The organism is Streptomyces sp. TSRI0107, assembly GCF_001905845.1.
Classification (GTDB): Bacteria; Actinomycetota; Actinomycetes; order Streptomycetales; family Streptomycetaceae; genus Streptomyces.
The window spans coordinates 57,672-168,507 of record NZ_LIVZ01000014.1; the positions used below are offsets into that span (position 1 = coordinate 57,672).

Sequence of the window (110,836 nt, forward strand, 5' to 3'; positions counted from 1 at the left end):
GCCCCCGTGAGGTCCTCCGGCTGGATGTGCCGCGGGACCTGGTGCCCGACGAGCGATCGGGCAAGGAGTTCCTCGTCGCCGACGCCGACGCCGACGCCGACGCCGACGGACTGCGGGCCGTGCACTTCCCCGTCCCCGACAAGGAGTTCGCCTACCCGGCACCGCGCTACGACGTCGACGTCCAGGCCGTCGGCGACGGCGGTAGTGTCGACGTCGTGGTGACAGCACAGACCCTCGTACGAGACCTCCTGCTGCAGGCCGACCGGCTCGGCGCGGACGCCGTCTGCGACACCGGCCTGCGTACCCTGCTCCCCGGCGAGCGGGCCCGGTTCCGGGTGCGCGGCGCCGGTCACCTCACCGCCGACGTGGTCAGGGGCGCGCTGTTCTGCGTGGCACCGAGGTGAGCGCTCCCACCGAGCGCGTCACCATCAAGGACGTGGCGGCCGCCGCGGGAGTCTCCAAGGGCGCGGTGTCGCTGGCGTTCAACCACAAACCGGGCGTCTCCGAGGCCACGCGCGAGCGGATCTTCGCCGTGGCCCGGGAACTGGGCTGGGCGCCGAACTCCTCGGCGCGCAGCCTGTCCCGGCAGTCGGTGGACACCGTCGGGCTGGCCATCTGCCGGCCCGCGAGGCTGCTCGGTCTGGAGCCGTTCTACATGGAGTTCGTCTCCGGTATCGAGAGCGTGCTCGCCGAGCGGTCCTGCTCGCTGCTGCTGCGGCTGGTGGGCAGTCTGGAGGAGGAGATTCACCTCCAGGAGCGGTGGTGGCGGGAACGCCAGGTCGGCGGGTCCGTCCTGGTCGACTTCCACCAGGACGATCCGCGCGTCGCCGCGCTCGCCGGGACCGGCCTGCCCGCCGTGGCGGTCGGCCACCCCTCCCTCACCGGGGGCTTCCCGTCGGTGTGGACCGACGACGCCACGGCCGTCGCCGAGGCGGTGCGCTACCTGGCCGCCCTCGGCCACCGGCGCATCGCCCGGGTGGGCGGCCCGGCGGGCCTCGGTCACAGCGCGATCCGCACCGCCGCGTTCGAGGAGACGATGGCGGAACTCGGGCTCGCCGGCGGCCGGCACCTGGAGACCGGATTCTCGGGGGAGGACGGCGCCCGGGCGACGCGGTCCCTGCTGCTGTCGCCCGACCGGCCGACCGCGATCGTCTACGACAACGACATCATGGCCGTCGCCGGGCTGGGCGTCGCCGCCGAGATGGGCGTCGCCGTACCGGACGAGCTGTCCCTGCTCGCTTGGGACGACTCACAGCTGTGCCGGCTGACCCATCCCACGCTGTCGGCGATGAGCCACGACGTGCACGGGTTCGGCGCCCAGGTGGCGCGGATGCTGTTCGACGTGATCGCCGGCGAGGACGTCCCCTCCCGGCCGGTGGCGACGCCCGAACTGGTGCCGCGCGCGTCGACGGCACCGCCCCCTGCGTGAAGGCCTCGACGGAGAAGGGGCGCGGCATGTGGCCGCGCCCCTTCTCCGTCGCTGCCGCCCGGTCAGGAGGCGGCGCAGGCCGAGCCGTTGAGGGTGAACGCGGCGGGGACACCGTTGCCGCCGGTCGAGGAGCCGCTGAGGCCGAAGCTCACCGAGCCGCCCGCCGGGATCGTCCGGGTCCACGACTCGTGGGTCGCCCGCACGGTACGCCCGTCCTGGGTCGCCCTGGCGTTCCAGACCGAGTTGATCCTCTGGTCGCCGGGGAAGGCGAAGCTCAGCTCCCAGCCGTCCACGGCCCGGTCGGAGCGGTTGCGGATGGTGACCTCGGCGTTGAACGAGCTGCCCCAGTCGCTCAGCCGGTACTCCACCGCGCAGGCCGCCGTGCCGGAGCCGGGGGTGGTGCCGGCGGTCACCGTGGCCGACCGCGGCGAGCGGTTGCCCGCGGCGTCACGGGCGTAGACGGCGAACGTGTAGCGGGTGTTCGCGGTCAGGCCGGTCACCGTGACCGCGGTGGTGACGGAGGCGGCGACCGTGGTCTCCTGGCCGCCGTCCACCCGGACCACGTCGTAGCCGGTGACCCCGGTGTCGTCGGTGGCGGCCGGCCAGCTCAGCCGCAGGCTGGTGCTCGTGGCGTCCGAGGCGGTCGGCGTGCCCGGGGCGGTCGGGGCGGTGGCGTCACCGCCGGTGCCGCCGGAGAAGACACTGGCCTCCTCGGCGGTGGCCTCGATGCCGTCGGCGCCGTCGAACAGGCGCTGTCCCCAGGCGGTGGGGCGTGAGGCGTCGAAGCCCTGGACGAGGTCGAGGTACTCGACGCCGCCGCCGTTGCCGCTCCAGGACCAGCCCAGGTAGCCGATGCCCAGCGACTGCGCGGTTGCCATGATGGCGTCCTCGTCCGGGTCGCCGTCGGAGTGCATGTCGCCGAACTCGCCGACCACGACGGGGAGTTTGGCGCTCACGAACCGGTTGAGGTAGTCGCGGACCTCGGCAGCCGTGTCGTAGACGCCGTACATGTGGATGTCGAAGACCGTGTTGCGGTCCGGGTCGGCGGCGAACACGTCGGCGGCGTTGTCGCGCATCGTGAACGACCAGTCCTGGCCCCAGTTGGGGGCGTCGACCATGAGGGTGTGGTCGAGTCCTCCCGCCCGCAGCCGGCCGATGGCGGTCCTGGTGTCGGCGGTCCAGGCGCTGTAACCGCTGTTGCCGTGCGGCTCGTTGCCGATGTTGACGATGACGTACTTCTCCTCGCCCACGAGGGCGCTCTTGACGTCCAGCCAGTAGTCCACGGCCTCGGAGAGCGGCGCGGCGGCGCCGGCCTCGCCGTAACCGGTGGTGTCGTGCGCCTCCAGGACGCAGATCAGACGGTTCTCCTTGCACTCGGCGACCACGTGGGCGACGTCCGCGGTGTCGTTGCGGGTCCACTGGTCGCCTGTACTGAGCACCACCCGGACCGAGTTGGCGCCCTTTGCCTTGATGTCCTTGAGCGCCTGATCGGTGCGGTCGGGGTACCAGGTGTGCGCGTGGTTGACGCCGCGCATCACGAAGTCCTCCCCGTTGGCGTCCAGCAGACGGCCCTCACTGACGTGGAATCCGGAGGGGGCAGCCGCCTGCGCAGCAGGCGCGGCGGCGAGGAGTGAGGCGCCCACGGCGAGGATCGTGCCCGTGGCCGCGGCCAGTTTCGTTCTCATGATTGCTCCCGGCTCGAGAATGTGCGGGGCGATACGGAAAGGCGGAAAAGCCTTTCAATCGTGAATGCCAAAGGGAAACGCCTGAAAACGGCTGCGTCCCGCGCCGATTCGGTATATCCGCCCTTTGGCATTCACGAGAGTATGGATGCTCCAGAAGGAACACAATGCCTTTGACAGAACCGGTTAAGTAGATTCTTCGGCAGGGGCCGTCAAACGGTCTGGCCGCTGCTTTCACGGGCCTGCCGAACGGCGGCCGCCGCCGCGCCCACCAGCCCCGCGTCACGCGCCAGGGCGGCGGGCCGCACGGTCACCGCGCGGGCGAAGTCGAGCACCGCGTACGCCCGCAGATGACGGCGCAGCGGCCCGAACAGAGTCTCCCCGGCCTGGGCGACGCCCCCGCCGACGACGGCCACCTCGATCTCCAGCAGCGTGGCCACCCCCGCGATCGCGGCGGCCAGCGCCCGCGCGGACCGGTCGTAGGCGGCGAGGGCCCGGGCGTCACCCGCACGGGCCGCGTCGGCGACCGCGGCGGCGGTCGGCTCCGCGCCCGGCGGCGGTGTCCAGCCCGCTCGCAGCGCGTACCGGGTGATGGCGGTGCCGCTGGCGTACCCCTCGACGCAGCCGCGGGCGCCACAGGCACAGGGCGGGCCGTCCACGGCCACCGAGACATGGCCGATGTGGCCGGCGTTGCCGGACGGTCCCGGACGCAGCCGCCCGTCCAGGACGAGACCCCCGCCCACGCCCGTCGAGACGACCATGCACAGCGCGTTGTCGACGCCCCGCGCGGCACCCCGCCAGTGCTCGGCGGCCGCCATCGCCACGGCGTCGCCCAGGAGCACCGGTTCGGTGCCCGGCGGCAGGGCCGGATGCGCGCGGACACTGTCGACCAGCGGAAACGCCCGCCACGCGGGGATGTTCACCGGGCTGACCGTCCCCGCCGCCGTGTCCACGGGGCCGGCGCTGGCGATACCCATCCCCCGCACGCCGTGCCACGCCGGATCCCGGGCCAGCGCGTCGACCACGGCGTCGACGGTCCCTGCGAGCCGGGTCGTGGACTCCCGTGCCGGCGTGGGTCGTTCCACGCGCCCCAGGACGCGGCCCTCCTCGTCGACCAGGGCACCCGCGATCTTCGTGCCCCCGATGTCGAGGGCGGCGTACACCGGACGGGGCGAGGACGTCTCATCCCATGTGGACAACGTTGTCATCCTTTGCGTCCTTCGTCGGAGGGGTCGGGCTCGCAGGGGCCGGGCGCGAAAGGGCTGCCCGCGCGGCTGCGGAATCCGCGTCGGCGGTCACGCCCGGAGCGGCCACGAACAAGGTCCCGGAGCCTTCCACGCGGACGTGCTCGTCGGCGGCGGACAGGAAGCACGACGCGCCCCGTCCGAGCCGCACCGCCGTGCCGTCGGCCGCCCGCAGCCGGACGGAACCGGCCACGCACAGGGCCACGCGGGGGCCGCCGCCGGGGACGAGCGGACCGGACGTGCCGGCGAGCTCCACGCGGTACAGGGCGAACTCCTCCGCCGGGCAGTCGTACGCCTCGGTGAGCCCGGGGCCGGCCACCGTCCTGGGGTGTACCACCGGCACCCGCACCGCCGGGTCGGTGACCCGCAGCAGCTCCGGGACGTCCACCTCCTTGGCCGTCAGCCCCGCGCGGAGCACGTTGTCGGAGTTGGCCAGCACCTCGACGCCGAGTCCTCTCACATAGGCGTGCAGCCCGCCGGCCGGCATGAACAACGCCGTGCCTGGCTCCAGTACCTGATGGCGCATCAGCAGGGCGGCCACCAGTCCGGGATCGCCGGGGTGGTGGCGCGCCATGCGCACCACCGCGTCGTACGCACCGGCGAACGGGCCGTCGGTGGACGAGCGTCGCCGGCAGGCGTCCACGACCGAGCCCACCAGCGCCTCGCGACGGCCGGGCGGCCACTCCAGGACCGTGCGCAGCGCCTCGCCGGACGCTTCTCCGTCACCACGGCCGTCACCGTCACCGTCACCGGCCCCGTCACCGTCCCCGTCGCTGTCGCGCAGCAGGTCGACGAGCGGGCGCAGCGCGGTGAGGCCGAGTCCGGCCAGGACGTCGGCGGCCTCGCGCGGCGGGCGGAGACCTGCCAGGACCTCGAAGGGGGTGAGCGCGCAGAGGAGTTCGGGTTTCGCCCAGTCGTCGGCGTACGGCCCCCGCGCGCCCGCCCGCAGCTGCGCGGCGAACGCCGTCCGCGCCCGCTCGCGGTCGGGATGCACCTGGATCGACAGGGGCTGGTCGGCGGCGAGCACCTTCAGCAGGAACGGCAATCTGCCGCCGAACCGCCGGGCGCAGTCCGCGCCCAGCTCCCGCTCGGGGTCGGCGGCCACCACGTCCCGCAGGGTGGTGGCGTGCCCGCTCCGCACGAGCCCCGACGGGCCGGAGGGGTGCGCTCCCATCCACAGCTCCGCCTCCGGCCCGGCGGAAGGCGCCGCGCGCCCCTGGAGGCGGGCCAGCGCGTGCCGGGAGCCCCAGGCGTACGGCTTGATGATCGGTTGCAGTAGGTCCACGGGCGTACGTTAACGGGCGGCGAACGGATTTCCACCGCCCGATCTCGAGCTTGTTATTAAACCGGTATAGCTAGTTAGGTGCAGCCGTGAGTGCGGCCGCGTCCGTGGCTTTCCGGGCCGGATGTGCCGTCGCGTGGCTGCCGCACGGCCGTCCATGTGACGGCCGTGCGGCGGTCGTACGGCCGTCGTGCGAGGCGAGTCGGTGCGATGACAGGGCCTTGGCCAGCGGTTGGTGACGCTCGGTGATGCTCCCCCCTTGCCCTGATGGGGGGCGGGCGGTGGTGAAAGGCCCGGCGAACGGGAGCGCGCCCGTCGGGGCGCGGCGCCAGGCGGGGAAGGGGTCGCGGTCGCCTCCTTCGATTCGGACCGCTTCTGACCAGCACTGATCGTTCCGTTTCGTTCGGCGTGCGGTCGAACGAGGGGCTCATCGGTCTGTCGTACGAGGCCTCATACCAGAGTGGGACGCTCTGCGGGGGTCTTTGGCAACTGCCCACCGCACATGATGCGCGGGCGACTACTGTCAGTGTCCGTCGGGCGACGCAGAACCAGTTCACCGGTGCTGCCGACCGGCCGCGATGGCGCATGCCCGTATCGCGCGGCACCGCGCGCCAGGGCATCCGACCGACGGACCAGTACACGGACCAGTACGAGGACACCGATGTCACACCTCCGCGCACCGGCCGCACGCGCAGACCGCCGTGAAGGCGGACGGCACGGGCGACCGGTCGCCCGCACTGCCCCCGCACTGCCCGAGGCACACATACGGTCCCAACTGCTGCGCCTCGCCGTCCTGCCGCCCGTCGCGGTCGCCCTCGGCGGCTGCGCGGCCGTGCTGTTCACCGTCCGCTCCACCGGCGTACGGACCGGTCTCACCCTGTGGGCCGTCCTCGCCGGGGCGGCATGCGTGGCCCTCGCCGGCATCGTGATCGCCGCCGTGGCCGCCCGGCGCGCCGCCCGGTCGGTGCACGAACGCGTCGCCGCGCTGCGCCGCGGCAGCACACGGCGCGAGGCCGACCTGCGCGCCCTCGTCGAAGGACTCCGGCGCGGCGAGGCGCCGCCCCCGCTCGCCCCGCACGGCGCACCGCCCGAGGACGCCGACGACTTCGACCTGCTCGCCGCCGACCTCACCCGCCTGCACGACGGCGCCGTCACCGCCGTCGTGCAGGCCGCGCAGCTCTCCAGCCAGACCGGCAGCGAACAGAAACTCGAAGTCTTCGTCAACCTGGCCCGCCGGCTGCAGTCCCTGGTGCACCGCGAGATCGCCCTCCTTGACGACCTCGAGAACGAGATCGAGGACCCCGACCTGCTCAAGAGCCTGTTCCACGTCGACCACCTCGCCACCCGGACCCGGCGCCACGCCGAGAACCTGGCCGTGCTCGGCGGTGCCGTCTCGCGGCGGCAGTGGAGCAACCCGGTCTCCATGACCGAGGTGCTGCGCTCGGCGATCGCCGAGGTGGAGCAGTACTCGCGGGTCAAACTCGTCCCGCCGATCGACGGCACCCTGCGCGGCCACGCCGTCGCCGACGTGATCCACCTGCTCGCCGAACTCGTCGAGAACGCCACGGTGTTCTCCGCCCCGCACACCCAGGTGCTGCTGCGCGCCAGCCTCGTCACGTCCGGGCTCGCCGTCGAGGTCGAGGACCGCGGCCTCGGCATGCCGGTCGACGAGCAGGCGCGGATGAACCAGCTGCTCCACGACCCCGACCAGGTCAATGTGGCCCGCCTGCTGGCGGACGGCCGCATCGGGCTGTACGTCGTCTCCCAACTCGCCCGCCGGCACGGGATCGAGGTGCGCCTGCAGTCCAACATCTACGGGGGCGTGCAGGCCGTGCTCGTCGTACCCCAGGAGCTGCTGGGCGCGGCCGCGGGTTCGGGTGGCGAAGCGGAGGAGAACACGGGGCGAGCTGCCGGCGCGGCCGGGGGCACGGGGACGGGCACGGCACCCTCGCCCGCACCGCAGCCCCGGCACCAGCCGGTCCACCAGCGCGCCCACAACGGGCAGGACGTCCACGTCCGCCCGGGCACGCACTCCGCCGCCTTCCCCGACCAGGGTGCGCACCCCGACCCCGGCGCTCACCCCGCCCCCCTCCCCACCCGTGGCCCGCGTACCGAGCGGGTGAACCCCGCGGACGCGGCTCCCGGCATCCGTGCCGAGGACCGGCCGGTCGTCGCCGAGCGGGAGGGGGTGCCGCCCGTGCCCCGGCACGGCGGTGTCGTGCGCGGCACCATGGGCAAGCCCCGGCTGCCCCGGCGCCGCGCGCAGGAACACATCGTCCCCCAGCTGCGCGGCGGCCCCGTACCGCGCCAGGACGACGACCAGCCCGTCGGCCACGACCCCGGCCTGATGGCGGCCTTCCAGCGGGGCATCGGTCTCGCCGAGGCCCAGCAGAGCCTGGAGCCGGCGGGCGACCCCCAGCCCGGCCCGGTCCCCGCGGAGCCGCCCACCACGGTCGTACCCCCGCTGGACGTACGACCAGTACGACCCGTACGCGCGTCCGTGACCCCCGAGGCGATGGCCTCCGACCTCCGTTCCACCACCCGGCACGACGGGAGCGCGTCCGCCGGATGACCACCCCCGCCCCACCCCCCTGCGCTCCCGCAGACCTTCGTACCCCAAGGAGTCGATCCACCATGGCGAGCGATGCCTCCACCGGCCTCGTATCCGATCTCGACTGGCTGATGAGCGGCCTCGTGCAGCGCGTCCCCCACACCACCAGCGCGGTCCTGCTGTCCTGCGACGGCCTGGTGAAGTCGGTGCACGGCCTCGATCCCGACAGCGCCGACCACATGGCGGCGCTGGCCTCCGGCCTCTACTCCCTCGGCCGCAGCGCCGGAGTGCGCTTCGGCGACGGCGGCGACGTCCGGCAGGTGGTCGTCGAGCTGGACTCGACCCTGCTGTTCGTCACCACCGCCGGCTCCGGCACCTGTCTCGCCGTGCTCGCCGGCCGGGAGGCCGACGCGGCCGTGCTGGGCTACGAGATGGCGATGCTGGTCAAGAGCGTCCGCCCGTACCTGGTGACCGCGCCCCGGCAGCACGCCGTCGAACCCACGGCGATGAGGCCTTGAGCGCGGCGACGGCCGGCGACGGGCCCTGGCTCGATGACGCGGCCGGGCGGCTGGTGCGCCCGTTCACGGTCAGCAACGGCCGCACCCGCCCCACCGTCGCGCTCGACCTGATGTCGCAGGTGATGGCCACCGGCGCCACCGCCCTCGGCTACCTCGGCCCCGAACACGCGCAGGCCCTCGACCTGTGCCGCGCACCCGTCTCGGTCGCCGAGATCGCCGCCCATCTGAAGCTGCCGGCGGTGGTCGCCAAGGTGCTGCTGGCGGACCTCGTCGACTGCGGGGCGCTGACCACCAAGCCCCCCGCCTTCCACCACAACCCCACGGACCGGGCCCTTCTGGAGGCAGTGCTCGATGGACTACGACGACAGCTCTGAGTACGACTACACCGCCGGTCACGACGACGGCGCCGACCCCTTTCCCACCGCCCTGAAGATCCTGGTCGCGGGCGGGTTCGGGGTCGGCAAGACCACTTTCGTCGGCGCGGTCAGCGAGATCGCCCCGCTGAGCACCGAGGAGCTCCTCACCACCGTCAGCGTCGGAACCGACAACCTCGACGGCATCGAGAACAAGATGGAGACGACCGTCGCCATGGACTTCGGTCGGATCACCCTCGACTCCGACCATGTGCTGTACCTGTTCGGCACACCCGGACAGGAACGGTTCTGGTTCATGTGGGACGAGTTGTCCGAGGGCGCGCTCGGCGCGGTCATCCTCGCCGACACCCGCCGGCTGGAGGAGTGCTTCGCGGCCGTCGACTTCTTCGAGGAGCGCGGCCTCGGCTTCATCATCGCCGTCAACGAGTTCGACGGGGCGCACCGCTACGACCCCGAGGAGGTGCGGGCCGCCATCGACCTCGACCCGCGGATCCCCGTGGTCCGCTGCGACGCCCGGATCTCCGCCTCCGGTGTCCAGACCCTGCTCACCCTGGTCCGGCACCTCATCGCCCACGCCCCCTCCGTCCCCGCGCCGAGCCACGGCGCGCACCGGTGACCACCGGCCCCTACGACGCCACCACCCCCGACGACGACACCGGCCCCGACTGTCCGACCGCCCCCGACGCCCGACCGGCCCCGACCGTCCCAATGCCCCCGATCGTCCCCATGCCACTGACCGTCCCCATGTCACCCGACCTCCCCGACCTCCCCGACCGCCCATCGTCCCTTCGCCCCATCGCACGGAGCCGCACATGACATCCGCCCACAGCGACGGAGCCCGCCCATGAGCTACGACCCGCCGCGCCCGGCCGGTCGTCTGCTGCTCACCCCCGAGGACAAGGAGGCCCCCGCCCGCACCCTGCGGCTGCGCGGACTCGGTCTCGGGGAGCGCCCGGAGCCCGCCCTCGACGCCTTCGCGGCACAGCTCGCCGCGCACACCGGGGCGCCGTACGCCATGGTCAACTTCCTGCACGAGCACGGGCAGTTCTTCGCCGGTCTGCGCGCCCCGGCGGCCGGGCCCGCCGGGCCCGACGGCGGTCCCCGGCCCGTGGTCGGCCGCCATCTGCCGCGCGACCACGGCTTCTGCCCCCATGTGGTGGCCCGGCGCAAGGCGCTCGTCCTGGAGGACGTCCGCGACTATCCGCGGTTCGCGGGCAACCCGGTCGTCGACGAGTTCGGCATCCGCTCCTATCTCGGCGCCCCGCTCATCGACACCACCGGCATGGTGCTGGGCACGGTGTCCGTCGCCGACGTCGCGCCCCGCCCCTGGGGCCGCCTCGGCCTGGAGACCATCAAGTCGACGGCCGCGGATCTCGCCGCACGCCTGGAGGGCGGCCCCGCGCGTTGACCCCTCCGGGGGGTGTGAAGGAAAGCTGTGGCGCCGCTTAAGAAAACCTCGATGGACCGGGGGCATCCTCGTACGGAAGATTGCTAGGCGATTCCACACCTCTCCCCGTCCACGGGCTTATTCGGCATGCCCGCGGCCGGGATCTCACCCTCAGGAGCCGTTGCGTTGAAGGCGCTGGTCAAGGAGAAGGCGGAGCCCGGGCTCTGGCTCGCGGACGTCCCGGAGCCCGCCGTCGGACCCGGCGACGTACTGATCAAGGTGCTGCGCACCGGTATCTGCGGCACCGATCTGCACATCCGGTCCTGGGACGGCTGGGCGCAGCAGGCGATCCGCACCCCGCTCGTCGTCGGGCACGAGTTCGTCGGCGAGGTCGTCGGGACCGGCCGGGACGTCACCGACATCGCGGTCGGCGACCGGGTCAGCGGCGAGGGCCATCTGGTGTGCGGCAAGTGCCGCAACTGCCTGGCCGGACGCCGCCACCTGTGCCGGGCCACGGTCGGCCTCGGCGTCGGCCGGGACGGCGCGTTCGCCGAGTACGTGTCGCTGCCCGCGTCCAACGTGTGGGTACACCGGGTGCCGGTGGACCTCGACGTCGCGGCGATCTTCGACCCGTTCGGCAACGCGGTGCACACCGCGCTGTCGTTCCCGCTGGTGGGCGAGGACGTGCTGATCACCGGCGCCGGCCCGATCGGTCTGATGGCCGCCGCGGTGGCCCGGCACGCCGGTGCCCGCAACGTGGTGATCACCGATGTCAGCGAGGAGCGCCTGGAGCTGGCCCGCAAGATAGGGGTGAGCCTCGCGCTGAACGTCTCCGGCACGACGATCGCCGACGGGCAGCGGGAGCTGGGCCTGCGCGAGGGCTTCGACATCGGACTGGAGATGTCCGGCCGCCCCGAGGCGATGCGCGACATGATCGCCAACATGACGCACGGCGGCCGGATCGCCATGCTCGGCCTGCCGTCCGAGGAGTTCCCGGTCGACTGGGCCCGGATCGTCACCTCGATGATCACCGTCAAGGGCATCTACGGCCGGGAGATGTTCGAGACCTGGTACGCCATGTCGGTGCTGCTCGAAGGCGGCCTCGACCTCGCCCCCGTGATCACCGGCCGGTACGACTACCGCGACTTCGAGGCGGCGTTCGCCGACGCGGCGAGCGGCCGCGGCGGCAAGGTCATCCTCGACTGGACCGCGTAGCAGTCCCCGTACAGCTTTAGGAGCTTCCTCGATGTTCGACTCCGTGCGCGACGACCTGCGCGCCACCCTCGACGAGATCCGCGCCGCCGGCCTGCACAAGCCGGAGCGGGTGATCGGCACCCCGCAGTCCGCGACCGTGAACGTCACCGCGGGCGGCCGTCCCGGCGAGGTCCTCAACTTCTGCGCCAACAACTACCTCGGTCTCGCCGACCACCCCGAGGTCGTCGCCGCGGCCCACGAGGCGCTGGACCGCTGGGGCTACGGCATGGCCTCCGTGCGCTTCATCTGCGGCACCCAGGAGGTGCACAAGGAGCTGGAGGCGCGGCTGTCCGCCTTCCTCGGCCAGGAGGACACGATCCTGTACTCCTCCTGCTTCGACGCCAACGGCGGTGTCTTCGAGACGCTGCTCGGCCCCGAGGACGCGGTGATCTCCGACGCCCTCAACCACGCGTCGATCATCGACGGCATCCGCCTGTCCAAGGCCCGCCGCTTCCGCTACGCCAACCGGGACCTGGAGGACCTGGAGCGCCAGCTGAAGGAGGCCTCCGACGCGCGCCGCCGCCTGATCGTCACCGACGGCGTCTTCTCCATGGACGGCTATGTGGCGCCGCTGCGGGAGATCTGCGACCTCGCCGACCGGTACGACGCCATGGTCATGGTCGACGACTCGCACGCCGTCGGCTTCGTCGGCCCCGGCGGGCGCGGCACCCCCGAGCTGCACGGCGTGATGGACCGCGTCGACATCATCACCGGCACCCTCGGCAAGGCGCTCGGCGGCGCCTCCGGCGGCTACGTCGCCGCCCGCGCCGAGATCGTCGCCCTGCTGCGCCAGCGCTCCCGGCCGTACCTGTTCTCCAACACCCTCGCCCCGGTGATCGCCGCCGCCTCGCTGAAGGTCCTCGACCTGCTGGAGGCCGCGGACGACCTGCGTGTCCGGCTCCGCGAGAACACCGCGCTGTTCCGCCGCCGGATGACCGAGGAGGGCTTCGACATCCTCCCCGGCGACCACGCCATCGCGCCCGTGATGATCGGCGACGCCGCCGAGGCGGGCCGGATGGCCGAGCTGCTGCTGGAGCGCGGCGTGTACGTCATCGGCTTCTCCTACCCGGTGGTGCCGCAGGGCCAGGCCCGGATCCGGGTCCAGCTGTCCGCCGCGCACTCCACGGACGACGTCAACCGGGCCGTGGACGCGTTCGTGGCCGCCCGCGCGGAGCTGGCCGGCTGATCCGGGCCGGTCTCCCGACCTGAGAGAATCGACCCCGTGATCGAAGCGCGGCGGCTGCACATCCTCCGTGCGGTGGCGGACCACCGCACGGTGACGGCGGCTGCCGCCGCGCTGTATCTCACGCCGTCCGCGGTCTCCCAGCAGCTGACGGCCCTGGAGCAGGAGACCGGCCACCGGCTGGTGGAGCGCGGCGCCAAGGGCGTACGGCTCACCCCCGCCGGCGAGATCCTGCTCGAACACACCAACCTCGTCCTCGCCCAGCTGGAGCGGGCCGAGGCCGAGCTCGCCGCGTACAGCTCGGGCGCGGCGGGCACGGTGACCGTCGCCGCCTTCGCGACCGGCATCGCCCAGGTCGTCGCGCCCGCCGTGGCCCGTCTCGCCCGCACCTCGCCCGGCATCGGCATCCGGGTCCAGGACGCCGAGGGCGACGCCAGCCTGCCGATGGTGCTGGACCGGCAGGTCGACGTGGCGGTGGCCGTCGAGTACCGGGGGGCGCCGCCCGCCGACGATCCCCGGCTGACGCACGTGCCGCTGTACGCGGAGCCGTTCGACGCGGTCGTCCCCGTCACCCACCGGCTCGCCGACGCCCCGGAGGTACCGCTGGCGGAGCTGGCCAAGGACCCGTGGATCGGCCCGTACCCCGGCAACCCCTGCCATGACGTGGTCGTGCTGGCCTGCGAGAGCGCCGGGTTCCAGCCGCGTCTGGAGCACTCCTCCGACGACTTCCGCGCCGTCGTGGCGCTGGCCTCGGCCGACGCGGGCGTGGCCCTCGTACCGCGCTCGGCGCTGCGCGGCATGGACCTGGCGGGGGTGGTGGTCCGGCCGGTCGACGGGGTGGCGCCCACCCGCCGGGTCTTCGCGGCCGTCCGCCGGGGCGCCGAGGAGCACCCGCTGATCCGGCCCGTGCTGGACGCGCTGCGGGCGGCCGCCGAAGGGTAGGGAACCGGTCGGCGGCCGAACGCAGTCTGGGCTGTCATGCGTGTGACGATGATCCTCCCGGCCCTGACCGAGGCGACGAGCCCGCTGTTCCGGCCCATCAAGTACTCGCTGTTCCCGCCCCTGGGCCTGGCCACCCTCGCCGGCTACCTCGACCCCGACGACGAGGTCACCCTCCACGACGAACACGTGGAGCGCCTCGACCTGGAGGCCCTGCCGACCCCCGACCTGCTGGTCGTCCAGCCGTACATCACCTCCGCCAGACGCTCCTACGAGATAGCCGACCACTTCCGTGCCCGCGGCGTGCACGTGGCCATGGGCGGACTGCACGTGACCTCGCTGCCCGAGGAGGCCGCGGCGCACGCCGACACGATCTTCACCGGCCCCGGCGAGGACACCTGGCCGCTGTTCCTGAAGGATTTCCGCGACGGCGTGCCCGCCCGCCGTTACGACTCGACGTTGCGCACCCTCGCCGGACTGCCGCCGGTCCGCCGTGACCTGATCAAGCGCCACCTGTACCTCGTCCCCAACTCGATCGTGGTGTCCCGCGGCTGCCCGCACCACTGCGACTTCTGCTACAAGGACGCCTTCTTCGAGGGCGGGAAGTCCTTCTACACCCAGGCCGTCGACGACGCCCTCGCCGAGATCGACCGGCTGCCCGGCCGCCACCTGTACTTCCTCGACGACCACCTGCTCGGCAACCGGCGGTTCGCCGAGGCGCTGTTCGACGGCATGAAGGGGATGGGCCGCCTGTGGCAGGCGGCGGGCACGGTCAGCTCCGTGCTGAAGCCGGACCTGCTGGAGCGCGCCGTGGAGGCCGGGCTGCGCAGCCTGTTCGTCGGCTTCGAGACCGTCAACGACGCCAACCTCGCCGAGCGCCGCAAGAACCAGAACATCGGCACCGACTACGCGGCGGCGGTACGGCGGCTGCACGACGCCGGGGTCATGGTCAACGCCAGCTTCGTCTTCGGCCTCGACCAGGACGGGCCGGACGTGTTCGACCGGACCGTGGCGTGGGCGGTCGACCAGGGCATCGAGACGGCGACTTTCCACATCATGACGCCGTATCCGTCGACCGGCTTGTGGAAGCAGCTGGAGTCCGAGGGGCGGATCGTGCACCGCGACTGGGACCTCTACGACACCCGCCACGTCGTCCACCGCCCCAAGGGGATGACCCCGCGTCAACTGGAGGACGGCTACTGGCGGGCGTACCGCGACTTCTACCGCTGGTCCAGCATCTGGCGCGGCTCGGCGGCGCAGCCCGGCCCGCACGAGCGGCTGCGGCACCTGGCGTACGCGGGCGGCTGGAAGAAGTTCGAGCCCGCGTGGGACCTGCTGATCCGCTCGAAGCGGGTGGTGCGGGCGCTGCCGGCGCTGGAGCGGACGCTGGCGGCGTTCGGCGGGAGGCAATGATCGGCGGCCGCCCCCTGTCTGCCTCCCACTCTGTTTCATATCCGGGATAACATCCCGGATATGAAACAGAACCTCTCCGACGCCGGGCCGGACCCCGTCGACGCCCGGCTCGGCGCCCGCCTCGCGGAGCTGCGGGCCGAACACGGCTGGTCGCTCGGCGAGCTGGCGGAGCGCAGCGGGGTCAGCCGGTCCACCCTGTCCCGCGCCGAACGGGCGGAGATCAGCCCCACCGCCGCCGTCCTGAACCGTCTGTGCAACGTCTACGGACGCACCATGTCCCGGCTGCTCAGCGAGGTCGAGGCGGAGCCCGCGCCGCTGCTGCGCGCCGCCGAACAGCCGGTGTGGGAGGACCGTGCCTCCGGGTTCGTACGGCGCTCCGTGTCGCCGCCGCACCCCGGGCTGCGCGGCGAACTCGTCGAGGGACGGCTCGCCCCGGGCGCCGACCTGGCCTACGACCGGCCGCCCGTGCCCGGCCTCGAACAGCACATCTGGGTGCTGGAGGGCGCCCTGGAGGTGACCGCGCAGGACGTCGGGCACCGTCTCGACGCCGGGGACTGCCTGCGCCTGCGGGTGTGGGGTCCGACGCGGTTCCGGTGCGCGGGTCCCCGCGAGGCGCGCTATGTGCTGGCGGTGGTGCTGCCGTGACCATCGTCCGGCTGGACGCCGGCCGACTGCGCGAGCGGGCCGACGAGTTCGCGGAGCTGCTGGTCGACACCGTGGCGGGCGGCGCCTCCGTCGGCTTCCTCGGCCCGCTCGACCCCGCCGAGGCCGCGGCCTGGTGGCGGGAGCGGGCCGCGGAGGTCGCCACCGGGCAGCTCGCCGTCTGGGCGGCGGACGACGGGGACCGGCTGGTCGGCACCGTCGGCCTCGCCTTCGCCGGCAAGGCCAACAGCCGCCACCGCGCCGAGGTGGTCAAGCTGATGGTGCGCCGCGACGGCCGCGGCCGGGGCATCGGGCGCCGCCTCCTGGCCACCGCCGAGCGGGCCGCCGCCGGGTCCGGGATCACCCTGCTCCACCTCGACACCGAGACCGACAGCCTCGCCGAGCGTCTGTACGGCTCGGCGGGCTGGACGCGGCTCGGCGCGATCCCCGACTACGCGGCGGCACCCGGCGGGGAACTGCGGCCGACGACGATCTACTACAAGCGGCTCCCCGGCGCCGCCGGTACGGCTCCCACCAGGTGAATGTCAGTGGCAGGGGCTACCGTGCGGGGCATGTCGGATGCCGAAGACGTACGCCGTATCGCCCTGTCGCTGCCGGACACCACGGAGAAGATCGCCTGGAGCATGCCCACGTTCCGGGTGGCGGGGAAGATGTTCGCCACGCTGCCCGAGGACGAGACCTCCATGGCGGTGCGCTGTCCCAAGGACGAGCGTGACGAACTGGCCCTGGCCGAACCGGAGAAGTTCTGGATCGCCGACCACGAGGCCCAGTTCGCCTGGGTGCGGGTACGGCTCGCCGCGCTGGAGGACGAGACGGAACTGCGGGACATCCTCGCCGACTCCTGGCGGCAGGCGGCCCCGCCCCGACTCCTGGACTCCCACCCGCAGTTGGGGCTGCCGGCCGCGGAGTGAAAATCCCTTGGGCGCGCCCGGCCGCCGTGGCATGATCCCCGGGCCCGAGTGGGGGCCGGGGAGGGAGTGGGCCAGTGACGTCCGGGACACCGTCGCAGGGGGAGGGCCGGGGAAGCGGGGCGAGCGGGGGAGGCACGGCGACCGGCACCGGTAGCGAAGCCGTCCCCGGCCCCGGCTCGCACGGCTTGTGGTCACGTGACTTCGGCCTGTTCTTCGTCGCCCGCGCCGTCGCCCGGCTCGGCGACACCATGCCGCCGGTCGCCCTGGCCGCGGGCCTGCTCCAGCACGGGTACGGAGCCGGCGCGGTCGGCCTGGCGATGGCCGCGACCGCCGCCACCTTCGCCGGGCTCGTCGTCTTCGCCGGGGTGATCGCCGACCGGTTCGCCACCCGCACGCTGATGATCTGGGCCGACCTGGTCCGCCTCGGCACCCAGGCCGTCGCGGCGGGGCTGTTCCTCGCCGACCACGTGGTCCTCTGGGAGATCTGCGCGATCGGCCTGGTCAACGGCGCCGCGGGGGCCCTCTTCCAGCCCGGCGTGGCCAGCATGGTGCCCCGCCTCGCCGCGGACGTCCAGGGTGCCAACGGGGCGATCCGGGTCGCCGAGTCGGTCGCCCAGCTCGCCGGACCCGCCGTCGCCGGCCTGCTCGTCGGCTTCGCCTCACCCGGCGGGGTGTTCGCCGCCCACGCCGCCACCTACGCGATCAGCGCCCTGTGCCTCCTGCTGCTGCGCCTGCCCCCGCTCGCCCCCGACAGCCGCCCCACCGGTCACGCGGCGGGCACCTTCCGGGCGGACCTGGTCGAGGGCTGGCACGAGTTCCGCTCCAGGACCTGGCTGTGGGGCGTGATCGCCGTCTGGTGCCTCTACATGATCGCCGTCTGGGGGCCGACCGGTCCCCTGGTGGCCACCGAGGTGGTGCGCGACCACGGGCCGCGCGCCTACGGCCTGGTCAACTCCGCCCTCGGCGCCGGCACCGTCGTCGGCGGACTCCTCGCCCTGCGGCTGCGGCCCCGCCGGATGCTGCGCGCCGGCGCGATCGCCCTGACCGGCTTCGCCGGGTACCCGCTCGCCGTCGGCCTCGGACTCGGCGTCCCCGCCATGGCGGCCGGGGCCGCGGTCGCCGGGGCCGGGCTGTCGTTCTGGGGCGTGATGTGGGCGACGACCGTGCAGACACAGGTCCAGCCGGACGTCCTCAACCGCATCCACGCCTACGACGTGGCCGGCTCGCTGGCGATGATGCCCGTCGGCCAAGCCCTAGCGGGACCGGCGGCCTCCGTGCTCGGCGCGCGGCAGGTGCTGCTGGTCGCCGGGGCGATGAGCTTCGTCGTCGTGATCTCCCTGCTGTCGGTACGGGCGATCCGCGGCCTCGTCCGCGTCGACACCCCCTCCGCGTCCCGCACGCCCACGCCCCCGGGAAAGCCCGCCCTCCGCCGCTGAGGCACGCGCCCACCGATAAAGGGGTGCGCGAGCACCGACCCGAGTGCGGTATTGTTTCTCTGCGCGTTCGGCCAGGGGAAACCCCAGGTCAGACGGCATCGGGACGTGGCGCAGCTTGGTAGCGCACTTGACTGGGGGTCAAGGGGTCGCAGGTTCAAATCCTGTCGTCCCGACTTGTGAGAGTCGAAGGCCGAAGGCCGATTCGGAGATCCGAATCGGCCTTCGGTCATTCCGGGAGGCCGCTTTCGGCGGTCGCGTCGAGGAGGGCCCTCCGGCACGCGCGGCCGCGTGTCCCTGCTCGACGAGACGCACGTGGAGCAGCAGGTCGGTGGACGCGGGCCTGCAGGGCGGGAAGGGCCGCCCTCACCGTCGTCTGGCTGGGCGGCTACGTGCTCCTGCCGGCCAAGGCCCGGCAGGTCCTCGAAAGGCCGGGGACCCGCCGCGCGCTCGGACGGACCACGGGCGTCGTGCTGATCGGCTTCGGCCTCGTGGTCGCGACCGGCTCGTGACAGCTCCGCACGCGTGACGGCCCTACCCGGTTTCCCGCAGATAGGCGCGGACCGTCTCCGGCAGCCGGTAGCGGGGTCCGTCGGCGCCGTCCTCCAGCAGCACCAGCGAGCGGTCCACCAGCCGGGACAACACGTCCAGGGCCGAGTCCGGCAGCCCCTCCCCGGCGGCGGTCTTCTCGACGTCCGCGAGCGCGTGGCCGTCGTCGCCCCCGCCCAGCAGGCGCAGGAGGGCCCGCTCGGGAGGGGAGAGCAGCGCCCAGCTCCACTCCAGCGTGGCGCGCAGGGTCCGCTGCCGCGCGGGGCCGGCGCGCCGGCCCGTCGTGGTGAGTACGGCGAACAGGTCGGCGTCGAGCCGGGCGGCCAGCTCGGCGGCGCCGAGGGCGCGCAACCGGGCGGCGGCCAGTTCCAGGGCGAGGGGCAGCCCGTCCAGCCGCCGGCAGATCGCGGCGACGGCCGACGCGTTGCCGGGGCCCAGCCGGAAGCCCGTGGGCGCGAGGTCGGTGAACAGTTTCACCGCGTCGTACGAAGGCAGTTCGGCCGGGGGCGTCCGCGGCGGCGGCGTGCTGAGCGGCGGTACGGTCCACACGCGTTCGCCGGGCACGCCGAGCGGTTCCCGGCCGGTGGCGAGGACGCGCAGGCCGGGCTCCGCGCGCAGCAGGCCCTCGGTCACCTCGGCGACCGCCTCGACGACGTGCTCGCAGGTGTCCAGGAGGAGCAGAGAGGGCCGGGCGGCCCGGGCGCGGGCGATCAGGGCGGACACCGACTCCGGAGTGGCGGACGACGGGTCCGGTCCGGCCAGGTCGACGTACCCGACGTCCTCCGCGCCGAAGGCGCGCACCACCTCCAGGGCGAGGCTCGTCTTGCCGACCCCGCCCGGCCCGGTCAGCGTCACCAGCCGGGCCGACGCGAGCAGCGACCGTATCTCGGCCACCGCGTCCACCCGGCCGACGAGCGGGGCCACGACGGCCGGCAGCGGCGCGACGGGCGGGGCGACGGTGCCCGGCGCGGAGTCGTGCTGCCGGAGGATCGCCTCGTACTGGGCACGCACCTCGGGGCCCGGATCCACGCCCAGTTCGTCGGCCAGGCGGGCGCGCAGCCGCTCGTAGGCGGCCAGGGCCTCGCTCTGCCGGCCCGCCAGGTACAGGGCGCGCAGGTGGGCGGCGTGCAGGCGTTCGCAGAGCGGGTGATGGGCGAGCAGGGCGCTGAGTTCACCGGCCAGCGTGTCGTGCTCGCCGAGGTCGAGGCGGGCCTGCGCGTGCGCCTCCAGCACGGTCACCCGCTCGTCCTCGAGCCGGACGATCGCCGTGCGCGCGAAGTCCTCGTCCGACACGTCGGCGTACGCGGGCCCCCGCCACAGGCCCAGCGCGTCCGCCAGCAGGGCCGTCCGGTCGCGGGGGCCGCCGGCCTCGCGGGCGCGGGCGGCCAGCGCGCGGAACGTGCCCGCGTCGACCGCGTCGGGGGAGACGGCGAGCAGGTAGCCGGGCGGCTGCCGGACGACCAGGTTCCGGCCGCCGGGCTCGCCCGCCTCCAGCGCCCGGCGCAGCTGGGAGACGCGGGTCTGCAGCGCGGCGGCCGGGTTGCGGGGGAGCCGGTCGCCCCACAGGCCCTCGATCAGCCGGTCCGCCGGCACCGGCCGGCCCTCGGCGAGCAGCAGGTGTGCGAGCAGCGCCCGCACCTTCGCCTCCGGCACATGCACCGGCAGGCCGTCCTCCGTCCACACGGCCAGTGGGCCGAGCACCCCGAAACGCACGCCTGAACGATAGCCGGACCGCCGATCAAGGACCTGCAGAGAACCCGAAGAAGACCTGAAGTGGCCTCCGGCACCGTTCGGAACATCAGCGACGACGTCACAACGTCAACACGCCGCGAACACCGAAGGGTTGAGCCATGACCGCGTACACCGCTTCCACCCCCGCCGTCAGCCGGGAGATCCACCTCGCCGCCCGGCCGCACGGCACGCCGGCGCCCGGCGACTTCCGGCTGGTGCGCACCGAGGTGCCCGAGCCGGGCGACGGGCAGGTCCTGGTCCGCAACACCTGGATGTCCGTGGACCCGTACATGCGCGGACGGATGGACGACACCCCCTCCTACGTCGCCCCGTTCGAGGTGGGCCGGGTGCTGGAGGGCCACGCCGTCGGCGAGGTGGTGGCCTCGCGCAGCCCGGCCGTCCCGGTGGGCGCGACGGTGGCGCACTTCGCGGGCTGGCGCGAGTACGCCCTGCTCGCCGCCGCCGACGTCGCCGTCCTCGACGTGACGGACTCCCGCCCCCAGGACCACCTGCACGTCCTCGGCCAGACCGGCTTCACCGGCTATCTGGCCGTCACCGAGACCGCTCCGGTCCGGCAGGGCGACGTGGTGTTCGTCTCCGGGGCCGCCGGCGCGGTCGGCAGCGTCGCCGGACAACTGGCCCGGAAATTCGGCGCGTCACGCGTCGTCGGCTCGGCGGGCGGGCCGGACAAGACCCGGGCCCTGACGGAGGAGTTCGGCTTCGACGCGGCCCTCGACCACCGTGCCGGGCCCCTCGCCGAGCAGCTGGCCGAGGCGGCGCCCGACGGCATCGACGTGTACGTCGACAACGTCGGCGGGGACCACCTCCAGGCCGCGATCGGCGCCCTGAACAGCGGGGGCCGGGTGGCCCTGGTCGGCATGATCAGCGGCTACAACGCCACCGGCCCGGTGCCGGGCCCCGCCAACCTCTACGACGCGGTGCTCAGGCAACTCACCCTGCGCGGACTGCTGGTGACCGCCCACCTGGACCGGCTCCCCGACTACGCCGCCCGCGCGGCCCGCTGGCTGGGCGACGGCAGCCTGCGCACCAAGGAGACGGTCGTGGAGGGCGTCGAGCACGCGCCGGAGGCGTTCCTCGGCGTGCTGAGCGGCGCCAACACCGGGAAGATGCTGGTCCGTCTCTGAGTCGTCGGCCCCCGATTTCCGTACGCATCCCGTACGCACGAGTACGGATCGAGCGCCGGATGGGAGGATATGGCCGTCATGACTGCAGGGTGGGGTGCGCGCACGGTGCGGGCCGCGGTGTTCGCGGCCGTCTGTGTGCTGCTCGCCGCCCTGGGCCACGTCCTCATGTCCGGCCGGCACGTGCCCGGCTGGACACTGGCCGGCGGTCTCGCCGCGACCGGTGCCGTGGGCTGGGGCCTGGCCGGGCGCGAGCGCGGGCTGCCGCTGATCACGACCGTCGTGGTCGCCGCCCAGACCGCGCTGCACTCGGTGTTCTCCCTCGCCCAGTCCGGGACACCGGACCTCGGGCACACCGCGCACATGGCCCAGATGGGGCACATGTCGCACGCGGGGCACACGGGCGGACCGGCGACCGTTCCCGACCCGTCCGGTGCCTCGTCCTCCGGGATGCTCGCCGCCCACCTCCTGGCAGCCCTGCTGTGCGGGCTGTGGCTCGCGCACGGCGAACGCGCCGCGTTCCGCATCCTGCGCGCCGTCGCCGGATGGCTGGCGGCACCGCTGCGGCTGCCGCTCGCCCTGACCGTCGTACCCGACCGGCCCCGTCCGCGCGTGCGGCGGCGCCGAGCGGACCGCTCACCGCGCCGCCTCCTCCTCGTCCACGCGATCACCTCCCGGGGTCCGCCGCAGGGGACCGCTGTCGTCTGACGACAGCCGGTTCCCCCGGGCCGCCCGAGTGCGCCCCGGGCCCCGGCCGTACGCCCGCGCAGGGCGGTACGGCCGCTTTCCCCTGTGACGAGAAGGACACCCGGTGATCACTTCTGCCCTGCCCGCCTCGCCCGAGCGGGCCGAGAAACGCGTCCGCGCCGACAGGCCCGAAGGGGCCGACGAGTCGATAACCGCCTGGGCGCTCGCCGCCCGCGGCGGCGACCCGGCGGCCGTCGACCGGTTCGTACGCGCCCTCCACCGCGACGTGCAGCGCTACGTCGCCCACCTCTGCGCCGACCCCCAGGCGGTCGACGACCTCGCGCAGGACACGTTCCTGCGCGCGCTCGGGAGTCTGCACCGCTTCGAGGGCCGCTCCTCGGCGCGCTCCTGGCTGCTGGCCATCGCCCGCCGGGCCGTCGTCGACAGCTACCGGTACGCCGGGACCCGGCCGCGGCTGTACGACGCCGCGGACTGGCGGCCGGTCGCCGAGCGGGCGCAGCCGTGCGGCCTGCCGGGCTTCGACGACGGGGTGGCGCTGCTCGACCTGCTGGCCGCGCTGCCCGACGAGCGCCGGGAGGCGTTCGTCCTCACCCAGCTGCTGGGCCTGCCGTACGAGGAGGCCGCCAGGCGCGTCGGCTGCCCGGTCGGCACCCTGCGCTCCCGGGTCGCCCGGGCCCGCGCCACCCTGATCGGCCTGCTCGCGGCAGCGGCGTGACGGTACCGGGCCGGGCGGCGCGCGGTACTCGCGTCCGCCGCCCGGCCCGGAGTCCCGTCCCGAGACCGGTCCGCTCAGCGGCGGCTGCGCACCTTGCCGTCCCGGGGCGCCGGGATGAACTGCAGCTCCAGCGTCGCCGGCGGCTCGGCCACGCCGGGGCCGCCCGCCTCCGCCCAGCGCAGCAGCTCGTCGGTGGAGTCGTCGTCCGACGCGAAACCCACCCACACCGCGCGTCCCCCGGCCCGCCGCCCGGCGCCGGACGGCTGCACGACGACGACGTTCGCCTGGTCGCACGGTCCGAGGCAGTCCGTGACGCGCACCGCGAACCGGCCGCCGGAGTCCGCCGCGGCGGCCCGCAGCCGCTCCAGCTGCCAGGCGTGGTCGGCGCCGGGGTGTTTGCGGGCGTTGCCGCAGCAGCAGCCCCGGCACACGACGAGCGTGCAGGGCCGGGGCGCGAACCTGAGGGTGGCGGAGGTGCTCAAAGCGCCAGGCCCACGTGGGCGAGGGCCTGCTTGAGCAGGACGCCGTGCCCGCCCGGCATCTCGCTCTGCACCGCCTCCGACGCCGCCTCGTGGGGGCTGAACCAGACCAGGTCGAGGGCGTCCTGCCGGGGCCGGCAGTCGCCGGTGACCGGGACGATGTAGGCGAGGGACACCGCGTGCTGACGCGGGTCGTGGTACGGGGTGATGCCCTGGGTCGGGAAGTACTCGGCGACCGTGAAGGGCTGGAGCGAGGCCGGCACCCGGGGCAGCGCGACCGGACCGAGGTCCTTCTCCAGGTGGCGCAGCAGGGCGTCCCGGACGCGTTCGTGGTGCAGCACCCGGCCGGAGACCAGGGTGCGGCTGACCGTGCCGTCCGGCCCGATGCGCAGCAGCAGTCCGATGCTGGTGACCTCACCGCTGTCGTCCACGCGGACCGGCACCGCCTCGACGTACAGGATCGGCATGCGGGCGCGGGCCAGTTCGAGTTCGTCGGGTGTCAGCCAACCGGGCGTGGTTTCGGTCATGTCAGACATTGCTTGATCATACTTTCAGATCGCGTCGGAAAACCGGTAGACCCGGCGGGCGTTGTCCCCTCCCGCCCACCGGGCGATCCGCAGGGCGTCGGGCAGGCTCAGCTCGTCGGCGGCCACCCGCTCCTCGAGCAGTCCGGCCAGTCCCCGCCGGAAGGCGAGCGCGCCGAGCGTGTAGAACTCGGCCACACCGTAGGCGTCCGAGCTGTACAGGAGTTTGCGGAACGGGGTGATCTCCATCGCCTCGGCGAGGACCGCGCCCGCCCGGGCCGGACCGACGTGCGTGAGGGTCAGGCCGACGTCGAGGTACACCTGCTCGAACACCGACGCCAGGTACGCGGCCTGCCGGTGGTAGGGCCAGCAGTGCAGGAGCAGCACCGGAACCGTGCCCGCGGTCAGGCGCAGCCAGTCGGTCAGCAGGGCGGGGTCGGCGCGGTGCAGCCGCAGGTCGGCGTCGCCGAACCCGGTGTGCAGCTGGAGCGGCACGCCGAGGTCGACGGCGGTCCACAGCACGTGCCGTACCAGTACGGGGTCGGCGAGTCGTCCGCCGCCCGCCGCGAGCCACCGGCGGGCGGCGGCGGTGACCTCGGCGTCGGCGGGCCGCACCGGGTCGAGGGCGAAACCGGTGCGGTAGGCGGCCACCAACTTCACCGCCACCACACCGGGCCGCCGCACCGCCTCCCACGCGGCCGAGCGGAACGCCTCGGCGTACGCGTCGGGCTCCACACCGGCCGCCGCCACCGCCTCCGCGACCCGCTCCAGCCGTACGACCTCGAAGGCGACGGCGCCGGCGGCGGCCGCCAGTCCGGCCGGGGCGGTCAGGTCCGGCGGCCCGTACCCGGTGTCCACGCAGAGGACGCCCGTCCCCGAGGCGGCCAGCAGGCGCCGGTTGACCTCCGCCGCGCCCATTTCCGTCCGCCGGGCCAGGTACTCGTCGGGCGGGGCGTGGCGCGGCAGGTCCAGCAGGGGAGCGCAGTGACGGCGGACGGCCACCCCGGCGGGGCTGTCGAAGGGGGAGACGCCGGGCCAGGCGTCGCCCTCTGTGAGCAGGGACTCGAAGCGGTCCCGGCCAAGGGCCCCGGTGACGACGCCGTGGCAGTGGTGGTCGACGAGCGGCAGCGCGGCGAGGGCCTCCTCGACCGGTCCGGGCCCCGCCATGTCAGTACACCCACCGGTAGGCGGCGGCCACCCGCGCGTCGTCCAGCCCGGCCACGGCGGCGATCTCCCCCTCCCGTACGGCGATCACCGCGTCCGCGAGGACCGGCCCGAGCACCTGCCGCAGCTTGGCGTCCCGCCGGAACTCCGCCACCGACCCGGCCAGCGAGACCGGCAGCCGGCGCACCCCGCGGGCCGCCGCCTCGTCGGCGCCCAGCCGGGCCGGATCGTCCGTGGTCTCCTCGGGCAGGGACCCGCCCGCCGTGACGCCGTCCAGACCGGCGGCGATCACACAGCCGAGGGCGAGATACGGGTTGGCGGCCAGGTCGACCGGTTTGACCTCCAGGTTCGCCGCGCGGTCGCGGAGCCCGGCGGTGCCGGTGACGACCCGCAGCGCGCACTCCCTGGCCTCCCGGCCCCACGCGGTGAACACGCCCGCCCACCGGGACGGCCGCAGCCGCAGCGCGCTGGCCGGACTCGGCGCGGTCACGGCCGTCAGCGCCGGCAGCCGGTCCAGGATCCCGGCCGCGAAGGCCTCCGCCTCGGCCGTCATCCCGTACCGGCCGGGGCCGCCCGCGTGGAGGTTGGCGTCCCCGCGCCAGGCCGAGAGGTGGATGTGGCCGCCGTTGCCGACGCCGTCGGCGACGACGGCGGGGGAGAAGGACACCCTCAGCCCGTGCCGCCGGGCCACCGCCCGGATCGTCTGCCGCACCAGGACACTGCGGTCGGCCGCCGCCACCGGGTCCAGCGCGCCCACCGAGATCTCGAACTGCCCGGGCGCGTACTCCGGGTGCACCTGCTCGACGTCCACGCCCTGCGCCGCGCACGCGGCCAGCAGCTCGGCCAGGCACTCGCTCAGCTCGACCTGCCGGGTGGCACCGTAGGCCGGGCCCGACACGGCCGGGACGAACTCACCCTCGGGCGCCGAGGCCGGTCCCACCGACCACTCGATCTCCACGGCCGCGCGGAACGTCAGCCCGTGCTCCCGTCCGGCCCGCTCGACGACCCGCCGCAGGAACGTGCGCGAGCAGGCCGGATGCGGCTCGCCCTCCTGCGTGATCCGGTCCACGGGCGCCCACGCCCAGCCGGGCTGCGCGGCGAGCACCGTCAGCCGGTCCAGGTCGGGGTAGAGGCGCAGATCGCCGTCGGGGGAGCCGAGCACGTCGGTGCGGACGGTCGAGTCGTCGGCCAGGAACGTGTCGAACACCGGGGACATGCCGACACCCCAGGCCGCGGCGTCGGCGAGCCGCGCGGTCGGGATCGTCTTCACCCGGGTGACGCCCGCCGTGTCGACGTACGCCAGCACGATCCCGTGCACGTCCCGCCCGGACAGTTCGCGCTCCAGCGCGCCGGCCCGCTCCACGTCCCCGGGACGGCCGCCGGGGACCGGGTCGGTGGTGGTCATACGTCCTCCTCGACGGGCTCGGCCGGGCCGTTGCGGGGTCAGGGTTTCACGGCCACCGCGCCGAACTGCGGGACCACGACGGGCGCCGCGGACTCCGCCCGCCACCGCGAGCACGACACCAGCCCCGGCTCCAGGAACTCCAGTCCGTCGAAGAACGCGGCGATGTCCGCGCGGCTGCGGGCGGTGATCGGCGGCGTGGCGTTCTCGTTCCAGAATTCCATCGCCGGGATCTGGCCCTCGCCGCCCAGCTCGGGCTCGAACGTCGGATGGGTGAGGACGAGGAAGCTGCCGGAGGGCACCGCCGCCATGACCCGGCGGGCGATCTCCCGCGCCTTGTCGGTGTCGAGGACGAAGTTGAGGATGCCCAGCATCATCACGGCGACCGGCCGGGTCAGGTCCAGGGTGCGGGCGGCGCGCTCCACGATGGCGTCCGGGTCGTGGACGTCGGCGTCGACGTAGTCGGTGACGCCCTCGGCCGCGCCGGTCAGCAGGGTCCGGGCATGCATCAGCACGATCGGGTCGTTGTCGACGTACACGATCCGCGAGTCGGGGGCGACCCGTTGGGCGATCTCGTGGGTGTTGTCCGCGGTGGGCAGCCCGGTGCCGATGTCCAGGAACTGCCGCACCCCGCGCTCCGCCGCCAGGAACCGCACCGCCCGGCCGAGGAACTCCCGGTCCGCCCGGGCGACGTCCCGGATCACCGGGAACATCGAGGCCACCTGGTCGCCGACCCGGTGGTCGACCTCGTAGTTGTCCTTGCCGCCGATCCAGTAGTTCCAGACCCGGGCGTTGTGCGCCACGGAGGTGTTCAGGCGCGCCGTTCCCTCCGCCGGGGTGGGGGCCTCGCTCACGTCGCTTCCTCTCCTCGCCCGTACGCGGTCCCCGCCATTGTGCCGCGCCCATGATCAGGGCGTCCCGGGAACCGGGGGAGTGGGCGTTCACTCGGGCGGGTGCACATCCCCGGGTAGGGTTGACAGTCGTCCACCGAACGACAACAGGCTGCCGTCGCAGGAAGCAGGACATGCCGTACTCGCACTCGCCCCTCCCCACCGCCGCCGACGCCCCCGCCGCTCCCCCCGCCGACATCCGGCTCGTCGTCACCGACATGGACGGCACGCTCCTGGACGACGACAAGCGCGCCCCGGACGGACTGTGGGAGACGCTGGGGCTGCTGCGCGAGCGCGGGGTGGTGTTCAGCCCGGCGAGCGGCCGCCAGTATGCCACCCTGGCACGCGAGTTCGCGCGCGCCGCCGACGGCATGGTGTTCATCGCGGAGAACGGCACCTACGTGGTGCGCGACGGCGTCGAGCTGAGCTCCGACCCGCTGGCCCCGGACGTCGTCGCCGAGATCGTCGCGGCGGTACGGCGGCTCGCCGGCTCGGGCGTGGACCTGGGCGCCGTCGTCTGCGGCAAGAAGTCCGCCTACGTCGAACGGTCCGACGAGCCGTTCCTCGCCGAGGTGCGCCGCTACTACGTGGAGAACCGGGTCGTCGAGGACGTCACCGCCGTCGACGACGACATCCTCAAGGTCGCCCTCTACGACTTCGGCCCCGCCGAACGCACCACCGCGCCCGCGCTCGCCGCCTTCGCCGGGACCCACCAGGTCGTCGTCTCCGGCGAACACTGGGTCGACGTGATGAACCGCACCGCCGACAAGGGCGCCGCCGTCCGCCGGCTCCAGCGCGAGCTGGGCATCACCCCGGCGCAGACCATGGTGTTCGGCGACTACCTCAACGACCTGCAGATGATGGACACCGCCGAGTGGTCCTTCGCCATGGCCAACGCCCACCCGGACGTCATCCGCCGGGCCCGCCATCTCGCGCCGTCCAACAACGAAGACGGCGTGCTGCGCACGATCAGGCGCGTGCTGGGGCTGCCGCCGGGCGACACGGCTCTCCGAGGGCCGCGGGCTGCGCCGGGCGTGCCCCGTCGCGCCACGTGATGCGCCGGTGCCACGCTCCGCGGGGCTGGGCATGGTGAGGGGTGCCGTCCGGCCGCCGTGGCCGAGATGTGACATCGAAGAGGGGGAACCTTGTCGTCTTCGATCCCGCCCGCTTCGTCCATACAGGCCTCGTCCATACAGGCCTCGGCCCTGCAGGGCTCGTCCGTACCGTCCCCGTCCGTGCCGCCCCCGTCCGTGCCGTCCTCCCGAGGCAGGCCGCAGCCCGTGCTGGGCCCGCCCGGGGGCGCCGCCGTCTTCCTGGTCGTCACCGTCGACCCCGGCGGGGAGGCCGCCGCCCGCGAGACGCTCGCCGAACTCGCCGGATGGCAGCGGGCGTTCGCCTTCCCGCACCCGGACGCGGGCCTGACCTGCGTGGCCGGCGTCGGCGCCGAGGCCTGGGACCGGCTGTACGGCACACCGCGCCCGGCCGCCCTGCACCCGTTCCGCGAACTGGCCGGGCCCCGCCACCACGCCGTGTCCACCCCCGGCGACCTGCTCTTCCACATCCGGGCCACGCGGCCCGACGTGTGCTTCGCGCTCACCGCCGAGATCATGAAAGGCCTGCGCGGCGCGGCCACCGTCCAGGACGAGGTGCACGCCTTCGCCTACTACGACGCCCGCAACCTGCTCGGCTTCATCGACGGCACCGAGAACCCGGTCGGCCCCGACGCCGCCGAGACGGCGCTGGTCGGCGACGAGGACCCGGAGTTCCGCGGCGGCAGCTACGCCGTCGTGCAGAAGTACCTCCACGATGTGGCCGCCTGGGAGGAGCTGACCACCGAGGAGCAGGAGCGGGTCGTCGGCCGCGCCAAGTCGACCGGCCTCGAACTGGACGCGCCCGGCTCCCACAAGGAGGTCAACACCGTGCTCGGCCCCGACGGCGGCGAGCAGCGCATCCTGCGCGCCGCCATGCCGTTCGGCCGGCCCGGCCGGGGCGAGTTCGGCACCTACTTCATCGCCTACGCCCGCGATCCGCAGATCACCGAGACCATGCTGCGCCGCATGTTCCTCGGCACCCCCGCCGGCGGCCCCGATCCGCTGCTGGACTTCTCCCGCGCCGTCACCGGCACCCTGTTCTTCGTGCCCTCCGCCGACCTGCTCCAGGACCTCTCGGCCCACGGCAAGCCACGCTGAGTCAGTCGTCCCCGTCCTCCGCGCCGTCGCCCCCGGCGGGGGCCGGGGCGTCGGTCGCCGGGGGCGGGACCGGCGTGGCGGCGGCCGGGGTGCCGGTCACGGGCGGCTGGGCGGTGGCCGGGCTGGCCGCGGTCACCGGGGTCTGCGCACCGGGAGCGGGATCGCCGACGGCCGGCGCCTGGCCCTGCGTGCCCGTGGCGGGGGCCTGCTCCAGCTGTGTCTCCGGGGTGGACGCGGCCGGGTCGGCGGTGGCGGAGGGGTCCGTACGGACGCTCTCCGTGCCGCCCTCGTCGGGGGAGAACCACATCATCCCGGCGAACATCGCAGCGAGGAACAGCCCCACTCCGGCGGCGCCGGCCGCCACCTTCCGGCCGTTCGCCTTCGGCGCGTTCGCGCGCCGTCCGCCCCCGGACGGCGCGCGGCGCCGGGAGGCCGGTCCGGTGGACGGCAGCATGTACGTCGTCGCGGGACCGGTCTCGCCCAGGGGGCGCTGCCCCGCGGACTGGGGCTGGAGTCGGGGCTGGGGCTGGGCTTGGGGCAGGCCGGCTCCGGGCTGGGGGCGGGGCCCCTCGGCCGGGAGACCGCCCTGCGCGGCCGCGGGCAGCGGCTCCGGGCGGCCCTGCCAGGCGCCCGAGGCGAACCACTCGGCGACCTGCGCGGCGGCCGGCCGGTGCTCGGGCTGCTTGGCCAGCAGGCCGAGCAGATAGCTCTCGAAGGCGGGCGGCAACTGGGCGCCGAGCTGCCGGGGCGGCGTGGGGGTGGCGTCGAGGTGCTGGTGCAGGATCGCGATGGCGCTGTCGGCCTGGAACGGCGGGGCGCCGGTGAGCAGCTGGTACAGCACACAGCCCAGCGAGTACACGTCGCTGGCCGGGCCCGCGGGCTTGCCCAGCGCCCGTTCCGGGGCGATGTACAGGCTCGTGCCCACGATCTGCCCCGTCGCGGTGAGCGCGGCGGCCGGGTCGTCCATGAAGCGGGCGATGCCGAAGTCGCCGATCTTGAGGGTTCCGTCGGCGTCCAGCAGCAGGTTGGCGGGCTTGATGTCCCGGTGCACGATGCCCTGCTGGTGGGCGGCGGCGAGTCCGGCGGCCGCCTCCGCGGCGATCCTCGCCACCCGCTCGGCGGACTGCGGCCCGGAGCGGGCGAGCAGCCCGGACAGGCTGTCGCCCTCGACCAGCTCCATCACCAGGAACAGCCGATCCTCGTGCGTGCCGAAGTCCAGTACGCCGACCACATGGGGGTGGTGGAGCCGGCCGGCGGTCTGGGCCTCCAGCCGGAACCGGGAGGCGGCGGTGGTGTCGGAGTCCTGGGGCAGCAGCAGCTTGACGGCGACCGGCCGGCCGAGCGTGTCGTCGTACGCCCGCCAGACCTCTCCCATCGCGCCGCGCCCGATCGGGTCCTGCAGCCGGTAACGGCCCGCTATGAGCACCTCTGCTACGTCCTCGTCCTGAGTGGGTCCACCGCCGCGGGCCGTAACTCACCGCGCGGGTGCGGGTGATGGTGGGGGGAGCGCCGCGGCTGCCTCAGCGTACCGGCCGCGCGGGGGTGTTGATCACCGCGGGCGCCGTGCGGCACTCCTCGTCCCCGGTCCGCTTCACCTGACGTGCGGCCGGGCTCAGGCCTTGCGCGCCACCGCGCCGTACAGCGAGACCGGACCCGGCCCGATGTCCGACTCGCCCTCCGCCAGCTCCGGACGCCAGTCGGCCACCGACACCACGCCGGGGTCCAGCAGGTCGAGCCCGGTGAAGAACCGGCCCATCTCGTCCCGGGAACGGGCCACCAGGGTCACCCCGCCCGCGGTGTACGCGGCGATGCCGCGCCGGACGTTCTCCGGCTCGAAGTCGGCGGTCATCGCGGACAGCACCAGACAGCTGCCCGGCGCCAGCGCGCCGACGAGGGCGTCCACCAGGTCGTAGGCGCCGTCCTCGTCCGCGACGAAGTGCATCAGCGCGATGAGGGACAGGGCGACGGGCCGGTCGAAGTCGAGGGTCTGCGCCGCCTGTTCGACGATGCGCGCCGGTTCCCGCACATCCGCCTGCACATAGTCCGTGGCACCCTCCGGGGTGCCGCGCAGCAGGGCCTCGGCGTGGGCGAGGACGATCGGGTCGTTGTCGACGTACACCACCCGGGACTCCGGGGCCGTCGACTGGGCGATCTGATGGAGGTTCGGCTCGGTCGGGATGCCGGAGCCGATGTCGAGGAACTGGCGGATGCCCGCCTCGCGGACCAGCAGCCGGGTGGCGCGCTGCATGAACCAGCGGTTGGCGCGGGCGGCCCGCGGGGCGCCGCCGTCGATCGCCATGATCTGGCGGCCCAGTTCCTCGTCGACCGGGTAGTTGTCCTTGCCGCCGAGATACCAGTCGTACACCCGGGCCGGATGCGGCCGGGTCGTGTCGATCCGTCGTACGGCCGGCTCGGTCCCCGTCACACCCTGCTCCTCTGCTCGAACGCCCCCGCGAACGCCCGGGGGTCGCGAGCAGTCTGACACGATCATGCGGCACGGCGCAGAGTGTCTTCGGCCACCTCCTTCTCCAGGGCCGCCCGCACCAACGCGGCGGCCAGCACGGCCGGTTCGGCGTCGCCGGCCAGCTCGACCAGCCGGTCGGGGTCTTTTGGCAGCCCGAGCCGGGCGGCACCCGAGAGGGCCTTGTCGCCGAGGTACGGCGCCACTTCCGGCCAGACGCGCTGCACCTCCCGCAGGAAGATGTCGACGCCCGCCGGGCCCAGACCGGGCACCTCGCGCAGCAGCCGCCCCAGCTCGCCGAGGTCGCCGTCGGCCGCCTCGCGCAGCCGGCGCAGATCCCCGCCCCACCGCTCGGTCAGCAGCTCCGCGCCGTCGCCGAGCATGGTGGCGGTCCGTTCGTCGTAGCGCCGGTAGCCGCCCTCGCCCAGCGCGTCCACCCGGCGCTGCCAGGGCGCCCCGGCCATCCGGCGCGGGTCGCGCAGCCCCGCCTCGTGCAGGGCGCGCGCGGCGGCGACCGCGACGGAGGCGCGGATCCGGGCGCTGAGCAGCACACTGAGCACCAGCAGCCGGTACAGCGGCTGCGGGGTGTCGCGCAGCCGGATCCCCGCCTCCTCGGCGTAGGTCCGTCCGTGCGCGCGCACGAGGGCGCGCGCCACCTCGGTCCGGTCGCTCACGGCTTCAGCGGGTCATGGCCGATCGTCATCAGCTCGTGCCGACGACGGGTCTGCTCGCCCTCGGGCTCGTTCGCGATGTCCGTCTGCCCGGACACCATGTCCACGACCAGCGACATCACGCGGATGTCGTCGTCGGTCAGATCGGTGCGCCGCTTCTGCAGAATGGCCAGAACCCGCTGCCCGAGGGGCGGGCCGGCCTGGTCCGGCAGCGGCTCGGTGGCCTCGTCCGCGTCGCGGACCCGCAGCCAGGAGGCCAGTTCCTGGGAGGTCATGTTCACCACGCGGTGGAAGTCCTCCCACAGCGCGTCGAGTTCGCGGGAGTCCGTCATGGCGTACCCCTTCCGGGTGGTGCGTGCGGGGTGCGGGGGGTCACTCCTCGCGCGGGAAGTTCTCCGCGTCGAACATCCAGCGCTGCTTCTCCAGGTCGCCCGTGATGTCGATCAGCAGGTCCTGGGTGACCGGATCCGGACGCTCGGTCGCCTCGATCCGCTCCCGCAGCCGGCCGATCGCCGCCTCCAGCGTCTCCACCATCACCTGAACCACCTCGGAGTCGCGCACCCAGCCCTCCTTGGGGGCGGGCAGCGTGAACCCGGCCGCGATGGTCTCGGGGCGCCCGTCCGGCGGCACGCCGAGCGCGGCGGCCCGCTCGGCCACCGTGTCGGAGTGGGCGCGGGCGGTCGCGACCACCTCGTCGAGCTGGAGGTGGATCGAGCGGAACCGGGGTCCGACGATGTTCCAGTGCGCCTGCTTCCCGATCAGCGACAGGCCCAGCAGATCCACCAGGGTCTCCTGGAGCGCGTCACAGGCGACCCGGCGGGCGTCGTCGGGCAGGGTGCTCTTCACGACGGTCATAGCGCGCTTTCTCCTTCTCGTGTCGTCCTGGGTTTCCGGACGTCGGAGCGGTACGGCGCGCTCGGCCTCGCGCACCGGCACGGGCCGCACGCCGCGACCGCTCCCTGCGGGCGCGGGTGCCCCGGGGACGTCGGTGCAAAACGCGGGCGGGTGCGGCGCGCTCAAGCCCCGAGCACCCGGTCCAGGAACGCCGTCACCTCAGCGAACGCCTCCGCCTTGTTCGTCTCGTGGAACACCTCGTGCCGGGCGCCGGGGAAGATCCGCTCGGTCAGCGCCCCGCCGCTCAGCCGCTCCACGCCCGTCCTGCTGCCCGCGAGCGGTACCAGCCGGTCGTCGTCGCCGTGCAGCCACAGCAGCGGCAGCGGGCCCACGTCGCCGCCCTCGGCGACGTCCTGAAGGGCCCGGACGAACGCCCGGAGCGTCGGCCGCTTCATCGGGCCGTGCCACACCAGCGGGTCCGCCGCGTACGCCGCCTGCACCCGGGGGTCGCGGGAGAGCGCGGCGGGGCTGATCGGGATGTCGGGGATCTCCCCGTGCGCCGCGTCGTGGGCGAGCAGCCGGGCCGGTGTCTCCCAGGTGCCGATCACCGGCCCGGACAGCACCAGCGCGGCGAGGTCACCGCCGTACCGCTGGGCGTACCGGGCGGAGATCAGGCCGCCCATGGAGTGTCCGACCATCACCGTCGGCACGCCGGGATAGGCGGCCCGCGCCCGTTCCGCCACTTGGCGTACGTCGGCGACCACGTCCTCGAAGTCCTCGATCAGCACGCGCTCGCCCGCCGACCCGCCGTGTCCGGCGTGGTCGGGCGCGAAGACGGCGGCGCCGTGCTCCGCCAGCACGCCGGCCGTCTCCGTGTACCGGCCGCCGTGCTCGCCGTACCCGTGCACGAGGAGGGCGGTGTACCGGGGCCGCGGGTGGGCCCACTCACGGACGGTGATCGCGCCCCGCGTTCCGGTGAGGACGTGCTCGCGGGCGTCGTCCATGGCTCCTCCAGCCGCGTGGGGAAGGTTCGGGGGGATCTTTTCAGGGGGCCTCCCCGAGGTCTATAGTCGAAAACTAGCAGTGCTAATTAACGCCGAGTCCGTTCCCGGCGTGCGCTGCCCTTGTCTGCTGAGCGATGACGGTCAGGAGTCCCACGTGCGTCCCGTCCACTTCGCGGCCGCCCGCCGCACCCCCATCGGCAAACTGCGCGGAGCCCTGTCCTCCGTGCGGCCCGACGACCTCGCGGCGGCGGTGATCCGCGGCCTCGTCGCCGACGTGCCCGCGCTGGACCCCGCCCGCATCGACGACGTCTACTGGGGCGCCGCCAACCAGGCCGGCGAGGACAACCGCAACGTCGCCCGCATGGCCGCCCTGCTCGCCGGCCTGCCCGAGTCCGTGCCCGGCGCCACCGTCAACCGGCTGTGCGCCTCCGGCCTGGAGGCCGTCACCACCGCCGCCCGCACCATCGCCGCGGGCGAGGCGGACATCGTGCTCGCGGGCGGCTCCGAGTCGATGAGCCGCGCCCCCTTCGTGCTGCCCCGCCCCGACGAGGCCCTGCCCCACCGCATCGAGACCGCCGACACCCGGCTCGGCTGGCGGCTGGTCAACCCCGCGATGCGCGAACTGCACGGCCTGCTCTCCATGGGGGAGACCGCCGAGGAGGTCGCCGCCCGCCACGGCGTGTCCCGCGAACGCCAGGACGAGTTCGCCCTGCGCAGCCACCGGCGGGCCGCCCTCGCCCGCAAGGACGGCCGCTTCGACGACGAACTCCTGCCCGTGACCCGCCCCGACGGGGTCGTCGTCGACAGCGACGAGAGCGTCCGCGAGGACACCTCGTACGAGAAGCTGTCCCGCCTCAAGCCGGTCTTCCGCGAGGGCGGCACCGTCACCGCCGGGAACTCCTCGCCGATGAACGACGGCGCCGCCGGCCTCCTCCTGGTCAGCGAGGAGGCGCTGAACGACCTCGGGCTCGAATCCCTGGGCCGCTACGTCGGCGGCGCCTCGGCCGGGGTCCACCCCGACGTCATGGGCATCGGGCCCGTCCCCGCCACCCGCAAGGTCCTCGCCCGGGCCGGCTGGAGCATCGGCGACATCCAGGAGGCCGAGTTCAACGAGGCCTTCGCCGCCCAGGCACTCGCCTGCGTCGACCAGCTCGGCATCGACCCGGAACTGGTCAACCCCACCGGCGGCGCGATCGCCCTCGGCCACCCGCTCGGCTGCTCCGGCGCCCGCATCCTGACCACCCTGCTGCACCGCATGCGCCGCACCGGCTCCGCGCGCGGGCTGGCGACCATGTGTGTCGGGGTGGGGCAGGGCAGCGCGGTGCTCGTCGAGAGGCACTAAGGGGGTGCCTCGTCGATCAGGCCGGATCAGGGAGCGGCGTCTGGTGCCGTGCATCGCAAGGCGGAGGAGGGAGCCGATGCGATGGGGGTCCCCCCTGCTCGAGCGGAGCCGAGAGCTTGGGGGAATCGGGGACCGACGACAACGCGGCGAGGCGCGGTGCCAGGCGCCGCGAGCCCGGCATGATCGGCGAGGCGCCCCCTAGCCGCCAACAGCCCGTCCGGCGTGTGAGGACGAGGCCCGTCCAGGGCCGAAGCGGGAGTCCGGGGGCGGCAGCCCCGGGAGCACCCGCCGCCTCGACGCGGAGCCGCAGCAAGGAAACGGAGCAATCCCATGGCAACCCTGTCCGTGGCGAGCATCCTCGCCGAGAACGCGCGACGCCGGCCCGGCAAGACCGCCCTCGTCGAAGGCGACCTGCGCCTCACCTTCGCCGAGGTGTGGCAGCGGGCCCTCGCCCGGGCCGGCGCCCTCACCGGGCTCGGCGTACGCCCCGGGGACCGCGTCGCCCTGATGGCGCCCAACGTGGCCGAGTTCCCGACGGCGTACTACGCGATCGCGGCGGTCGGCGGTGTGGTCGTCCCCGTCCACCTGCTGCTGTCGGCGACCGAGGCCGAGCACGTGCTGAAGGACAGCGGCGCGACCCTGCTGCTGTGCCACCCGGCGCAGGCCGGGACCGGCGCCGCCGCGGCACGCGCCGCCGGGGTGCCGGTCGTCACGCTGGGCGCCGAGTTCGACAAGCTGGCGGCGGACGCCGAGCCGCTGCCGTCGTACGTCACCCGCGACGCCGACGACCCCGCCGTGATCTTCTACACCAGCGGCACCACCGGCGTCCCCAAGGGCGCCGTGCTCAGCCACTTCAACCTGGTGATGAACGCGACCGTCAACGCCTTCGACGCCAACGACATCCGCCCCGACGACATCGCGCTCGGCGCGCTGCCGCTGTTCCACGCCTTCGGCCAGACGGTCTCCCTCAACTCCGTGTGGCGGGCCGGGGCCACCCTCGTGCTGCTGCCCCGCTTCGACGCGGCGAGCGCCATCGAGCTGATGGTGCGGGAGAAGGTCGACACCTTCCACGGGGTGCCCACGATGTACGTCTCCCTCGTCGCCGCGGCCGCCGAGGCGACGGCCCTGCCCGAGCTGCGGGTGTGCGTCTCCGGTGGCGCCTCGCTGCCGGTGGCGGTGCTGGAACGGTTCGAGAAGGCGTTCGGGGCGCCGGTCTACGAGGGGTACGGACTGTCGGAGACCTCGCCGACGGCGACCGTGAACCAGCCCGTCTTCGGCACCAGGGCGGGCACCATCGGGCACCCCCTGTGGGGCGTGGACGTCGAGATCGCCCGTGCCGAGGCCGAGGACCGGATCGAACTGCTGCCGGCCGGCGAACTCGGCGAGGTGGTCATCCGCGGCCACAACGTCTTCTCCGGGTACCTCGGCCGTCCCGAGGCCACCGCCGAGGCACTCGTCGACGGCTGGTTCCGCACCGGCGACCTGGGCACCAAGGACCCGGACGGCTTCCTGCGGATCGTCGACCGCAAGAAGGACGTCATCATCCGCGGCGGCTACAACGTCTACCCGCGCGAGGTCGAGGAGGTCCTGACGCGCCACCCCGGCGTCGCCCAGGTCGCCGTCATCGGCCTGCCGGACGAACTGCACGGCGAGGAGGTGTGCGCCGTGGTCGTCCCGGCCCCGGGCACCGCCCCCGACGCCGCAGGGATCACCGACTGGTCCAAGGAACACCTGGGGCGCCACAAGTACCCGAGGCGCGTGGAGTTCACGGACACGCTGCCGCTGGGGCCCAGCATGAAGGTGCTCAAGCGGGAGCTGCGGGCGCGGTACGCGGAGCGGTCCGACCCTGCCTGACCCGGCCGGTTGCGTGCGCATAGCATCGGTGTCCGCATGGACACGATGACTCTCTGGCACATCACCGGCTGGGAGTTCGCCGCGCTCGCCCTCGCGGCGATGCTCGTCGGCTTCTCCAAGACCGCCGTGAGCGGTGCCAACACGATCAGCCTCGCCGTCTTCGCGGCGGTACTGCCCGCCCGCGCCTCCACGGGGGTGCTGCTGCCCCTGCTCATCGCCGGGGACGTACTCGCCGTCCTCACCTACCGCAGGCACGCGCACTGGCCGACGCTGTGGCGGCTGTTCCCTGCGGTCGCCGTCGGAGTGGTCATCGGCACGGTGTTCCTGATGTGGGCCGACGACGGGATCGTCCGTACCTCCATCGGTGTGATCCTGCTGCTGATGGCCGCGCTGACGGTGTGGCGACGCCGGACGGCCGAGCGGGCGGAGGAACCCGACGGCGTCACCACCCGCGCGGGCCGGGTCAAGGCCCGCTCCTACGGCGTGCTCGGCGGCTTCACCACCATGGTCGCCAACGCGGGCGGCCCGGTGATGGCGATGTACCTGCTGTCGGCGGGCTTCCGCAAGCTGGGCTTCCTCGGCACGTCGGCGTTCTTCTTCCTGATCGTCAACGTGTCCAAGGTGCCCTTCAGCGTCGGCCTCGGCCTGATCGACGGCCCCTCGCTGCTGCTGGACGCGGCACTCGTGCTCTTCGTCGTACCGGGGGCGTTTCTCGGCAGGTGGGCCGTGAACCGGATCAACCAGCGACTGTTCGAGCAACTGGTGATCGCCGCGACCGTGCTGGGGGCGCTGCAACTCCTGCTGCGCTAGCTCGGCTCGGAGCCGCCGTCGTGACCATGAGCGCCTAGACGCTGACCGGGCACTCTGCGGTGCACGCGGGCCTCCCAGGGTGCCAGCGTCAGCGTCGCCTCCAGCGGTGCGGTGTCCGGTGCGTTGTCCTGGACGTTGCCGATGACCAGGCCGGCGTGCTCCCAGCCGGCGGGGACGCGGACGTCGGCGGGTTCGCCGGTGAAGTTGCCGAGGACGAGGAGTTCCGTGTCCTCGTACCGGCGTGTGAAGGCGTACACGCGCTCGTCGTCCGGGAGCAGTGGTGTGAAGTCGCCGTGGGCGACGACGGGCTCGGTGTGCCGCAGGGCGATCAGGCGTCGGTAGTAGTGGTACACGGACGCGGTGTCGGCGGTGGCCCGCTCGGCGTTGACGTGGCGGTGGTCGGGGTGGACGGGGATCCAGGGCTCGCCGGTGGTGAAGCCGGCGTGGGGGGAGCCGTCCCACTGCATGGGGGTGCGGGCGTTGTCGCGGCTCATGGCGCGCAGCCCTGCGAGGACGCGCTCGGGGTCCTCGCCGCCCGCCACGGCGTGGGCGTAGTGGTTGAGCGATTCGATGTCACGGAAGTCGTCGATCGAGGTGAACGGGGCGTTGGTCATCCCGAGTTCTTCGCCCTGGTAGATGTACGGGGTGCCGCGGTGCAGGTGCAGGACGGTGGCCAGCATGGTGGCCGACCGCACCCGGTACCGCGGGCTGTCGTCGCCGAAGCGGGAGACGACACGGGGCTGGTCGTGGTTGTTCCAGTAGAGGCTGTTCCAGCCGGTGTCGTTCAGTCCGGCCTGCCAGCGGGCGAGCGACGCCTTGAGGTCGCGCAGGCGCAGCGGCCGGACGTCGAACTTCCCGTCTCCGTGGTCGAGTCCGACGTGTTCGAACTGGAAGACCATGTCGACCTCCGCGCGGGCGGGGTCGGTGAAGAGCTTCGCCTCCTCGACGGTGACCCCTGGCATCTCGCCGACGGTCAGCAGGCGGTCCGCGCGGCCCGCGAAGACCTCGCGGTGCATCTCCTGGAGGAACTCGTGGATCCGGGGGCCGCAGTTGAAGGACGGCGATCCGTCCCCGTACAGGCGGCCCTCGGGCACATGGCCGTCCGGGAGGGCGGGGTCCTTGGAGATGAAGTTGACGACGTCCATGCGGAAGCCGTCGACGCCGCGGTCGAGCCACCAGCGCATCATGGCGTACACCGCCTGCCGGACCTCGGGGTTCTCCCAGTTCAGGTCGGGCTGCTTGCGGGAGAAGAGGTGGAGGTAGTACTCGCCGCTGTCCGGGTCGTACTCCCACGCCGGTCCGGAGAAGGCGGAGCCCCAGTTGTTCGGTTCGGCACCGGGCGTGCCGGGCTCCATGCCGGGGCGGGCCGGCCGCCACCAGTACCAGTCGCGCTTGGGGCTGCCGGGCCCGCCGCGGGACTCGGCGAACCAGGGGTGCTCGTCGGAGGTGTGGTTGACCACGAGGTCCATGACCAGTTTCATGCCCCGGTCGTGGACGGCGGCCAGGAGCTCGTCGAAGTCCTCGAGGGTGCCGAAGACCGGGTCGATGTCCTGGTAGTCGCTGATGTCGTACCCGTTGTCGTCCTGCGGTGACGGATGGACGGGGGAGAGCCACAGGACGTCGACGCCGAGCTCGGCGAGGTAGTCCAGGCGGCCGGTGATGCCGGGCAGGTCGCCGATGCCGTCGCCGTCGCTGTCGGCGAAGCTGCGGGGGTAGATCTGGTAGACGACGGCCGACGTCCACCAGGGGTGCGTCGCGGTCACTTGACGGAACCTCGCATCACTCCGGAGATCACCCAGCGCTGGGCGAAGACGTACACAAGGAGAACAGGTGCCAGCGCCATCAGGTAGGAGGCGAAGGCCACGGTGTAGTTGGTGTTGAACTGGCCCTGGAAGACGTACTGCACCAGGGGCAGGGTCTGCGCGCCGGGGTCGGACAGGACGACCAGCGGCAGCAGGAAGTCGTTCCACGCCCACAGGCAGGTCAGGATGCCGACGGTGGCGTTCATCGGCATGAGCAGGGGGAAGATGATCCGCCAGAAGATCGTCCAGGTGCCGGCGCCGTCGGTGCGGGCCGCCTCCTCGATCTCCGTGGGCACCGACCGCAGGAAGCCGACGTACAGGAAGATGTTGAACGCCAGCCCGTAGACGACGTACAGCAGGATCAGTCCGGCCTGGTTGTCGAGGCCCAGCAGGGCGGTCTGCTTGACGACCGGGAGCATGATGATCGGGAACGGCACGAACAGGGCCGAGACGAAGTAGTAGTACAGCCCCTTGAAGAACCGGCGCCGCATGTTGCGGGCGATGGCGTAGGCGACCAGGGAGTTGGTCAGCAGGGTCAGCACCACCGCGCCGACCGTGACCAGGGCGCTGTTCATCAGCGCCGAGGGGAAGTCCGTCAGCTTCCAGGCGTCGGAGAAGTTGCTCCAGCGGATCTCCGTGGGCAGGCCGAACCCGGAGCCGCCCAGCTGGTCGGGGGTCTTCAGGGCGGTGACGACGGTGAAGTAGAGCGGCACGAGGACCGTCAGGGACAGCACGGCCATCAGGGCCGTCAGCCACCAGTTGACGCGCGGTCCGCTCGGCCGCGGCCGGGACGAGTTCCGGGGGACGGTGGTGGACATCAGACGCTCCCCTCGCGGCGCTGGAGGACGCGCAGCTGGAAGATCGAGATCGCGATGATGCAGAGGAAGAAGACCACGGCGTTGGCCGTCTGGTAGGCGTACTCGCCGCCGTTGAGACCGCCGTTGTAGATGAGATGGGCGACGGACGTCGTCGACGTTCCGGGACCGCCCTTGGTCAGGGCGGCGATGTGGTCGAAGACCTGGAGGAAGTTGCGCAGCGACAGGACCATGTTGATGGTCACGAACGGTCCGATGAGCGGGAGGGTGACGGACCGGAACCGCTGCCAGGCGCCGGCCCCGTCCAGCGTGGCGGCCTCGTACAGCTCCTCGGGGACGGTCTGCAGTCCGGCCAGGAAGATGATCACGTTGAACGCCACGGCCTGCCACACGGCGAGGGCCACCACGCCCACCCAGGCCAGGTCGGGGTCGGCGAGGATGCTGGTGCTCAGTGCGTCGATCCCCAGCTTCCCGGCGATGTAGGGCAGGGAGTTGGAGAAGAGGTAGTTGAAGACGTAGCCGACGATGAGGATCGCCAGCACGTTCGGGACGAAGAACACTCCGCGCAGCGTGTTGCGGAAGCGGATCCTGCCGTTGAGGCCCAGGGCGACGGCCAGCGCGACGAGGTTGGTCAGCACGGTCGCGACGGCGGCGAACCGGAACGTGAAGACGTAGCTGTCCCAGACGCGGCTGTCCTGGAAGAGGCTGACGTAGTTGTCCAGTCCCACGAAGTCGTAGCGGCCGTAACCCGCGTAGTCGGTGAGGCTGTAGTACATGCCCTGGAGCACCGGGAAGGTGTGGAAGACCAGGAACAGGGCGAGCGCGGGGAGCACCATCAGGTAGTAGGCCCGGCCCGTGGACCGGCGGGGTCCGGAGCGCGCCGGCCCGCCGGGCCCCGCCGGCGCGGTGCGGGGTGGAGCGGTGACCGCTGCCATTGTCTTTCCTCCTTCTCCGGCTGTCAGGACCGGCGTTCGATGACCTTCGTGTACTCGTTGTCGAGGGTCCGCAGGAACGCGTCCTGTCTGCCGTCGATGAGGAACTGCTGGACTATCGCCTCGAGGTTGACGGCCCGCGGGATCCGGTGATCGGCGAAGCCGGTGATCCGGCCGTCGGCGAGGTACGGCCGCAGCGGTCCGAGGGCGGGATCGGAGGGTGCCGTGCCCTTCAGCGGGGGAATGGCGCTCTGCTCCTCGGCGTACGCGCTCACCACCTCGGGCCGCATCAGGTAGTCGATGAACGCCAGCGACTCCTCGCGGTGCCGGGGATCGCGGCCCATGGTGAGCGCCACGTCCACACCGGACACCAGGCGGGTCGCCGCGGGATCGTCCCCGGCCGGGAGGGGGAACAGCCCGATGTCGAACGCCGGCTTGAACGACTTCACCGGCGGCAGGGCGTAGCTGCCCTGGATGTACATGGCCGCCTCGCCCCTGGCGAAGGCCTGGTTCGCGGCGTTGTAGTCCCGGGAGAACGTGTCCTTCTGGGTGTGGCGGTAGATCTCCGTCAGCTTCCGCGCGACCTCGGGGTACGCCTCGCCGAAGCTGGTGCGGCCCTGGACGCGGGAGTCCCAGAAGTCGTCGGACGGGTCGGCGCCGGCCGCGAGCTGGTTGAACGGCGGCAGCGACGTCCAGGCGTCCTTGAGGGCGCCGTAGAAGGGGGTGACTCCGGCCTTCTCGAAGGTCTTCGCCGCGTCGATGAACTCGTCCCAGGTGCCGGGCACCTCGACCCCGTGCTCGGCGAACAGGTCCTTGTTGTAGAGCACGCCGCTGGCGTTGGAGGCGAACGGCAGCCCGTTGAGCTCGCCCTCGCCGGCGGTGCCGAGGTCGCTCAGCACCCGCTTCACGCCGGGTATGACATCGTCCGCCACCTCCTCGCGGGAGAAGTCGTGGAACACCCCGGCCGAGGCCAGCTCGCCGAAGGTGCTCGCCCCGTTGAGGGCGATGACGTCGGGAACGTCGTCCTTCACCAGCCGGGCCCGGATGGCGGTGTCCGGGTCGGGGACGTGGTGCTGCCGCACCCGGATGCCGGGGTGCTCCGCCTCGAAGCCGGCGATGAGCTTGTCGAACGTCTCGACGGCCTCGGGCTTGAACTGGAAGAAGTCCAAGGTCACCGGTTCGTCCCGGCCCTGGGCAGGGGAGCCGCAGGCGCCGAGCAGCATGACGGTCAGACAGACGGACAGCGCGGCTCTGCCTCTTGCACGGATCATGGTTCTCTCCTGGTGGCGTCGTGGCGTCAGACGCGGACGGCCTGGAAGAGGGCGAGGCGCTCCGGGTACAGGGCGGGCGCCTGGACGCCGGCGGCCGTCAGGACCCGTCCGGGCAGCTCCACGCCGTCGCCGTGCCACCAGGGCAGCCGATGGCCGGTGGGTCCCTCGGGGCGGTCTCCGGGCGCGAGCGGGGACAGGTGGTAGACCGCGTCGGGGTCGAGGCCGGGCAGCCGGACCCGTCCGGGCGGGGACTGCACGCTGGTGGCCGTCTGCACCAAGGCGTACACGGCACGGGACCGGTCGGGTGCGACGACGCCGTGCAGCCAGAGTGCCGGGTCGTGGTGGTCGGCGTGGACGACCGTGCCCGAATGCAGCAGGGGCCGCAGCCGCTTGTACGCCGCGATCCACTCGGCGAGGCGGGCGCGCTCCTCGGGGGAGGCGAGGGTGAGGTCCCATTCGATGCCGAAGTGGCCGAACAGGGCCGTCCCCGCGCGGAAGTCGAGGGTGTGGGCGCGGCCGGTGGTGTGGGCGACGGGGGAGGAGACGTGTGAGCCGAGGAGTTCGGGCGGCAGGAGGAGTCCGGTCCAGCGCTGGATCTGCTGGCGTTCCAGGGCGTCGATGCAGTCGCTGGTCCACACCCGGTCGGTGCGCTCCAGGATGCCCAGGTCGACGCGCCCGCCGCCGGACGAGCAGGACTCGATCTCCAGGTGGGGGTGGCGTGCCCGCAGTTCGTCGACGAGCCGGTACACGGCGGCGGTCTGGACGTGGACACCCGCCGTCCCGCGCGGGCTGTGCCCGGCCTCGACCAGGTCGCGGTTGTGGTCCCACTTGAGGTAGCCGATGCGGTACTCGGTGACGAGCGCGTCCAGGCGCTCCAGGACGTACGCGTACGCCTCCGGGTGGCCGAGATCGAGGACCTGCTGGTTGCGGGCGGCCGGCGGGACGCGTCCGCCCGTGGCCATGATCCACTCGGGGTGGGCGCGGGCGAGGTCGGAGTCGGGGTTGACCATCTCCGGCTCGAACCAGAGACCGAACTGCATGCCCAGCGCGTGCACGTGGTCCACCAGCGGGTGCAGCCCCTCGGGCCAGACGTCCTTGTCGACGTACCAGTCGCCGAGCCCGGCGGTGTCGTCCCGGCGGCCCCGGAACCATCCGTCGTCCAGGACGAAGCGTTCCGCGCCCACCTCGGCGGCGGCGTCGGCGAGGGCCTTCAGCTTCTCCGCGTCGTGCCGGAAGTAGACGGCTTCCCAGGTGTTCAGGGTGACCGGCCGCGGCGACCGGGGGTGTCGCTCGCGGTCGCGCAGATAGCCGTGGAAGCGTCCGGCCAGCTCGTCGAGCCCGTACCCGTACGACCCGTAGACCCATGGGGAGGTGTACGTCTCGCCCTCGGCGAGCCGGACCTCGCCGGACAGCAGGACCTCGCCCCCGCCGAGCAGGCGCACACCGGCCGGGGTGGCCTCGGCCAGCGAGCGATGGTTGCCGCTCCAGGCGACGTGCAGCCCCCACACCTCACCGGTGCGGAAGCCGAAACCGCTCTCGCCCGCGACGTGCACGAGCGTGGCGTCGATCCCGGTGCGGCCGCGCCGGTTCTCCCGCAGATGGGTGCCGAGCGTGAACGAGTGCCGCTGCGGCGCGCGTTCACGCAGATGCCGGCCGGTGAGGTCGAGCAGTTCGGTGGCGTGGCCGGGCACGGGCAGGGTCAGCAGCAGGCCGTCGACGGTGTAGGGGCGGGCGCCCTCGTTGGTGAGGGTGGCGCGCTGCCGTACGAGGCCCGACGCGGTGACCTCGATCTCGAGGGCCAGCGCGAGTTCCGCGTGGCGGTCGACGGAGTCCACGGCCACGCGGTACGCCACCGGTCCCTCGCCGGGGCCGGTCCGCACGGTCCGTACGGACCGGGTGGTGAAGGCGGTGGAGAAGTCCTCCCCGTCCCGGTGCCCCGTCAGCCCCGGGGTGCCGAGCCAGCCGGCGGACTGCTGGGGGAGCACGCTGACGGGCAGCGGATCGTCGAGTGAGCACGACATGACCTGCGCCACCTCGCCGCGGACCAGGCCGGCCAGCGCGTCGCCGGTGAGGTCGCCGAGATCCGCGCCCCAGTGGACGACCCGGGGGAGGAGGCCGTCGGCGCAGTCCAGGACGAGGCTCATGCCGGCGGCGCGGAAGTGGAGGAGGTCGTCGTGAAGACGCTCGGGCATAGGGGAGTCCTTGGAGGAGAGAGAGGGAACGCCCGGACCCCGCCGAGGGGCGGGGAGGCGAGCCGCTCGACTTGGAAGGAACTTTCATTGCGGAAGCGTATTGCCGTCAACCCCTCGGAAACGCTCTCTTTTTTCGGGCGAAACACCGCGAGGTTGGGCCTGTTGTTTTCATTCTGGAAGTAACGAGGGTGTGTGTGGGAGGCTGTGTGTGGGATGCTGAAGCCGACCTGCCGACCGTCCCGACCCGCGGAGGGCCACCCAGTGGATGCCACGTCAGCGTCGTCGACCCCGGTGACCGGTCCCAGCCGCGCTGTCGCCCTGGAAGTCCTGCTGCGCGGTCCGGTCTCCCGCAGTGAGATCGCTCGCCGCCTGGACATGTCGGCCGGCAGCCTCACCCGGCTCACCAAGCCGCTCGTCGACGACGGCCTGCTCGTCGAGGTGGACTCCGGTCCCGACCAGGAGTCCGGGACGGTACGCCGGACCAGGCCCCTGGACATCAATCCGGCCGCCCACCACTTCATAGGCGCGAAGGTCACCGGCGACGACGTCTACGCCGTCCTCACCACGATGCGCGCCGACGTCGTCGACGCGGCGCACAAGCCGCTCCCCGGCCGGGACCCGGCGTCCGTCGTGGCGGCGGTGAGCGAGCTGACCGGAGAACTGACCGCCCGGGGCACCCGGATCAGCGGGGTCGGAGTCGGCCTCGGCGGACGCGTCACCCACCACACCACCGTCACGGAGGCACCGTTCCTCGGCTGGACCCAGGACGTACCCCTCGGCGGACTGCTCGCCGACGCCCTCGGCGTTCCCGTCACCGTCGACAACGACCTGCTGGCGCTGACCCGGGCCGAGCACTGGTTCGGCACCGCCCGGGGCCACGACCGCTTCGCGGTCATCACCGTCGGCGCCGGTGTCGGCTATGGCCTGGTCATGCACGACACCGTCGTCGACAGCCCGGACGCCGGAGTGGGACTGCTGGGGCACTGCCCCCTCGACCCGCTGGGCCCCCTCTGCCCCAGCGGGCACCGGGGCTGCGCCACGGCCATGCTGTCCAAGCCGTCCATCCGCGCCGCCGTGTCCGTCGGACTGTGCCGCCCGGTCACCTACGACGAGTGCCTGGACCTCGCCGCGGCCGGCGACCCGGTCGCCGCCCAGGTGATCACCGCGTCCGGCCGCGCCCTCGGCCGGCTCCTCGCCGCCGTGGCCAACTTCACGCTGGTGCGGAAGATCGTGCTCACGGGGGAGGGGGTGCGTCTGGCCGAGGTCGCCCGCGCCGCCGTGGACGAGGGCGTACGCGCCGACCGCGCTCCGAGCACCGCCCCGCTGGACGTGCGGATCCAGCACAGCGACTTCACCTACTGGGCCCGCGGCGCGGCGGCCACCGCCATCCAGGCCCACGTCCTGGGCGACGGGCTGACGACGGGCTAACCGCCCGGGGCCCGTAGCCCCAGCAGCGCGGGAAGGTCCGCGAACGAGTCGACCACGTGGTCGGGTTCGCCGCTCGCCGACCGATGGGTCTCGGGCAGGTACTTCCCCGTCCGCACCAGCACCCCCGTGAGGCCGGCGCGCTGTGCGGCGAGTACGTCGGACTCGATGTCGTCGCCCACCATCACCGCCTCGCCCGCCGGGGCCCCGAGCCGCCGGAGCGCCGCCTCGAAGAACGCTGCCGAGGGCTTCCCGGTCACCTCGGCCTCGGTGCGGGCGGCCTGCTCCAGCCCGGCCAGGAACGCGCCCGAGTCCAGCCGCAGCCCGTCCTCGGTACGCCAGTACAGGTTGCGGTGCATCGCCACCAGCCGCGCCCCGCGCTGCAGATACCCGAAGGCCCGGTCCAGGGCCGCGTAGCCGAACTCGGGCCCGGCGCCGCCGACGAGCACGACGTCGACGGCGTCGTCCCCGGCTTCCGCGCCGCCGCCTCCGCCACCCTCGCCGACCAGGCGCACACCCGCCAGATCCGCCTCGATCTCCCCGCTGTTCAGCAGGAAGCAGCGCGCGTGCGGATACCGCTCGGCGAGATGCGCGGCGGTGACGGCCGGTGCGGTGAGGACGTCGTCGGCGGTCACCGGGAACCCCGCGTCCGCGAGCGTCCCGGCGATCGACGCGCGCGTACGGGACGTCGTGTTCGTCACCAGCGCGAAGGGCAGTCCCGCGGCCCTGATCTCCCGCAGCGCGTCGACCGCGCCCGGCAGCGGCTGCCAGGAAACGGTCAGAACGCCGTCGATGTCGATGAGCACGGCACGCACCGGGTCCATGACAGGACGATAACCGCGCCGCCGCCGACGCGGGCAGCCGTCAGCCCTCCCACTGGGCGAGCCGGTGCAGCGCGGCGGCCGTGCGGGTGAACCCCTGCTCACCCAGCAGGGCGCGCAGCTCCCCGTTGAAACGGTCGATCTCGGGCCGGGCGGCGTCCAGCGCGGCCACGCCGTCCTCGGTCAGCTCCAGCACGACGGCACGATGCTCACGCGGATGCGCGCGCTTCACGAGCAGCCCCGCCTTGCCGAGCCGGGCGACCAGCCCGGTCACCGCGGACTCGCGCAGCCCGAGCACCCGGGCGAGCCGCTGCTGGGTGAGGCCCGGCTCGTCGTGCACGGCGAACAGCGCGCCGAGCTGGGCCGTGGTGACCCCGGCGGCGGCCACACAGCGGCGGTCCGCGGCGGTGCGCAACCGGTGCGCCGCCTGTTGCAGCAGGAAGAACAGACGCGGATCGGAGGACGGTTCGGCGGGCTGGGTCATGGGTGGGATCTTGACAGACGAGGAGTGCGCGCGGGAGCCTCACTTCACTAATGAAGTGAAACCGTGAGGTGGGAAGTGAACGGCAACGGCAACGACGGCCTGGAACTCGCGACCGCCCGGCAGGTGCTCGCCGCCCAGCCCTTCAGCAAGCTCCTCGGCGCCCGCCTGACGGCCTTCGGCGACGGCGCGGCCACCCTCGAACTCGACATCCGCGAGGACCTGCGGCAGCAGTACGGCTTCCTGCACGGCGGCGTCCTCGGCTACGCCGCCGACAACGCCCTCACCTTCGCCGCCGGCGCCGCGGTCAGCTCCGGGCTGATCACCTCCGGCTACACGATCGACTATCTGCGCCCGGCGGTCGGCACGCTGCTGCGCGCCGAGGCCCGCGTCGTCCGCGCCGGCCGCACCCGTGTCGTGTGCCGCTGCGACCTGACCACCGTGGACGAGACGGGGGCCGAGACCCTGTGCGCGGTCGCCCAGGGCACGATCGCGGTCACGACGGGCTCCGCCTAGTCGGTGCCGGGCCCGGGCTCGTACCCGGTGACGACGTAGTCCGCCTCGTCGTCCAGGGCGTTCTCGTCCCAGTCCAGCGAGATGCGCACGGGATGACCGTCGGCCGCGTACTTCGCCTCCGCCGTGTCCGCGTCGTCGCGCCGCGCCCGCGCCAGTTCCTCCAGCAGCTCGCCGAGCGTGGGCACTTCACCGGGCAGCTGCTCCACCACCCGTCGCCCGCTCTCGTCGAGCCCCTTCGCTTCGGTCACCTCGCCGTCCCGTACGGTCACCCGGAAGGTGCCCAGCAGGGACCGCTCCCCTTCGCTCGACGTCAACGTGTAGGAGTACGCGGCGGGTTCCTTCCAGCCGGTGCCCTGCTCCTCGGCGGCGGTCGCCCGAGGCGTGGGGGTGTCGTCCCCGCAGGCGGCGGTCGTCGCCAGCAGGCCCCCGGTCAGCAGAAGCGCGGCGGTCACGGAGCGGGCGGTGCGGCGGACGGCGGTCATGGCGGATCCCTTCGACGGACACGAGCGGCCGACGCGCCCACGGCGGCGACCGCGACGGCGGTACCACTGCGACGCCGCTGGGCCGTCAACCGTTCGATACGCCCGGCCCGATGCCGTCCAGGTGCCGGTACGCGGGGTTGGGTATCTCCTCGATCTCCCGCAGCGGCGCCTCCTCGGCCCGGCTCTCCTCGCAGCTCTCGCAGGTCAGCAGCGAGTGGCCGGGACCCCACTCGGGGGCCGCGAGCCGCATGGCGCCTCCGCAGTGGGCACAGGGAGTGTAGGGACCGGGTGCCGGGTCGTACCGGGGGATGCGCAGCAGGCGGGGCTCGGTGAAGACGGCGGGCAGCTCCTGTGCGAGCAGGGCGTCCGTCGGCAGGCGGAGGCCGAAGTGCTCCGCCACGATCCGGAACAGCCGCGGCTCCTTGCCGACTTCGTCGTCCTCGTGCTCGTCCTCGTCGCCGCTCGTCGGCCAGTCGGGTTCCCCGTTCTCCGGAATCGCCACGCGCGCCGCGACCAGCCGCGCGTCGAGCTGTTCCGTGTGACCGGACCGGTAGGTGTAGGTGACGCCCTCGTGGTACTGCCACACCGTGGTGCCGTCGACCGCGTAGGTGAGCTGGGGCGGGTCCATCGTCGTGTCCAGGATCGTCACCGAGCGGGTGCCCTCGGGCATGCGTGGCGCCTGCTCCCCGAGGCGGTCGCCGCGAGTCCAGGCCGACGGCGGCTCCAGGGCGAACGCCCAGCCGCCGCACTCGCCGAACGTGGCGACATCCGGCGGGGTGTCCTGCCAGGGCACCTTCTCGTGCAGCAGCCCGTGCATCTCCGCCGTGGTGCGCGGGGCGGCGGCCTCCTCGGGCGCGGCGCCCAGCAGGACGACCAGGTCCCGCGCCGACATGCCCTGCGCGAACGTCAGGTAGTACCCCTCCACCGCGCCGTGCTTCTGGATCCACTCCAACCCGTCACCCATGGCCGGGCCCCCCTCGTCCACCGCTGCCGTCGCGTTCACCGAGCCGTTGGATCAAGTGAAGCACTCCCCACTGACAACGCCTGTGCCGCGCAGGGTCGCCGCAGGGCCCGGCCGCTCCTACCAGGCGGACCCGTCCGGTTCCGGGTCGACGGACAAGGGCGCGGCGGTCGTGGCGGTGTCGAGGCCGCAGGTGCCGGACGCCCTCGCCTGGTCCCGGCCCGTCATCCGTACCGCGGCCCGGCCGTCGCGGTCCCTGCTGTAGGCGGCCGTGCAGATCAGCTGGCGCAGCGCGGTCGTGTCCAGTTCGGCCAGGTCGAGGGGAACGACCATCAGGACGTCGCCGTTCTCGGGGAACTTGACGTGGACCGCGCCGGAGGTGACCCGGGGGAGCGAGGTGGCGAGCCCGGCGGCCTCGTCGGTCCGCGCCGGCCCGCTGAGCAGCGCGGAGATCACCTTCTCCGTCGGGGCGGGCTGAGGCTGGCCGGTGCCCTCCTGGTAGTCGGCCCCGAACAAGCCCGCGGGATCGAACGTCCGGATCACCGGGCTCACCTGGCCGTCGGGGGAGCGGAAGAAGAGCAGCGCGTCGTACCCGGGATTGACGAAGGCCTGCACGGTGGCGGGGCCGCCCGCCTCGACGACGTCGGTCTCCCGGATGCCGCAGCCGCCGAGCAGCAGGACCGCCGCCGGCACCGCGGCGGCGACCGCCCGGCGGCGCCCGCGCTCCCGCCTCATCCGCCGTCCTCCTCCGTGCGCAGCGGTATCTCGACGGTGAAGACGGCGCCGCCGTCCGGCAGGTTCCCCGCGCGGATCGTCCCGCCGTGCAGCCGGACGTTCTCCAGGGTGATCGCCAGCCCCAGGCCGCTGCCCGCCGAGCGGGTACGCGCCGCGTCGGCCTTGTAGAAGCGGTCGAAGATGTGCGGCAGCACCTCGGGCCGGATCCCGGGGCCGCTGTCGACGACCTCGGTGACCAGTACCGGCACACCGCTGGAGCGCGCCTCACCGCGCAGCCGTACGGTCACGGGCGCGCCGCCGTGCCGCAGCGCGTTGCCGACGAGGTTGGCGACGACGAGGTCGAAGCGGCGCGGGTCGAGCCGGGCGCGGATGCCGTCGGGCAGTTCGGTGCGGACCCGGCCGTCGCCCGTCCAGTGCCGGTTCTCCAGGGTCTTGCGGATGGCCTCGGCGGCGTCGACCTCGTCGGTGTGCAGTTCGGCCGCGCGCGCGTCGAAGCGGGAGATCTCCATCAGGTCCTCGACGAGCACGGCGAGCTTTCCGGTCTCGGCGCTGATCAGCCGGACCGCCCGGGCGGTGTCGGGGTCCAGCCGGCCCGCGTCCTCGTCGAGGACCTCGGTGACGGCCAGCATTCCGGCGAGCGGGGTGCGCAGTTCGTGCGAGACGTCGGAGGCGAAGCGGCGGGCGCGCGCCTCGGCCAGGCGCAGTTCCCGCACCGAGTGCTGGAGTTTGGCCGCGGACTCGTTGAACGTGTGGGCGAGCTCGGCCAGTTCGTCGCCGCCCCGCACCTGGATGCGGGTGTCGAGCCTGCCGCTGCCCATGCTCTGGGCGGCCTGGCGCAGGTCCCGCACCGGGCGCAGCACGCTGCGCGCGGCGAGCAGGCCGGGCAGCAGGGCGATGGCGAGGCCTGGCAGGGCGCCGTCGCGGGCGGCGGTGAGCAGCGCGTCCGTGTTGACCTGCTCGTCGGTCATCCGCATGACGGCGTAGAGGATCAGCCGGGTCGGCAGGACGCCCTCCGGACCGGTGCGGAAGACCGTGGGCATGGCGATGGTCAGGTAGGGGACGCCGTCCTTGACGACCCGTTCGAAGCTGCCGTGCGGATCGGCCCGGGCGGCGCGCCGCAGCTCCGGCGTGATGACGGTGGAGACGGGGCTCGTGCCCGAGGACGCGCGGATCGAACCGTACTCGGCGAAGACCACCCACGGGTGCGGCTTGCCCTTGCGGGCGATGTCGCGCAGGACCTCCTCCAGTCCCTCGGCCTGCACGGGCAGCACGAAGCCGGTCTGCTGGACCTGGTCGCGGAACGACGACACCGCGGTGTCCTGCGCGGTCTGCAGCAGGGCGTTGCGCGCCTCGCGGTAGGTCAGCGCGGCGGTGGTGCCGGCGCTGACGGCGGCGACCAGCAGGAACGCCAGCACCAGCCGCGTGCGCAGCCCGAAGGCCCGCGCCCGCCGCGCCGACCGCCGGCGGTTCGCGGCCCGGCGCCGCCGCCGGTCGGCGGGCGGCCGAACTCCCTCGTGTTCCGGCGCGTGTTCGTCGCGCACCGGATCGTCGCCGGCCTCGCCGGCCTCGTCGGCGGGGCCGGTCAGGTCGCCGTACGCCCCGGCCGCAGGCGTCGTGTCGAGGACGGGCCCGCCCAGGTCCCCGTCCCCGCCGCGGCGCACCCGGCCGAAGCCGATGCCCTTGGTCACAGCGGCCCGAAGCGGTAGCCGAAGCCGCGCAGGGTCTGGACGTAGCGGGGGGTGCCGGACTCGTCCTCGATCTTGTTGCGGAGACGGCGGACGCAGGCGTCGACCAGGCGCGCGTCGGCGTGGTAGCTGTGCTCCCAGACGTGCTCCAGCAGCTGCTGGCGGCTGAACACCTGCTCGGGCGCGGCGGTCAGATGGAGCAGCAGCTTCAGCTCCGAGGGGGCGAGGGCGAGGCGCCTGCCGCCCTTGGTGACGGTCAGTCCGACCCGGTCGATGGTGAGGTCACCGTGCACCTCCGTGGCCGGCCGTCCCGGTCCGGTGTCCTCGATGCGGCGCAGCACCGCGCGGATACGGGCCTCGATCACCTCGGGGCGCGCGGGCTTGACGATGTAGTCGTCGGCGCCGGCCTCCAGGCCCACGATCACGTCGAAGTCGTCGCCGCGCGCGGTGAGCATGATGATCGGCAGCTGGCTCTCCTCGCGGACGCGCCGGCAGACCTGGACGCCGTTCAGCCCCGGCAGCATCAGGTCCAGCAGCAGCAGATCCGGGCGGAACTCGCCCAGCGCGGCGAGTCCGGCCTCGCCGGTCGCGGCCGACCGTACGTCATGGCCGCGGCGGCGCAGACCGAGTTCGACTCCTTCGCGCACGGCGGGGTCGTCCTCGATGAGGAGTACGCGGGGCATCAACAGTCTCCTTGGGGATGGTCAGCGCCGGGCCGTCCGCCGGCGCAGGCCGGAGATCAGCGCGTCGAGTTCGGTGAGCCGCAGCGGGCGGGCGAGCAGCGCGAAGACGAGCACCACGACGACGGCTCCGGCGGCCGTCGCCGCCAGGGCCCCCGCCCGCTCGGAGCCGGCGGCCGCCAGGTGGCCCAGCGCGGTGGCGGGCACCGCGGCGAGCAGCAGCCGGGCGTGTGCCGCGACGGCGGAGGACCGCCAGGGCCGGGCGACGGCCAGCCGGCGGCCCAGCACCCGGCCCGTGACCACCCAGCCCGCGCACAGCGCCAGCGAGTACGCCGCCGCCATCCCCGTCACGGCCCAGCGGGCCGGCAGCAGCTGCGCGGCGGCCACGGACAGACCCGCGTTGAGGGCGACGATCACCAGGTTCAGCAGGAAGGGCGTACGGGTGTCGGACAGCGCGTAGAAGGTGCGGGACAGCACGTACTGGCCCGACATGGCGACGAGCCCGGGCGCGAAGGCCATCAGGATCCCGGCCATGGCGGCCGTGTCGTCGGCGCCGGTCCTGCCGTGCCCGAAGACGAGGGCCATCACCGGGTGGGCGAGCGCGAACAGCACGCAGGCGGCGGGGACGACGGCGGCGGCCGAGGTGCGCAGGGCGTGCGACACGTCGCGCCGTACGGCCCCCATGTCCGCGTCGGCGGCCGACGCGCTCATCCGGGGCAGCAGCGCGGTCACCAACGAGACCGTGATGATGCCGTGCGGGACGACCCACAGGACGTAGGCGTTGTTGTACGCGCTGAATCCGGGACCGCCGTCCAGGCCCGCGGTGGTGGCCAGCCGCGTCGTCACCCAGTAGGCGGCCTGGTTGGCCAGGACCAGCAGCACCAGCCAGCCGGCCGACCGCAGCGGGCGGGTCAGCCCGCTGCCCCGCCAGTCGAAGCGGGGCCGCCAGCGGAACCGGGCCGCGCGCAGCGCGGGGACGAGCGCCAGCGCCTGCACGGCGATACCGGCGGTCGTGCCCCAGCCGAGCACGGCGGTCTCGGTGGCGGTGAGCGTGTCCCCACCGCCCATGGCCAGCGCCAGGTACAGGCCGAAGACGGTCATGACGACGACGTTGTTGAGGACCGGCGCCCACATCATCGCGCCGAACCGGCCGCGGGCGTTGAGCACTTGCCCGAGCAGCGTGAACACGCCGAGGAAGAAGATCTGGGGCAGGCAGTAGCGGGCGAACGCGGTCGTCATCGCCGCCTGCGTTCCGCTGTAGTCGGTGTACGCGTCGACGATCGCGGGCGCCGCCCACACCGCGGCGGCGGTGATCACCAGCAGCGCGACGACGCAGACCGTGACGAGCCGGTCGGTGTAGGCGGCGCCTGCGTCGTCGTGTTCCTTGGCGGCCTTGACCAGTTCGGGCACGAAGACGGCGTTCAGCGCGCCGCCGAGGAGCAGCATGTAGACGATCGTGGGCAGGGAGTTGCCGACCGCGTAGCCGTCGGCGGTCGGCCCGATGGTGCCGAGCGCCGCGGCGACCACGGCGGACCGGGCGAACCCGGTGCCCCGGGACACCAGCGAGCCGGCGGCCATGACGGCACTGCTGCGCGCCGCGGACACCGGCCTCGTGTCCTCGCCGACGACGGAACTCACGCCCGCCGCACCGGCGGCACCCCGCTCCGCGCCCGTCTGCGTGGCCGGCCTCACCGGCGGTTCAGATACGCCTGGAAGGCGCGGTAGAGCGTCTGGTTGGCCGTGCCGCTCAACGGTCTCTCCCATTCCCCCAACGTCTCGACGACCTGTCCGCCGGTGCCGAGCTTCCAGCGCAGCAGTCCGTACGCACGTTCGTCAGGATCGAGAGTGGAGGGTACCCCGCGCATGTCGTAGACGTCAGCGCCGAGGGCGTGGGCGTCCAGCAGCATGCGCCACTGCAGCGCGTTGGAGGGCCGGACCTCGCGGCGGTGGTCGGCCGAGGCGCCGGTCTGGTACCAGACCCTGCGGCCCACCGTGATCATCGTGTGGGCGGCGAGGATCTCCCCGCCGTGACGGGCGAGATAGAGCTTCATCCGGCCTGGCTCCTCCGCGTTGAGCGCCGCGTACTGACGCTCGTAGTAGGCGAGCGAGCGGCCGAGCCGGAAACCGTCGCGCTCCTCCGTGACGCGCAGCAGCCGGTAGAACTCGGGCAGTTCCGCCGCGCTGCCCACCACGACCTCCACGCCCTCCTTCTGGGCGCGCCGCACGTTGCGCCGCCACTCCTGGTTCAGCCCGGACCACAGGTCCTCGGCGCCGCGCCCGGCGAGCGGCACCCGGAAGACGTGGCGCGGCTGGGCGTCCCCGTCGTCCCCGGCCCCGTCACCGCCGCAGCGGCGCCAGCCGCGGGCCCGCAGCCGTTCGGCGACGGCGGTGCCGAGCGGGTCGACCTCGCTGGCGAGGACGTCCCGCAGGTGTCTGCCCGGGCCGGTGAGCGACTTCAGCAGGGCGGCGTCCCAGCTCCGGTACGCCGGCGAGGGGCCGATGCGCACGGCGAAGGCGCCCGAGCGGCGCAGATGCTCCAGCAGCGGGGCGAGCCAGCCGTCGAGGTCCGGGTCCGCCCAGTCGGCGACGGGACCTTCGGGAAGGTAGGCGAAGTACTTGCGGGTGCCGGGGAACTGCCGCAGCAGCACCAGGGCCACCCCGGTCAGCTCGCCGGCCTCCGGATCCGGCCCCCAGCCGAGCAGCTGGGCGCGCCAGCCCTCCTTGACGCCGGCCCAGGACGGGCACTGCAGGAAACCGGCGCCGAGCGCCGCGCCGCGCGGGGAGGCGAGGAAGGCGCGGTAGGTCTCGGCGGTGACGGGTCCGAGCCTGAGGTCCCGGTTCCGTTCCTCGTGCTGGCGGCCGGGCGGTACGAGCAGCGCTGACACGGTCTGTGAGCCTCTCCTTCTCCCCGGCTGTCGCGGGGACGCAGAGGATGCTCACAGCCGCCCGTGACCGTCCCGCGCGGCGAATGTGACCGGACGACGACCGTTCCCCACCAGTCGCCGTCACATTGCCCGGACGCCGCTGACCAGGACTTATCCGGCTCTAGAGTCACGACATCTTCCGCCTTGTCCGTCACCACGGAGGTCCCGTTGTCCCGCACACCCATACGCGTCCACGCCCTGGCCCGAACCGTCCGCGCCCGCGCCCTTGTCCGCACCGCCGTCGCCGCGGCCCTGCTGGCGCCGCTCGCCGCCTGTTCCGCGGACTCCGCTCCCGCCGCGCCGGACGCGGGCAAGGGCGGGAAGGACGGTGACCGTCCCGTCGCCGTCACGGTCACCCCGACGGGACGGCAGGCCGCGGCCGGTGAGCGGGTGAAGGTCACCGCGGCGGGTGGCCGCCTCACCTCGGTGACCGTCACCGACGCCGAGGGCCGGCGGCTCGCCGGCGCGGTCGCCCGTGACGGCCGGACGTGGATCTCGGACCGCAAGGCCGTACCCGGCACCGCGTACGAGGTGACGGCGGCGACCCGGACGCGGGGCGGCACCGCCGGCACCACCCGGGCCTCCTTCACCACGTCCCCGGCGGACAAGGTCAACAAGGTCGACTGGCGACCGGGCACCGGCACCACCGTCGGGATCGCCCAGCCGATCTCACTGGTCTTCGACAACCCCGTCGAGAACCGGGCCGAGGTCGAGAAGCAGCTGAAGGTCACCACCTCGAACGGCACCGAGGGGTCCTGGGGCTGGATACGCGACTGGTCGGGCCGGGACCGGGTGGACTGGCGGCCCGAGACGTACTGGAAGCCCGGGACCAAGGTCACGCTGAACGCCGAACTGAACGGCACCGACTCGGGCAGCGGCGGCTGGTTCGTCCGCGACTACACGAGCACCTTCACCATCGGCGCGCGGCAGGTCGTCGAGGTCGACCTCGACAGCCACCGGCTCACCCTCGTCCGCGACGGCAGGACGGTCCGGCGCATTCCCGTCTCCGGCGGCACGCCCGGCGGCGACAAGCGCTCCTGGCGCGGTACCGCCGTGCTGATGGCCAAGGAGGGCACCATCAACATGAACTCCGAGACCGTCGGCCTCGGCGACGCCTACGACAAGATGGTCGACTACTCGATGCGGCTGACCTGGTCGGGGATGTACGCGCACGCCGCCCCGTGGAACGCCCGCTACTTCGGCAACGCCAACCGCAGTTCGGGCTGCATCGGGATGAGCGACGCGGACGCGGCCTGGTTCTACGACCAGGTGCGGCCCGGCGACCCGTTCGAGATCACCGGCAAGGACACCAAGGGGGTCGTCGAGCCGGGGAACGGCTTCGGCGCGTGGAACCTGTCATGGGCCGAGTGGCAGCGGCGGAGCGCCCTGCGCTGATCGCGGCGGCGCCCGCAGCCCTTCGCCCCTTCGCGGACGTGGTGCCTAGCCCTGTCCCGGGTTGCGACGCAGAAGGTAGGTGTCCATGATCCAGCCCTTGCGCTCCCGGGCCTCGGCCCGCAGGCTCTCGATGCGCGGCGCGGCCTCGGCGATCGGGCCGGAGACGGTGATCTCGTCCGGGGTGCCGAGGTAGGCGCCCCAGTAGATGTGGATGTCCTGGTCGGCGTACTCGCGGAAGGTCTGATGGGCGTCGAGCATCACGACGACGTCGTCGACGCCCTCGGGGAAGCCCTCGGAGAGCCGCCGCCCGGTGGTGATCTGCACGGCACCGGCCACCCGGTTCAGCCCCGTGCGATGCCGCGCGACCAGCGACGAGACGCTGCTGATGCCGGGCACCACGTCGTACTCGAAGGCCACGGCGCCCCGACCCAGCACCTCCTCCAGGATGCCCAGCGTGCTGTCGTACAGCGACGGATCGCCCCACACCAGGAACGCGCCGGTCTGGTCCTCGCCCAGCTCCTCGAGGATCAGCCGCTCGTAGATGTCGGCGCGGGCGCCGCGCCAGTCGCCGACGGCCGGCGAGTAGGCCGCGCCGTCCGCGCGCCGGTCCCGCTCCGGATCACGGGCCTCCACGATCCGGTAGGTGCCCTCCGGTACGTGCGTCTTCAGCATGTCCCGGCGCAGCCCCGTGAGATCGGACTTCACCTCGCCCTTTTCGAGCAGGAAGAACACATCCGTGCCGCGCAGCGCCCGGACCGCCTGGAGGGTGAGCTGGTCGGGGTCGCCCGCGCCGATACCGATGACATGAATCTTTCGCACGCCCCGAGTCTGCCGTACGGCACTGACAGCGCCGCCACCGCCCGTGCCCTCACGCCCCGTACAGCCGGGGCGCGCGGGTCCGGGCGTCCACCACCGCGGCCCCGCCGACCCCGTCGGAGCCGTCCGCCCCGGCCTCCACCACGCCCGCCAGCTCCCGCGCCCACGCCACCACGCCGGTCAGATCCATCCCGTACACGTCCGGCCGCCCGGACGACTCCGCCCACGCCTCCACCGCGCCCGCCCCGCGCCGCAGCAGCCGCGCCCCGCCGGTGACGTTGCCGCGGGCCGAGTGGGTGAGCCCCACGGCGAGCTGGGCGAGGCCCCGCCACAGCGTGCGCTCCTCGTCGGGCCCCGACTTCCAGGCGTCCTCGAACACCTCGTGCGCGTGGAACGGCTTCCCCGCGTCCAGCAGCGCCTGCGCCTCCGCCACGGTCTCCTCGGGCGTCCGTACGACCCCCTCCGGCTGCCGCTCCACGCCCGGCGCCCCGTACGGCAGCGGCCGCCCGAGCCCGTCCCGCGGCCGCGCGTTCCGTGCCCGCCCCTCCGCGTCCCGGTCCCGCGCCACGGCCGCCGCGCCTTCCGCGTCCCGGCCCTCCGACGTGCTGCTTCCGCGTCCCTTTCCACCCATACGACGATTGTGCCGCCCGGTGCCCCCTTCGGCGCCGCCGGGCCCGTGGGGTAAAGTTCTGTCCGCGCGATCACGCGGGTCACCGCGGGAGGACGCACCGGGACGTGGCGCAGCTTGGTAGCGCACTTGACTGGGGGTCAAGGGGTCGCAGGTTCAAATCCTGTCGTCCCGACTTTTCGAAGTCGCAGGCCGAGGGGCCGTTTCAGGGCATCTGAAACGGCCCCTCGGCCGTTTTCGCCGTTCCCCGCGTCGCACGACGGCCTCGGAAATCAGGAAGCCGAATACATCGCACGTTGTTGCGCGCATCCCATGATCGGGATAAGGCGGCCTGATGATATTACCGAACGGTAGTCCTGTTCATCTCCGTGGCCTCGCAGGCCGCCATCAGATGGGCGACGGACGCCAGCGTGATGTGCCGGTGCCAGCCGGGGAAGGAGCGGCCCGCGAAGTCGCGCAGGCCGACGCCGTCCGAGATGGCCGCGCAGTCGCGGGTGACGACGCCGGGCAGGCGGGTGAGCCGCAGTGCGGCGGTGACGGCGGAGGGGTCGAGGTTGGTCAGCCACAGGCGCCGGCCGGCGCGGCGGTCGGGGCGCCGCTCGTCGAGGAGTGTCATCGGCTCCCGCCGCGGCGGCGGCGCCACCACGGGGATCATCACGCCGGTGGTCCGGCCGTCACCGGGGTTCGCCGGGTGCCGCACGTACGGCAGCGACTCGGCCAGTTCGCCGGCGGCGCGCAGCAGATCGCCGTACATGGGCAGCCTCGACCGGTCGATGCGCACCGGTGTCACCGGGCTCACCCGCACCACGAACGGCAGTCCCGTCGTCGTCAGGAAGCGGGCGATGGCCATGCCATTCACCTCGGGGATGTCCACGACCACCGGCAGCCGCCGCATCCCGGCGATGTGCAGCAGCCCGTGGACGGCCTGCTGCACGCACTCCTCGACGGTGCCGTACGCGGCGTTCTCGGGAACGCTCGCCCGCCGCCGGAGGGGGTCGGCCGTCCAGCGGGCGGACAGCCGCAGCTGCCAGTCGACCGGTACGGCCGACCGCTGCGACGCGAGCCAGGTGCCCACCGCCTGCTGACCGTTGACGGTGCCCATCGGGGTGGGCTGCGGATCGGTGCCGACGGAGTGCGGCCCGGTCTTCGGGATCAGCGTGGAGCCGATCACCCATGCCTCCGGGGCCAGGACGCGCTGCGCGTGCCGGGCCGCGGCGTGCCGGATCGGCATCCACTCCCAGGGCGAGGTGCTGATGAAGTGGTGCACGCTCTGCTGCGCGGACGCCCCGTCGAACTGCGCCGCGATGCTCTGCAGCGTCTTGCGGCCGGGCACCGACAGCAGCCCGCGGACGTACCGCTCGGCCTTCACCCGCTGCCCGTTGAGGTGCAGGGAACCGAAGAGTCTGCGGCAGGCGGCTGCGTCCAGGGCCGTCGGCATCGTCGCCGCCGGCCGTCGGACCGTCGTGACCGAATGTTCCCGCACGTTGCGCATCGTCGTCCCCCCGTGACCGCAAAAAAGGACTCTCGTCCTGTTTTTTATACGAGGGTACGCCGGACGCAGCCGTATGTTTTCGGCCAATGACGTTCGGAGGGGCGCTCTCTCCGCGCCGGGGCGGTGGCGGGAAGCGGAACTGGCGTAGTCCACAGGCGAGTCGGGTCCATCGGGAGGGCCGTTGATGGTGGTGGCCTCGCGTCCGCGCTCGGAGGGGTGGGAAGCGCTCTCTGCCGGAACGCGTTGTGCGCACACGCCCCTTCGCACGTATTTTTGGCCAAAACCGAACGGAGGGCCGGTACTTTAAACGGCACTGGAGCCTCTCCGACTCAGGGGGAACGTTGTACGACATCACTCTCGACCGTCGCCCGACCGCTCAGGCCGGTCTCGGCGCATACGCCCATCTCAAGCGGCAGGAGCATCTGCTCGTCACCGGCTGGAAGCGCCTGGCCGCGCACGACTTCACCCTGCGTGTCAGGTGGCCCGCCGTGCGGGGGGACCTGCCGTACGACCCCCGCGTCCTCGCGCAGACGATCCGGCAGACCGGACTGGTCGTGGCGCACGGCGCGTACGACGTCCCGTTGACGCACCAGACCATGCTGAGCACCCTCGACTTCACGATCAGCCCCGGGCTGCGCATACCCCGCGGGCGGACGTCGGCGCTGGACGTGCGGGTCACCGTGTCCGAGGGCGGGGGCAGAAGGCGTACCACGCGCGCGCTGCACATGACCTTCCAGGTGCTCATGGACGGGGCCGTGGTGGCCCGTGCCGAGAGCGAGTTCGGCTGGATCCCGGAGCGCGTGTACACGAGGGTGCGCGGTGACCGGCGCCATGTCGACTGGGCGGCCTGGCCGTTGCCTGCGCCTGTCGACGCGGCGTCGGTCGGCCGGGTCTCCGCCGTGGACGTGATGCTGGGCGCCGGCGACCGCCCGGACCGCTGGCTGCTGCGCAACGACCCCGACAACCACCTGCTCTTCGACCACCCCGTCGACCATGTGCCCGGCCTGGCCCTGCTGGAGGCCGCCGACCAGGCGGCGCGCGCCCTGCGCGGCCCGGCGCCGTTCACGCCGGGCCGTATCGAGGCGGTCTACTGGCGCTACGTCGAGTTCGACCAGCCCTGCTGGATCGCGGCCGAGCCGCTGCCCGAGCCCGGCGCCGTCCGCGTCACCGGCACGCAGGAGGGGGAACCGGTCTTCCGCGTCGACTTCCGCGCGGGGGAGTGAGGACAGCCCGCGGAGTGGGCCTCGCGCGGGCGCGTGTCCGTCAGCGCGAGGCCGGCTCTTCCCTCGGCACCCAGCGCAGGGCGAGGACGCCCAGGGCGAGGCAGAGCAGGCTCGCCACCCCGATCGCGGCGTGCAGGCCGTCGACGAAGGCGTCCTCGGCCCGCGCGACGGTGGCCGCCGTCAGGCCCGGCTCGGCGAGGGTCTCGTCCAGGGTGCCCGCCACGTCGGGCCCCGTCAGCCGGAACACCGCGGCGGCGAGCGAGCCGAGCAGTGAGATGCCCAGCGCGTTGCCCAGTTCGTTGCTGGTCTCGGCGATCGACGCGGCCGATCCGGCGCGCTCGGCCGGCACCGCCGCCACGGCGGTGTCCGCGACCAGGCTGAAGGAGAAGCCGTAGCCGACACCCGTGACGACCGAGGAGGCGACGAACGCCGCCACGCCGTGCTCGGTGGTCGTCAACAGCAGCAGGAGCAGGCCGCCTCCCATGAAGAAGTGCGAGGTGATCAGCGCCGCCCGCTTGCCGATCCGCTCGACCACGCCGCTCGCCCCGACGCACGCGGCGGTGAGCACGGCCGCGCCCGGCAGCACCAGCAGAGCCGCCGTCAGGACACCGTGGCCGAGGACGGACTGGAGGTAGACGCCGGTGAGGTAGCCGGCCGCCGCCCAGGCGACGAGTGACAGCACGCCGGTGAGGATCGCGACGGTGAAGACGCGGTCCTTGAACAGCCGCAGGTCGAGCAGCGGGTGCTCCAGGGCGAGTTGCCGGCGGACGAACCACACCAGGAGCGCGACGCCCAGCGCGCCGGTGATCGCCTCCGTGGCGGAGAAGGCCTCCGCGGCGGCCGACTTGACCGCGTGGACGGCCAGCAGGATGCCGACGGCGGACAGGACGACGCTGAGCGCGTCGACCCGGCCGGGGTCGGTGGTGCGCACCTCGCGCAGCAGCACCGGGGCGAAGGCGACGAAGAGCACCACGACCGGGATGTTGATCAGGAACACCGATCCCCAGCCGAACCGGCTGAGCAGCAGGCCGCCGAAAACCGGTCCGACCGCGAATCCGGCGGCGAAGGTCGCGGCGAAGACGCCGATGGCCCGGGAGCGTTGCCTCGGGTCGGGGAAGAGGCCGCCGATGATCGCCAGGCCGGCGGGCAGCAGGGTCGCGCCGCCGAGGCCCATCAGGGCGCGGCAGGCGATGAGCGTCTCCGGGTTCGGGGAGAACGCGGCGCCCGTCGAGCCGATGCCGAAGACGACGGCGCCGGTCAGCAGGAATCTGAGCCTGCCGTACCGGTCGCCGAGGCTGCCGAAGGCGATGAGCAGGGACGAGACCACGAAGCCGTAGATGTCCAGGATCCACAGGGCCTGGTCGGTGGTCGGCGTGATCGCGGACGTGATGCCCGGCATCGCGAGGTAGAGCACGGAGCCGTCCATCGCGACGAGGGCGACCGGGCCGAGCACGACGAGCAGACCCAGCCAGGCTCGTCGGTCGGCACGTTCCGCGACTAAGTCGGAGGAAGTCACGGGGCAACCTTTCGGGAGAAGGCGCGAATCGGTTCGGGAAACGCGGGAAACGCCGCATACGGCGTACGCGGAATGCGTGGCGTACGGTGTACGCGAATTTCGTGCGTACGGCGTACGCAAGCTGTTGGGTATAGTAACCCATGACCATCAACGCGCAAGGCAGGCAAGCGAGTTCACCTGGGCTGTCGCGACGTGCCATCGTGGCGACAGCGGTTCGGGTCGCCGATGCCGAGGGTGTCGGCGCGCTTTCCATGCGGCGGCTGGCGAACGAACTGAACTCGGGCGTCATGTCGCTCTACCGCCATGTGGCGAACAAGGACGCGCTGCTGACCGCCATCACCCGGGCGGCCTGTGACGAACACCCTTATCCCGAGCCCGCGCCCGCGGACTGGCGCGAGGCGATGCGGCTCGCCGCGCGGCAGGACTGGAAGGTGTACACCGCCCACCCCTGGGCGCTGGTCACGTCCAGCTCCGCCCGGCACTTCTCGGACACCTCGTGCCTGGACTGGATGATGGACGCGCTCGCGGACCTCACCGACGACCCCGACCTGGCGCGGTCGTTCTCCATCGCCGTGTGGTCGTACGTGCAGGGCGTGTGCATCCAGCATGTGGCGCAAGAGCTGCTGCCCGCCGGGGACAGGCCCGAGCAGTCCCCGCTGCGGGCCACCGAGGAGGACTTCGAGACGGGGCTGGAGACCCTGCTCGACGGGATGGAGCAGCGCGCCCGGCACGCCGGCCCGGCCCTCCGGGAACCGCGCTCCGCGCCCGCCTTCCCGGCCGCCCCGGCACAGTGAGGCGGACCGGCCCGGCGCGCTATCGTTCCTGCCATGATCGCCATACGGTTCGACCGCTTCGGCGGTCCCGAAGTCCTCACGCCCGTCGAAGTCGCCGCCCCGGAACCCGGTCCCGACGAGCTGCTCGTCACCGTCGAGGCGGCCGGGGTGAACTTCGCCGACATCCACCAGGCGGACGGCTCCTACCTGGACCCCGGCCAGCTGCCCCACATCCCCGGCAGCGAGGTCGTGGGACGCACCGACGACGGCCGCCGGGTGCTGGCGAAGGTCTCCCACGGCTACGCGGAGCAGGCGGTGGCCAAGGCGTCCGCGGTCGTGGACATCCCCGAGGACCTGGACGCCGGGGCGGCGCTCGCGCTGCTGGTGCAGGGGCTGACGGCCTGGCATCTGCTGCGCACCGCCGCCCGCCTGGGCACCGGCGAGACCGTCGTCGTGCACTCCGCGGCGGGCGGTGTCGGAAGCCTCGCCGTACAGCTGGCCCGGGAGTTCGGCGCCGGGCGGGTGTGGGCGCAGGCCTCCACGCCCGAGAAGCGGCGACTCGCCCTGGACCTCGGCGCGGACGCCGCCGTGGACTACCCGCTGCCGGAGCGGGCGGAGGTCATCCTCGACGCCGTCGGCGGTGAACTCTTCGACCACGCCCTGGACTCGCTGGCCTCCGGCGGCCGGCTCGTCACCTACGGCAACTCCGCGCGCACCGGCTTCACCCCCCTTGACCCGGCCCGGCTCAGCCGGCTCAACGCCGCCGTCGTCGGCTTCTGGCTGCGCCCCACCCTCGCCGCGCCCGGCGCGTTCGCCGGCCCGCTGAAGGAACTGCTGTCGCTGACCGCGCAGGGCAGGCTCAAGCCGGTGGTGCACCCGGCGTACCCGCTCACCGAGGCCCGCCGCGCCCACGAGGACCTGCTGGCCCGGCGCACGACCGGCAAGGTGGTCCTGCACCCCTGAACGTGGTGCCGGGACCTGGACCGAACGGGGTAGCCTCCAGCATGACCAGTGATCTTCTCGCCGGGAAAGTCGTCCTCGTCACCGGGGCGAGCAGCGGCATAGGCGCCGCCGCGGCCAAGGTGTTCTGCCAGGAGGGCGCGACGGTGGTGCTCGCCGCGCGCCGCGAGGACCGGCTGGCCGCGCTGACCGAGGAACTGCGGGCGAAGGGGGCCGAGGCCGCGCACGTGGTGTGCGACGTCTCCGTCGCCGAGGACGCCGCGCGGGCCGTGGAGTTCGCCGTCGCGGAGTACGGACGGCTGGACGGGGCCTTCAACAACGCCGGTGTCGGCGGCGACCGCACACCGCTGCACCTGATGTCGGACGACGTCTACGACACCGTCATGGACGTCAACGTCCGCGGCGTGTGGAACTGTCTGCGGTACGAGATCGCCGCCATGCTGAAGGGCGGCGGGGGCGCCGTCGTCAACAACAGCAGCGTGGCCGGGCTGGTGGCGATCCCCGCCGCCGCGCCCTACATAGCCGCCAAGCACGCGGTGGTCGGGCTGACCAGGGCGGCGGCCGACGAGTACGCACAGCAGGGGATCAGGGTGAACGCCGTCGCCCCGGGCACGACCCGAAGCGAGATCACCGAGGACTGGTTCCGGCGCAACCCGGGCCTGGAGCAGACGGTCAACGCGATGACCCCGCAGGGCCGTACCGCCGAGCCGGAGGAGATCGCCGCCGCCGCGGCCTGGCTGCTGAGCGACCGCTGCCCGTTCCTGACCGGGACGGTGCTGCCCGTCGACGGCGGTTTCGTCAACCAGTGACAATCACGGCGGACGCGGAGCCGGAGGCGTCACGGTCTCCCGCTCCGCGTCCCTCGTACGGGCCCCGGAGGCGGGCCTTGGTAACATACCGAGCCTTCGGTAGTTTAATCATTGACCTATCAGTGTTCCGGGACGGCGGTGCCGGCCGGGGCGCTGGGGAGAGTGTGGGGGCGGCCGAGTGGCGCGGCAGGAGCGTGCGATCCGCACGCGTGAGTCCATTCTGGAGGCCATGGCGAGCCTCTTCATCGAGGTCGGGTACGAGGCGGCCACCATCGCGGCGCTGGTCGAGCGGACCGGACTGACCCGGGGCGCCCTGTACTTCCACTTCCCGACCAAGGAAGCCATGGCGCACGGCGTGCTCGCCCGCGCGGTGACTCGCGAGGGGATCCTCCCGCAGACGTACAAGCTCCAGGAATGGGTCGACCTCGGGCTCCTCCTCGCCCACCGGCTGCCCCGGGAGCCGATGCTGCGCGCCGCCGTCCAGCTGTCCGTCGACCCCAAGGCGCGCAGCCTGTTCGGCACCCGCTGGCCGGACTGGATCGACGTCGGCCAGGACCTGCTCGAGGAGGCCAAGGAACGCGGCGAGCTCCAGCCGCACGCCGTGCCCGCGGAGATCGCCCGGCTGACCGTCGGCGCCTGGACCGGGGTGCAGCTGGTGACCGAGGCGCTGCCGGACGGACTCGGGCTCTCCGAGGAGATCGCGCGGCTGTACCAGCTGATCCTGCCCAACGTGGCCAGCATCGGCGTCCTCGCCAAACTGGACACCTCCCCCTACCGCGGGGCGCGGCTGCTCGAGGCGGAGGAGCGCTCCGCGTGAACTCCCTTGACTCGAAGCGCACTTCAGGCTGAAGGCTCCCGTGCGTGCCCCGGCCCGCGGGCACGGACGGGAAGGACCACCATGCAGTACCGCACGCTCGGCACGGACCCGGCGCGCCGCCGCGAGGTCGGCGTCCTCGCACCGGACACCTCGACAACCCCGAGGGACTGTCCGCGAAGGTGATACGGCAGGCGGCCGAGCGCAGCAGGATGGGGGTACCGCCCGCGCGGGCGTAGCCGAGCGTGGGGGAGGCTCGGGGTGGAGCGTCTCGACCTGCTGTACGCGCACACCTGGTGACGGTCGCGCCGGTCTCCCGGGCCACTTCGCGCAGCACCGCCAGCCGGGCCGGGGTGCCGGGGTGTTCGTAGTCCGGGGGGCAGCGGTTTGTCCTCGCGGACGTAGGCGCCCGCCGGCAGCGGCGAGTAGGCGACCAGGGTGAGGCCGGGCTCCGCCCGCAGGTAGCCGAGGAGTTCGGGGCCCGCGTGGCCGAGGCTGCCGTCGGCGAACTGGACGGTCGGTACGTCGAAGCGGGGGCGCAGCAGGCTGTGCTGGCGTCGCCCGGCTCGAGGAGAACCTCGCCGCCGTAGACCTTGAGCTGACGCCGGATCAGCGGGTCCGGCTGGACGCCGCGCACTGAGCCGGGTGGGCCCCGTTGTGACAGGCCTGTGACCGGAGGTGTGGCTTCCGCCACGGACGCGGCGCGTCCGGCCCGGTGATGATCGCCGGATGCGTACCGCCCTCCCGGCCCTGCTCGCCGGTGCCGCCCTGCTGCTGACCGCGTGCGGCACCGAGACCGCCGGCACGCCCGGCACCGCGGCATCGGGGCCCGCGTCGGCGCGCCCCTCGGCGTCGGCGCCGCCCGGCGACCCCGACGACCTGGAGCGGGACGGCGTACGGATCACCGCGCTGACCCCGTCGTCGCCGGACGGGTCCGGGCGGCCGGTCACGGCCGCGTACGAGGTCACCAACGAGCACTCCGAAGCGGTGACCTACACGGTCACCTTCACCTTCGCGGACGAGGGCGGCAGGGGGCTCGCGAACGTCGAGGAGACCGTGCGGGACGTGGGTCCGGGACGGACGGTGCGAGGGACCGTCGCCGGGGACGGCATGGCCCGCAGCGCCACCCGCGCGGTCCTCACCGAGGTCCTGCGGGTCCCTGCCGACGAGGCGCCCGCCGCGTCCGGCGCCTGTCCGCCCTCCGGGATCCGGGTCACCGCGGACGAGGGGGACGCCGCCATGGGACTGCGGGTCGTCGGGCTGTCCCTGGAGAACTGCGGCACCCGCGTCCGGCACGTCGACGGGTATCCCGGGATCGCCCTGCTCGACGCCGACTGGCAGCCGGTCACCGGCGTGGACGTGCTGCGCGGCAGCGGCGGCATCGCCACCGTGACCGGCTTCGACGATCCGCCCGGGCCGGTCGCCCTCGCCCCCGGCGAGCGCGTGACCGCGGGCCTGATGTGGCGCAACACCACCGGCATGGGCACCGCGGTCACCGTGCCGTACGTCCGCGTCACGGCGCTGCCCGGCGCCGACCCCGTGATGGTGGCCCCGCATCTCGATCTCGGCACCACCGGCAAACTGGGGGTCAGCGCCTGGCAGCGCCCGCCGGCGTCCTGACGGGGCCGGTCAGGGCCTGACGAGCAGCTGGAAGTCGAAGGAGTACCGCGAGGCGCGGTAGATGTGGGTGCCGTACTCCACCGCGCGGCCGGTGTCGGCGTACGCCGTGCGCTCCATGGTGAGCAGGGCCGCGCCGTCCCGTTCCTCCAGGAGCGCGGCCTCCTCGGCGGTGGCGGAGCGGGCGCCCACGGTCTGGCGGGCGCTGTGCAGGGTGAGGCCGGCCGCGCGCATCATGCGGTACAGGCCGCTCGACTCCAGCCGGGCGGTGTCCAGGGCGAGCAGATCCGCCGGAAGGTAGTTGCGCAGGAACGCCACCGGCTGCCCGTGCGTGAGGCGCAGCCGTTCCAGGGCGGTGACCTCCCCGCCCTCCGGGACGCCGAGCGCGGCGGCCACGCGGGCGGGGGCCGGTATCCGCTCCTGGCGCAGGACGCGGGTGGCCGGACCCTGCCCGGCGGCCTCCAGGTCGTCGTAGAGGCTGCTCAGTTCCAGTGGCCGCCTGACCTGGCTGTGCACGACCTGGGTGCCGACGCCGCGGCGGCGCACCAGCAGCCCCTTGTCGACGAGGGTCTGGATGGCCTGACGGACCGTCGGCCGGGACACCCCCAGGCGCGCGGAGAGGTCGACCTCGTTGCCCAGCAGGTTCCCCGGGGCGAGCGCCCCGTGCCCGATCGCCTCCTCGAGCTGGCGTGCGAGCTGGTAGTACAGGGGGACCGGGCTGGTGCGGTCGAGTGCGAACGGCACGGCATCGAGAGCGGAGACGGTCGTCGCCACCGGAACACCTCCTGCGGGCGGTCGAAACCCAGGTGTAGGCCGGGCGCCACCCCCTTGTCAATGCTTTGTACTTACATTCGGACCTGCTTGTGAAATGATGTCTTAACAAAGTATTGACAGCGGGCTTCCCAAGGGATGGAATCCGGTCTCAACGCAAGAGCCGTGCTTCCCCCGTCGCACAGTGAGGTGCAGGAAAGATGGACCGCTCTCCTCGGGACCGCTCGTCCCGCTCCCGCTCCCGCAGCATCACCTCAGCGCTCGCCGTGGCAGCGGCGGCGGCCCTCGTCCTCGCGGGCTGCTCCAGCGGCTCCGGCGGCAAGAAGGCCGAGGAGTCGGCGGACGGCGCCGCCGCGGGCAAGGCCTCCACGCCCCGGATGACGGTCGCCCTGATCACCCACCAGTCGCCCGGCGACACCTTCTGGGACATCGTCCGCAAGGGTGCCCAGTCCGCCGCCGACAAGGACAACGTCGAACTGGTCTACTCGGCCGACCCCAACGCGGGCAACCAGGCCGGCCTCGTGCAGAACGCCATCGACCAGAAGGTCGACGGCATCGCCGTCACCCTCGCCAAGCCGGACGCCCTCAAGGACGTCATCAGAAAGGCGAACGCGGCCGGGATACCCGTGGTCGGCCTCAACTCCGGGGTGAGCGAGTGGAAGAAGCTCGGCCTCATGGAGTTCTTCGGGCAGGACGAGACCGTCGCCGGTGAGGCGCTGGGCAAGCGGCTGAACGAGTCCGGCGCGAAGAACGCCGTCTGCGTCATCCAGGAACAGGGCAACATCGGCCTCACCCAGCGCTGCGACGGCGTGAAGAAGACCTTCTCCGGCAGCGTCGAGACGCTGTACGTCAACGGCACGGACATGCCGTCCGTGCAGTCCACGATCACCGCCAAGCTCAAGCAGGACAAGGCGATCGACCACGTCGTCACGCTCGGCGCCCCGTTCGCGCTGACCGCGGTCAAGTCGGTGTCCGAGGCGGGCAGCGACGCGAAGGTCGCCACCTTCGACCTCAACAAGCAGCTCACCGGCGCCATCAGCGAGGGCACCATCGAGTTCGCCGTGGACCAGCAGCCCTACCTGCAGGGCTACCTGGCGGTCGACTCCCTCTGGCTCTACGAGAACAACGGCAACTACAGCGGCGGCGGTGAGCAGCCGGTGCTGACCGGTCCGGCGTTCGTCGACAAGTCCAACGTCGAGCGGATCGCCGCGTTCGCCGCGAAGGGCACCCGGTGATGGGCATGGCTCGGCAGGCTGCGCCGGCGGTGGACACGCCGCCGGCCCCCGGCCCGGGACCGACCGACGGGCGGACCGCCCGGCGCCCGCCGGCACTGCGGCTGCTCGCCCGTCCCGAGGTGGGTGTCCTCCTCGGTGCCGTCGCGGTGTTCGTGTTCTTCCTCGTCACCGCGCCGCCGGTGCGCGACGGCAGCTCCATGGCCAACGTCCTCTACCAGTCGTCGACCATCGGGATCATGGCCCTGCCGGTCGCGCTGCTGATGATCGGCGGAGAGTTCGACCTGTCCTCCGGGGTCGCGGTGATCACCTCGGCGCTCACCGCGAGCATGGTCAGCTACCAGCTGACCATGAACGTCTGGGTCGGCGTGCTCGTGGCGCTGGCCGTGTCGCTGGGCGTCGGGCTGTTCAACGGCTGGATGCTGGTGAAGACCGGACTGCCCAGCTTCCTGGTCACCCTGGGCACGTTCCTGATGCTGCAGGGCGTCAACCTCGCCGTCACCAAGCTGATCACCGGGAACGTCGCCACGGACGACATCAGCGACATGGACGGCTTCGACCAGGCCAAGGCGATCTTCGCGTCGTCCTTCGACGTCGGCGGCGTCCAGGTGAAGATCACCGTCGTGTGGTGGCTGGTCTTCGCGGCGCTGGCCACCTGGGTGCTGCTGCGCACCAAGTACGGCAACTGGGTCTTCGCGGTCGGCGGCAACCAGGACAGCGCGCGGGCGGTGGGCGTGCCGGTCACCTTCACCAAGATCTCGCTGTTCATGCTGGTCGGCTTCGGCGCCTGGTTCGTCGGCATGCACCAGCTGTTCTCCTTCAACACGGTGCAGTCCGGGGAGGGCGTCGGCCAGGAGCTGATCTACATCGCGGCGGCCGTGATCGGCGGCTGTCTGCTCACCGGCGGCTACGGCTCCGCGATCGGCCCCGTCTTCGGTGCTTTCATGTTCGGCATGGTGCAGCAGGGCATCGTCTACGCCGGCTGGAACCCCGACTGGTTCAAGGCGTTCCTCGGCGTGATGCTGCTCGGCGCCACCCTGATCAATCTGTGGGTCCGCAAGACCGCGACCCGGAGGTGACCCACCCCATGACCAGCAGCGACGTCATCGACCGGCCTCTCGTCGAGCTGCGCGAGGCCGGCAAGTCCTACGGCAACATCCGCGCCCTGCACGGCGTCGACCTCGCCGTCCACCCTGGCAGGGTGACCTGCGTCCTCGGCGACAACGGCGCCGGCAAGTCCACCCTCATCAAGATCGTCTCCGGGCTGCACCAGCACACCGAGGGCGAGTTCCTCGTCGACGGGCAGCCGGTGCGCTTCACCACCCCGCGCGAAGCCCTCGACAAGGGCATCGCCACCGTCTACCAGGACCTCGCGACCGTTCCCCTGATGCCGGTGTGGCGGAACTTCTTCCTCGGCTCCGAGATCACCAAGGGCCCCTGGCCCGTCCGCCGCCTCGACATCGAGACGATGAAGCGGACCGCCGACGAGGAACTGCGCAACATGGGCATCGTCCTCGACGACCTCGAACAGCCCATCGGCACCCTCTCCGGCGGCCAGCGCCAATGCGTCGCCATCGCCCGCGCCGTCCACTTCGGCGCCCGCGTGCTCATCCTCGACGAGCCGACCGCCGCGCTCGGCGTCAAACAGTCCGGCGTGGTCCTGAAGTACATCGCCGCCGCCCGCGACCGCGGCCTCGGCGTCATCTTCATCACCCACAACCCCCACCACGCCTACATGGTCGGCGACCACTTCAGCGTGCTGCGTCTCGGCACCCTCGAACTCTCCGCCGACCGCAGCGAGGTCAGCCTGGCGGAGCTGACCAACCACATGGCCGGCGGCGCCGAACTCGCCGCCCTCAAGCACGAGCTGTCCCAGGTCCGCGGCGTCGACACGGAGGAACTCCCCGACGACCCGGACTCCCGGACCCCCGGCGCGTCCCCCTCGGAAGGAAAGTCCTGACATGGCCCCTGTGCTCGACCGCATCCGGGTCGGCTCCGCCCCCGACTCCTGGGGCGTCTGGTTCCCCGACGACCCGCGGCAGGTGCCCTGGGAACGCTTCCTCGACGAGGTCGCCGAGGCGGGCTACTCCTGGATCGAACTCGGCCCGTACGGCTATCTGCCGACCGACCCGGCCCGCCTCACCGACGAGGTGGCCGAGCGGAACCTGAAGGTCTCCGCCGGCACGGTCTTCACCGGCCTGCACCGCGGCCCGGCCGTCTGGGAGCCGACCTGGGAGCACGTCAGCCAGGTCGCCGCCCTCACCCAGGCGATGGGCGCGCGGCACCTCGTCGTCATCCCCTCCTTCTGGCGGGACGACAAGACCGCCGAGATCCTGGAGCCCGCCGAACTGACCCGCGAGCAGTGGGCGCATCTGACCCAGGGCATGGAACGGCTCGGGCACGAGGTGAAGGAGACCTACGGTCTCGACATCGTCGTCCACCCGCACGCCGACACCCACATCGACACCGAGGCGCACGTCGAGCGCTTCCTCGACTCCACCGACTCCGACCTGGTCAACCTCTGCCTGGACACCGGGCACTACGCCTACTGCGGCGGCGACAGCGTCAAGCTGATCGAGACGTACGGCGAACGCATCGGTTACCTGCACCTCAAGCAGGTCGACCCGGAGATCCTGGCCGACGTGGTGGCGAACGGGGTGCCGTTCGGCCCGGCCGTCCAGCGCGGGGTGATGTGCGAGCCGCCGTCCGGGGTGCCGGAGCTGGAGCCGGTCCTGGTGGCGGCCCAGCGCCTCGGCGTCGAGCTGTTCGCGATCGTCGAGCAGGACATGTATCCCTGCGAGCCGGACAAGCCGCTGCCGATCGCGGTCCGCACCCGCAGGTTCCTGCGTTCGTGCGGGGCATGAGGGCCTGAGAGGACAGAGGGTTCCGCGGGGCAACCCGGCGGTGTGTTCCCGTGCCGCCCGACCGCCCGTCCAACGACCGATCAGGAGTCGTCCGCCCCGGCGCGCCGCCGTCCGCCCCGCACCAGCAGCACCACGCCCGCGGCCGTGAGGACGGCCCCCGACGCGGCCGCCGCGACCGGCGCGGTCGAACCGACCGCGCGCAGCCGGGCGTTGTCCTCCTGGGCGCGGCTCACCGCGAACTCCTGGGTGGCCGCGGTGTGGGTCAGCTTCGGGACGTCCAGCAGCACCACGGCGTCCTTCTCGGCGCCGGGGGCGCGCAGCGTGCGGCGCGGGCCGGTCTGCGCGAACAGGGTGCGGCCGGTGGCCTGGTCGACGACCAGCCGGACACCGTGGTTCGCGTACCACTCCTCGGCGAGCACCTGGTCGGCGCCGGGCCGGCCGACCAGCGCCCCGGGCACCTGCCGGGTGCCGACCTTCGTCGGCGGGACCGTGCCCGTGAAGACGTAGCCGCGATGCCCGCGGATCTTCTCGGTGCCCCGGTACGACAGCGTGATCGTCGAACCGAGCTGGCTGTCCCACCAGCTGTAGGCGCGCTTCTGCACGTCGAAGGGGAACTTCAGGTACGCCTCGCCCTCGTGGTAGGGCTGCTCCCGGCAGCAGTGCGCGGGCAGGTTGGTGGCGCGGTGGGTGACCCAGCGGTCGGTGGAGAAGTCCAGCGCGTCGTGCGGATCGGCGGCGGGCAGTGTGTCGTCGGTGTCGACGGTGGTCACCACGTCCCAGACGGCCTTGCCGCTGCGTTCGCTGTCGGCGACGTCGCCGCGCACCCGCTGGGTGACGGTGATCCGCCGGTCGCGGACCGTCTCGGCCTCGCCGGTGTCGAAGTAGCTGCCCGTTCCGGTGTAGACGGCGGTGACGTCGATGTCGATCGGGTTCACCGCCGCGCGCGGTTTGACGTACCAGACCAGCATCGGCGCGAGGACCAGCAGGAAGACGCCCAGTCCCAGCAGGACCAGGGAGAGGGGCGAGGTGCTACGGCGCATCGGCACTCCGGCACTCCAGGGCTCCGGGGCAGCGGCGGCCCCGCTGCCCGGAGAACGTACGGGCGGCCCGTACGGCGCGTCTACGCATCCAGGTGACAAAACCGGCCCCGCACCGGCGTTCAGGAACCCGCCGCGCTTCCCTCCTTGTGCCGCCGGTAGTGCCGGGCCACCCGGGTGCGGTTGCCGCAGCGGGTGGGGGAGCACCAGCGGCGGCGGGGGTGCGCGGGCAGGAACAGCAGCACGCAGTCGGCGGCCTCGCACTCCTTGAGCCGGGCCACCGCCGGGTCCGCCAGCAGGGCGGCGGCGGACTCGGCGAGCAGCGCGGCCAGCCGGACGCCGAGCGGGCCGCCGCGGCGGGGCGGGGCGACGACCGCCGTGCCGTCCCAGACCGGTGCGCGCACCGCCGGCGCGGCGCGCTGGGCGTCGGCCAGGCCGCGCAGCGCGGACTCGGGCGGCCGCCGTCCGGCCAGCAGGGCCCGCAGCGCCGCCTCGGTGTGGTCGCGCACGGCGTGCACGGGGGCCAGGTCGGCCGCGGTGGGGGCGGTGCCGTCGGCTTCCCCGCCGAGCCGGTCCGCCTGCCGGGCGAGCCAGGCGGCGAGCCGGTCCGGGGTGCCGAGCAGGTCCGCCCGGCTCCCGCCGCTCAGCGGGCGGGTGTTGACGAGGTCGAGAGGCAGGGGTTCGCCTGTCGGGGGTTCACCGGCGTACACAACTCTAATGCTACATAAAGCGATTGACCCGTTAGGAGGCGGAAGCGTATGACTGTCGCATGACCACCTCGGCGATCGCACCGCGCATCAGCCCGCCCGCCCGCACCGCCCACCGGCACATCGATGTGGACGGGGTCGACGTCTTCTACCGCGAGTCCCTGCCCGACCGCCCGGACGCCCCCGTCCTGCTGCTCCTGCACGGCTTCCCGTCCGCCTCGCACCAGTTCCGGCGGCTCATCGACACCCTCGGCCGGCACCACCGGCTGATCGCCCCCGACTATCCCGGCTTCGGGCACACCCGCGCCCCCGAGGACTTCACCTACACCTTCGAGCGGCTGACCGACGTCGTCGAAGGCTTCACCGAACGGCTCGGACTGACCCGGTACACGATGTACCTCTTCGACTTCGGCGCCCCCGTCGGCCTGCGCCTCGCCCTGCGCCGCCCCGACCGGGTCGCCGGACTCGTCGTGCAGAACGGCAACGCCTACCTCGACGGACTGTCCGACGCCGCCCGCGAGTTCACCGCCCTCACCCCCGACACCCCGGGCGCCGAACGGACCGTCCTCGACCTGTTCACCCTCGCCGCCACCCGCGCCCAGTACGAGGGCGGCACCGCGGACCCGGCGCTCATCGCCCCCGAAGGCTGGCTGCTCGACCAGCACTTCCTCGACCGGCCCGGCCGCAAGCAGGCCCAACTCGCCCTCGCCTACGACTACAAGAGCAACCTCGCCGCCTACCCGGACTGGCAGGCCTGGCTGCGCTCCCACCGCCCGCCGGCCCTCGTCACCTGGGGCACCGGCGACCCCTTCTTCACCCCCGACGGCGCCCGCGCCTACCTGCGCGACCTGCCCGACGCCGAACTGCACCTGTTCGACACCGGCCACTTCGCCCTCGAGGACCACCTGCCCGAGATCGCCCCGCTCATCGCCGACTTCCTCGACCGCACCTGGAACCCAGCCGCCCCGGAGGCCTCGTGATCATCCGCACCCTGACCGACGCCGACATCGAGCGCGTCCTGCCCCTGCTGCCCGACGGGCAGATCGGCGTCTGGGCCGACGCCGACACCTTCCGCGAACGCCTCGGCACCGGCGAGTACCGGCCCGAGTGGACCTGGCTGGCCGAGGACGACGGCGAGCCGTACGCCCTGGCCGCCTGGTGGGGCGGACCGCACGACACCCGGCCCGCCGCGCTCGACGCGCTCAACGTCCGCGACCTCGACGGCACCGACGACGCCCGTACGGAGCTGGCGGCCCGCCTGCTCACCGCCGCGCACACCGCCTTCGCCGAGGCCGGAGGCGAGACCCCGCCCGCCTACCACGTGCTGCTCCCCGGCGACTGGCGGGAGCGGCCCGAGGCGGTCGCCGCCCTGCGCTGGCGGCAGGAGGCCGCCCGCCGCGCCGGGCTCACCGCCTCCCTCGAACGGCTCCGCTTCGAGTGGACCCCCGAGGCCGGCGTCCCCAAGCCCTCCGACCGGCTGCGCTTCCGCGCCGAGCCGGACGACGAGGTCTTCGTCGGCCTGTTCCGCCGGGTCCTGGACGGCACCCTCGACTCCGAGTCAGGCACGGGCGCCGCGACCGTCGGCGCCGAGGCGCAGGCGCGGGCCGACGTCGCCTTCTACCGCGACCAGATGCCCGGCGACCGCGCCTGGTGGCGGATCGCCGAGACCCCGCAGGGCCGGCCGGTCGGCTTCGCGCTGCCCTCCCGCAACACCGCCGTGCACGTCGTCGGCTACCTCGGCGTGCTCCCCGAGCACCGCGGCCACGGCTACGTCGACGACCTCCTCGCCGAGACCACCCGCTTCCTCGCGGACGACGCGGGAGCGGACGCCGTACGCGCCGACACCGACCTGGCGAACGTCCCGATGGCGGCCTCGTTCACCCGTCTCGGCTACCACAACTTCGCCCGCCGCCTGGTGCTTTCGGCGCCGTGACCCCCGGCCGCCCGGCCCGGTGACCGCCGTCCGGACGCGCTCGGCGGGCGGGCCGGGGGAGGGTGTGGAAGATTGCGGACAGAGGGAAGCCGGGTGCGGGCTCGTTGTCCCCCACAAGAGTGCTGCTCGGGTGCCCGCCCCCGGCCTCCCTCGACGACGGCCTACGACCGGGTGGTGACTCCATGCCGCTGCACGAGACCGACCGCTCCGCGGCTTCTCCCTACGCCGACGTCTACACCCTGCCGATCAGCGAGCGGGCGCTGCCGAAGTTCCGGATGCCGGAGAAGGTGTCCGAGGCGCGCGCCGTGCGGGCACTCATCCACGACGAACTGAGCCTGGACGGCAACGCCTCGCAGAACCTCGCCACGTTCTGCACCACCTGGGCGGAGCCCGAGGTGCACGCCCTGATGGACGAATGCCTCGGCAAGAACATGGTCGACAAGGACGAGTACCCGCAGACCGCCGCGCTGGAGAGCCGCTGCGTCCACATGCTCGCCGACCTGTGGAACTCCCCGGACGGCGCCACCACCCTCGGCTGCTCCACCACCGGCTCCAGCGAGGCCGGCATGCTCGGCGGACTCGCCCTGAAATGGCGCTGGCGGGAACGCCGCCGCGCCGAGGGCAAGCCCGCCGACCGCCCCAACCTCGTCGTCGGACCGGTCCAGGTCTGCTGGGAGAAGTTCGCCCGCTACTTCGACGTCGAACTCCGCCAGGTCCCCCTGGAGAGCGACGCGCTCGGCATGCGCGCACACCAACTGCGCGACCACGTCGACGAGAACACCATCGGCGTGGTGGCCATCCTCGGCGTCACCTACACCTGCGTCTACGAGCCGGTCGCCGAGATCGCCGCCGAACTCGACCGGATCCAGGAGGAGACCGGCCTGGACGTCCCCGTGCACGTCGACGCCGCCAGCGGCGGCTTCGTCGCCCCCTTCCTCCACCCCGACCTCGTGTGGGACTTCCGCCTGCCGCGCGTCGCGTCCATCAACGTCTCCGGCCACAAGTACGGCATGGCCCCGCTCGGCGTCGGCTGGGTGGTCTGGCGGTCCGCCGAACTGCTGCCCGAGGAGCTGGTGTTCCGCGTCTCCTACCTCGGCGGCGACATGCCCACCTTCGCCCTCAACTTCTCCCGCCCCGGTGGAGAGGTCGTCGCCCAGTACTACAACCTGCTGCGCCTCGGCCGCGAGGGCTACGCCAGGGTCCACGGCGCCTGCGCCACCACCGCCGGCATGCTCGCCGAGCAGGTCGCCGGGATGGGGCCCTTCACCGTCCTCTACGACGGTCAGGACGCCCTCCCGGCCGTGACCTGGACCCTCGCCGACCCCGCGGCCTGCCCCTTCACCCTCTACGACGTCACCGACCAGCTGCGCCGCCGCGGCTGGCAGGTCCCCGCCTACCCGCTCGCCCTCGGCCGTGAGGACACCGTCGTCCAGCGCGTCCTGGTCCGGCACGGCACCGGCTACGACAAGATCGCCCTCCTCGTCGACGACCTGCGCGACGCCGTCGGCCGCCTCACCGAGGGACCGACGGCGCACGCCCCGGAGCAGTCGGCGTTCCACCACTGACTCAGCTCGCGCGGACCTCCGCGATCCGCACCGGCCGGTGCTCGCGCAGCGACAGCGTGCACGCCTCCGCGATCCACCCCGCCTCCAGCGCGTCCGCGACCGTGCACGGCGAGGGCCGGGAACCGGCCACCACCTCGGTGAACGCGGTCAGCTCGGCGCGGTAGGCGGCGGCGAAGCGGTCCATGAAGAAGTCGTGCGGGGTGCCGCCCGGGAAGGTGACGCCGGGCTCCACCGACCGCAGCGGCAGCTTGTCCTCCAGGCCGACGGCGATGGAGTCCGCGAAGCCGTGCAGCTCCATCCGGACGTCGTAACCGCGGGCGTTGTGACGCGAGTTGGAGACGACCGCGACGGTGCCGTCGTCCAGGGTGAGGACCGCGCCCGTGGTGTCGGCGTCGCCCGCCTCCCTGATGTAGTCGGCGCCCCGGTTGCCGCCGACGGCGTACACCTCGGTCACCTCACGGCCCGTCACCCAGCGGATGACGTCGAAGTCGTGCACGGCGCAGTCGCGGAAGATGCCGCCGGAGGCGGCGATGTACGCGGCGGGCGGCGGCGCCGGGTCCAGCGTCGTCGACCGCACGGTGTGCAGCCTGCCCAGCTCACCGGCGCGCACGGCGGCCCGCGCGGCGACGAAGCCGGCGTCGAAACGCCGGTTGTAGCCGATCTGGACCGGCACGTCCCGGCCCTCGACGGCCTTCAGGACCTCGACGCCCTCGCGCATGGTCCCGGCCACGGGCTTCTCGCAGAAGACGGGGACGCCGGCCTCCACCCCGGCCAGGATCAGCCCGGGGTGGGCGTCCGTCGCGGCGGCGATCACGATGCCGTCGACCCCGGCGCCCAGCAGGGCCTCCGGCGAGTCCACGACCTCGCCGCCGAACCGCTCCGCGGCGGCCTTCGCGGCGTCCGCGAACGGGTCGGTGAGCACCAGCGACTCGACCGCGTCGAGCCGGGACAGGGTCTCGGCGTGGAAGGCGCCGATGCGGCCGAGGCCGAGGATTCCGATGCGCATGAAGGCTGTTCCTCCAGGGGAGAGGGGTTTCAGTCGAGTCCGCCGAGCACGTTCTGGTCCCAGTCGATCACCGATCGGTGACCACTGCGGACCGCGCCTCACCCGGCCCGGCGCGCCGGCCGGTCACGGTGACGTGCGCGCCCTCGCGGACGGCGGCCCGCTCCACGGCGGCGGCATGGGAGTACTCGGCGGGGTCGGTGGTCCGTTCGACGAGCGCGAGGAAGAGGTCCAGGTCGCAGTCCGGCGCGGACAGCCAAGAGGTGGCGGACATCGTCGTCCTTTCGCTGACAGGGGCGACGGAGTGCTGTCATTGTTGTCATGACAAACCCCTCGAACAACCAGCAGCGAGCCATCAAAAACCCCTCAAGGAGCGTGCGGTGGGCCATCCGTTCCCCATCCGGGAGATCGCCCGTCAGGCCGGGCTGAGCGAGGCCACCGTCGACCGGGTCCTCAACGGGCGCGGCGGGGTGCGGCAGAGCACCGCCCAGGAGGTGCACCGCGCCATCGCCGACCTGGACCGGCAGCGCACCCAGGTCCGGCTCGTCGGCCGCACCTTCATGATCGACATCGTGGTGCAGGCGCCGGAGCGGTTCTCCACCGCCGTCCGCGCCGCCCTGGAGGCCGAACTGCCCGGACTGCACCCGGCCGTGGTGCGCTCCCGCTTCCACTTCCGCGAGACCGGCCCCGTCGAGGAGCAGATCGCCGCCCTCGACCGGATCGCCCGGCGCGGCTCGCAGGGCGTGATCCTCAAGGCGCCGGACGTCCCCGGCATCACCGAGGCGGTCGGCCGCCTGGCCGCCGCGGGCATCCCGGTGGTCACTCTCGTCACCGACCTGCCCGCGAGCGCCCGGCTCGGCTACGCCGGCATAGACAACCGGGCGGCCGGCGCGACCGCCGCGTACCTCATGGGGCAGTGGCTGGGCGACCGGCCCGGCAATGTGCTCACCAGCCTCAGCAGCGGCTTCTTCCGCAACGAGGAGGAGCGCGAGATGGGCTTCCGCGCCACCATGCGCGCCCGGCACCCCGACCGCACCCTCGTCGAGATCGCCGAGGGCCAGGGCCTGGACGCCACCCAGTACGACCTGGTCCGCGCCGCCCTGGAACGCGATCCGGAGATCCGCGCGGTCTACTCGATCGGCGGCGGCAACATCGCCACCCTGCGGGCCTTCGCGGACCTCGGCCGCGCGTGCGCCGTGTTCGTCGCCCACGACCTCGACCACGACAACACCCGGCTGCTGCGCGGGCACCGGCTGTCCGCCGTCCTGCACCACGACCTCCGGCACGACCTGCGCGAGGCCTGCCACCTGGTGATGCGGGCGCACGGCGCGCTGCCGCCCGCCGGGCCGATCCCGCCGTCCGCGATCCAGGTGGTCACGCCGTACAACATGCCCGCACCCATCCGGTGAGGACCGGGCGTCCGCTCCGGGCGTGTATCACCGCTCGGCGCTCCCCGGCTGCCTACCGTCGTGCGCATGTGGAAATCGAACCCGGACGGCGGGCCGGAACGGCTGCTCGCGCTCGCCGACGGCGTGTTCGCCATCGCCATCACCCTGCTCGCCCTGGACCTGTCCGTGCCCCGGGACCTGGACACCGAGCAGTACCACCAGGCCCTGCTCGACGTCCTCCCCGACTTCGGCGCCTACGCGCTCAGCGTGCTGGTCCTGGGCAACTTCTGGCGCGGTCACCGGAGCATCTTCCGCCTCGTCCGGCAGATCGACGGCCAGCTGATCTCGCTCTCCCTGCTCGGCCTGGGCGTCGCGGCCCTGCTGCCGTTCCCCACCCGGCTGCTCGCCGATTACGGCGGTGAGCCCGTCTCCGTCGCGATCTACGCGGCGACGGTCGCGGCGCTCGGCGCCACCCACCTGGCGCTGGTCGCGGTCCTGGCCCGGCGTCCCTGGCTGCGCGGCGGCGAGGACCTGGAGGAAGACTTCGGGACCCAGGCCCTCGACCTCGGCGCGACCGTCGTGCTGTTCCTCCTCAGCGTCCCGCTGACCCTGGTGTTCGGGGCGGCGGCCGCCTTGTGGTGGGTCCTGCTGGTCCCCGTCAAGGCCTATCTGGGCCGACGGGCCCTCCGCCGGCACTGACCCTCACCCGTCAGGGCTCCACGGTCACCCAGGCGCCGCTCTGCGCGGACCGCGCCATCGCGTCCAGCACGGCGGCGCCGCGCACGGCGTCCGTGAGGGTGGTGCCGTGCGGCCGGCCCTCGGCGACCGAGCGCAGGAACCGGTACGCCTCGACGACCTTGAGGTCGTCGTAGCCCATGGCGTTGGCGGACACCGGCTGGAAGGCGTCGTACTCGCCCTCGCCGGGCCCCACGAAGACCGTGCTGACCGGCATGTCCTGGTAGCGGTCGCCGCGGCACACGCCCAGCTCGTTCATCCGGCGGAAGTCCCAGGAGAGGGCGCCCTTGGTGCCGTGCACCTCGACGCCGTAGTTGTTCTGCTCGCCGACGGAGACCCGGCAGGCCTCCAGCACCCCGCGCGCGCCGGAGGCGAAGCGCAGCAGACAGCTGACGTAGTCCTCGTTCTCGACCGGCCCCGGCTCGCCGCCTGAGGCGAGGCCGTGGCCGGTGGTGGCACCGGTGGGGCGGGCCCGCTCCGGCACGAACACCGCCGTCTCGGCGGTCACCGAGGTGATCTCGCCGAGCAGGTACCGGGCCAGGTCCACGCCGTGCGAGGCGAGGTCGCCGAGCACCCCGCTGCCGCCGCGCTCCCGCTCGTACCGCCAGGTCAGCGCGCCCGCCGGGTCGGCCGCGTAGTCGCTGAGAAGACGGATGCGGACATGGGTGGGCGTACCGATCCGCTCGGTGGCGATCAGCCAGCGGGCGGTTTCCAGGGCGGGCGCGTTGCGGTAGTTGAAGCCGACCGCGCCCTGCACCCCGGCCGCCGCGACCGCGTCGGCCACCGCGCGGGCGTCGTCGGCGGTCAGACCCACCGGCTTCTCGATCCAGACGTGCTTGCCCGCCTCGGCCATCGCCACGCCGATCTCGCGGTGCAGGAAGTTCGGGGCCGTGATGCTCACCGCCTGGACGCGCGGGTCGGCGGCCACCTCCCGCCAGTCGCGGGCGGTGCCCGCGAAACCGAACTGCTCGGCCGCCTGCTCGGCCCGCCCGGGCACCTCGTCGGCGACGGCGACCAGTTCGGGACGGAGCGGCAGCCGGGGGAAGTGGTGCCGGACCCGGGCGTACGCCTGGGTGTGCACCCGGCCCATCCAGCCGAATCCGACGACGGCGACGCCCAGCGTGTCCACCATGAGAGCCCCTTGTTTGGACCGGTCCATGCATTCCTCGGGCCACCCTGAGGGCCCCTTCTCCACCGTGTCAACCCTTTGACAGGACATGGACCCGCATGGAACGGTCCATCCCATGAGACCGCCGACGATCCGCGACGTGGCCGACCGGGCCGGGGTGTCCAAGTCGCTGGTGTCGCTGGTGCTTCGTGGCTCCGCGCAGGTGCGGCCCGAGAAACGGGAGGCCGTGCTGCGGGCCGTGCGCGAGCTGGGCTACCGGCCCAACGCCGCCGCCCGCAGCCTCAGCGAGCAGCGCTCCCGCACGGTCGGCGTCCTGCTGCACGATCTGCGCAACCCCTGGTACATCGACCTGCTCGACGGTCTGAACTCCCTGCTGCACACCGCCGGTCTGCACACCGTCCTCGCCGACGCCCGCCTCAACCGCCGCACCGGCCGGGACGCGGCCGGACCCTTCCTGGACCTCGGCGTCGACGGCCTCGTCGTGGTCGGCACCCTGCCCGACCCGGCCGCGCTCGGCCCCGTCGCGGCCCGCGTACCGGTCGTGGTCGCCGGGGCCCGCGAGGCGGTGCCGCCCGGCGTCGACCTGGTCGCCGGCGACGACACCGAGGGCGCGCGGCTCGTCACCGGGCACCTCGTCGCGCTGGGGCACCGCCGGATCGCGCACCTCGCGGGCTACGGCGCCGTCGGCGAACTGCGCCGCGACGGCTTCGAGGCGACGATGCGGGCGCACGGCCTGGCCGACGGCGCGCTGGTCGAGCCGGGCGACATGACGGAGGAGGGCGGCTACCGGGCGGCCGTACGGCTGCTCAGCCGCGCCGACCGGCCCACCGCCGTACTCGCCGTCAACGACATCACCGCCGTCGGCGTCCTGTCGGCCGCCGCCGAACTCGGCCTGCGCGTCCCGCACGACGTCTCCGTCACCGGCTACGACAACACCGCGATCGCCCGGCTGCGCCACCTGTGGCTCACCACCGTCGACCACGCCGGCCACGAGGTCGGCCGGCGCGCCGCGCGCTGTCTGCTGGACCGCCTGGAAGGGGCAGGCGGCGAGGGCCGGACCCATCTCGCCGTGCCGACGCTGGAGATCCGCGGGACCACCGGCCCGCCCCCGCCCGCCGGCTGATCACAGATTGATGGCGTACGCCTTGCGCAGCGTCTCGTGCACCGTCCACGTCGTGCGGTCGCCCTCGCGCAGCACCGCCATGTCGCCGGGCCCGACCGTCAGCGTCGGACCGCCCTCGACCTCGATCGTCGCCGACCCGCTGATCACCACGAACAGCTCGTCCGCCTCGGTGTCGGTCACCACGCCCGGCGTGATCTGCCAGATCCCGCGCACCTGACGGCCGTCCGGCGACTCCCACACCACCTTCCCGGTCACCTCGGGCGTCCCGGAGAGGATCTGCTCGGGCTCCAGCGGCTCCGGTTCGAGCTCGGCGTCGGGGATGCGGACAACGAAACTGTGGGTCATGCGGCCGACCCTAGCCAGCCGCGACCCCGGCCCGGCGCCGACAGAGTGTGCGGGATCGGCCCCGGCGGGCGGACACTTCGTCGCGCTCAGGGCCGCCGGGCCGTCATGCTCACCGCGTTCGCCGTGACGACCGCGCCGATCCCGGCCCACTCCCACCCGCCCAGGCCCTCGCCGAGCACGATCCAGCCGACCACCGCGGCCAGCACCGGATTGACGCTCATGAACAGCCCGAACGTCTGCGCGGGGACCCGCCGCAGGGTCAGCAGGTCCGTGAGGTAGGGCACGGCGGAGGACAGCACGCCCGCCGCGACCGCGCAGCCGACCGCCGCCGCGCTCGGCGGGTGGTGCAGCACCACGAGCAGCCCGACCGGCAGGAACAGCACCGCCGACACCCCGGACGCGGCCGCCGCCCCCTGCGCGCCGGGGAGCCGGCCGCCGATCGTGCGGTTGAGCAGGATGTACGACGCCCAGCACACGGCCGCGAGCAGCCCGAGCGCCATCCCGGCGTAGTCCGCGGAGGGCCGCGGGCGCATCAGTACGACGACGCCCGCCGCCGCGAGCACCGCGCAGCACGCGTCCAGGCGGCGGCGTACGGCGGCCAGGGCGATGGCCAGCGGCCCGAGGAATTCCAGCGTCACCGCGAGACCCAGGCCGATCCGGTCGACGGCGGTGTACAGGCTGAGGTTCATCGTCCCGAACACCACGGCCAGCAGCAGCACCGGCCACCACTGCCGCCAGGTGAACTCCCGCAGCCGGGGCCGGGCGAGGGGCAGCAGGACGGCGGCGGCGACGTACTGCCGTACCGCGACCACCCCCACCGGGCCGAGGACGGGGAAGGCGAGGGCGCCGACGGCGGCGCCCGTCTGGTTGGACAGACCGCTGCCGAGCATGGCGGCGACGCCGGCCAGCCTGTGATCGGCGGACCGGAGTCCGGGAGCGGCGGCGAGGCGGGGCCGCCGGGACGCGGAAGCTGTGCGCATGCGCCGCATCGTGCGCGCCCGCCTTCCTTGCGCAAAATGCATGCCCGCCTCGATCTATACGCTCAGCGTATGGATGTGGAACTGCGTCAACTGCGCTGCCTGGTCGCGATCGTCGACGAGGGCACCTTCACCGACGCCGCGATCGCGCTCGGCGTCTCCCAGGCCGCCGTCTCCCGGACGCTGGCCGCGCTGGAACGCGCCCTCGGCGTCCGGCTGCTGAGGCGTACCTCCCGCGCGGTGACGCCGACGGCGACCGGGCAGCGCGTGGTGGCGCACGCCCGGCGGGTGCTGGCCGAGGTGGCCGAACTGGTGCGGGACGCCGGCTCGGGCCAGGGCGCGCTGCGGATCGGCTACGCCTGGGCGGCGCTCGGCCGGCACACCCTGCCCTTCCAGCGCCGCTGGGGCGCGGCGCACCCGGAGGCCGGACTGCACCTGGTGCGCGTCAACTCGCCCACGGCCGGGCTGCTGGAGGGGATGTGCGACCTCGCCGTGGTGCGCCGGACGCTCGACGACCGGCGCTTCGACTCCGCGATCGTCGGACTGGAGCGACGGCTGTGCGCGATGGCCGCCGACGACCCGCTGGCCCGGCGCCGCTCGGTGCGGCTGGCCGACCTCGCCGGCCGGGTGCTGCTGGTGGACCGCCGTACCGGCACCACCACCCCGGACCTGTGGCCGGCGGACGCGCGCCCGGCGACCGAGGAGATCCATGACGTCGACGACTGGCTCACCGTCATCGCCACCGGCCGCTGTATCGGGATGACCGCCGAGTCCACCGCGAACCAGTACCGGCGGCCCGGCGTGGTCTACCGCCCGGTGCGGGACGCGGAACCGGTCGCCGTACGCCTCGCCTGGTGGCGGGACGATCCGCATCCCGCGGGCCAGGCGGTGCTGGAACTGCTCACCGATCTGTACCGCGCCGGCTGAGCGCGCGCCGCCACGGCAGCGCCGAGCGAGCCCCGGCAATTCGGCAAACAAAATTGTTGACAATGTTGTTTGGCTAGATTTACGTTCGACAGGCACTCACTCAGGGAGGGCGCAATGCCGAAAGAAGCCCGTCCGGGCAGCGGAGAGCAGGCCAAACAGCTGGCGCTGAGCCGGCTGCGGCAGGCGATCCTGCGCGGCGAGATGGCACCGGCACAGCGGCTGGTGGAGAACGAACTCGCCGAGCAGTTCGGTGTGACACGGGCCAGCATCCGCGCGGCACTGATCGACCTGGAGGCCCAGGGCCTCGTCGAGCGGATCCGCAACCGCGGCTCGCGGGTGCGGGTGGTGACCGTGGAGGAAGCGGTCGCCATCACCGAGTGCCGGATGGTCCTCGAAGGACTGTGCGCCGCCAAGGCGGCCGTCGCGGCCAGCGACGAGCAGCTGGACGAGCTGACCGGCCTCGGCACCGCCATGAGCAAGGCCGTCGCCGACGGCGAGCCGATGACGTACTCCGACCTCAACCAGGACCTGCACGCCAGGATCCGGGAGTTCTCCGGTCAGGCCACGGCCGTGGACCTGCTGGAGCGGCTCAACGCGCAACTGGTGCGCCATCGCTTCCAGCTGGCGCTGAGGCCGGGCCGTCCGCAGCGCTCCCTGAACGAGCACCTGGCCCTGATCGAGGCGATCAGGGCCAGGGAACCGCAGGCGGCCGAGGCGGCCGCCCGCGCCCACCTCGCCAGCGTGATCGAGGCACTGCGCGACTGACCCGCGCGGCCGGCCCCGGCAGCGGCGCGGCGGGAGACCACCCGTCACCCAGGAGATCCGAGCAATGACCCAGGCTGCCAACGCGCCCGCCCCCTTCCCCGAGCCCTCGACCTCGCTCGAGCAGGGGGAGCCCCCAGCACGTTCCACCCTCGTCGTCACCGCGCACGCCGGGGACTTCGTCTGGCGGGCGGGCGGGGCCATCGCCCTGGCCGCCGCCCGCGGCGAGAAGGTCACCATCGCCTGTCTGACCTTCGGCGAGCGCGGCGAGTCCGCCAAGGCGTGGCGCGAGGGCAGGAGACTGGAGGAGATCAAGGCGATCCGCCGGGACGAGGCCGAGCGGGCCGCCGCCGTCCTCGGCGCCGAGGTCCGCTTCTTCGACGCCGGCGACTACCCCCTGGTCGCCACCGCCGAACTCACCGACAGGCTCGTCGAGGTCTACCGCGAGACACAGCCGGACGTCGTCCTCACCCACCCCACCGAGGACCCGTACAACGGCGACCACCCGGCCGCCAACCGGATGGCCCTGGAGGCCCGGGTGCTCGCGCAGGCCATCGGCTACCCCGGCCCCGGCGAGATCATCGGCGCCCCGCCCGTCTTCTACTTCGAGCCGCACCAGCCCGAGATGAGCGGCTTCAGGCCCGAGGTGCTGCTCGACATCACCGAGGTGTGGGAGACCAAGCGCAAGGCCATGGAGTGCCTCGGCGCCCAGCAGCACCTGTGGGACTACTACACCGACCTCGCCGTCCGGCGCGGCGTCCAGCTCAAGCGCAACGCGGGCCCGAACCTCGGCCTCGCCCACAAGACCATGGCCGAGGCCTACATGCGCCCGTACCCGCAGATCGCGAAGGAGCTGGCGTGAGCGGCGTGATCGTCACGAACCCGCCCAGGGCGGCCGCCGAGGACGTCGAGGCGCTGGCCGCGTTCGGCGTGGCCACGGTCGGCGAGGCGATGGGCCGCACCGGCCTTCTCGGCACCGGACTGCGCCCCATCCAGCAGGGCGTACGCGTCGCCGGCACCGCCGTCACCGTGCTCAGCTGGCCCGGCGACAACCTCATGATCCACGCCGCGGTGGAGCAGTGCGGCGAGGGTGACATCCTCGTCGTCACCACCACCTCCCCGTCCACCGACGGCATGTTCGGCGAACTGTTCGCCACCGCGCTCCAGCGGCGCGGGGTGCGCGGGCTGGTCATCGACGCGGGCATCCGGGACACCCGGGAACTGCGCGAGATGGACTTCCCCGCCTGGTCGCGGGCGGTGTCCGCGCAGGGCACCGTCAAGGCCACCGGCGGCTCGGTGAACGTGCCGGTCGTCATCGGCGGCCAGGTGATCCGCCCCGGCGACGTGATCCTCGCCGACGACGACGGCGTGGTCGTCGTCCCGCGCGAACGCGCCCATGAGACCGCGGAGCGGTCCGGGGCCCGCGAGGCCAAGGAGGCAAGGTCCCGCGCCGCCTTCATCGACGGCGAACTCGGCCTGGACCGCTACGGGTTGCGCGACACCCTCAAGCGGCTCGGCGTCGAGTACAAGACGTACGAGGAGTACGCGGGGGAGGGGTCGTGATTCCCGGGCCCGAGGGGATCCGCTGTCTGCTGATGCGCGGCGGCACCTCCAAGGGTGCCTACTTCCTCGCCGGCGACCTGCCCGCCGACCCGGCCGCCCGCGACGCGCTGCTGCTGCGCGTCATGGGCAGCCCCGACGCCCGGCAGATCGACGGGCTCGGCGGCGCCCACCCGCTCACCAGCAAGGTCGCGGTGGTCTCGGCCTCCGCCGACCCGGACGCCGACGTCGACTACCTGTTCCTCCAAGTCGCCGTGGACGAAGCAGAGGTGAGCGACCGTCAGAACTGCGGCAACATCCTCGCCGGGATCGGCCCGTTCGCGGTCGAGCGCGAACTGGTGCCGGCGGGGGAGGAGCGGACCTCCGTCCGCATCCGCATGGTCAACAGCGGCGACCGCGCCACCGCCGTCTTCCCCACCCCCGGCGGGCGCGTCGACTACACCGGAGACACCGGGATCTCCGGCGTGCCCGGCACGGCCGCGCCCGTCCTGATCGAGTTCCCGGCGAGCGCCAAACCGCTGCTGCCCACCGGCAACGCCCGCGACGAGATCGACGGCATCCCGGTGACCTGCGTCGACAACGGCATGCCGACCGTCCTGATCGAGGCCACCTCGCTGAAGGTCACCGGCTACGAGACACCCGCCGAACTGGAGGCCGACGCGGAGCTGGCGGACCGGCTCCGCGCGATCCGCCTGACGGCGGGGCGCCTGATGGGCCTCGGCGACGTCTCGGACGCCACCGTGCCCAAGCTGACCCTGCTCGCCCCGCCCCGCGACGGCGGCGCCGTCACCACCCGCACCTTCATCCCGGTGCGCTGCCACACCTCGATCGGTGTGCTCGGCGCGGCGAGCGTGGCGGCGGGCCTCAGGATCGACGGAGCGGTGGGCGCGGACCTGGCGGTGCTCACGCCCGGCAGCGACCGGGTCCGCATCGAGCACCCCACCGGATTCCTGGACCTCGACAGCAGCCTGGGCACCACCCCCGACGGCCGTCCCGCCGCCCGCCGCACCGCGGTGGTCCGCACCGCCCGCAAGATCTTCGACGGCACCGTCTTCCCCCGGTCCGCCGAGACGGCCCCGATCCCCGCACGACCCCTAGGAGGTCACCGATGACCCCGCCGCTCGGCGACATCGCCCACATCGGCCACGCCCAGCTGTTCACCCCGGACCTCGACGCCAGCGTCGCGTTCTTCACCGACTTCCTGGGCCTGACCGTCAACGGGCAGCACGGCGACACCGTCTACCTGCGGACCTTCGACGACTACGAGCACCACAGCCTCGTCCTCACCGCCCGCGAGCAGCCCGGCCTCGGCCGGCTCGCCCTGCGCACCTCCGGCGAGGCCGCCCTGGAACGCCGGGTCAGGGCGATCGAGGAGGCGGGCGGCACCGGCCACTGGACCGAGGACGAACCCGGCCTCGGCAAGCTCTACGTCACCACCGACCCGGACGGCCACGAACACGCCCTGTACTGGGAGAGCGAGCACTACCGGGCCCCCGAGGAACTGCGGCCCGCGCTGAAGAACCAGCCGCAGGCCAAACCCAACCGGGGCGTGGGCGTCCGCCGCCTCGACCACGTCAACTTCCTCGCCGCCGACGTGCTCGCCAACGCCGAGTTCCAGGAGCACCTCCTCGGGGCGCGGCCGACCGAGCAGATCCGGCTCGACAGCGGCAGGATCGCGGCGCGCTGGCTGACGTACACGAACAAGTCGTACGACGTCGTCTACACCTCCGACTGGACCGGCTCCGCCGGGCGGCTGCACCACATCGCCTTCGCGGCCGACACCCGCGAGGACATCCTGCGCGCCGCCGACCTCGCCATCGACACCGGAGTGTTCATCGAGACCGGACCGCACAAGCACGCCATTCAGCAGACGTTCTTCCTGTACGTCTACGAGCCGGGCGGCAACCGGATCGAACTGTGCAACCCGCTCACCCGGCTGGTGCTGGCGCCCGACTGGCCGCTGATCACCTGGACCGAGGAGGAGCGCAGGAAGGGCCAGGCCTGGGGCCTGAAGACCATCGAGTCCTTCCACACGCACGGCACGCCGCCGATCGCCTGATAAGGCCCCGCGGGGCCATACGGAGCACGACGGAGCCACCCCCGGAACCAAGCGTCGATGAGATTGTTGACAAAAACGTTGACACTCAGGGGGTGGCTCCCTAGCGTCTAGCGCACACTGATCCCCCTCCAGGGAAACGCCTCCTGGACGAGAGGAAAACAACGATGTCCTCCTCCCCCGCCCCGTCCGCTCGCGGCAGCAGACTCGCCCTGCTCGTCGTCGGCCTGTGCTGGCTGGCCGTGCTCTTCGACGGCCTCGACATGTTCATCTACGGCTCGGTGCTGCCGCACATGCTCGAGCAGAAGGCCCTCGGCCTCACCCCCGACCAGGCCGGCGACCTCGGCAGCTACGCCACCTTCGGCATGCTCGTCGGCGCCCTCACCGCCGGCACGGTCGCCGACCGGGTCGGCCGCAAGAAGCTGATGGTCGCCTGCGTCACGCTGTTCTCGCTGGCCTCCGGCCTGTGCGCGCTCGCGGACGGCGTCGCGGTCTTCGGTCTCGGCCGCACCCTCGCCGGCGTGGGCCTCGGCGGCCTGCTGCCCACCGCGATCAGCATGGTCTCCGACTACGCCCCCCGCGGCCGCGGCGCGATCACCATCGGCCTGCTGATGACCGCCCACCACGCCGGCGGCATCCTCTCCGCCTACGTCGCCCTGTGGGTCGTCGAACCCCTCGGCTGGCGCGCCGCCTTCTGGATCTGCGTGGTCCCGCTGCTCTTCGTCCCCGTGCTCGTCAGGTCCCTGCCCGAGTCGCTGAGCTTCCTCGTCGCCAAGGGCCGCACCGAGCAGGCCCGCGCACTGGCCGGCCGGTTCGCCGTCGAACTGCCCGCCGCGCCCGGCAAGCAGGCCGCCGGCAACCGCTGGGCGTCCCTCGCCGGCCTGTTCCGCGGCGGCGAGTGGTCGCAGACCCTGCTCTACTGGCTGGCCTCCTTCGGCGGCCTGCTCCTCGTCTACGGCGTCGCCACCTGGCTGCCCACCCTGATGCGCGGCGAGGGCTACGAACTCGGCTCCGCCCTCACCTTCGTGGTGCTGTTCAACCTCGGCGGCATCGTCGGCATGCTGGTCGCCGGCCGGGCCTCCGACCGCTTCGGCGCCCCCCGTATCTCCGCGATCTGGTTCGCGCTCACCGCCGGCGGCGTCTTCCTGCTCAGCGTGCACATGCCGCTCGCGCTGACCTTCACCGTCGTCTTCCTGACCGGTGTCTTCCTCAACAGCGCCCAGACCATGATCTACGCGACCGTCTCCATCGCGTCCGCCCCCGGGAACCGGGCCACGGCCGTCGGCTGGACCTCCGGCATGGGCCGCTTCGGCGCCGTCTTCGGCCCCTGGCTCGGCGGCCAGCTGCTCGCCGCCAACCAGGGCGACTGGGGCTTCACCGCCTTCGCCCTGGCCGGCGTCTGCTCCATGGTGTTCATCGGCGTCGCCGCCCTGCGCGCCGCCCGGCACACCCCGCGGGACACGGCGGGCCGGCAGCTGGTCGCCGGCCACTGAGCCGGCGCACGCGAACGCCGGCCGCCGCAGGGGGATGCGGCGGCCGGCGTCTTTTTCATACGACCCCTCTTTCTCGTACGACCCGTCAGCCCATCTGGTCCTCGGCCGACAGGTGTTCCACCGTCCGGCCGGTCTCGGTGAACGTACGCGTCACATGGCCCGAGGAGTACACCCACAGGATCCGCAGCGGGCGGTCGCCGACGTTGCGGAACAGATGGGGGACCGGCGACGGGACGTAGGTGGTGTCGAACCGCTCCAGCCTCGTCACCACGCCGTCCACCACCACCTCCGCCTCGCCCTCCAGGACGGTCACGTGCTCGTCGCAGTTGTGCGAGTGCAGCGGCGCCCCCGAGCCGACCGGATAGACGCTCATCCCGCTGGTGATCCGGTTCTCCCCGCCCGCCGACGGCGTGGTGATCAGCGGTGTCGTCACGACGGCCCCGCCACGGTCCAGCAGGGGCACGGACGCGGCCTTGATGATGGTGGTCATCCGGAGTTGCTTCCTCTCGGCACGGGAGACTTCACGGGCATCGTCGACCGACGTTAGGTCCGCTCCCCGTGAACGGGTGCCCTCCGGCGTGCAGGTTTACGTTGCGCTCCGGGAGGGGCTGGCTTCCCGGTACCCGGCTGTACCTTCACCTGGCGTCGCACGGCGTCCCGTTCCGTGCCCGAAACGCGCCGGAAAGAAAAGGCAGGTATCGGCCAGATGAGGCTCCCCGTTCTCAGCGATGAGGAAATGAATCCGCGGCAGCAGGAGCTGGCCGCCCGGATCGCCGGCCGCCGCGGGGCCGTGCGCGGCCCGTTCCGGGTGTGGCTGCACAGCCCCGAGATGTGCGAACGGGCCGAGTCCCTCGGCGCCTTCGCCCGCTTCGACTGCTCCCTCCCCAGGCATCTGCGCGAGCTGACCCTGCTGATGGCGGCGCGCAACTGGGACGCCCAGTACTCGTGGAACGCCCACGTCCACCAGGCGATCGAGGCCGGCATCCCGGAGGCCGCCGTCAAGGCCGTCGCCGAGAAGCGCGAGGCCGTCTTCGACGACCCCGCCGACCAGGCCTTCTACCAGTTCTGCCGTGAGGTCCTGGAGGACCACTTCGTCACCGACGCCACCTTCGCCGCGGCCCTCGCACACTTCGGGCCCAAGGGCCTGGTCGACGCCATCGGCGCGCTCGGCAACTTCACCATGCTCGGCATGTGCCTGAACACCTTCCAGGTGGACCTCCAGGCCGGCAAGGAACCCCCGTTCCCCGACATCCGCGGCTTCGGCCGGATCGGCCCCGACGGCGACCGGGCGCAGTCGTGACGCCGCCCACCGAAGCCGTCCTGCGCGTCCGGGGCGTCACCAAGAGCTTCGGCGGGGCCGCCGCCCTCAAAGGCGTCGACCTCGACCTGTACGCCGGTGAGATCCACGCCCTGATGGGCATGAACGGCGCCGGCAAGTCCACGCTCGTCCAGGTGCTCTCCGGCGTCCACCAGCCGGACGGCGGCACCGTCGAGACCGGCGGCGAACGGCACTCGGGGCTCACCGTGCGCAAGGCCCGCCGGCTCGGAATCTCCTGCGTGCCGCAGCGCCGCGAACTCGCCATGGGGCTCACCGTCGCCGAGAACGTCCTGCTCGGCGACCTGCCCACCCGGCGCGGCACCGTCCACTGGAAGGCGGTCCGCGACACGGCCCGGCAGGCGCTCGCCGGGCTCGGCATCGCCATCGACGTCGAGCGGATCGCCGGCACCCTCACGGTCGCCGAGCAGACCATGGTGGAGGTGGCCCGCGAGGTCCGGCGCGGCGGCCGGGTGCTCATCCTCGACGAGCCGACCGCCTGCCTGAGCGCCGGGGACGCCGACCGGATCCGCGCGCTGGTACGGACCCTGCGCGACGAGGGCGTCGCCGTCGTCTACATCTCGCACTACATCGACGAGGTCATGTCCGTCGCCGACCGCCTCACCGTGCTGCGCGACGGAGCCGTGGTCCGCAGCGCGCCCGCCGCCGAACTGGACCCGGCCACCCTGGTCCGCGGCATGGTCGGCCGGGACGTGGTGTCCAGGCGCCCCGAACGCCCCGCGCCGAAGGCCGAGAGCGGCCTCACCGTGCGCGGACTCACCCAGGGCCGGGCCGTCCGGGACTTCTCCGTCGAGGTGCGCAAGGGTGAGATCGTCGCCGTCCTCGGGCCCGCCGGGGACGCCCAGTCCCGCCTGTTCGACCTGCTGTCCGGTCGGCGGCGCCCGGACGCCGGCGCACTCGCCGTCGACGGCCGCCCCGTGCCCTTCGGGCGGGTCACCGCCTCGCTGCGGGGCGGACTGCGCTGCGTCACCGGCGACCGCCGCACTCTCGGCCTCGTCCCCGGCCTCAGCCTGGACGAGAACCTGATGCTCGCCGACGACCGCTTCGCCCGCCGCAGGCTGCACCGGCGCCGCGAACTCGCCCGCCGCGCCGCGCCCCGCCGCAGCGCCTACGGCGTGGTCGCCCTCACCGGCAACCCGCCGGTCGGCTCCCTGTCGGGCGGCAACCAGCAGAAGGTGCTGCTCGGCAAGTGGCTGGAGACCGACCCGGTCGCCTGCTTCCTCGAAGACCCCACGAACGGCGTGGACGTCGCCGCCATGGCCGACATCCACACCCTCGTCGACGACCTCGCCGCGCGCGGTGTGGCCGTGCTCCTCGCCTCCTCCTCCGCCGAGGAGGTCATGCGGCTCGCCGACCGGGTCGTCGTCGTCAGCGCCGGACGGGTGGTCGCCGAACACGACATCACCGCCATCACCCGCGACGAGCTCGTCGCCACCGCTCTCGGAGGACAGCCCCAGTGAGCCTCAAGACCCCGCCGGCCGCCGCCTCCGACGACACGGCGGCCCGCCCCGCCCAGGCCCCCGCGTCCCGCTGGACGCCCAAGGCGCTGCTGCACGTCCCGCACGGCGGACTGATCGTCGTCCTGGTCCTGGTCGCCGTGTTCACCGCCCTCCAGGCGGACTCCTTCACCAGCTCCCAGAACCTGCTCAACGTGCTCCGGCAGATCAGCGTGACCGCGGTCATCGCGGGCGGCCTGACCCTGCTGATGACCGCCGGCGGCATGGACTTCTCCATGGGGAGCAACGCGGCCGTCACCCTGTCGGTGGCCGCGGTGATGCTGCACGACGGGCGGTCCACCGCCGTCACCGTCGTCGTCACCCTGCTGCTGGCCACCCTCATCGGCCTCGTCAACGGCCTCGTCGTCACCTTCACCCGGGTCGCCCCGTTCGTCGCCACCCTCGCCTCCGCGATGCTGCTCGACGGCGTCGCCCTGCTCGTCCTCGACGGGGAGTCCGTCTCCATCGGCGACCGGATGACGGAGCTGGGCAACTCCAAGGTGCTCGGCGTGCCCTGCCTGCTGATCGTGGCGCTGCTGGTGCTGGCGGCGGTCGGGCTGGCCATGCGGTTCACCACCTTCGGCCGCGACGCGTTCGCCATGGGCGGCAACGAGCACGTGGCCCGGCTCAGCGGCATCAACGTGTCCGGTCGCAAGCTCGCCCTGTACGCCCTCGCCGGCGCCCTCGCGGGCCTGGCCGGGCTGATGCTGCTGTCCCGGCTCGGCGCCGCCGCCCCCAACACGGCCGGGCTGCAGACCCAGTTGACCGCGGTCGCCGCCGTGGTCATCGGCGGCACCTCGCTGGCCGGCGGCCACGGCACCGTCGTCGGCACCGCGCTCGGCACGGTGCTGCTCGGCGTGGTCGCCAACGCCCTCAACCTGCTCCAGGTCAACAGCTACTACCAGTTCGTCGTGACCGGCGGGGTGCTGCTGGTCGCGGCGATCGTCAACGAGTTCCAGCGCAAGTCCGCACCGGGGCACTGAGCCCCATCGCCTTCGCGAACACACCCACGCACCTTCTCTCCGATGACGCAGGAAAGGCGTAACCCATGAACCCCACCGTCCGCTCCCGCCGCCGTACCGCCGCGGCATCCCTCGTCGGCGCCGCCGCGCTGCTGCTCTCCGGCTGCGCGGAGTCCGGCGGCACGGGTTCCGATCCGGACGCGGTCTCCCTCGGCTTCGTCAACGGCGCCAACACCCACTTCCACAGCTGTCTGCTGAAGTCCGTGGAGCAGACCGCGAAGGAGGAGAAGGCCACCCTCTACTCCGCCAACTCCAAGCAGGACGCCGGGACCGAGCTGTCCAACATCGAGGACATGATCGCCCGGAACGTGGACGCGCTGATCGTGCAGACCGTGAACGTCGACGCCCTCGAAGGCGACATAGCCAAGGCCAAGGGCGCCGGCATCCCGATCTTCCTCACCTCCGTGGCCACCGACGACATGGCGGACGTCCTCGGCGTCGCCAAGGTCGACCTGAAGCAGGTGGGCGCGCTGGACGCCGGCTGGATCGCGAAGGACGCCGCCGGCGAGGACGTCACCGTGGGCGTCGTCGCGGGCGCTCCCGGCGCCGCCTCGGACCTGCTCGTCGGCGGTTTCGAGGACGCGCTGCCGGACAACGCGAAGGTCGTCGCCAACCAGCCCGGCATGTTCAACCCCGCGAAGGCGCAGGACGTCGCGGAGAACATGATCCAGGCCCATCCCGGCCTCGACTACGCCTTCGTCGCCAACGAGGAGATGGCGTTCGCGGTCCGCAAGGCGTTCGACGCGGCCGGCGCGAAGGACGTGCGGATCGTGACCGTCAACGGCACCGAGGACGGCATCGCCGCGGTGAAGGACGGACGGATCTCCGCGACCGTCGCGAACTCGGCCATGACGATCGGCCGGACCGCGGTGAAGAACACGATCGCCCTGCTCAAGGACGACAAGACCGTTGACAAGATTGCGAACATTCCTCTTGTCTTGGTCACCGAGGACAACGTGAGCGAGGCGCCCCAGTACTGCCCGAAGTGACGGGCCCCCACCGGGAAACGGCGCCCACCCACCCGTGTCCGAGCCGCACCCGCACCACCGCCGCCATGCCCTCGCCGGGCCGTTCCCGGGCGGCCCGCCGGAGGAAACATGGATCGCCTGCTGCTCATGCACAGCTTCGTCACCGTCGCCCACGTCGGCAGCTTCAGCGGAGCCGCCAAGAAGCTCGGCTCGTCCGGCTCCCTGGTCTCCCGGCACGTCGCCGAACTGGAGCGGCAGGTGGGGGTCCGCCTGGTCAACCGCACCGCCCGCTCGGTCAGCCTCACCGAACCGGGCCAGCGGTACGCCGAGTTCGCCGCGCGCATCCTCGACGAGATCGACGCCGAGGACGCCGCCATCTCCCAGCTCCACGACCGCGCCGAGGGCACACTCAGCATCATCTGCCCCAAATGGATAGGCAGCCTCGACCTGGGCGACGCCATCGCCGCATTTTCCGCCGCCCACCGGAAAATCCAGGTCCGGTTCGAGCTGGGCGGAATGTCCGACCGCACCTACGATTTCCTGGACGGCGGATTCGACGTCGCCTTCCACACCCGCGACCTGCGCGACTCCAGCGTCCGGCTGAAGAAGATCGCCTCCCTGCCGTTCGTGCTGTGCGCCGCCGAGGAGTACATCGCCCGCCGCGGCGGCCTCGCCCACCCCAACGACATCGGCGCACACGACTGCCTGGTGCACGTCAACGACCCGGTCTGGCGGATCGGCCACGGCCACGCCAGCACCCTGCACAAGATCCGCAACATCGCCTTCTCGTCCAACTCCTACATCGCCCTGCAGAAGGCAGCCGTGCACGGACGCGGACTGGCCCTGCTGCCCCAGCGGCCGGCCTACGACGACCTCGTCTCCGGCGCGCTGAAGGTCCTGCTGCCCGAACTGGCCGTACCCGACCGGCCGCTGTACGCGATCTACGGCCCCGGGCACGACACCCCGCGCAAGATCAGCGTGTTTCTGGACTTCCTCGCCGAATGGTTCTCGCAGAATCCCATTCCCGCGATCCGGCCGTAACCGCAAGAAACGATTGCGCATTGCGTGGAGCTCGGACCGTTGAGCACCGCTCACGCCGAAATCTACGCTCGCCAGGCGACCCGCGAAACGAGGAACCATGGGAATCCAGAGAATCGAATCGGCTACCTACGGCATCGACGACCTCGGCCGATGCGTGCGGTTCTTCGACGACTTCGGGCTGTTCCCGGTGGAGAAGACGGACGAGCACGCGGTGTTCGAGACGCGGACCGGCCAGACCCTCCACCTGGACACCCGCCCCGGCCCGCCGCTGCCCCCGCCCGTGGAGCCGGGCCCCACCCTGCGCGAGGTGGTCTGGGGCGTGGACACCCGGGAGGAACTCCACCGCCTGGTCGCCGAGGTCGCCAGGGACCGCGAGGTGCGCGAGAGCGCCGACGGCGTCCACCACACCGTCGACGAGACCGGCTTCGGCGTCGGCCTCACCCTGGCCCGCCCCAGGCCGGTCACGGTCACCCCGCGCCCCGCCAACACGCTCGGCAGCGTGCGCCGCTGGAACACCGCACTGGAACCGATCACCCGGGTCCGGCCGCTGCGCATGTGCCACGTCGCCCTGAACATCCCCAAGGACGGCCGCGAGCGGGCCGTCGCCTTCTACACCGACCGCCTCGGCTTCCGCCCCACCGACGTCGTCGAACCGATGGGCGTCTTCATGCAGGCCCCCGGCGACGACGACCAGCACACCATGCTGCTGTGCCACCGCCCCGACAAGGCCGGCGTCAACCACATCGCCTACGAGGTGCCCGGCTTCGACGACGTGGTGGAGGGCGGCAACCGCATGATCGAACGCGGCTGGCGGGAGGCCCGCCGCCTCGGCCGCCACACCATCGGCTCCAACGTCTTCCGCTTCCTGCACGCCCCCTGCGGCGGCCGCGTCGAGTACGCCGCCGACATGGACCGGGTCGACGACACCTACGAGACCCGCGTCCACGCGACCACCCCGCCGCACCACATCTGGGCGCTGCGCACCAACCGCGACCAGGAAGCCCCCGCATCCCGAACCCCCTGAGAGGGCCCCACCCATGACCACCGACCACGGCTACCCCGCCGTCCGCATGCACATCGCGGGCGAGTGGTGCCAGGGCGGCAGCGGACGCACCGCTCCCGTCCTCGACCCGGCCACCGAGGAGGAGATCGGCCGGGTACCGCTCGCCACCCCCGCCGACCTCGACCGCGCCCTCGACGCCGCCGCCCGGGGCTTCGGGACCTGGCGCGACACCCCCGTCGCCCGCCGTACCGCCGTCCTGCACGCGGCCGCCGACCTGCTCACCGAACGCGCCGGCGCCGTCGGCCGGATCATGACCCTGGAGCAGGGCAAGCCGCTCGCCGAGGCCGCCGGAGAGGCCCGCCGGGTCGCCGGCACCCTGCGCTGGCACGCCGACGACGCCCGCCGCGCGTACGGCAGGATCATCCCGTCCGCCCCCGGCACCCTGCTGTCCGTGCGCCGCGAACCGATCGGCCCCGTCGCCGCGTTCGTGCCCTGGAACTTCCCGGCAGGCGGCCCGATGCGGAAGATCTCCGCCGCGCTCGCCGCGGGCTGCTCGATCGTCGTCAAGGCCTCCGAGGAGACCCCGGCCACGGCGATGGAACTGGTGCGCTGCTTCGCCGACGCCGGGCTCCCGGACGGCGTGCTGAACCTGGTCTTCGGCGAGCCCGCCGAGGTCTCCGCCCGCCTCATCGCCTCACCCGTCACCCGCCTGATCGCCTTCACCGGCTCGGTCCCGGTCGGCAAGCTGCTCGCCGCCGAGGCCGGCAAGGTGATGAAGCCGTCCCTGATGGAACTGGGCGGACACGCCCCGGTGATCGTGTGCGCCGACGCCGACCCGGTGACCGCCGCCCGCCGCGCCGCGCGGGCCAAGTTCGCCAACGCCGGGCAGGTGTGCACCTCGCCCAGCCGCTTCCTGGTCCACGAGAGCCTGGCCGAGGAGTTCACCGCCGCGTTCGTGGCGGCCGCCGAGGCGGTCGTCGTCGGCGACGGCCTGGCCGAGGGCACGACGATGGGCCCGCTCGCCAACGAGCGCCGGCTCGCGGCCATGGAGCGCCTGGTCGCCGACGCCGTCGCGCGCGGCGCCAAGGTCCGCACCGGCGGCGAACGGCTCGACCGTCCCGGGTACTTCTTCCCGCCGACCGTCCTGACCGGCGTACCGGCGGACGCGGAGCTGATGCGCGAGGAGCCGTTCGGGCCGCTCGCGCCGATCGTGCCGTTCACGGACCTCGACGAAGCCCTCGCGACCGCGAACGCGCTGCCCTACGGACTGGCCGCCTACGGCTTCACCGAGTCCGCCGCCACCGCCGAACGCCTCGCGGGCGCCCTGGAGGCCGGGATCCTGTCGATCAACCACTGCGGCGGCTCCGTCCACGAGGCGCCCTCCGGCGGCGTCAAGGACAGCGGCTACGGCCGGGAGGGCGGGCCCGAGGCGCTGGACGCGTACCTGATCACCAAGCGGGTCTCCCACCTGCTGGCGGGCTGATGCGGTACGCACGTGTGTCCGTCGGCGGACGGGCGGTGTGGGGCCGGGTGGGGGAGGAGGACGTCGAGCTGCTGTCCGGCTCGCCCATCGACGGCGCGCCGGACGTCATCGGCACGGTCCCGCGCGCCACCGCCGTCTGGCTGCCCCCGGTCGTCCCGCCCGTCTTCTACGCCGTCGGCATGAACTACCGGCGGCACATCGAGCACGCCGGCGTCCCCGTCCCCGAGCGGCCCGAGGTCGGCTACCGCGCCAACAACGCCCTCACCGGCCACCTCTCGCCGATCGTCAAGCCGCGCGAGGTCGAGGGCCGCTTCGAGGCCGAACCCGAGCTGGTCGCCGTCATCGGCCGCACGCTCCGGCACGCCACGTACGACGAGGCCCGCGCGGCGGTGTTCGGCTGGACGATCGGCAACGACGTGAGCGCCCGCGCCTGGCAGCACCAGGACCGCACGTTCTGGCGCAGCAAGAACAGCGACACCTTCAAGCCGATGGGCCCGTGGATCGAGACGGACGTCGACGCGCTGGCCCAGACGACCACGCTGAGGGTCAACGGCGAGGTCAGGGCCGCCTTCGCCACCGGCGACATGGTCTTCGACCCCTTCGACCACCTCGTCGAGACGACCCGGCACGTCACCGTGCACCCCGGCGACGTGCTGTGGATGGGCGCCGAAGCCACCTGTCAGCTGGAGCCGGGGGACACCGTGCACGTCGAGATCAGCGGCATCGGCGTGCTCTCCAATCCCGTACGCCTCGAAGACCCCGTACACCTCGAAGGGAACCACCGACCATGAGCAGGGAACCCCGCTACATCCACCACGTCAACTTTCCCACCACCGACCCCGACCGCACCGCCGAGTGGTACGCCAAGGTCTTCGGCATGAAGCGGATCACGCCCAAGTCCAACACCCGCGTGGTGCTGATGACCCGCGGCAACTTCGATCTGCACTTCACCCCCGTCGAGGAGATGGAGCGCATGGCGCCCTATCACTTCGCCGTCGAGGTCGACGACTGGGACGAGTTCCTGGAGCACCTGAAGGAGCTGGGCATCCGGCACACCCGGCCGATCCAGCGCCCCGAGAACCAGTCCAAGTTCTGCTACATCCACGACCCCGACCACACCATGATCGAACTGGTGTATCACGCCAAGCGCCCCAACTGACCGCGTCCCAGAAGGACTTCACCCCATGCCCTACGCCGACTCCGACGGCACATCCATCTACTACGAGCGCCACGGCAGCGGTCCGGCGATCCTCTTCGTGCACGGCAGCGGCGGCCACCACGCCGCCTGGTGGCAGCAGGTAGCCGCCCTGCGCGAGGAGTTCACGGTCGTCACCGTGGACCTGCGCGGCTTCGGCAAGTCCGACGCACCCACCCCTGCGCACTCGTCCAGGCCGGAGTTCGACGGCCAGGACTTCCCCGGAGACGTCGTCGCCGTCCTGGACACTGAGGACCTGACCGACGTGATGCTGGTCGGCCAGTCCATCGGCTCCGTCGCCGCGCTCCGGGCCGGTCTGCTGCGCCCCGAGCGGGTCGCCGCGGTCGTCCTCGGCCACTCCCTCGGCGGCATCGCCCACCCGGAGCTGACCGAACTGGCCGCCGCCGACCGCGCCGAGGCGGTCAGGCTGCCCGTCGTCGACCGGCTGCTCACCAAGCCGTTCCAGCGGGACCGCGCCGACCTCGCCTTCCTCTTCCAGCAGATGGGCACCTTCAACGTCGCCAGGATGGCCGACCTGCGCAACCTCGACACCGACGGCCCCACCCTGGAGGAGATCCGGGCCTCCGGCGTGCGGGTGGCGTTCCTGGCGGGCGAGAAGGACGCGGTGCTGAGCGTGAAGACCGTCACCCGCGCCCACGAACTGCTGCCCGGCTCACACCTGGAGATCGTCCCGGGCGCCCCGCACTCCATGTACTGGGAGACGCCGGATCCGTACAACGCGGCGATCGCCCGACTGCGCCGCACCCTCACCGCACCGAAGGAAGCCGTATGAGCAGCCTGACCCTGGCCGCCGCCGAGGAGATCATCGAAGCCGCGCACAAGCGGGCCCAGGCCATCGGCAAGGCGGTGAGCGTCGCCGTCGTGGACGCCGGCGGCTTCCCGATCGCCATCCGCCGCCCGGACGGCGCCCGCCCCCTCACCCCGGACATCGCCCGCGCCAAGGCGTACACCGCCGCGGTGATGCAGCGGCCCGGAAAGATGCTGAAGAAGTGGCAGGAGAGCCAGCCCGTCTTCTTCTCCCAGCTCTCCCAGCTGCCCGGCGCCGCCCTGCCCATCATGGCGGCCGAGGGCAGCGTGACCGTCAAGAAGGACGGCGAGGTCGTCGGCGGCCTCGGCATCGCCGGCGGCACCGCCGAGGAGGACCAGCTCATCGCCGAGGAGGTCCTCGAAGCCCTCGGCTACGAACTGGAGTTCGCCGCCTGGGGTGTCGCGGGCAGCCCCGCCGGAAAGGACCGATGACCATGGCGGACACGTTCAACTACCGCATCGACCACCACGGCAGCCTGGTCCGTCCCGCCGGCCTCGCCACCGACGACCCCGAGGCCCTGGACGCGGCGGTCCGCGACGCGGTCGCCCACCAGCGCAAGCTGCGCTCCACCGTCGTCACCGACGGCGACTACCCCCGCGAGGACTTCCGCGGCGCCGTCCTCGGCAACGTCTCCGGACTGCGCCGTACGGCGCAGCGGACGGCGGACGGCCTGACCCGCTGGGTCGCGGAATCCCTGCCGAAGGCGAACGGGCCGCTGGCGGCCGACTGGGCCGCCCGGCTCGCCGGGCTGACGGTGATCGCCCCGAAGGTCTCCCTGCCGTCCCCGGCCTACCTCGCCGCCACCACCTTCGAGCCCGGCCACGGCCCCGGCTCCGCCCGGGAACTCGGCGACGCCTTCGCCGAGATCGTCCACGCGGAGATCGAACTGCTGGTCTCCAAGGGCGTCCGCCTGATCCAGCTGAACAACCCGCTGCTGCTCGACTGGCCCGACGACAGCGCGCTCTCCTACGACGACGCCCTCACCGTGGAGACCCTGGCGGTACGGCTGGACGAGCGCCCCGAAGGGGTCCGCGTCGGAGTCTGCCCCGGCTGGGCGGCCCCGGCCGCCGTGGACCGGGCGCGGCTCGAACGGCTGTACGCGCAGGTTCCCGCCGACCGCTGGGTGCTGCCGTACGACCAGGGCACCGACGCCGAACTCGACCTCGTCCGGGCACTGCCGGAGGACCGGGACGTGTGCCTCGGCGTGGTCGACGCGACCGTGCCCGCACTGGAGGACGTCGACACGGTGATGGCCCGGATCGACGCCGCCGCGGAGCTGAAGGACATCGAGGACATGGCCGTCTCGCCGTCCCGCGGCTTCGCCGACGTGGCCGCCCGCCCGCTGCTCACTGCCGAGGACCAGCGCCGCAAGCTGGTCCTGGTGGAGACGGTCGCGAGGTACTGCTGGGGCAACGAGTTCTGAGACGCCGCCCAGGGGCGCGGGGAACTGTGCGACCGGCCACAGACGGGCCCGCGCCCCTGAACGCACACAAGCCCGTCAGATGCTAAAGGCCTTCGGCAAAGGTCACCGACCGGTCCCCGAGCAGCGGCCACACCCGCTCCACGATCAGCTCCTGGAAGTACGCCGACGCCTTGTGCGCCTCGAACCCCGCCCGGTCGGCATACCGCTCGTACAGCAGAAAGCCCCCGGGCTCGTCCGCCACGGCATGCACCTCGTACGCCTCGTTCGCCGGCTCGGCCCGCGTGTGCTCCCGCATCCTCAGCAGCGCGGCACGCACCGCGTCCTCGTCGGCGGGCGCGCAGCGATAGCGGGCGACGACTGCGAAAGCCATGGGAATCCTCCGGTCCGGTCATGGGTCTGGGACTGCCGATTCCAGCACGAATCCCCAGCTGAGCGACGCGCGCGACGCGCAACCTATGTCTGCCGCACCGGATCTGGCCGGCCGGTCCCCCCGTCGTGTGTCGTCGACGCGACACCACCACCGATGTAAGAGATGAGCGCGATGCGTACCCTCACGACCCTCCTCGGCGGGGAGTGGCTGACGACCGGCGACTGGATCGACGTCCACGACCCGGCGGACGTCCGCACCCCCCTGGCCCGCGTCCCCGCCCTCGCCGCCGAGGACGTCACCCGCGCCTACGGCCACGCCGACCGCGGCTTCGCCCTGTGGAAGCGCACCAGCCCCTTCGAGCGGGCCCGGATCATGACCGACGCGGCCCGGCTGATCCGCGACCGCGCCGAGGACATCGCCGCCGACGTCACCGCCGAGAACGGAAAGACGCTGGCCGAGGCGCGCGGCGAGACGCTGAAGGCCGCCGACTTCCTCGACTACTACGCCGGTCTGGCCCGCCAGGGCTACGGCACCCTGCTGCACGACGCACGCCCGGACCACCGTACGCACACCCAGCGCGAGCCGATCGGCGTGATCCTCGTGATCAGCCCGTGGAACGACCCGCTGATCACCCCGGCCCGCAAACTGGCCCCGCTGCTCGCCACCGGCAACGCGGCCGTGTTCAAGCCCGCCGGCGAGACCCCGCTGTCCGGCCTGCACTTCGCCCGCGCCCTGCACGACGCGGGCCTGCCCGCCGGGGTGCTGAACGTGGTGACCGGCCGCACCGCCGAGATCGAGGAGGCGCTGCTGGACGACCCGCGGATCGCCGGCATCACCTTCACCGGCTCCAACGCCGTCGGCAACCGCATCCGCCGCCGCCTCGCCGACCGGGGCGTCCGCTTCCAGGGCGAACTCGGCGGCAAGAACGCCTCCGTCGTGCTGCGCGACGCCGACCTGCCCGCCGCCGCGAAGGCCGTCGTCGCCGCCTCCTTCGGCCAGGCCGGACAGCGCTGCACCGCCACCAGCCGCGTCATCGTGGAACACGCGGTGTACGAGGAGTTCGTACGGCTCCTGGTCGCCGGCGTCGAGGCGCTGACCGTCGGACCGGGCAGCGCCCCGGCGACCACCCTGTGCCCGCTCTCCAGCCCGAAGCAGCGCGACAGCGTCCTCGCCGATGTGCGGCGCGCGGTGGAGCAGGGCGCGACGGTCCTCACCGGCGGCGAGGCCGACACCGAGGGCGAGCGCGCCCACGGCTGCTACGTCCGGCCGACCGTCCTCGCCGATGTCACCCCCGAGTCGGCGATCTGGCGCGAGGAGGTCTTCGGACCGGTCCTCGCCGTCCGCGCGGTCGACGGCTTCGCCGCGGCCGTCGAGGCGGTCAACGACTCCGCCTTCGGCCTCGCCGCCGCGGTCTTCACCCGCGATCTGTCGAGCGCCCACCGGTTCGCGGACGAGGCCGAGTGCGGGCAGATCGCCGTCAACACCACCACCACGGGCTGGGACGTCCACCTGCCCTTCGGCGGGTTCCACGACTCCGGGACGGCCTACAAGGAGCAGGGCGAGGAAGTCCTGCGCTTCTCCACCCGCGTGAAGACTGTCGCCATCCACTTCTGAACCCTTGGGAGGTACCGATGGCAGACGAGACGATCGGCATCGTCGGAGCCGGCATCGTGGGCCTGGCCACCGGCCGGGAGATCGCCCTGCGCCGCCCCGGCACCCGCGTCGTGGTGCTGGAGAAGGAGCACCGCGTCGCCGTCCACCAGACCGGCCACAACTCGGGTGTCGTGCACGCCGGCATCTACTACCCGCCGGGCAGCCTCAAGGCCGCCCTGTGCGTCCGGGGCGTCGCCCTGCTGCGCGAGTACTGCCAGGACCGCGGGCTGCCGTACCGGGAGACCGGCAAGCTGGTGGTGGCGGTCCGCGAGGACGAACTCGGCCGCATGGACGCCCTGTACGAGCGGGCCCGCGGCAACCACGTGCCCGACCTCAGGCGGATCTCCCGGGAGGAGATCGCGGACGTCGAGCCGCACGCCGGCGGCATCGCGGCCCTGCACTCCCCGCGCACCGCCATCACCGACTACCCGGCGATCGCCCGCGAGTTCGCGAAGGACATCACCGGCTCCGGCGGCGAGGTACGGCTCGGCTTCCCCGTCACCGGCATCACCAGGGTGCCCGGCGGCATCGAGGTGGCCTCCGGCACGGAACGCGTCCGCGTCGACCGGCTGATCCTCTGCGCGGGCCTGCACTCCGACGCCGTGGCGAGGCTCGCCCGGGACCGGCAGGAGCCCCGGATCGTCCCGTTCCGCGGCGAGTACATGCTGCTCAGGCCCGAGCGGGCGCACCTCGTGCGGGGCCTGGTCTACCCGGTGCCCGACCCCCGCTACCCGTTCCTCGGCGTGCACTTCACCCCGCGCGTCGACGGCACCGTGGAGGTCGGCCCCAACGCGGTCCTCGCGCTCGCCAGGGAGGGCTACCGGCGCAGCCGCGTCTCCCCGAGGGACCTGCTCGGCCTGGCCGCCTACCCCGGCGTGTGGCGGATGGCCGCGCAGCACTGGCGCACGGGCGTCAAGGAGTACCGGGGCTCGTTCTCCGTCGCGGCCTTCATGAAGGACGCGAGGCTCTACGTCCCCGGCGTCGGCCCCCGCGACGTGATCCGCGGCGGCGCGGGCGTGCGCGCCCAGGCACTGGACCGCGACGGCACCCTCGTGGACGACTTCCGCATCCACCGCGCGGACCGGATCACCGCCGTGCGCAACGCCCCCTCACCGGCCGCCACCGCGTCCCTGGCGATCGCCGAGCACATCGTCGACGCCGTCTACGGCGACTCCTGACGCCGGCGGTGAACGCCCTGCGCAGAGGGCACTTCCGCGCAACAACAGCTTGCACGCCGAGCCCTTAGCAAGGGCTCACGGCCCGCCTAGCGTTCCTCCCGAACCACCCCACCACCCCCTTCGACAGGAAGAGTCACGCCATGTTCGTCGTCGACACCCAGATCCACATCTGGAAGGAAGAGACCCCGGACCGCCCCTGGGTCCCCGGCGCGCGGGAGCGCATCCGCCTCAACGGCCACCGCGAGGACCCCTTCTCGTACGAGGAGGCCCTGGAGCTGATGGACGAGGCCGGCGTCAACCGGGCGCTGATCCTGCCGCCGTCCTGGGAGGGCAACCGCATCGACTACTCCCTGGAGGCCTGCGAGGCCCACCCGGACCGCTTCGGCATCATGGCCCGCGTGCCGCAGGACGACCCGGTCGAGGGCACGGCGATGCTCAAGGACTTCGCCCAGAACCCGTACGTCAAGGGCACCCGGCTCACCTTCCACCGCCCCCAGGACCGCAACTGGATGATCGACGGCACCAACGACTGGTACTGGCCGGTCGCCGAGGAGCTGGGCATCCCGACCATGGTCCACGCCCCGATCTGGAAGCGGGAGCTCGGCGAGATCGCCGCCAAGCACCCCGGCCTGAAGATCATCATCGACCACATGGGCATCATGGCCCGCTGCGTCGACGACGCCATCGGCTACTGGGTCCAGGAGACCGCCGACCTGGCCGCGCACCCGAACGTCTACGTCAAGGTCTCCGCGCTGCCCGGCTACTCCACGCACCCCTTCCCGAACAACAACATCCAGAAGTACGTGCGCGAGATGGTCGACAAGATGGGCCCGCGGCGCTGCTTCTACGGCACCGACATCACCCGCCTGCTCGGCCACGGCATCACCTACACCGACACCATCGAACAGTTCACCAAGCACTGGGAGTTCACGCCCGAGGAGCTGGAGTGGATCATGGGCCGCGGCATCTGCGAGGTCCTCGACTGGCCGATCGAGGGCTGAGGAACCACACGAGATGACGGACACCCGGCACATCCAGGGCGCCGACGGCGGTGACGGCGGTGACGGCGGTGATGCTCTCGTATCCGCCTTCAACGCCGTCGGCGCCGACTACGTCTTCTGCTCCTCGGGGTCGGAATGGGCCCCGGTGTGGGAGTCCCTCGCCCGGCACCACCGCGACGGACGGCCCTGCCCCGGCTACCTCGACCTGACCCACGAGACCGTCGCCGTCGGCATGGCCACCGGCTACGGCCTGCTCACCCGCCGCCCGCAGGGCGTCCTGCTGCACGCCGCGCCAGGCCTGCTCCAGGGCTCCATGGCCGTCCACGGCGCGCTGCTGGCCGGCGTGCCCATGGTCGTCACCTCCTCGGAGTCGTCCACCTACGGCGACGGGCCCGGCAAGGACCCGGGCGGACAGTGGTACCGCAACCTGTCCGTCGTGGGCGGCCCGCACGGCGTCGCGGCCCCCTTCACCAAGTGGTCCACGGAGGCCGCCAGCGTCCACACCCTGCCCACGATGATCACGCGCGCCGCGGAACTGGCCTGGCGCGCCCCCGCCGGACCGGCGTACCTCAACATCCCGCTGGAGATCCTGCTGGAGGAGTGGGACGGCCGCGAGGCCAAGCCCGTCGCGCGGCCCGGCTCCACGCACAGCTCGCCCGAAGAGGTCGACCCCGTCGCCCAGCTGATCCGCGAGGCCGCCAACCCCGTCGTCGTCACCGAGACGGCGGGCCGCGAGGCGGGCGGCTTCGAGGCCCTGGTCGCCTTCGCGGAGGCCTGGGACATCCCGGTCGTCGAACCCGACTCCGCGGTCTGCGGCAACTTCCCCCGCACCCACCCCCTGCACGCCGGCAGCGACATCGGACCGTGGATGGACGAGGCGGACCTGATCCTCCTCGTCAACTGCCGGGCGCCGTTCTACCCGCCGAGCCGCCGCCCGTCGAAGGCGAAGGTCGTCGTCATCGACGAGGTCCCGCAGCGCCCGCACATCGTCTACCAGGTCCTCTTCGCGGACGCCTACCTGGAAGGCAACGTCGCCAACACCCTGCGCCAGCTCACCAAACGCGCCAAGGACCTGGACGGCACGGCGGTCCGGGCGCGACGCGAGGCACAGGAGCGGCGGCACGCCGCCGAACGATCCGCGATCGCGGCCGCCGAGGCCGAGGCGGCGGAGGCCGACGGTGTCGACCCGGTCCTGGTCGCCGCCACTCTGCGCCGGCTCCTCGACGGCGAGGACGGCATCGTCGTCGACGAGACCATCACCCACAGCCGGGTCGTCAAGCGCCACGTCCGCACCGACGCCCCCGACTCGTACTTCTACGTCCAGGGCGGCCTCGGCCAGGGCATCGCGGTGGCCCTCGGCGTCAAACTCGCCGCGCGGGAACGCCCGGTGGTCCTCACCGTCGGCGACGGCGCCTTCACCTACAACCCGGTCATCCCCTCGTACGACGCCGCGAAGGCCTACGACCTGCCGCTGCTGATCGTGGTCTTCAACAACCGTGTCTACAAGTCGATGAACCTCAACCACCGCCGGTTCTACCCCGACGGCGCCGCCGCCGGGACCGGCGAATGGCTCGGCACCGACCTGCACCGGCTGCCCCGCCTCGCCGCCTTCGCCGAGCCGTTCGGCATGCACACCGAGACCGTCGACGCGCCCGACGCGCTCGCCCCCGCCCTGGAGCGCGCGCTCAAGGCCGTCGCGGACGGTACGACCGCCGTCGTCGACGTGCTCGTGACCCGCTGACGAAGCCGTGCACAGCCGTGGACAGCTGTACGTAGCCGAATGAGAGAGACACCCGCCACCATGACCGACACACCGACTCCCAAGCCGGGCAAGGTCCTCGTCCCCGCCGAGGAGCTGCGCGCCTTCGCCGCGGCCCTCCTGGAGAAGGGCGGCCTGAGCACCGAGCACGCCCGCACCACCGCCGACGTGTTCGTCTGGGCCGCGCTGCGCGGCATCGACTCGCACGGCGTCGCCCGCGTCCCCGCCTACCTCGACCTCCTCGACAAGGGCGTCGCCAACGCCCGCCCCGACCTGCGGTTCGAGTCCACCACCCCGGCCGCCGCCGTCCTCGACGCCGACCGCGCCCCCGGCCCGGTCGCCCTCACCGCCGCCGCCGAGGAGGCGGTACGCCGGGCCCGCACCACCGGCGTCGCCGCCGTCGGCGTACGGCGCACCGTGCACACCGGCGCCATCGGCCACTACGTCTCCCGCATCGCCGAACAAGGCCTGGCCGGCATCGCCTTCGTGGCCGGCATGCCCAACATGGGCTACACCGGCGTCAAGGGCGCCGCCGTCGCGACCAGCCCGCTCGCCATAGCCGTCCCGGCCGACGGCCGTCCGCCGCTGCTGCTGGACATGGCCACCGCCACCATCGCCCTCGGCAGGATCCGCCAGGCCAAGGCCAACGGCACCCCGCTCCCCGAGGGCGCCGCGGCGACCGAGGACGGCACCCCCACCACCGACCCGGAGAAGGCGGTCATGCCGCTGCCGCTGGGCGGCGCCAAGGGCTCCGGCATGTCCCTCGCCTTCGAACTGCTCACCAGCGTGCTGGTCGGCGCGCCGATCTTCGCGGAGTTCCACTCCGGCGACCCGGCCGGCCGCAAGCACCGCCAGAACGCCCTGCTCGTCGCCCTCGACCCGGCGGCCTTCGGCGGCCCCGAGGCCTTCACCGCGGCGGTCGGCTCCACCCTGACCACCCTGAAGGGCCTGCCGCGGGCGGAGGACGCGGGCGGG

The 110,836-nt window shown here is 73.0% G+C and carries 109 protein-coding genes, 2 tRNA genes and 1 pseudogene (2 of these 112 only partly in view); 68 read left to right on the forward strand and 44 right to left on the reverse strand.

Annotation, left to right across the window (positions count from 1 at the left end):
* Both AMK31_RS32345 and AMK31_RS32350 read left to right on the forward strand, forming a co-directional pair.
* On the forward strand, positions 1-404 hold the 3' end of the coding sequence (locus AMK31_RS32345) for a glycoside hydrolase family 2 protein (protein ID WP_073944284.1). The gene continues 2,029 nt to the left of window position 1, outside the view; the window shows 404 of its 2,433 coding nt (coding positions 2,030-2,433); its start codon lies beyond the left edge, outside the window; it ends in the stop codon at positions 402-404.
* Complete coding sequence (locus AMK31_RS32350; RefSeq protein WP_073944285.1) at positions 401-1,429, forward strand: LacI family DNA-binding transcriptional regulator; 1,029 nt, start codon at positions 401-403, stop codon at positions 1,427-1,429. The genes AMK31_RS32345 and AMK31_RS32350 overlap by 4 nt, the downstream gene beginning before the upstream one ends.
* Before the next feature lie 62 nt (positions 1,430-1,491).
* Here the strand turns inward: AMK31_RS32350 and AMK31_RS32355 are convergent, their stop codons facing one another.
* The 3 genes from AMK31_RS32355 to manA all read right to left on the reverse strand — a co-directional run bounded on the left by AMK31_RS32355 (position 1,492) and on the right by manA (position 5,640).
* Positions 1,492-3,114, reverse strand: coding sequence for a cellulase family glycosylhydrolase (locus AMK31_RS32355; protein WP_073944286.1), 1,623 nt, complete (start codon positions 3,112-3,114; stop codon positions 1,492-1,494).
* A 209-nt stretch (positions 3,115-3,323) separates the two neighbouring features.
* The gene (locus AMK31_RS32360; RefSeq protein ID WP_241842795.1) at positions 3,324-4,310 is read right to left on the reverse strand and encodes an ROK family protein; all 987 of its coding nucleotides are present in this window, start codon (positions 4,308-4,310) and stop codon (positions 3,324-3,326) included.
* On the reverse strand, positions 4,294-5,640 hold the full coding sequence (gene manA, locus AMK31_RS32365) for a mannose-6-phosphate isomerase, class I (RefSeq protein ID WP_073944288.1): 1,347 nt from the start codon (positions 5,638-5,640) through the stop codon (positions 4,294-4,296). The genes AMK31_RS32360 and manA overlap by 17 nt, the downstream gene beginning before the upstream one ends.
* 658 nt (positions 5,641-6,298) lie before the next feature.
* Between manA and AMK31_RS32370 the strand changes: the two genes are divergently transcribed.
* The 14 genes from AMK31_RS32370 to AMK31_RS32435 all read left to right on the forward strand — a co-directional run bounded on the left by AMK31_RS32370 (position 6,299) and on the right by AMK31_RS32435 (position 18,439).
* The gene (locus AMK31_RS32370; protein ID WP_073944289.1) at positions 6,299-8,209 is read left to right on the forward strand and encodes a sensor histidine kinase; all 1,911 of its coding nucleotides are present in this window, start codon (positions 6,299-6,301) and stop codon (positions 8,207-8,209) included.
* Positions 8,210-8,271: 62 nt separating this feature from the next.
* The gene (locus tag AMK31_RS32375; RefSeq protein ID WP_073944290.1) at positions 8,272-8,706 is read left to right on the forward strand and encodes a roadblock/LC7 domain-containing protein; all 435 of its coding nucleotides are present in this window, start codon (positions 8,272-8,274) and stop codon (positions 8,704-8,706) included.
* A complete protein-coding gene (locus tag AMK31_RS32380; protein ID WP_073944291.1) occupies positions 8,703-9,080 on the forward strand; it encodes a DUF742 domain-containing protein in 378 nt (125 codons plus the stop codon). The genes AMK31_RS32375 and AMK31_RS32380 overlap by 4 nt, the downstream gene beginning before the upstream one ends.
* On the forward strand, positions 9,058-9,696 hold the full coding sequence (locus AMK31_RS32385) for a GTP-binding protein (RefSeq protein ID WP_073944292.1): 639 nt from the start codon (positions 9,058-9,060) through the stop codon (positions 9,694-9,696). The genes AMK31_RS32380 and AMK31_RS32385 overlap by 23 nt, the downstream gene beginning before the upstream one ends.
* A gap of 228 nt (positions 9,697-9,924) precedes the next feature.
* Positions 9,925-10,488, forward strand: coding sequence for a GAF domain-containing protein (locus tag AMK31_RS32390; protein WP_073944293.1), 564 nt, complete (start codon positions 9,925-9,927; stop codon positions 10,486-10,488).
* A 165-nt stretch (positions 10,489-10,653) separates the two neighbouring features.
* A complete protein-coding gene (tdh, locus tag AMK31_RS32395; RefSeq protein WP_073944294.1) occupies positions 10,654-11,682 on the forward strand; it encodes an L-threonine 3-dehydrogenase in 1,029 nt (342 codons plus the stop codon).
* 31 nt (positions 11,683-11,713) lie between these two features.
* Complete coding sequence (locus AMK31_RS32400; RefSeq protein WP_073944295.1) at positions 11,714-12,907, forward strand: glycine C-acetyltransferase; 1,194 nt, start codon at positions 11,714-11,716, stop codon at positions 12,905-12,907.
* Positions 12,908-12,943: 36 nt separating this feature from the next.
* Positions 12,944-13,846, forward strand: a complete 903-nt coding sequence (locus AMK31_RS32405; protein ID WP_073944296.1) for a LysR family transcriptional regulator — start codon at positions 12,944-12,946, stop codon at positions 13,844-13,846.
* Positions 13,847-13,882: 36 nt separating this feature from the next.
* Positions 13,883-15,256 carry a B12-binding domain-containing radical SAM protein gene (locus AMK31_RS32410; protein ID WP_073944297.1) on the forward strand — a complete coding sequence of 458 codons (1,374 nt, stop codon included), beginning with the start codon at positions 13,883-13,885 and terminating at the stop codon, positions 15,254-15,256.
* A 60-nt stretch (positions 15,257-15,316) separates the two neighbouring features.
* Complete coding sequence (locus AMK31_RS32415; RefSeq protein ID WP_073944298.1) at positions 15,317-15,901, forward strand: helix-turn-helix domain-containing protein; 585 nt, start codon at positions 15,317-15,319, stop codon at positions 15,899-15,901.
* On the forward strand, positions 15,898-16,440 hold the full coding sequence (locus AMK31_RS32420; protein ID WP_073944299.1) for a GNAT family N-acetyltransferase: 543 nt from the start codon (positions 15,898-15,900) through the stop codon (positions 16,438-16,440). The genes AMK31_RS32415 and AMK31_RS32420 overlap by 4 nt, the downstream gene beginning before the upstream one ends.
* A 30-nt stretch (positions 16,441-16,470) precedes the next feature.
* Positions 16,471-16,830: an MmcQ/YjbR family DNA-binding protein gene (locus tag AMK31_RS32425; protein WP_073944300.1), complete on the forward strand. Its 360-nt coding sequence runs from the start codon at positions 16,471-16,473 to the stop codon at positions 16,828-16,830.
* A 185-nt stretch (positions 16,831-17,015) separates the two neighbouring features.
* On the forward strand, positions 17,016-18,266 hold the full coding sequence (locus AMK31_RS32430; protein ID WP_073944301.1) for an MFS transporter: 1,251 nt from the start codon (positions 17,016-17,018) through the stop codon (positions 18,264-18,266).
* A gap of 99 nt (positions 18,267-18,365) precedes the next feature.
* Positions 18,366-18,439, forward strand: a tRNA-Pro gene (locus AMK31_RS32435).
* A 358-nt stretch (positions 18,440-18,797) separates the two neighbouring features.
* Here the strand turns inward: AMK31_RS32435 and AMK31_RS32445 are convergent.
* Positions 18,798-20,525 (reverse strand): AfsR/SARP family transcriptional regulator, encoded by a 1,728-nt coding sequence (locus AMK31_RS32445; RefSeq protein WP_073944302.1) that lies wholly within the window; start codon positions 20,523-20,525, stop codon positions 18,798-18,800.
* A 137-nt stretch (positions 20,526-20,662) separates the two neighbouring features.
* Here AMK31_RS32445 and AMK31_RS32450 point away from each other — a divergent pair, with 137 nt between their 5' ends.
* The 3 genes from AMK31_RS32450 (at position 20,663) to AMK31_RS32460 (ending at position 23,108) form a co-directional block, all read left to right on the forward strand.
* The gene (locus AMK31_RS32450; protein ID WP_073944303.1) at positions 20,663-21,688 is read left to right on the forward strand and encodes an NADP-dependent oxidoreductase; all 1,026 of its coding nucleotides are present in this window, start codon (positions 20,663-20,665) and stop codon (positions 21,686-21,688) included.
* A 78-nt stretch (positions 21,689-21,766) separates the two neighbouring features.
* Positions 21,767-22,393, forward strand: a complete 627-nt coding sequence (locus tag AMK31_RS32455) for a hypothetical protein (RefSeq protein WP_073944486.1) — start codon at positions 21,767-21,769, stop codon at positions 22,391-22,393.
* A 103-nt stretch (positions 22,394-22,496) separates the two neighbouring features.
* Complete coding sequence (locus tag AMK31_RS32460) at positions 22,497-23,108, forward strand: sigma factor-like helix-turn-helix DNA-binding protein (RefSeq protein ID WP_079187026.1); 612 nt, start codon at positions 22,497-22,499, stop codon at positions 23,106-23,108.
* A 74-nt stretch (positions 23,109-23,182) separates the two neighbouring features.
* Here the strand turns inward: AMK31_RS32460 and AMK31_RS32465 are convergent, their stop codons facing one another.
* The 5 genes from AMK31_RS32465 to AMK31_RS32485 are packed head-to-tail and all read right to left on the reverse strand — an operon-like array spanning position 23,183 to position 27,531.
* Positions 23,183-23,590 (reverse strand): (2Fe-2S) ferredoxin domain-containing protein, encoded by a 408-nt coding sequence (locus AMK31_RS32465; protein ID WP_073944304.1) that lies wholly within the window; start codon positions 23,588-23,590, stop codon positions 23,183-23,185.
* Complete coding sequence (locus AMK31_RS32470) at positions 23,587-24,114, reverse strand: NUDIX hydrolase family protein (RefSeq protein ID WP_073944305.1); 528 nt, start codon at positions 24,112-24,114, stop codon at positions 23,587-23,589. Before AMK31_RS32470 ends, AMK31_RS32465 begins: the two co-directional genes overlap by 4 nt.
* A gap of 24 nt (positions 24,115-24,138) precedes the next feature.
* On the reverse strand, positions 24,139-25,278 hold the full coding sequence (locus tag AMK31_RS32475) for an amidohydrolase family protein (protein WP_073944306.1): 1,140 nt from the start codon (positions 25,276-25,278) through the stop codon (positions 24,139-24,141).
* Position 25,279: 1 nt separating this feature from the next.
* Positions 25,280-26,680, reverse strand: a complete 1,401-nt coding sequence (locus tag AMK31_RS32480; RefSeq protein WP_073944307.1) for a glutamine synthetase family protein — start codon at positions 26,678-26,680, stop codon at positions 25,280-25,282.
* 38 nt (positions 26,681-26,718) lie between these two features.
* Positions 26,719-27,531, reverse strand: a complete 813-nt coding sequence (locus AMK31_RS32485; RefSeq protein WP_073944308.1) for an SAM-dependent methyltransferase — start codon at positions 27,529-27,531, stop codon at positions 26,719-26,721.
* A gap of 170 nt (positions 27,532-27,701) precedes the next feature.
* Between AMK31_RS32485 and AMK31_RS32490 the strand changes: the two genes are divergently transcribed.
* Positions 27,702-28,622, forward strand: a complete 921-nt coding sequence (locus AMK31_RS32490; protein ID WP_073944309.1) for a Cof-type HAD-IIB family hydrolase — start codon at positions 27,702-27,704, stop codon at positions 28,620-28,622.
* A gap of 180 nt (positions 28,623-28,802) precedes the next feature.
* Positions 28,803-29,756: a Dyp-type peroxidase gene (locus AMK31_RS32495; protein WP_073944310.1), complete on the forward strand. Its 954-nt coding sequence runs from the start codon at positions 28,803-28,805 to the stop codon at positions 29,754-29,756.
* A gap of 1 nt (position 29,757) precedes the next feature.
* Here the strand turns inward: AMK31_RS32495 and AMK31_RS32500 are convergent, their stop codons facing one another.
* The 6 genes from AMK31_RS32500 to AMK31_RS32525 all read right to left on the reverse strand — a co-directional run bounded on the left by AMK31_RS32500 (position 29,758) and on the right by AMK31_RS32525 (position 34,726).
* Positions 29,758-31,182, reverse strand: a complete 1,425-nt coding sequence (locus AMK31_RS32500; RefSeq protein WP_073944311.1) for a serine/threonine-protein kinase — start codon at positions 31,180-31,182, stop codon at positions 29,758-29,760.
* 186 nt (positions 31,183-31,368) lie between these two features.
* On the reverse strand, positions 31,369-32,181 hold the full coding sequence (locus AMK31_RS32505) for an SAM-dependent methyltransferase (protein ID WP_073944312.1): 813 nt from the start codon (positions 32,179-32,181) through the stop codon (positions 31,369-31,371).
* 62 nt (positions 32,182-32,243) lie between these two features.
* Complete coding sequence (locus AMK31_RS32510) at positions 32,244-32,891, reverse strand: endonuclease (protein WP_073944313.1); 648 nt, start codon at positions 32,889-32,891, stop codon at positions 32,244-32,246.
* On the reverse strand, positions 32,888-33,220 hold the full coding sequence (locus tag AMK31_RS32515; protein ID WP_073944314.1) for a DUF3140 domain-containing protein: 333 nt from the start codon (positions 33,218-33,220) through the stop codon (positions 32,888-32,890). The genes AMK31_RS32510 and AMK31_RS32515 overlap by 4 nt, the downstream gene beginning before the upstream one ends.
* Positions 33,221-33,260: 40 nt before the next feature.
* A complete protein-coding gene (locus tag AMK31_RS32520) occupies positions 33,261-33,743 on the reverse strand; it encodes a Dps family protein (RefSeq protein ID WP_073944315.1) in 483 nt (160 codons plus the stop codon).
* A 161-nt stretch (positions 33,744-33,904) separates the two neighbouring features.
* Positions 33,905-34,726 carry an alpha/beta hydrolase gene (locus AMK31_RS32525; protein ID WP_073944316.1) on the reverse strand — a complete coding sequence of 274 codons (822 nt, stop codon included), beginning with the start codon at positions 34,724-34,726 and terminating at the stop codon, positions 33,905-33,907.
* A gap of 154 nt (positions 34,727-34,880) precedes the next feature.
* Here AMK31_RS32525 and AMK31_RS32530 point away from each other — a divergent pair, with 154 nt between their 5' ends.
* The 3 genes from AMK31_RS32530 (at position 34,881) to AMK31_RS32540 (ending at position 38,732) form a co-directional block, all read left to right on the forward strand.
* Positions 34,881-36,068: a thiolase family protein gene (locus AMK31_RS32530; protein ID WP_073944317.1), complete on the forward strand. Its 1,188-nt coding sequence runs from the start codon at positions 34,881-34,883 to the stop codon at positions 36,066-36,068.
* A 330-nt stretch (positions 36,069-36,398) separates the two neighbouring features.
* Entirely contained in the window at positions 36,399-37,922 is a 1,524-nt protein-coding gene (locus AMK31_RS32535; protein WP_073944318.1) for a long-chain-fatty-acid--CoA ligase, read from the forward strand.
* Between the two features lie 36 nt (positions 37,923-37,958).
* Complete coding sequence (locus AMK31_RS32540; RefSeq protein ID WP_073944319.1) at positions 37,959-38,732, forward strand: sulfite exporter TauE/SafE family protein; 774 nt, start codon at positions 37,959-37,961, stop codon at positions 38,730-38,732.
* On the opposite strand, the gene AMK31_RS32545 is transcribed toward AMK31_RS32540, so the two are convergent.
* The 5 genes from AMK31_RS32545 to AMK31_RS32565 are packed head-to-tail and all read right to left on the reverse strand — an operon-like array spanning position 38,729 to position 45,744.
* Complete coding sequence (locus tag AMK31_RS32545; protein ID WP_073944320.1) at positions 38,729-40,495, reverse strand: glycoside hydrolase family 13 protein; 1,767 nt, start codon at positions 40,493-40,495, stop codon at positions 38,729-38,731. The genes AMK31_RS32540 and AMK31_RS32545 overlap by 4 nt on opposite strands.
* Positions 40,492-41,352 (reverse strand): carbohydrate ABC transporter permease, encoded by an 861-nt coding sequence (locus tag AMK31_RS32550; protein WP_073944321.1) that lies wholly within the window; start codon positions 41,350-41,352, stop codon positions 40,492-40,494. Before AMK31_RS32550 ends, AMK31_RS32545 begins: the two co-directional genes overlap by 4 nt.
* Entirely contained in the window at positions 41,352-42,284 is a 933-nt protein-coding gene (locus AMK31_RS32555) for a carbohydrate ABC transporter permease (protein ID WP_079187027.1), read from the reverse strand. Before AMK31_RS32555 ends, AMK31_RS32550 begins: the two co-directional genes overlap by 1 nt.
* A 23-nt stretch (positions 42,285-42,307) precedes the next feature.
* Positions 42,308-43,552 carry an ABC transporter substrate-binding protein gene (locus AMK31_RS32560; protein WP_073944322.1) on the reverse strand — a complete coding sequence of 415 codons (1,245 nt, stop codon included), beginning with the start codon at positions 43,550-43,552 and terminating at the stop codon, positions 42,308-42,310.
* 26 nt (positions 43,553-43,578) lie between these two features.
* On the reverse strand, positions 43,579-45,744 hold the full coding sequence (locus tag AMK31_RS32565) for an alpha-galactosidase (RefSeq protein WP_073944323.1): 2,166 nt from the start codon (positions 45,742-45,744) through the stop codon (positions 43,579-43,581).
* 261 nt (positions 45,745-46,005) lie between these two features.
* Between AMK31_RS32565 and AMK31_RS32570 the strand changes: the two genes are divergently transcribed.
* Positions 46,006-47,172, forward strand: a complete 1,167-nt coding sequence (locus AMK31_RS32570; RefSeq protein ID WP_073944324.1) for an ROK family transcriptional regulator — start codon at positions 46,006-46,008, stop codon at positions 47,170-47,172.
* On the opposite strand, the gene AMK31_RS32575 is transcribed toward AMK31_RS32570, so the two are convergent.
* Together AMK31_RS32575 and AMK31_RS32580 are read right to left on the reverse strand one after the other, a co-directional pair.
* A complete protein-coding gene (locus AMK31_RS32575; RefSeq protein WP_073944325.1) occupies positions 47,169-47,993 on the reverse strand; it encodes an HAD-IIA family hydrolase in 825 nt (274 codons plus the stop codon). The two genes, AMK31_RS32570 and AMK31_RS32575, sit on opposite strands and share 4 nt — an antisense overlap.
* A 40-nt stretch (positions 47,994-48,033) precedes the next feature.
* Complete coding sequence (locus AMK31_RS32580) at positions 48,034-48,474, reverse strand: MarR family winged helix-turn-helix transcriptional regulator (RefSeq protein WP_073944326.1); 441 nt, start codon at positions 48,472-48,474, stop codon at positions 48,034-48,036.
* A 63-nt stretch (positions 48,475-48,537) separates the two neighbouring features.
* On the opposite strand from AMK31_RS32580, the gene AMK31_RS32585 reads away from it, so the two are divergent.
* Positions 48,538-48,987, forward strand: a complete 450-nt coding sequence (locus AMK31_RS32585; protein WP_241842796.1) for a PaaI family thioesterase — start codon at positions 48,538-48,540, stop codon at positions 48,985-48,987.
* Here the strand turns inward: AMK31_RS32585 and AMK31_RS32590 are convergent.
* The 7 genes from AMK31_RS32590 to AMK31_RS32620 form a co-directional block, all read right to left on the reverse strand.
* Positions 48,984-49,469: a DUF6174 domain-containing protein gene (locus AMK31_RS32590; protein WP_073944328.1), complete on the reverse strand. Its 486-nt coding sequence runs from the start codon at positions 49,467-49,469 to the stop codon at positions 48,984-48,986. The two genes, AMK31_RS32585 and AMK31_RS32590, sit on opposite strands and share 4 nt — an antisense overlap.
* Positions 49,470-49,554: 85 nt before the next feature.
* Positions 49,555-50,433, reverse strand: a complete 879-nt coding sequence (locus AMK31_RS32595) for a hypothetical protein (protein WP_073944329.1) — start codon at positions 50,431-50,433, stop codon at positions 49,555-49,557.
* A 117-nt stretch (positions 50,434-50,550) separates the two neighbouring features.
* The gene (locus AMK31_RS32600; protein WP_073944330.1) at positions 50,551-51,165 is read right to left on the reverse strand and encodes a hypothetical protein; all 615 of its coding nucleotides are present in this window, start codon (positions 51,163-51,165) and stop codon (positions 50,551-50,553) included.
* Positions 51,162-52,580: an ATP-binding protein gene (locus tag AMK31_RS32605; RefSeq protein WP_385311459.1), complete on the reverse strand. Its 1,419-nt coding sequence runs from the start codon at positions 52,578-52,580 to the stop codon at positions 51,162-51,164. Before AMK31_RS32605 ends, AMK31_RS32600 begins: the two co-directional genes overlap by 4 nt.
* 269 nt (positions 52,581-52,849) lie before the next feature.
* Positions 52,850-53,533, reverse strand: coding sequence for a response regulator transcription factor (locus AMK31_RS32610; RefSeq protein ID WP_073944331.1), 684 nt, complete (start codon positions 53,531-53,533; stop codon positions 52,850-52,852).
* A 21-nt stretch (positions 53,534-53,554) separates the two neighbouring features.
* On the reverse strand, positions 53,555-55,294 hold the full coding sequence (gene murJ / locus AMK31_RS32615; protein WP_079187029.1) for a murein biosynthesis integral membrane protein MurJ: 1,740 nt from the start codon (positions 55,292-55,294) through the stop codon (positions 53,555-53,557).
* Positions 55,219-56,415 (reverse strand): lipid II:glycine glycyltransferase FemX, encoded by a 1,197-nt coding sequence (locus AMK31_RS32620; protein WP_073944332.1) that lies wholly within the window; start codon positions 56,413-56,415, stop codon positions 55,219-55,221. Before AMK31_RS32620 ends, murJ begins: the two co-directional genes overlap by 76 nt.
* A 207-nt stretch (positions 56,416-56,622) precedes the next feature.
* Between AMK31_RS32620 and AMK31_RS32625 the strand changes: the two genes are divergently transcribed.
* Positions 56,623-57,849, forward strand: a complete 1,227-nt coding sequence (locus AMK31_RS32625) for a L,D-transpeptidase (protein WP_079187045.1) — start codon at positions 56,623-56,625, stop codon at positions 57,847-57,849.
* A gap of 45 nt (positions 57,850-57,894) precedes the next feature.
* On the opposite strand, the gene cobF is transcribed toward AMK31_RS32625, so the two are convergent.
* Positions 57,895-58,668, reverse strand: a complete 774-nt coding sequence (cobF, locus tag AMK31_RS32630; protein WP_073944333.1) for a precorrin-6A synthase (deacetylating) — start codon at positions 58,666-58,668, stop codon at positions 57,895-57,897.
* A 49-nt stretch (positions 58,669-58,717) separates the two neighbouring features.
* Positions 58,718-59,296, reverse strand: a complete 579-nt coding sequence (locus AMK31_RS32635) for a DUF309 domain-containing protein (protein WP_073944334.1) — start codon at positions 59,294-59,296, stop codon at positions 58,718-58,720.
* Positions 59,297-59,394: 98 nt separating this feature from the next.
* Here AMK31_RS32635 and AMK31_RS32640 point away from each other — a divergent pair.
* Positions 59,395-59,468, forward strand: a tRNA-Pro gene (locus tag AMK31_RS32640).
* A gap of 165 nt (positions 59,469-59,633) precedes the next feature.
* On the opposite strand, the gene AMK31_RS32645 is transcribed toward AMK31_RS32640, so the two are convergent.
* Positions 59,634-60,785 (reverse strand): IS701 family transposase, encoded by a 1,152-nt coding sequence (locus AMK31_RS32645; RefSeq protein WP_443333945.1) that lies wholly within the window; start codon positions 60,783-60,785, stop codon positions 59,634-59,636.
* 341 nt (positions 60,786-61,126) lie between these two features.
* Between AMK31_RS32645 and AMK31_RS32650 the strand changes: the two genes are divergently transcribed.
* On the forward strand, positions 61,127-62,008 hold the full coding sequence (locus AMK31_RS32650; protein WP_073944335.1) for a ScbA/BarX family gamma-butyrolactone biosynthesis protein: 882 nt from the start codon (positions 61,127-61,129) through the stop codon (positions 62,006-62,008).
* A 40-nt stretch (positions 62,009-62,048) separates the two neighbouring features.
* Here the strand turns inward: AMK31_RS32650 and AMK31_RS32655 are convergent, their stop codons facing one another.
* Positions 62,049-63,434, reverse strand: coding sequence for an MFS transporter (locus AMK31_RS32655; RefSeq protein ID WP_198948621.1), 1,386 nt, complete (start codon positions 63,432-63,434; stop codon positions 62,049-62,051).
* A 290-nt stretch (positions 63,435-63,724) separates the two neighbouring features.
* On the opposite strand from AMK31_RS32655, the gene AMK31_RS32660 reads away from it, so the two are divergent.
* The 4 genes from AMK31_RS32660 to AMK31_RS32675 all read left to right on the forward strand — a co-directional run bounded on the left by AMK31_RS32660 (position 63,725) and on the right by AMK31_RS32675 (position 66,883).
* Entirely contained in the window at positions 63,725-64,318 is a 594-nt protein-coding gene (locus AMK31_RS32660; protein ID WP_158074566.1) for a TetR/AcrR family transcriptional regulator, read from the forward strand.
* A 33-nt stretch (positions 64,319-64,351) separates the two neighbouring features.
* On the forward strand, positions 64,352-65,260 hold the full coding sequence (locus AMK31_RS32665; RefSeq protein WP_073944338.1) for a quinone oxidoreductase family protein: 909 nt from the start codon (positions 64,352-64,354) through the stop codon (positions 65,258-65,260).
* Between the two features lie 41 nt (positions 65,261-65,301).
* Positions 65,302-66,066, forward strand: coding sequence for a glucose 1-dehydrogenase (locus AMK31_RS32670; RefSeq protein ID WP_073944339.1), 765 nt, complete (start codon positions 65,302-65,304; stop codon positions 66,064-66,066).
* Positions 66,067-66,244: 178 nt separating this feature from the next.
* Positions 66,245-66,883, forward strand: a complete 639-nt coding sequence (locus AMK31_RS32675) for a ScbR family autoregulator-binding transcription factor (protein ID WP_073944340.1) — start codon at positions 66,245-66,247, stop codon at positions 66,881-66,883.
* A gap of 289 nt (positions 66,884-67,172) precedes the next feature.
* Here AMK31_RS32675 and AMK31_RS41805 read toward each other — a convergent pair.
* Positions 67,173-67,434, reverse strand: a pseudogene (locus AMK31_RS41805) (aldo/keto reductase); the annotation flags it as partial.
* Positions 67,435-67,609: 175 nt separating this feature from the next.
* Between AMK31_RS41805 and AMK31_RS32685 the strand changes: the two are divergent.
* Entirely contained in the window at positions 67,610-68,500 is an 891-nt protein-coding gene (locus AMK31_RS32685) for a DUF4232 domain-containing protein (RefSeq protein ID WP_073944341.1), read from the forward strand.
* Positions 68,501-68,509: 9 nt separating this feature from the next.
* On the opposite strand, the gene AMK31_RS32690 is transcribed toward AMK31_RS32685, so the two are convergent.
* Positions 68,510-69,271: a GntR family transcriptional regulator gene (locus AMK31_RS32690; RefSeq protein WP_073944342.1), complete on the reverse strand. Its 762-nt coding sequence runs from the start codon at positions 69,269-69,271 to the stop codon at positions 68,510-68,512.
* Between the two features lie 197 nt (positions 69,272-69,468).
* Between AMK31_RS32690 and AMK31_RS32695 the strand changes: the two genes are divergently transcribed.
* From AMK31_RS32695 to AMK31_RS32710, 4 genes are read left to right on the forward strand one after another with little or no spacing between them, the layout of a single operon-like run.
* Positions 69,469-70,503: a sugar ABC transporter substrate-binding protein gene (locus AMK31_RS32695; protein ID WP_073944343.1), complete on the forward strand. Its 1,035-nt coding sequence runs from the start codon at positions 69,469-69,471 to the stop codon at positions 70,501-70,503.
* Positions 70,503-71,579, forward strand: a complete 1,077-nt coding sequence (locus AMK31_RS32700; RefSeq protein WP_073944344.1) for an ABC transporter permease — start codon at positions 70,503-70,505, stop codon at positions 71,577-71,579. The genes AMK31_RS32695 and AMK31_RS32700 overlap by 1 nt, the downstream gene beginning before the upstream one ends.
* Positions 71,580-71,587: 8 nt before the next feature.
* The gene (locus AMK31_RS32705) at positions 71,588-72,460 is read left to right on the forward strand and encodes an ATP-binding cassette domain-containing protein (protein WP_073944493.1); all 873 of its coding nucleotides are present in this window, start codon (positions 71,588-71,590) and stop codon (positions 72,458-72,460) included.
* Between the two features lies 1 nt (position 72,461).
* The gene (locus tag AMK31_RS32710; protein WP_073944345.1) at positions 72,462-73,364 is read left to right on the forward strand and encodes a sugar phosphate isomerase/epimerase family protein; all 903 of its coding nucleotides are present in this window, start codon (positions 72,462-72,464) and stop codon (positions 73,362-73,364) included.
* A gap of 80 nt (positions 73,365-73,444) precedes the next feature.
* Here AMK31_RS32710 and AMK31_RS32715 read toward each other — a convergent pair whose 3' ends face one another.
* Positions 73,445-74,404, reverse strand: coding sequence for a DUF3068 domain-containing protein (locus AMK31_RS32715; protein WP_073944346.1), 960 nt, complete (start codon positions 74,402-74,404; stop codon positions 73,445-73,447).
* Between the two features lie 119 nt (positions 74,405-74,523).
* Positions 74,524-75,111 carry a CGNR zinc finger domain-containing protein gene (locus tag AMK31_RS32720; protein ID WP_073944347.1) on the reverse strand — a complete coding sequence of 196 codons (588 nt, stop codon included), beginning with the start codon at positions 75,109-75,111 and terminating at the stop codon, positions 74,524-74,526.
* 59 nt (positions 75,112-75,170) lie between these two features.
* Here AMK31_RS32720 and AMK31_RS32725 point away from each other — a divergent pair, with 59 nt between their 5' ends.
* The 3 genes from AMK31_RS32725 to AMK31_RS32735 all read left to right on the forward strand — a co-directional run bounded on the left by AMK31_RS32725 (position 75,171) and on the right by AMK31_RS32735 (position 78,606).
* Complete coding sequence (locus AMK31_RS32725; RefSeq protein ID WP_073944348.1) at positions 75,171-76,088, forward strand: alpha/beta fold hydrolase; 918 nt, start codon at positions 75,171-75,173, stop codon at positions 76,086-76,088.
* Complete coding sequence (locus AMK31_RS32730; RefSeq protein ID WP_073944349.1) at positions 76,085-77,041, forward strand: GNAT family N-acetyltransferase; 957 nt, start codon at positions 76,085-76,087, stop codon at positions 77,039-77,041. Before AMK31_RS32725 ends, AMK31_RS32730 begins: the two co-directional genes overlap by 4 nt.
* A 182-nt stretch (positions 77,042-77,223) precedes the next feature.
* Complete coding sequence (locus AMK31_RS32735; protein WP_073944350.1) at positions 77,224-78,606, forward strand: glutamate decarboxylase; 1,383 nt, start codon at positions 77,224-77,226, stop codon at positions 78,604-78,606.
* Position 78,607: 1 nt separating this feature from the next.
* Here the strand turns inward: AMK31_RS32735 and AMK31_RS32740 are convergent, their stop codons facing one another.
* Complete coding sequence (locus tag AMK31_RS32740) at positions 78,608-79,612, reverse strand: Gfo/Idh/MocA family protein (RefSeq protein ID WP_073944351.1); 1,005 nt, start codon at positions 79,610-79,612, stop codon at positions 78,608-78,610.
* A 67-nt stretch (positions 79,613-79,679) separates the two neighbouring features.
* Positions 79,680-79,883 carry a hypothetical protein gene (locus tag AMK31_RS42470; RefSeq protein WP_073944352.1) on the reverse strand — a complete coding sequence of 68 codons (204 nt, stop codon included), beginning with the start codon at positions 79,881-79,883 and terminating at the stop codon, positions 79,680-79,682.
* A gap of 106 nt (positions 79,884-79,989) precedes the next feature.
* Between AMK31_RS42470 and AMK31_RS32750 the strand changes: the two genes are divergently transcribed.
* Both AMK31_RS32750 and AMK31_RS32755 read left to right on the forward strand, forming a co-directional pair.
* The gene (locus AMK31_RS32750) at positions 79,990-81,018 is read left to right on the forward strand and encodes a LacI family DNA-binding transcriptional regulator (RefSeq protein ID WP_073944353.1); all 1,029 of its coding nucleotides are present in this window, start codon (positions 79,990-79,992) and stop codon (positions 81,016-81,018) included.
* Positions 81,019-81,084: 66 nt separating this feature from the next.
* Entirely contained in the window at positions 81,085-81,696 is a 612-nt protein-coding gene (locus tag AMK31_RS32755; RefSeq protein ID WP_073944354.1) for a TMEM175 family protein, read from the forward strand.
* Between the two features lie 10 nt (positions 81,697-81,706).
* On the opposite strand, the gene AMK31_RS32760 is transcribed toward AMK31_RS32755, so the two are convergent.
* Positions 81,707-82,864 carry a Gfo/Idh/MocA family protein gene (locus AMK31_RS32760; RefSeq protein WP_073944355.1) on the reverse strand — a complete coding sequence of 386 codons (1,158 nt, stop codon included), beginning with the start codon at positions 82,862-82,864 and terminating at the stop codon, positions 81,707-81,709.
* 112 nt (positions 82,865-82,976) lie between these two features.
* Here AMK31_RS32760 and AMK31_RS32765 point away from each other — a divergent pair, with 112 nt between their 5' ends.
* Positions 82,977-83,984, forward strand: a complete 1,008-nt coding sequence (locus tag AMK31_RS32765) for a LacI family DNA-binding transcriptional regulator (protein WP_073944356.1) — start codon at positions 82,977-82,979, stop codon at positions 83,982-83,984.
* Here AMK31_RS32765 and AMK31_RS32770 read toward each other — a convergent pair whose 3' ends face one another.
* Positions 83,985-84,329 carry a cupin domain-containing protein gene (locus tag AMK31_RS32770; protein WP_073944357.1) on the reverse strand — a complete coding sequence of 115 codons (345 nt, stop codon included), beginning with the start codon at positions 84,327-84,329 and terminating at the stop codon, positions 83,985-83,987.
* 86 nt (positions 84,330-84,415) lie between these two features.
* Positions 84,416-85,309 (reverse strand): EamA family transporter, encoded by an 894-nt coding sequence (locus tag AMK31_RS32775; RefSeq protein WP_079187046.1) that lies wholly within the window; start codon positions 85,307-85,309, stop codon positions 84,416-84,418.
* A 69-nt stretch (positions 85,310-85,378) separates the two neighbouring features.
* On the opposite strand from AMK31_RS32775, the gene AMK31_RS32780 reads away from it, so the two are divergent.
* The 7 genes from AMK31_RS32780 to AMK31_RS32810 all read left to right on the forward strand — a co-directional run bounded on the left by AMK31_RS32780 (position 85,379) and on the right by AMK31_RS32810 (position 92,104).
* Positions 85,379-86,233: a LysR family transcriptional regulator gene (locus tag AMK31_RS32780; RefSeq protein ID WP_073944358.1), complete on the forward strand. Its 855-nt coding sequence runs from the start codon at positions 85,379-85,381 to the stop codon at positions 86,231-86,233.
* A 114-nt stretch (positions 86,234-86,347) separates the two neighbouring features.
* Positions 86,348-86,998 carry a GntR family transcriptional regulator gene (locus AMK31_RS32785; protein ID WP_073944359.1) on the forward strand — a complete coding sequence of 217 codons (651 nt, stop codon included), beginning with the start codon at positions 86,348-86,350 and terminating at the stop codon, positions 86,996-86,998.
* A 64-nt stretch (positions 86,999-87,062) separates the two neighbouring features.
* Positions 87,063-87,857 carry a PIG-L deacetylase family protein gene (locus AMK31_RS32790; protein WP_073944360.1) on the forward strand — a complete coding sequence of 265 codons (795 nt, stop codon included), beginning with the start codon at positions 87,063-87,065 and terminating at the stop codon, positions 87,855-87,857.
* Positions 87,854-88,558, forward strand: coding sequence for a 4-carboxy-4-hydroxy-2-oxoadipate aldolase/oxaloacetate decarboxylase (locus AMK31_RS32795; protein WP_073944361.1), 705 nt, complete (start codon positions 87,854-87,856; stop codon positions 88,556-88,558). Before AMK31_RS32790 ends, AMK31_RS32795 begins: the two co-directional genes overlap by 4 nt.
* Entirely contained in the window at positions 88,555-89,667 is a 1,113-nt protein-coding gene (locus AMK31_RS32800) for a 4-oxalomesaconate tautomerase (RefSeq protein WP_385311414.1), read from the forward strand. Before AMK31_RS32795 ends, AMK31_RS32800 begins: the two co-directional genes overlap by 4 nt.
* On the forward strand, positions 89,664-90,614 hold the full coding sequence (locus tag AMK31_RS32805; protein WP_073944362.1) for a VOC family protein: 951 nt from the start codon (positions 89,664-89,666) through the stop codon (positions 90,612-90,614). The genes AMK31_RS32800 and AMK31_RS32805 overlap by 4 nt, the downstream gene beginning before the upstream one ends.
* 164 nt (positions 90,615-90,778) lie before the next feature.
* Positions 90,779-92,104: an MFS transporter gene (locus tag AMK31_RS32810; protein WP_073944363.1), complete on the forward strand. Its 1,326-nt coding sequence runs from the start codon at positions 90,779-90,781 to the stop codon at positions 92,102-92,104.
* A gap of 85 nt (positions 92,105-92,189) precedes the next feature.
* On the opposite strand, the gene AMK31_RS32815 is transcribed toward AMK31_RS32810, so the two are convergent.
* Positions 92,190-92,594, reverse strand: coding sequence for a cupin domain-containing protein (locus AMK31_RS32815; RefSeq protein ID WP_073944364.1), 405 nt, complete (start codon positions 92,592-92,594; stop codon positions 92,190-92,192).
* 246 nt (positions 92,595-92,840) lie between these two features.
* Here AMK31_RS32815 and AMK31_RS32820 point away from each other — a divergent pair, with 246 nt between their 5' ends.
* The 12 genes from AMK31_RS32820 (at position 92,841) to AMK31_RS32875 (ending at position 103,900) form a co-directional block, all read left to right on the forward strand.
* A complete protein-coding gene (locus tag AMK31_RS32820) occupies positions 92,841-93,404 on the forward strand; it encodes a carboxymuconolactone decarboxylase family protein (protein ID WP_079187031.1) in 564 nt (187 codons plus the stop codon).
* Entirely contained in the window at positions 93,401-94,900 is a 1,500-nt protein-coding gene (locus AMK31_RS32825; protein WP_073944366.1) for a sugar ABC transporter ATP-binding protein, read from the forward strand. The genes AMK31_RS32820 and AMK31_RS32825 overlap by 4 nt, the downstream gene beginning before the upstream one ends.
* A complete protein-coding gene (locus tag AMK31_RS32830) occupies positions 94,897-95,919 on the forward strand; it encodes an ABC transporter permease (protein WP_079187032.1) in 1,023 nt (340 codons plus the stop codon). Before AMK31_RS32825 ends, AMK31_RS32830 begins: the two co-directional genes overlap by 4 nt.
* Before the next feature lie 65 nt (positions 95,920-95,984).
* Positions 95,985-96,947, forward strand: coding sequence for a sugar ABC transporter substrate-binding protein (locus AMK31_RS32835; RefSeq protein WP_073944367.1), 963 nt, complete (start codon positions 95,985-95,987; stop codon positions 96,945-96,947).
* 108 nt (positions 96,948-97,055) lie between these two features.
* A complete protein-coding gene (locus AMK31_RS32840; protein WP_073944368.1) occupies positions 97,056-97,967 on the forward strand; it encodes a LysR family transcriptional regulator in 912 nt (303 codons plus the stop codon).
* 97 nt (positions 97,968-98,064) lie between these two features.
* Positions 98,065-98,991: a VOC family protein gene (locus AMK31_RS32845; protein ID WP_073944369.1), complete on the forward strand. Its 927-nt coding sequence runs from the start codon at positions 98,065-98,067 to the stop codon at positions 98,989-98,991.
* 13 nt (positions 98,992-99,004) lie between these two features.
* A complete protein-coding gene (locus tag AMK31_RS32850) occupies positions 99,005-100,453 on the forward strand; it encodes an NAD-dependent succinate-semialdehyde dehydrogenase (protein ID WP_073944370.1) in 1,449 nt (482 codons plus the stop codon).
* Positions 100,453-101,244: a fumarylacetoacetate hydrolase family protein gene (locus tag AMK31_RS32855; protein WP_073944371.1), complete on the forward strand. Its 792-nt coding sequence runs from the start codon at positions 100,453-100,455 to the stop codon at positions 101,242-101,244. The genes AMK31_RS32850 and AMK31_RS32855 overlap by 1 nt, the downstream gene beginning before the upstream one ends.
* Positions 101,241-101,612 (forward strand): VOC family protein, encoded by a 372-nt coding sequence (locus tag AMK31_RS32860; RefSeq protein WP_073944372.1) that lies wholly within the window; start codon positions 101,241-101,243, stop codon positions 101,610-101,612. The genes AMK31_RS32855 and AMK31_RS32860 overlap by 4 nt, the downstream gene beginning before the upstream one ends.
* A gap of 25 nt (positions 101,613-101,637) precedes the next feature.
* Positions 101,638-102,441 carry an alpha/beta fold hydrolase gene (locus AMK31_RS32865; RefSeq protein WP_073944373.1) on the forward strand — a complete coding sequence of 268 codons (804 nt, stop codon included), beginning with the start codon at positions 101,638-101,640 and terminating at the stop codon, positions 102,439-102,441.
* The gene (locus tag AMK31_RS32870) at positions 102,438-102,908 is read left to right on the forward strand and encodes a GlcG/HbpS family heme-binding protein (RefSeq protein WP_073944374.1); all 471 of its coding nucleotides are present in this window, start codon (positions 102,438-102,440) and stop codon (positions 102,906-102,908) included. Before AMK31_RS32865 ends, AMK31_RS32870 begins: the two co-directional genes overlap by 4 nt.
* 2 nt (positions 102,909-102,910) lie before the next feature.
* Complete coding sequence (locus tag AMK31_RS32875; protein ID WP_073944375.1) at positions 102,911-103,900, forward strand: methionine synthase II (cobalamin-independent)-like protein; 990 nt, start codon at positions 102,911-102,913, stop codon at positions 103,898-103,900.
* An 82-nt stretch (positions 103,901-103,982) separates the two neighbouring features.
* Here AMK31_RS32875 and AMK31_RS32880 read toward each other — a convergent pair whose 3' ends face one another.
* Positions 103,983-104,270, reverse strand: a complete 288-nt coding sequence (locus tag AMK31_RS32880) for a putative quinol monooxygenase (RefSeq protein ID WP_073944376.1) — start codon at positions 104,268-104,270, stop codon at positions 103,983-103,985.
* 171 nt (positions 104,271-104,441) lie between these two features.
* Here AMK31_RS32880 and AMK31_RS32885 point away from each other — a divergent pair, with 171 nt between their 5' ends.
* From AMK31_RS32885 to AMK31_RS32905, 5 genes are all read left to right on the forward strand, one after another.
* Complete coding sequence (locus AMK31_RS32885) at positions 104,442-105,884, forward strand: aldehyde dehydrogenase family protein (RefSeq protein ID WP_198948616.1); 1,443 nt, start codon at positions 104,442-104,444, stop codon at positions 105,882-105,884.
* 17 nt (positions 105,885-105,901) lie between these two features.
* A complete protein-coding gene (lhgO, locus tag AMK31_RS32890) occupies positions 105,902-107,101 on the forward strand; it encodes an L-2-hydroxyglutarate oxidase (protein WP_073944378.1) in 1,200 nt (399 codons plus the stop codon).
* Positions 107,102-107,241: 140 nt separating this feature from the next.
* Positions 107,242-108,102 (forward strand): amidohydrolase family protein, encoded by an 861-nt coding sequence (locus tag AMK31_RS32895; RefSeq protein ID WP_073944379.1) that lies wholly within the window; start codon positions 107,242-107,244, stop codon positions 108,100-108,102.
* A 13-nt stretch (positions 108,103-108,115) separates the two neighbouring features.
* On the forward strand, positions 108,116-109,843 hold the full coding sequence (locus tag AMK31_RS32900; RefSeq protein WP_073944380.1) for a thiamine pyrophosphate-dependent enzyme: 1,728 nt from the start codon (positions 108,116-108,118) through the stop codon (positions 109,841-109,843).
* 60 nt (positions 109,844-109,903) lie between these two features.
* Positions 109,904-110,836, forward strand: partial view of an Ldh family oxidoreductase gene (locus AMK31_RS32905; RefSeq protein ID WP_073944381.1) — the 5' portion only. The gene runs 141 nt beyond the window's last position; only the first 933 of its 1,074 coding nucleotides appear in the window; the start codon lies at positions 109,904-109,906; its stop codon lies beyond the right edge, outside the window.

Excerpts from the sequence above, each read along its gene's own strand:
- AMK31_RS32695 (WP_073944343.1), top strand. The coding sequence starts at position 69,469 with ATGGACCGCTCTCCTCGGGACCGCTCGTCCCGCTCCCGCTCCCGCAGC.
- AMK31_RS32450 (WP_073944303.1), top strand. The coding sequence starts at position 20,663 with ATGACCGCGTACACCGCTTCCACCCCCGCCGTCAGCCGGGAGATCCAC.
- AMK31_RS32765 (WP_073944356.1), top strand. The coding sequence starts at position 82,977 with ATGAGACCGCCGACGATCCGCGACGTGGCCGACCGGGCCGGGGTGTCC.
- AMK31_RS32470 (WP_073944305.1), bottom strand. The coding sequence starts at position 24,114 with ATGACCGAAACCACGCCCGGTTGGCTGACACCCGACGAACTCGAACTG.
- AMK31_RS32855 (WP_073944371.1), top strand. The coding sequence starts at position 100,453 with ATGCGGTACGCACGTGTGTCCGTCGGCGGACGGGCGGTGTGGGGCCGG.
- AMK31_RS32875 (WP_073944375.1), top strand. The coding sequence starts at position 102,911 with ATGGCGGACACGTTCAACTACCGCATCGACCACCACGGCAGCCTGGTC.
- AMK31_RS32835 (WP_073944367.1), top strand. The coding sequence starts at position 95,985 with ATGAACCCCACCGTCCGCTCCCGCCGCCGTACCGCCGCGGCATCCCTC.
- AMK31_RS32755 (WP_073944354.1), top strand. The coding sequence starts at position 81,085 with ATGTGGAAATCGAACCCGGACGGCGGGCCGGAACGGCTGCTCGCGCTC.
- AMK31_RS32565 (WP_073944323.1), bottom strand. The coding sequence starts at position 45,744 with ATGCCCGAGCGTCTTCACGACGACCTCCTCCACTTCCGCGCCGCCGGC.
- AMK31_RS32820 (WP_079187031.1), top strand. The coding sequence starts at position 92,841 with ATGAATCCGCGGCAGCAGGAGCTGGCCGCCCGGATCGCCGGCCGCCGC.
- AMK31_RS32725 (WP_073944348.1), top strand. The coding sequence starts at position 75,171 with ATGACCACCTCGGCGATCGCACCGCGCATCAGCCCGCCCGCCCGCACC.
- AMK31_RS32860 (WP_073944372.1), top strand. The coding sequence starts at position 101,241 with ATGAGCAGGGAACCCCGCTACATCCACCACGTCAACTTTCCCACCACC.
- lhgO (WP_073944378.1), top strand. The coding sequence starts at position 105,902 with ATGGCAGACGAGACGATCGGCATCGTCGGAGCCGGCATCGTGGGCCTG.
- AMK31_RS32425 (WP_073944300.1), top strand. The coding sequence starts at position 16,471 with ATGTCGGATGCCGAAGACGTACGCCGTATCGCCCTGTCGCTGCCGGAC.
- AMK31_RS32810 (WP_073944363.1), top strand. The coding sequence starts at position 90,779 with ATGTCCTCCTCCCCCGCCCCGTCCGCTCGCGGCAGCAGACTCGCCCTG.
- AMK31_RS32780 (WP_073944358.1), top strand. The coding sequence starts at position 85,379 with ATGGATGTGGAACTGCGTCAACTGCGCTGCCTGGTCGCGATCGTCGAC.
- AMK31_RS32715 (WP_073944346.1), bottom strand. The coding sequence starts at position 74,404 with ATGCGCCGTAGCACCTCGCCCCTCTCCCTGGTCCTGCTGGGACTGGGC.
- AMK31_RS32760 (WP_073944355.1), bottom strand. The coding sequence starts at position 82,864 with ATGGTGGACACGCTGGGCGTCGCCGTCGTCGGATTCGGCTGGATGGGC.
- AMK31_RS32490 (WP_073944309.1), top strand. The coding sequence starts at position 27,702 with ATGCCGTACTCGCACTCGCCCCTCCCCACCGCCGCCGACGCCCCCGCC.
- AMK31_RS32410 (WP_073944297.1), top strand. The coding sequence starts at position 13,883 with ATGCGTGTGACGATGATCCTCCCGGCCCTGACCGAGGCGACGAGCCCG.
- AMK31_RS32375 (WP_073944290.1), top strand. The coding sequence starts at position 8,272 with ATGGCGAGCGATGCCTCCACCGGCCTCGTATCCGATCTCGACTGGCTG.
- AMK31_RS32600 (WP_073944330.1), bottom strand. The coding sequence starts at position 51,165 with ATGAGGCGGGAGCGCGGGCGCCGCCGGGCGGTCGCCGCCGCGGTGCCG.
- AMK31_RS32535 (WP_073944318.1), top strand. The coding sequence starts at position 36,399 with ATGGCAACCCTGTCCGTGGCGAGCATCCTCGCCGAGAACGCGCGACGC.
- AMK31_RS32885 (WP_198948616.1), top strand. The coding sequence starts at position 104,442 with ATGCGTACCCTCACGACCCTCCTCGGCGGGGAGTGGCTGACGACCGGC.
- AMK31_RS32520 (WP_073944315.1), bottom strand. The coding sequence starts at position 33,743 with ATGACCGTCGTGAAGAGCACCCTGCCCGACGACGCCCGCCGGGTCGCC.
- murJ (WP_079187029.1), bottom strand. The coding sequence starts at position 55,294 with ATGGGAGAGACCGTTGAGCGGCACGGCCAACCAGACGCTCTACCGCGC.
- AMK31_RS32655 (WP_198948621.1), bottom strand. The coding sequence starts at position 63,434 with ATGGACGGCTCCGTGCTCTACCTCGCGATGCCGGGCATCACGTCCGCG.
- AMK31_RS32385 (WP_073944292.1), top strand. The coding sequence starts at position 9,058 with ATGGACTACGACGACAGCTCTGAGTACGACTACACCGCCGGTCACGAC.
- AMK31_RS32540 (WP_073944319.1), top strand. The coding sequence starts at position 37,959 with ATGGACACGATGACTCTCTGGCACATCACCGGCTGGGAGTTCGCCGCG.
- AMK31_RS32580 (WP_073944326.1), bottom strand. The coding sequence starts at position 48,474 with ATGACCCAGCCCGCCGAACCGTCCTCCGATCCGCGTCTGTTCTTCCTG.
- AMK31_RS32595 (WP_073944329.1), bottom strand. The coding sequence starts at position 50,433 with ATGGGTGACGGGTTGGAGTGGATCCAGAAGCACGGCGCGGTGGAGGGG.
- AMK31_RS32700 (WP_073944344.1), top strand. The coding sequence starts at position 70,503 with ATGGGCATGGCTCGGCAGGCTGCGCCGGCGGTGGACACGCCGCCGGCC.
- AMK31_RS32865 (WP_073944373.1), top strand. The coding sequence starts at position 101,638 with ATGCCCTACGCCGACTCCGACGGCACATCCATCTACTACGAGCGCCAC.
- AMK31_RS32590 (WP_073944328.1), bottom strand. The coding sequence starts at position 49,469 with ATGACCGCCGTCCGCCGCACCGCCCGCTCCGTGACCGCCGCGCTTCTG.
- AMK31_RS32710 (WP_073944345.1), top strand. The coding sequence starts at position 72,462 with ATGGCCCCTGTGCTCGACCGCATCCGGGTCGGCTCCGCCCCCGACTCC.
- AMK31_RS32670 (WP_073944339.1), top strand. The coding sequence starts at position 65,302 with ATGACCAGTGATCTTCTCGCCGGGAAAGTCGTCCTCGTCACCGGGGCG.
- AMK31_RS32895 (WP_073944379.1), top strand. The coding sequence starts at position 107,242 with ATGTTCGTCGTCGACACCCAGATCCACATCTGGAAGGAAGAGACCCCG.
- AMK31_RS32475 (WP_073944306.1), bottom strand. The coding sequence starts at position 25,278 with ATGGCGGGGCCCGGACCGGTCGAGGAGGCCCTCGCCGCGCTGCCGCTC.
- AMK31_RS32740 (WP_073944351.1), bottom strand. The coding sequence starts at position 79,612 with ATGCGCATCGGAATCCTCGGCCTCGGCCGCATCGGCGCCTTCCACGCC.
- AMK31_RS32480 (WP_073944307.1), bottom strand. The coding sequence starts at position 26,680 with ATGACCACCACCGACCCGGTCCCCGGCGGCCGTCCCGGGGACGTGGAG.
- AMK31_RS32705 (WP_073944493.1), top strand. The coding sequence starts at position 71,588 with ATGACCAGCAGCGACGTCATCGACCGGCCTCTCGTCGAGCTGCGCGAG.
- AMK31_RS32840 (WP_073944368.1), top strand. The coding sequence starts at position 97,056 with ATGGATCGCCTGCTGCTCATGCACAGCTTCGTCACCGTCGCCCACGTC.
- AMK31_RS32575 (WP_073944325.1), bottom strand. The coding sequence starts at position 47,993 with ATGGACCCGGTGCGTGCCGTGCTCATCGACATCGACGGCGTTCTGACC.
- AMK31_RS32550 (WP_073944321.1), bottom strand. The coding sequence starts at position 41,352 with ATGTCCACCACCGTCCCCCGGAACTCGTCCCGGCCGCGGCCGAGCGGA.
- AMK31_RS32525 (WP_073944316.1), bottom strand. The coding sequence starts at position 34,726 with ATGGACGACGCCCGCGAGCACGTCCTCACCGGAACGCGGGGCGCGATC.
- AMK31_RS32850 (WP_073944370.1), top strand. The coding sequence starts at position 99,005 with ATGACCACCGACCACGGCTACCCCGCCGTCCGCATGCACATCGCGGGC.
- AMK31_RS32635 (WP_073944334.1), bottom strand. The coding sequence starts at position 59,296 with ATGGGTGGAAAGGGACGCGGAAGCAGCACGTCGGAGGGCCGGGACGCG.
- AMK31_RS32400 (WP_073944295.1), top strand. The coding sequence starts at position 11,714 with ATGTTCGACTCCGTGCGCGACGACCTGCGCGCCACCCTCGACGAGATC.
- AMK31_RS32785 (WP_073944359.1), top strand. The coding sequence starts at position 86,348 with ATGCCGAAAGAAGCCCGTCCGGGCAGCGGAGAGCAGGCCAAACAGCTG.
- AMK31_RS32555 (WP_079187027.1), bottom strand. The coding sequence starts at position 42,284 with ATGGCAGCGGTCACCGCTCCACCCCGCACCGCGCCGGCGGGGCCCGGC.
- AMK31_RS32880 (WP_073944376.1), bottom strand. The coding sequence starts at position 104,270 with ATGGCTTTCGCAGTCGTCGCCCGCTATCGCTGCGCGCCCGCCGACGAG.
- AMK31_RS32455 (WP_073944486.1), top strand. The coding sequence starts at position 21,767 with ATGACTGCAGGGTGGGGTGCGCGCACGGTGCGGGCCGCGGTGTTCGCG.
- AMK31_RS32685 (WP_073944341.1), top strand. The coding sequence starts at position 67,610 with ATGCGTACCGCCCTCCCGGCCCTGCTCGCCGGTGCCGCCCTGCTGCTG.
- AMK31_RS32645 (WP_443333945.1), bottom strand. The coding sequence starts at position 60,785 with ATGCGCAACGTGCGGGAACATTCGGTCACGACGGTCCGACGGCCGGCG.
- AMK31_RS32355 (WP_073944286.1), bottom strand. The coding sequence starts at position 3,114 with ATGAGAACGAAACTGGCCGCGGCCACGGGCACGATCCTCGCCGTGGGC.
- AMK31_RS32665 (WP_073944338.1), top strand. The coding sequence starts at position 64,352 with ATGATCGCCATACGGTTCGACCGCTTCGGCGGTCCCGAAGTCCTCACG.
- AMK31_RS32415 (WP_073944298.1), top strand. The coding sequence starts at position 15,317 with ATGAAACAGAACCTCTCCGACGCCGGGCCGGACCCCGTCGACGCCCGG.
- AMK31_RS32805 (WP_073944362.1), top strand. The coding sequence starts at position 89,664 with ATGACCCCGCCGCTCGGCGACATCGCCCACATCGGCCACGCCCAGCTG.
- AMK31_RS32845 (WP_073944369.1), top strand. The coding sequence starts at position 98,065 with ATGGGAATCCAGAGAATCGAATCGGCTACCTACGGCATCGACGACCTC.
- AMK31_RS32900 (WP_073944380.1), top strand. The coding sequence starts at position 108,116 with ATGACGGACACCCGGCACATCCAGGGCGCCGACGGCGGTGACGGCGGT.
- AMK31_RS32775 (WP_079187046.1), bottom strand. The coding sequence starts at position 85,309 with ATGCGCACAGCTTCCGCGTCCCGGCGGCCCCGCCTCGCCGCCGCTCCC.
- AMK31_RS32610 (WP_073944331.1), bottom strand. The coding sequence starts at position 53,533 with ATGCCCCGCGTACTCCTCATCGAGGACGACCCCGCCGTGCGCGAAGGA.
- AMK31_RS32770 (WP_073944357.1), bottom strand. The coding sequence starts at position 84,329 with ATGACCCACAGTTTCGTTGTCCGCATCCCCGACGCCGAGCTCGAACCG.
- AMK31_RS32370 (WP_073944289.1), top strand. The coding sequence starts at position 6,299 with ATGTCACACCTCCGCGCACCGGCCGCACGCGCAGACCGCCGTGAAGGC.
- AMK31_RS32790 (WP_073944360.1), top strand. The coding sequence starts at position 87,063 with ATGACCCAGGCTGCCAACGCGCCCGCCCCCTTCCCCGAGCCCTCGACC.
- AMK31_RS42470 (WP_073944352.1), bottom strand. The coding sequence starts at position 79,883 with ATGTCCGCCACCTCTTGGCTGTCCGCGCCGGACTGCGACCTGGACCTC.
- AMK31_RS32870 (WP_073944374.1), top strand. The coding sequence starts at position 102,438 with ATGAGCAGCCTGACCCTGGCCGCCGCCGAGGAGATCATCGAAGCCGCG.
- AMK31_RS32560 (WP_073944322.1), bottom strand. The coding sequence starts at position 43,552 with ATGATCCGTGCAAGAGGCAGAGCCGCGCTGTCCGTCTGTCTGACCGTC.
- AMK31_RS32515 (WP_073944314.1), bottom strand. The coding sequence starts at position 33,220 with ATGACGGACTCCCGCGAACTCGACGCGCTGTGGGAGGACTTCCACCGC.
- AMK31_RS32390 (WP_073944293.1), top strand. The coding sequence starts at position 9,925 with ATGAGCTACGACCCGCCGCGCCCGGCCGGTCGTCTGCTGCTCACCCCC.
- AMK31_RS32815 (WP_073944364.1), bottom strand. The coding sequence starts at position 92,594 with ATGACCACCATCATCAAGGCCGCGTCCGTGCCCCTGCTGGACCGTGGC.
- AMK31_RS32735 (WP_073944350.1), top strand. The coding sequence starts at position 77,224 with ATGCCGCTGCACGAGACCGACCGCTCCGCGGCTTCTCCCTACGCCGAC.